The organism is Micromonospora pallida, assembly GCF_900090325.1.
In the GTDB taxonomy this organism is placed as follows: Bacteria; Actinomycetota; Actinomycetes; order Mycobacteriales; family Micromonosporaceae; genus Micromonospora; species Micromonospora pallida.
Genome location: NZ_FMHW01000002.1, coordinates 1,727,933 through 1,843,275, shown reverse-complemented (window position 1 = coordinate 1,843,275; position 115,343 = coordinate 1,727,933). Strand labels below are relative to the sequence as shown.

Annotated in this window: 78 protein-coding genes and 2 pseudogenes (1 of these 80 cut by a window edge); 42 read left to right on the top strand and 38 right to left on the bottom strand. The window is 72.7% G+C overall.

Translation table 11 applies throughout. The features are described from left to right. Positions 1-60: 60 nt before the first annotated feature. On the bottom strand, positions 61-669 hold the full coding sequence (locus GA0074692_RS07955) for an acyl-CoA-like ligand-binding transcription factor (RefSeq protein ID WP_245730225.1): 609 nt from the start codon (positions 667-669) through the stop codon (positions 61-63). A 149-nt stretch (positions 670-818) separates the two neighbouring features. Then, positions 819-1,646 (bottom strand): SAM-dependent methyltransferase, encoded by an 828-nt coding sequence (locus tag GA0074692_RS07950; protein WP_091641052.1) that lies wholly within the window; start codon positions 1,644-1,646, stop codon positions 819-821. Positions 1,647-1,851: 205 nt separating this feature from the next. Between GA0074692_RS07950 and GA0074692_RS07945 the strand changes: the two genes are divergently transcribed. Genes GA0074692_RS07945 through GA0074692_RS34610 form a run of 5 tightly spaced genes read left to right on the top strand, consistent with a single transcriptional unit; the run spans position 1,852 to position 9,531 of the window. Continuing rightward, entirely contained in the window at positions 1,852-4,737 is a 2,886-nt protein-coding gene (locus GA0074692_RS07945; RefSeq protein WP_091641049.1) for an SWIM zinc finger family protein, read from the top strand. Continuing rightward, the gene (locus tag GA0074692_RS07940) at positions 4,734-5,795 is read left to right on the top strand and encodes an ATP-binding protein (RefSeq protein WP_091641046.1); all 1,062 of its coding nucleotides are present in this window, start codon (positions 4,734-4,736) and stop codon (positions 5,793-5,795) included. The genes GA0074692_RS07945 and GA0074692_RS07940 overlap by 4 nt, the downstream gene beginning before the upstream one ends. Then, positions 5,788-8,148, top strand: a complete 2,361-nt coding sequence (locus tag GA0074692_RS07935; RefSeq protein WP_091641042.1) for a DUF5682 family protein — start codon at positions 5,788-5,790, stop codon at positions 8,146-8,148. Before GA0074692_RS07940 ends, GA0074692_RS07935 begins: the two co-directional genes overlap by 8 nt. Continuing rightward, entirely contained in the window at positions 8,145-9,362 is a 1,218-nt protein-coding gene (locus GA0074692_RS07930) for a VWA domain-containing protein (protein ID WP_245730224.1), read from the top strand. The genes GA0074692_RS07935 and GA0074692_RS07930 overlap by 4 nt, the downstream gene beginning before the upstream one ends. After that, a complete protein-coding gene (locus GA0074692_RS34610) occupies positions 9,322-9,531 on the top strand; it encodes a hypothetical protein (protein ID WP_176738227.1) in 210 nt (69 codons plus the stop codon). The genes GA0074692_RS07930 and GA0074692_RS34610 overlap by 41 nt, the downstream gene beginning before the upstream one ends. 184 nt (positions 9,532-9,715) lie before the next feature. Here the strand turns inward: GA0074692_RS34610 and GA0074692_RS07925 are convergent, their stop codons facing one another. Further along, positions 9,716-10,603, bottom strand: coding sequence for a hypothetical protein (locus GA0074692_RS07925; protein ID WP_245730223.1), 888 nt, complete (start codon positions 10,601-10,603; stop codon positions 9,716-9,718). Between the two features lie 1,527 nt (positions 10,604-12,130). On the opposite strand from GA0074692_RS07925, the gene GA0074692_RS07920 reads away from it, so the two are divergent. Further along, the gene (locus GA0074692_RS07920) at positions 12,131-12,727 is read left to right on the top strand and encodes a hypothetical protein (protein WP_091641037.1); all 597 of its coding nucleotides are present in this window, start codon (positions 12,131-12,133) and stop codon (positions 12,725-12,727) included. A 330-nt stretch (positions 12,728-13,057) separates the two neighbouring features. Here GA0074692_RS07920 and GA0074692_RS07915 read toward each other — a convergent pair whose 3' ends face one another. Then, the gene (locus GA0074692_RS07915; protein ID WP_091641033.1) at positions 13,058-13,471 is read right to left on the bottom strand and encodes a hypothetical protein; all 414 of its coding nucleotides are present in this window, start codon (positions 13,469-13,471) and stop codon (positions 13,058-13,060) included. Between the two features lie 118 nt (positions 13,472-13,589). On the opposite strand from GA0074692_RS07915, the gene GA0074692_RS07910 reads away from it, so the two are divergent. Further along, positions 13,590-15,164, top strand: a complete 1,575-nt coding sequence (locus tag GA0074692_RS07910; protein ID WP_091641028.1) for an FMN-binding glutamate synthase family protein — start codon at positions 13,590-13,592, stop codon at positions 15,162-15,164. A gap of 78 nt (positions 15,165-15,242) precedes the next feature. Here GA0074692_RS07910 and GA0074692_RS07905 read toward each other — a convergent pair whose 3' ends face one another. Continuing rightward, positions 15,243-16,673, bottom strand: a complete 1,431-nt coding sequence (locus GA0074692_RS07905; RefSeq protein ID WP_091641024.1) for a M28 family metallopeptidase — start codon at positions 16,671-16,673, stop codon at positions 15,243-15,245. Between the two features lie 143 nt (positions 16,674-16,816). On the opposite strand from GA0074692_RS07905, the gene GA0074692_RS07900 reads away from it, so the two are divergent. The 5 genes from GA0074692_RS07900 to recD2 all read left to right on the top strand — a co-directional run bounded on the left by GA0074692_RS07900 (position 16,817) and on the right by recD2 (position 22,337). Then, entirely contained in the window at positions 16,817-17,647 is an 831-nt protein-coding gene (locus GA0074692_RS07900) for an MEDS domain-containing protein (protein WP_245730222.1), read from the top strand. Then, positions 17,644-18,606, top strand: a complete 963-nt coding sequence (locus GA0074692_RS07895) for a sensor histidine kinase (RefSeq protein WP_091641017.1) — start codon at positions 17,644-17,646, stop codon at positions 18,604-18,606. The genes GA0074692_RS07900 and GA0074692_RS07895 overlap by 4 nt, the downstream gene beginning before the upstream one ends. Positions 18,607-18,684: 78 nt before the next feature. Next, positions 18,685-19,569 carry an ABC transporter substrate-binding protein gene (locus tag GA0074692_RS07890; protein WP_091641013.1) on the top strand — a complete coding sequence of 295 codons (885 nt, stop codon included), beginning with the start codon at positions 18,685-18,687 and terminating at the stop codon, positions 19,567-19,569. Positions 19,570-19,618: 49 nt separating this feature from the next. After that, on the top strand, positions 19,619-20,041 hold the full coding sequence (locus GA0074692_RS07885) for a DUF6234 family protein (protein WP_091641009.1): 423 nt from the start codon (positions 19,619-19,621) through the stop codon (positions 20,039-20,041). 64 nt (positions 20,042-20,105) lie between these two features. Beyond that, complete coding sequence (gene recD2 / locus GA0074692_RS07880) at positions 20,106-22,337, top strand: SF1B family DNA helicase RecD2 (RefSeq protein ID WP_091641004.1); 2,232 nt, start codon at positions 20,106-20,108, stop codon at positions 22,335-22,337. 12 nt (positions 22,338-22,349) lie between these two features. Here recD2 and GA0074692_RS07875 read toward each other — a convergent pair whose 3' ends face one another. After that, the gene (locus GA0074692_RS07875; protein ID WP_091641001.1) at positions 22,350-23,225 is read right to left on the bottom strand and encodes a hypothetical protein; all 876 of its coding nucleotides are present in this window, start codon (positions 23,223-23,225) and stop codon (positions 22,350-22,352) included. 59 nt (positions 23,226-23,284) lie between these two features. Further along, a complete protein-coding gene (locus tag GA0074692_RS07870) occupies positions 23,285-23,746 on the bottom strand; it encodes a MarR family winged helix-turn-helix transcriptional regulator (protein WP_091640998.1) in 462 nt (153 codons plus the stop codon). Positions 23,747-23,824: 78 nt separating this feature from the next. On the opposite strand from GA0074692_RS07870, the gene GA0074692_RS07865 reads away from it, so the two are divergent. From GA0074692_RS07865 to GA0074692_RS07855, 3 genes are all read left to right on the top strand, one after another. After that, a complete protein-coding gene (locus GA0074692_RS07865) occupies positions 23,825-24,418 on the top strand; it encodes a YceI family protein (RefSeq protein WP_245730221.1) in 594 nt (197 codons plus the stop codon). An 85-nt stretch (positions 24,419-24,503) separates the two neighbouring features. Next, positions 24,504-25,268 (top strand): pirin family protein, encoded by a 765-nt coding sequence (locus tag GA0074692_RS07860; RefSeq protein ID WP_091640992.1) that lies wholly within the window; start codon positions 24,504-24,506, stop codon positions 25,266-25,268. A 42-nt stretch (positions 25,269-25,310) separates the two neighbouring features. After that, positions 25,311-25,913, top strand: a complete 603-nt coding sequence (locus GA0074692_RS07855) for a nitroreductase family protein (RefSeq protein WP_091640988.1) — start codon at positions 25,311-25,313, stop codon at positions 25,911-25,913. A gap of 117 nt (positions 25,914-26,030) precedes the next feature. Here GA0074692_RS07855 and GA0074692_RS07850 read toward each other — a convergent pair whose 3' ends face one another. Beyond that, positions 26,031-26,573: an RNA 2'-phosphotransferase gene (locus tag GA0074692_RS07850; RefSeq protein ID WP_091640983.1), complete on the bottom strand. Its 543-nt coding sequence runs from the start codon at positions 26,571-26,573 to the stop codon at positions 26,031-26,033. A gap of 112 nt (positions 26,574-26,685) precedes the next feature. Here GA0074692_RS07850 and GA0074692_RS07845 point away from each other — a divergent pair, with 112 nt between their 5' ends. Continuing rightward, positions 26,686-27,648, top strand: a complete 963-nt coding sequence (locus GA0074692_RS07845) for a methylenetetrahydrofolate reductase (RefSeq protein ID WP_141725194.1) — start codon at positions 26,686-26,688, stop codon at positions 27,646-27,648. A 79-nt stretch (positions 27,649-27,727) separates the two neighbouring features. Here GA0074692_RS07845 and GA0074692_RS07840 read toward each other — a convergent pair whose 3' ends face one another. The 5 genes from GA0074692_RS07840 to GA0074692_RS07820 form a co-directional block, all read right to left on the bottom strand. After that, positions 27,728-28,753, bottom strand: a complete 1,026-nt coding sequence (locus GA0074692_RS07840; protein WP_176738351.1) for a methyltransferase — start codon at positions 28,751-28,753, stop codon at positions 27,728-27,730. 218 nt (positions 28,754-28,971) lie between these two features. After that, entirely contained in the window at positions 28,972-29,976 is a 1,005-nt protein-coding gene (locus tag GA0074692_RS07835) for an ABC transporter substrate-binding protein (protein WP_091640977.1), read from the bottom strand. Continuing rightward, entirely contained in the window at positions 29,973-30,794 is an 822-nt protein-coding gene (locus GA0074692_RS07830; RefSeq protein WP_091640973.1) for an ABC transporter ATP-binding protein, read from the bottom strand. The genes GA0074692_RS07835 and GA0074692_RS07830 overlap by 4 nt, the downstream gene beginning before the upstream one ends. Before the next feature lie 3 nt (positions 30,795-30,797). Further along, entirely contained in the window at positions 30,798-31,817 is a 1,020-nt protein-coding gene (locus tag GA0074692_RS07825) for a FecCD family ABC transporter permease (RefSeq protein ID WP_245730220.1), read from the bottom strand. A gap of 38 nt (positions 31,818-31,855) precedes the next feature. Then, the gene (locus tag GA0074692_RS07820) at positions 31,856-33,091 is read right to left on the bottom strand and encodes an MFS transporter (protein WP_245730219.1); all 1,236 of its coding nucleotides are present in this window, start codon (positions 33,089-33,091) and stop codon (positions 31,856-31,858) included. A gap of 273 nt (positions 33,092-33,364) precedes the next feature. Here GA0074692_RS07820 and GA0074692_RS07815 point away from each other — a divergent pair, with 273 nt between their 5' ends. The 20 genes and pseudogenes from GA0074692_RS07815 (at position 33,365) to GA0074692_RS07720 (ending at position 59,342) form a co-directional block, all read left to right on the top strand. After that, positions 33,365-34,099, top strand: coding sequence for a class I SAM-dependent methyltransferase (locus GA0074692_RS07815; protein ID WP_091640968.1), 735 nt, complete (start codon positions 33,365-33,367; stop codon positions 34,097-34,099). Further along, entirely contained in the window at positions 34,096-34,962 is an 867-nt protein-coding gene (locus GA0074692_RS07810) for a Rossmann-like domain-containing protein (RefSeq protein ID WP_091640964.1), read from the top strand. Before GA0074692_RS07815 ends, GA0074692_RS07810 begins: the two co-directional genes overlap by 4 nt. After that, positions 34,959-35,951, top strand: a complete 993-nt coding sequence (locus GA0074692_RS07805) for a GHMP family kinase ATP-binding protein (RefSeq protein WP_218106591.1) — start codon at positions 34,959-34,961, stop codon at positions 35,949-35,951. Before GA0074692_RS07810 ends, GA0074692_RS07805 begins: the two co-directional genes overlap by 4 nt. 15 nt (positions 35,952-35,966) lie before the next feature. Next, positions 35,967-36,989 (top strand): pyridoxal-phosphate dependent enzyme, encoded by a 1,023-nt coding sequence (locus tag GA0074692_RS07800; protein WP_091640960.1) that lies wholly within the window; start codon positions 35,967-35,969, stop codon positions 36,987-36,989. Positions 36,990-37,175: 186 nt separating this feature from the next. Next, entirely contained in the window at positions 37,176-37,712 is a 537-nt protein-coding gene (locus GA0074692_RS07795) for a winged helix-turn-helix transcriptional regulator (protein ID WP_091640956.1), read from the top strand. Positions 37,713-37,823: 111 nt separating this feature from the next. Then, positions 37,824-38,429 (top strand): DUF4291 domain-containing protein, encoded by a 606-nt coding sequence (locus GA0074692_RS07790; protein ID WP_091640952.1) that lies wholly within the window; start codon positions 37,824-37,826, stop codon positions 38,427-38,429. A gap of 170 nt (positions 38,430-38,599) precedes the next feature. Continuing rightward, entirely contained in the window at positions 38,600-39,946 is a 1,347-nt protein-coding gene (locus tag GA0074692_RS07785; protein ID WP_091640949.1) for a coiled-coil domain-containing protein, read from the top strand. Between the two features lie 139 nt (positions 39,947-40,085). Beyond that, positions 40,086-40,511 carry an ATP-binding protein gene (locus GA0074692_RS07780; RefSeq protein ID WP_091640946.1) on the top strand — a complete coding sequence of 142 codons (426 nt, stop codon included), beginning with the start codon at positions 40,086-40,088 and terminating at the stop codon, positions 40,509-40,511. A gap of 145 nt (positions 40,512-40,656) precedes the next feature. Beyond that, positions 40,657-40,875, top strand: a complete 219-nt coding sequence (locus tag GA0074692_RS07775) for an MbtH family protein (RefSeq protein ID WP_091640941.1) — start codon at positions 40,657-40,659, stop codon at positions 40,873-40,875. Then, on the top strand, positions 40,872-42,170 hold the full coding sequence (locus tag GA0074692_RS07770) for an aminotransferase-like domain-containing protein (RefSeq protein WP_245730218.1): 1,299 nt from the start codon (positions 40,872-40,874) through the stop codon (positions 42,168-42,170). Before GA0074692_RS07775 ends, GA0074692_RS07770 begins: the two co-directional genes overlap by 4 nt. A gap of 48 nt (positions 42,171-42,218) precedes the next feature. Beyond that, a pseudogene (locus GA0074692_RS35795) lies at positions 42,219-46,627 on the top strand (amino acid adenylation domain-containing protein); the annotation flags it as partial. A gap of 54 nt (positions 46,628-46,681) precedes the next feature. Next, positions 46,682-48,508, top strand: a complete 1,827-nt coding sequence (locus tag GA0074692_RS35285) for a non-ribosomal peptide synthetase (protein WP_425413380.1) — start codon at positions 46,682-46,684, stop codon at positions 48,506-48,508. 23 nt (positions 48,509-48,531) lie between these two features. Then, positions 48,532-49,353 (top strand): methyltransferase domain-containing protein, encoded by an 822-nt coding sequence (locus GA0074692_RS07760; RefSeq protein WP_218106589.1) that lies wholly within the window; start codon positions 48,532-48,534, stop codon positions 49,351-49,353. Next, positions 49,350-53,258, top strand: a complete 3,909-nt coding sequence (locus GA0074692_RS07755; protein WP_176738350.1) for a non-ribosomal peptide synthetase — start codon at positions 49,350-49,352, stop codon at positions 53,256-53,258. Before GA0074692_RS07760 ends, GA0074692_RS07755 begins: the two co-directional genes overlap by 4 nt. Before the next feature lie 57 nt (positions 53,259-53,315). Further along, complete coding sequence (gene dpgA, locus GA0074692_RS07750) at positions 53,316-54,455, top strand: 3,5-dihydroxyphenylacetyl-CoA synthase DpgA (RefSeq protein ID WP_218106588.1); 1,140 nt, start codon at positions 53,316-53,318, stop codon at positions 54,453-54,455. Between the two features lie 50 nt (positions 54,456-54,505). Continuing rightward, a complete protein-coding gene (dpgB, locus tag GA0074692_RS07745; protein ID WP_091640920.1) occupies positions 54,506-55,177 on the top strand; it encodes an enoyl-CoA-hydratase DpgB in 672 nt (223 codons plus the stop codon). Then, positions 55,158-56,483 (top strand): (3,5-dihydroxyphenyl)acetyl-CoA 1,2-dioxygenase DpgC, encoded by a 1,326-nt coding sequence (gene dpgC / locus GA0074692_RS07740; RefSeq protein WP_091640916.1) that lies wholly within the window; start codon positions 55,158-55,160, stop codon positions 56,481-56,483. The genes dpgB and dpgC overlap by 20 nt, the downstream gene beginning before the upstream one ends. A gap of 26 nt (positions 56,484-56,509) precedes the next feature. After that, positions 56,510-57,319, top strand: a complete 810-nt coding sequence (gene dpgD, locus GA0074692_RS07735; RefSeq protein WP_091640913.1) for an enoyl-CoA-hydratase DpgD — start codon at positions 56,510-56,512, stop codon at positions 57,317-57,319. A 74-nt stretch (positions 57,320-57,393) separates the two neighbouring features. Further along, positions 57,394-58,026: a PadR family transcriptional regulator gene (locus tag GA0074692_RS07725; RefSeq protein ID WP_176738349.1), complete on the top strand. Its 633-nt coding sequence runs from the start codon at positions 57,394-57,396 to the stop codon at positions 58,024-58,026. Positions 58,027-58,070: 44 nt separating this feature from the next. Then, positions 58,071-59,342, top strand: a complete 1,272-nt coding sequence (locus GA0074692_RS07720; RefSeq protein WP_091640906.1) for an MFS transporter — start codon at positions 58,071-58,073, stop codon at positions 59,340-59,342. Positions 59,343-59,453: 111 nt separating this feature from the next. On the opposite strand, the gene GA0074692_RS07715 is transcribed toward GA0074692_RS07720, so the two are convergent. Beyond that, complete coding sequence (locus GA0074692_RS07715) at positions 59,454-59,717, bottom strand: LuxR C-terminal-related transcriptional regulator (RefSeq protein WP_091640903.1); 264 nt, start codon at positions 59,715-59,717, stop codon at positions 59,454-59,456. 239 nt (positions 59,718-59,956) lie between these two features. Between GA0074692_RS07715 and GA0074692_RS07710 the strand changes: the two genes are divergently transcribed. From GA0074692_RS07710 to GA0074692_RS07700, 3 genes are all read left to right on the top strand, one after another. After that, a complete protein-coding gene (locus GA0074692_RS07710; protein ID WP_176738348.1) occupies positions 59,957-62,821 on the top strand; it encodes an AfsR/SARP family transcriptional regulator in 2,865 nt (954 codons plus the stop codon). A 254-nt stretch (positions 62,822-63,075) separates the two neighbouring features. Continuing rightward, positions 63,076-64,005 (top strand): diacylglycerol/lipid kinase family protein, encoded by a 930-nt coding sequence (locus GA0074692_RS07705; RefSeq protein ID WP_091640896.1) that lies wholly within the window; start codon positions 63,076-63,078, stop codon positions 64,003-64,005. 127 nt (positions 64,006-64,132) lie between these two features. After that, positions 64,133-65,266, top strand: a complete 1,134-nt coding sequence (locus tag GA0074692_RS07700; RefSeq protein WP_091640889.1) for a sulfite oxidase — start codon at positions 64,133-64,135, stop codon at positions 65,264-65,266. Between the two features lie 61 nt (positions 65,267-65,327). Here GA0074692_RS07700 and GA0074692_RS07695 read toward each other — a convergent pair whose 3' ends face one another. Then, the gene (locus tag GA0074692_RS07695) at positions 65,328-66,269 is read right to left on the bottom strand and encodes an FAD-dependent oxidoreductase (RefSeq protein ID WP_245730217.1); all 942 of its coding nucleotides are present in this window, start codon (positions 66,267-66,269) and stop codon (positions 65,328-65,330) included. A gap of 358 nt (positions 66,270-66,627) precedes the next feature. On the opposite strand from GA0074692_RS07695, the gene GA0074692_RS34605 reads away from it, so the two are divergent. From GA0074692_RS34605 to GA0074692_RS07685, 3 genes are all read left to right on the top strand, one after another. Further along, positions 66,628-66,798 carry a hypothetical protein gene (locus GA0074692_RS34605; RefSeq protein WP_176738347.1) on the top strand — a complete coding sequence of 57 codons (171 nt, stop codon included), beginning with the start codon at positions 66,628-66,630 and terminating at the stop codon, positions 66,796-66,798. Beyond that, positions 66,798-67,760, top strand: a complete 963-nt coding sequence (locus tag GA0074692_RS07690; protein ID WP_091640883.1) for a golvesin C-terminal-like domain-containing protein — start codon at positions 66,798-66,800, stop codon at positions 67,758-67,760. Before GA0074692_RS34605 ends, GA0074692_RS07690 begins: the two co-directional genes overlap by 1 nt. Before the next feature lie 137 nt (positions 67,761-67,897). Beyond that, positions 67,898-68,518, top strand: coding sequence for an L-threonylcarbamoyladenylate synthase (locus tag GA0074692_RS07685; RefSeq protein WP_091652885.1), 621 nt, complete (start codon positions 67,898-67,900; stop codon positions 68,516-68,518). Between the two features lie 48 nt (positions 68,519-68,566). On the opposite strand, the gene GA0074692_RS07680 is transcribed toward GA0074692_RS07685, so the two are convergent. From GA0074692_RS07680 to GA0074692_RS07565, 23 genes and pseudogenes are all read right to left on the bottom strand, one after another. Next, positions 68,567-70,078: an FGGY-family carbohydrate kinase gene (locus GA0074692_RS07680; protein WP_091640879.1), complete on the bottom strand. Its 1,512-nt coding sequence runs from the start codon at positions 70,076-70,078 to the stop codon at positions 68,567-68,569. Further along, positions 70,078-71,715 (bottom strand): fucose isomerase, encoded by a 1,638-nt coding sequence (locus GA0074692_RS07675; RefSeq protein ID WP_091640875.1) that lies wholly within the window; start codon positions 71,713-71,715, stop codon positions 70,078-70,080. The genes GA0074692_RS07680 and GA0074692_RS07675 overlap by 1 nt, the downstream gene beginning before the upstream one ends. Positions 71,716-71,740: 25 nt before the next feature. Next, on the bottom strand, positions 71,741-72,619 hold the full coding sequence (locus GA0074692_RS07670) for a dihydrodipicolinate synthase family protein (RefSeq protein ID WP_091640872.1): 879 nt from the start codon (positions 72,617-72,619) through the stop codon (positions 71,741-71,743). Between the two features lie 17 nt (positions 72,620-72,636). Continuing rightward, on the bottom strand, positions 72,637-73,641 hold the full coding sequence (locus tag GA0074692_RS07665; RefSeq protein ID WP_091640869.1) for a sialidase family protein: 1,005 nt from the start codon (positions 73,639-73,641) through the stop codon (positions 72,637-72,639). Further along, complete coding sequence (locus tag GA0074692_RS07660; RefSeq protein WP_091640864.1) at positions 73,641-75,170, bottom strand: tripartite tricarboxylate transporter permease; 1,530 nt, start codon at positions 75,168-75,170, stop codon at positions 73,641-73,643. The genes GA0074692_RS07665 and GA0074692_RS07660 overlap by 1 nt, the downstream gene beginning before the upstream one ends. After that, on the bottom strand, positions 75,167-75,655 hold the full coding sequence (locus GA0074692_RS07655) for a tripartite tricarboxylate transporter TctB family protein (RefSeq protein ID WP_091640861.1): 489 nt from the start codon (positions 75,653-75,655) through the stop codon (positions 75,167-75,169). The genes GA0074692_RS07660 and GA0074692_RS07655 overlap by 4 nt, the downstream gene beginning before the upstream one ends. Before the next feature lie 2 nt (positions 75,656-75,657). Next, complete coding sequence (locus tag GA0074692_RS07650; RefSeq protein WP_091640858.1) at positions 75,658-76,620, bottom strand: tripartite tricarboxylate transporter substrate binding protein; 963 nt, start codon at positions 76,618-76,620, stop codon at positions 75,658-75,660. After that, on the bottom strand, positions 76,617-77,300 hold the full coding sequence (locus tag GA0074692_RS07645) for a GntR family transcriptional regulator (RefSeq protein ID WP_091640856.1): 684 nt from the start codon (positions 77,298-77,300) through the stop codon (positions 76,617-76,619). Before GA0074692_RS07645 ends, GA0074692_RS07650 begins: the two co-directional genes overlap by 4 nt. A 276-nt stretch (positions 77,301-77,576) precedes the next feature. Continuing rightward, positions 77,577-78,847 (bottom strand): annotated as a pseudogene (locus GA0074692_RS07635) (cytochrome P450). 64 nt (positions 78,848-78,911) lie between these two features. Next, entirely contained in the window at positions 78,912-79,688 is a 777-nt protein-coding gene (locus GA0074692_RS07630) for a DUF4386 family protein (protein WP_091640848.1), read from the bottom strand. A 16-nt stretch (positions 79,689-79,704) separates the two neighbouring features. Further along, complete coding sequence (locus tag GA0074692_RS07625; protein WP_176738346.1) at positions 79,705-81,084, bottom strand: cytochrome P450; 1,380 nt, start codon at positions 81,082-81,084, stop codon at positions 79,705-79,707. Next, positions 81,081-82,208, bottom strand: a complete 1,128-nt coding sequence (locus GA0074692_RS07620; RefSeq protein ID WP_091640843.1) for a type III polyketide synthase — start codon at positions 82,206-82,208, stop codon at positions 81,081-81,083. Before GA0074692_RS07620 ends, GA0074692_RS07625 begins: the two co-directional genes overlap by 4 nt. A gap of 37 nt (positions 82,209-82,245) precedes the next feature. Then, the gene (locus tag GA0074692_RS07615) at positions 82,246-87,231 is read right to left on the bottom strand and encodes a type I polyketide synthase (protein WP_091640840.1); all 4,986 of its coding nucleotides are present in this window, start codon (positions 87,229-87,231) and stop codon (positions 82,246-82,248) included. Beyond that, positions 87,224-93,799, bottom strand: a complete 6,576-nt coding sequence (locus GA0074692_RS07610; RefSeq protein WP_091640838.1) for a type I polyketide synthase — start codon at positions 93,797-93,799, stop codon at positions 87,224-87,226. Before GA0074692_RS07610 ends, GA0074692_RS07615 begins: the two co-directional genes overlap by 8 nt. Further along, positions 93,796-99,390: a type I polyketide synthase gene (locus GA0074692_RS07605; protein WP_091640835.1), complete on the bottom strand. Its 5,595-nt coding sequence runs from the start codon at positions 99,388-99,390 to the stop codon at positions 93,796-93,798. Before GA0074692_RS07605 ends, GA0074692_RS07610 begins: the two co-directional genes overlap by 4 nt. Then, positions 99,391-106,443, bottom strand: coding sequence for a type I polyketide synthase (locus GA0074692_RS07600; RefSeq protein ID WP_091640832.1), 7,053 nt, complete (start codon positions 106,441-106,443; stop codon positions 99,391-99,393). A 68-nt stretch (positions 106,444-106,511) separates the two neighbouring features. Then, on the bottom strand, positions 106,512-106,760 hold the full coding sequence (locus tag GA0074692_RS07595) for a phosphopantetheine-binding protein (RefSeq protein ID WP_091640829.1): 249 nt from the start codon (positions 106,758-106,760) through the stop codon (positions 106,512-106,514). A 27-nt stretch (positions 106,761-106,787) separates the two neighbouring features. Beyond that, positions 106,788-107,534 (bottom strand): polyketide synthase, encoded by a 747-nt coding sequence (locus GA0074692_RS07590; RefSeq protein WP_091640826.1) that lies wholly within the window; start codon positions 107,532-107,534, stop codon positions 106,788-106,790. After that, complete coding sequence (locus tag GA0074692_RS07585; protein ID WP_176738345.1) at positions 107,509-108,318, bottom strand: enoyl-CoA hydratase/isomerase family protein; 810 nt, start codon at positions 108,316-108,318, stop codon at positions 107,509-107,511. The genes GA0074692_RS07590 and GA0074692_RS07585 overlap by 26 nt, the downstream gene beginning before the upstream one ends. A 2-nt stretch (positions 108,319-108,320) precedes the next feature. Further along, entirely contained in the window at positions 108,321-109,568 is a 1,248-nt protein-coding gene (locus GA0074692_RS07580; protein ID WP_091640820.1) for a hydroxymethylglutaryl-CoA synthase family protein, read from the bottom strand. 23 nt (positions 109,569-109,591) lie between these two features. Then, entirely contained in the window at positions 109,592-110,341 is a 750-nt protein-coding gene (locus GA0074692_RS07575; protein ID WP_091652881.1) for a polyketide synthase, read from the bottom strand. Between the two features lie 5 nt (positions 110,342-110,346). Next, positions 110,347-113,127, bottom strand: coding sequence for a type I polyketide synthase (locus GA0074692_RS07570; protein WP_091640817.1), 2,781 nt, complete (start codon positions 113,125-113,127; stop codon positions 110,347-110,349). A gap of 6 nt (positions 113,128-113,133) precedes the next feature. Beyond that, positions 113,134-115,343, bottom strand: partial view of a type I polyketide synthase gene (locus tag GA0074692_RS07565; RefSeq protein ID WP_091640815.1) — the 3' portion only. The gene runs 4,372 nt beyond the window's last position; 2,210 of the gene's 6,582 nt are visible here — the last part of the coding sequence; its start codon lies off the right edge, out of view — the gene reads right to left on this strand; the stop codon is at positions 113,134-113,136.

The window sequence follows — 115,343 nt, the reverse complement described above, 5'->3', positions numbered from 1 at the left end:
TTTCCTCACTCTGATTACGGGAGAGTCCCCAGGTCGGACAACGCCGGGGACGGCGGTGGGTCACGGATGGTGCGCTGGTTCTGGGAGGCCGGCGGCGAGGGCGGCAAACGCCTCGTCGACGAGGTCGGTGAGGGGGCGCGTGCCGCCGCTGCGGGCCCACTGGCCCAGACAGCTCCGCAGCGCGGCGCCGGTGACGGCGGCGACCAGCGCCGGGTAGTCGTGGTCGCCGGGGAGGCCCAGGCGGGCGGCGACCGCCGCGGTGATCGTCCGCTCGTTCCGCACCCCGATGGTGACCAGCCGGGACAGCAGCGCCGGGTTCCGTTCGACCACCTGCATACGCAGGGACCACAGGTCTCGGTCGGCCTGGATATCGTCGACCAGTTCGGCGAAGGCGGTCCGGAGGGCGGCCACCGCCGGCACGTCGGCGGGGACGGCGGCCAGCCGTGCATCGAGGCGCGCCTCGTCGACCACCGCGTTTCCGACGACCGCCTCGTCCTTGCAGCCGAAGTAGTTGAAGAAGGTCCGCGGCGATACGCCGGCGGCCTCACTGATCTCGTCCACCGTGACGTGGTCGAGCCCGTGCTCGGCGACCATGCGCAGCGCGGTCGTGCTCAACGTCGCCCGGGTCTGCCGCTTCCGGCGGTCGCGGCGCCCCTCCGTGGTGGTCACGGCGAAGACGGTACGAGCAAACTTGCAGAGACTGCAAACTAATTTCCGGGGTGTGACCGGCGTCCCAACCGGCACGGCGTCGCCTTGGCGCCCCTGGTCCGCCGCCGGGCCTCGCCGACCCCGGAAGGCCCGCCGGTCGGGGCGGACAGTCAGGGCTTACGGGCGACTCCGGCCCAGTAGTAGACCGCCTCGGGGTCGGCCGGCGGATCGCCGTCGGGCCGCCACGCCGGCACCGGCACGATGCCCGGCTCGACCAGCTCCCACCCGTCGAAGAAGCGCCCGACCTCGGCCCGGGTGCGCGGCACCAGGGTCATCCCGTTGCCGGTCGCGGCGGCCACCGCCGCGCCGACCGCCTCCGGGTTGAAGTCCGGCGTGGGGTGGGTGATCACCAGGTAACTGCCGGAGGGCAACGCGTCGGCCAGGGCGCGCACCCGACCCACCGGGTCGTCGGCGTCGCCGAGCAGCATCAGGATCGCGATCAGGGTCAGCGCCACCGGCTGCGTCAGGTCGAGCGTCCCGCCCCGGGACACCTCGGCGAGGATCCGGTCCGGGTCGCGCAGGTCCGCGTGGATGTACTCGCTGCGCCCCTCCGGGTTGCTGATCATCAGGGCTCGGGCGTGGGCCAGCACAATCGGGTCGTTGTCGACGTACACCACGCGGGTCTGCGGGGCGACCGCCTGGGCGACCTCGTGCAGGTTCGGCCGGGTGGGGATGCCGGTGCCGACGTCGAGGAACTGCCGGATACCGGCGTGGGTGACCAGGTAGCGGGCCATCCGGTGGACGAAGCGGCGATTCTCGGCGGCCATCATCCGCAGCGTCGGGATCGCCTCCAGCATCGCGGCGCCGGTGGCCCGGTCGACGGCGAAGTTGTCCTTGCCGCCGAGCCACCAGTCGTAGATCCGGGCGGAGTGGGGCACGGACGTGTCCACCCCGGACGGCGCGGCCCCTGTCCGCGTTTCTGCGTCACTGCGCGACATGGTCGCCTCCCCTGCTCTCGGGTCCGATCCAATGGAGACTAGAGGATGCCCCGCACCCGGTCCGGCCCTGATCGGACCGGGTGCGGGCGCGGCCCGCGCAACCCCAGCCCATCGTTCGACACTCGTCGATCAAATCCATCGACAGGGGTTCACCGAACGTGACACCGGCGGGATCGCTGTCGTACCGGTCTCCTACAGTGCGCCAGTGCCTGTCGAACGTTGGTCCACCACACAGGTCCTCGCCGTCGCCCCTGACCCCTCCGCCGCCCGCGCCGCCCGTGGCGTCAGCGGCGCCGCGAAGTGGTTGGCGTCGGGGCTGACCGGCGAGGTCCTCTGGGGGCTGTGCAAGGGCAGCGGCAAGAACCCGTACCAGGTCTGCGTCGACCTGTCCGGGCCGGCGTACCGCTGTTCCTGCCCGAGCCGCAAGTTTCCCTGCAAACACGCCCTGGGTCTGCTGCTGTTCTGGGCCGAGACCGGGGTCGGCGACGCCGCCGCGCCGGACTGGGTGCGCGAGTGGCAGGCCGGGCGCGAGGCCCGCGCCGCCCGGGCCGCCGCACCACGGGACACCGCTGGTCCGGCGGATCCGGCCGCCGCCGCCAAGCGGGCCAAGGAGCGCGCCACCCGCGTGGCCGCCGGCCTGGACGAGCTGCGCCGGTGGCTGGACGACCAGGTGGACCAGGGGCTCGCCACGGCCGAGCGGTCCGGGGCCGCGCCCTTCGAGGCGATGGCCGCCCGGCTCGTGGACGCCCAGGCACCGGCGGTGGCCGGCGCGGTACGCCGCCTCGGCCGTACGGCGGGCGTCGGCGCGCACTGGTCCGACCGCCTCCTCGGCGAACTGGGCCTGGTCCGGCTGCTGGTGACCGCCCACGACCGGCTCGACGCGCTCCCCGCCGACCTGGCGGCCACCGTCCGGTCCCGGGTCGGCTACCCGGTCACCACCGACGAGGTGCTGGCCACCCCGCAGGTGCGGGACCGGTGGCAGGTCCTCGGACAGGTCGACTCCGCTGACGACAAGGTCACCACCCGTCGGATCTGGCTGCGCGGGGCGGAGAGCGGGCGGTTCGCGCTGGTCCTGGCGTTCGCCGCGCCCGGCCAGACGTTCCCCGCCGACCTGGTGCCCGGCACCGAGGTCGACGCCGACCTGTGCTTCTATCCGGGTGCGCTGCCGCTGCGGGCGCTGGTCGCCAACCGGCACGGCGCTCCGGTGCCACTGCCCGCCCCGACCGGCGCCGTCGACGTCCGGGCCGCCCTGTCGGCGTACTCGACCGGACTCGCCGCCGACCCGTGGCGGGAGTCGGTGCCGGTGCTGCTGGCCGGGGTCGTGCCCACTCGCGAGGGCCACCTGGTCGACCAGGCCGGGGACGCGCTGCCGCTGGCCCCCGGACACGACCAACCGTGGTGGCTGCTCGCCGGCGCCGGCGGTCAGCCGGTCGACCTCGCCGCCGAACTCGGGCCCGCCGGGTTGCGGCCCCTGGCCGCCTGGGCGGACGGCTGCTACCTGCCCGCCGCGTCGGGCGTGCCGGCTGGTCCGGACGCGCGCATTCCGGAACTCCCCACCGAGCTGCTCTCGGCCGCGCTGGTCGGCACGGCCCGCCGGCCATGGGACGGTGCCCTCGCGGTAGCCGGTCGGTCGCTTGGCACCGGCGGGAGCGGTGCGGCGGGCGTGCTGGAGACGGCCGCGGTGGCCCTGGCGTACCGGCGGGCGGGGATCACCCCGTCGGCTGGGCGGGGCCGGGTTCCCGCCGCACCCGCCGAGTCGACGCCGGCCCTGCCGGTCGCCCCGACGGTCCGGCTGCGCATGCTGCTCACCGAGGGCGGCGCGCCCGGCGGTGGACAGATCCAGCAGGACCTGCTCACCGAGTGGCTGCGCCTGGCCGACCGGCACGGCGGGCACATGCCCTACGACACGCTGCCGGCGCTGCTGGACGTCGGGCGGCGCCACCGGGCGCTGCGTCCCCTGGTGAGCCGGCTCGCCGGTCGACGCGGTCGGTGGCTGGCCGGCCTCCACTCGGAGTGGGGATACCTCTTCGACGAGGTCCTCGACTCGACCGCGCCGGCGACCGGTCCGGGCAGCGGGGACGACTGGGAGACCGGCACCGTCGGCGAACGGCTGGCGTACCTGACCCGGTTGCGGGCGCGCGACCCGGACGCCGCCCGCGAGCTCCTGGCGGCCGGCTTCGCGGCGGAGAACGCCCCCGACCGGGCCCGCTTCGTCCAGGCGCTCGAGGTCGGGCTCTCCCCTGCCGACGACGCCTTCCTCGAGGGTGTGCTGGACGACCGACGCAAGGAGGTCCGGCAGGCCGCCGTCGCGTTGCTGCGCCAGCTGCCCGAGTCCGGACTGCGCCGCCGGATGACCGGGCGGGCGACGGCGTGCGTCCGCCTCGACCCGGGCGAGAAGGCGCTGACCGTCGACCCACCACAGGACTGCGACCCGGCGATGCGCCGGGACGGGGTGGACCCGCAGGCACCGCGCGGCATCGGGGCGCGGGCCTGGCTGCTGGAACAGGTGGTCGCCGGCACCCCGCTGGCCGTCTGGACCGTCGCCCTCGGCCGGTCACCGGCCGAGCTGGTGGCGCTGGCCGTCGCCGACGACTGGGGTCCGGCGCTGCGCCGGGGCTGGGCCCGGGCCGCCGTCGAGGCCCGGGCCGCCGACTGGGCGGACGCGCTGGTCGCCGCCAGCCCGGCCAACCGGCGGGGCCGGGACCGACTCCCGGACGACCTGCTGTGGCAGCTCTACGAGGTGCTGCCCGCCGACCGGCTCAGCGGTCTGGTCACCGACGCCCTGCACACCGACGCGGCCCGGGCCAACCGCCTGCTGGCCATGCTCGCCCACGACTGGTCCGCCGAGCTCTCCGCCACGGTGGCCGACACCGTCGGCGCCTGGGCCCGCGACCAGGGGCGGAACAGCTGGTACCTGTCCGAACTGTGCCGGATCACCGGCACCGCCGCGACGCCCGCCCTGGCCGACCGGTTCCACCGCCTCGCCGACCAGCTCGCCGGCGACGGCGCCGACACCGCCCGGGTACGGGCCGTCGCGCAACTGGCCGCCGTCCTCGCCTTCCGCTTTGAGATGCACAAGGAGTTCACATGACCGCGCTACGTCCGCACGCCGAGCAGCAGTACGCCGACGAACTGGCCGAGCTGTCCGCCACGGACGACCGGCCCCGCCCGCCGGGCTGGCGGCTCTCGCCCCAGGCGGTGGTGACCTACCTGCTCGGCGACGGCGCCAAGATCACCCCGAAGTACGTCGGACCGCGTCGGCTGATGGAGATCGCGGTGGCGACCCTGGCCACCGACCGCGCGCTGCTGCTGCTCGGGGTGCCCGGCACCGCGAAGACCTGGGTCTCCGAGCACCTGGCGGCGGCGATCAGCGGTGACTCGACGTTGCTGGTGCAGGGCACCGCGGGCACCGCCGAGGAGGCCATCCGGTACGGCTGGAACTACGCCCGGCTGCTCGCCGAGGGGCCCTCCCCGGCAGCCTTGGTGCCGAGCCCGGTGATGCGGGCGATGGAGACCGGCACGATCGCCCGGGTCGAGGAGCTGACCCGGGTCCCGTCCGACGTGCAGGACACCCTCATCACCATCCTGTCCGAGAAGACCCTGCCGGTGCCGGAGCTGACCTCCGAGGTGCAGGCCCAGCGTGGTTTCAACATCATCGCCACCGCCAACGACCGGGACCGGGGCGTCAACGAGCTGTCCAGCGCGTTGCGCCGCCGGTTCAACACGGTGGTGCTTCCGGTGCCCGCTTCCGCCGAGGAGGAGGTGGACATCGTCACCCGGCGGGTGGCCCAGCTCGGCCGCTCGCTCGACCTGCCCGAGGTGCCGGCGGCGGTGGAGGAGATCCGCCGGGTGGTGACGATCTTCCGGGAGCTGCGTACCGGGTTGACCGAGGACGGCCGCACCAAGCTGAAGTCCCCCACCGGCACCCTCTCCACGGCCGAGGCGATCTCCGTGCTGACCAACGGGATGGCCCTGGCCGCGCACTTCGGCGACGGGGTGCTGCGCCCGGCCGACGTGGCCGCCGGCATCGTCGGCGCGGTGATCAAGGACCCGGTCTCCGACGCCGTGGTGTGGCGGGAGTACCTGGAGACGGTGGTCCGCGAGCGCGAGGAGTGGCGGGCCTTCTACCGCGCCGCCCGCGATGCCTGAGCAGCTCTACGGCATCCGCCACCACGGTCCCGGGTCCGCCCGGGCGGTGGTGGCGGCCCTGGCCGAGCAACGCCCCGACATCCTGCTGGTGGAGGGCCCACCGGAGGCCGAGGAGCTGCTGCGCTGGGTGGCCGACGAGCGGCTGGAGCCGCCGGTCGCCCTGCTCGGGTACGCCACCGACGACCCGCGCCGGGCCGGGTTCTGGCCGTTCGCTGTCTTCTCGCCGGAGTGGCAGGCGATCCGGTGGGCGGTCGAGCACGGGGTGCCGGTGCGCTTCTTCGACCTGCCGTACGCGTACCGCCTCGCCGAGCCGCAGCCGGACGCCGGAGCGGAACCGAGTGACGACCCGGAACCGGGTGACAGACCGGAATTGAACGACGGCCCTAACACGAACGGCAGGCCGGAACCGAGCGGCGGACCCGGGCCGAGCGGCGGACCCGATCCGATAGGCGGCCCGGAGCCGGGCAGCGCCCCGGGGGCGGAGGCCGGACCGGAGGCAGAGGCGGGCACCGACGACCCGCCGCCCCGACGGCCGGTCGACCCGATCGCGGAGTTGGCCGCCGCTGCGGGCTACGACGACCCGGAACGCTGGTGGGAGGACGTGGTCGAGCACCGGGGCGCTCCGGCGTTCACCGCGATCGCCGAGGCGATGACCGCGATCCGCGACGGTGCGCCGGAGGACCCCGACGACCTGCTCCGCGAGGCGCACATGCGCACCGTCCTGCGGCAGGTGCGGCGCAGCCACGACAACATCGCCGTGGTCTGCGGCGCCTGGCACGTGCCGGCGCTGGCCCGGAAGGTGCCGGCCAGCGCCGACAACGCCCTGCTCAAGGGCCGCCGTAAGGCGAAGGTCACCTTCACCTGGGTGCCCTGGACGTACGGTCGGCTGGCCTCCTGGCAGGGCTACGCGGCGGGGGTCCGCTCCCCCGGCTGGTACCACCACCTGTTCACCTCGGAGAACGAGGTGGTCGTCCGGTGGCTGGTCGCCGCCGCCGGGGTGCTCCGGGAGGAGGGGGTGCCCGCTTCCTCGGCGCACGTCATCGAGGCGGCCCGGCTGGCCGAGACGCTGGCCACGCTGCGCGGCCGACCGCTGGCCGGGCTGACCGAACTGACCGACGCCAGCGCGGCGGTGCTCTGCGAGGGTGACCCGCTGCGCCTGGAGCTGATCGGCCGGCGGCTGGTGGTGGGCGAGCGGCTCGGCGGCGTACCGGACGACATGCCGGCGGTGCCGCTGGCCCGCGACCTCGCCGCGCAGCAGCGGACCCTGCGGCTCAAGCCGGAGGCCCTGGAACGCCCGTTGGACCTCGACCTGCGCCGCGACAACGACCTTGCCCGCAGTCGGCTGCTGCACCGGCTACGGATGTTGGGCGTGCCGTGGGGCGAGTTGGACCAGCGGCAGCGGAGCACCGGCACCTTCCGGGAGCAGTGGCGGCTGCGCTGGCAGCCGGAGTTCGCGGTACGGCTGGTCGAGGCGAGTGCCCACGGCACCACCGTGGTGTCCGCCGCCACCGCTGCGGTGGCCACCGCCGCCCGCGAGGCCGACAGCCTCGCCGAGGTCACCGCCCTGGTGGAGGTCTGCCTGCTGGCCGACCTCACCGACGCCTATCCCCCGGTGCTGCGGGCGCTGGACACCCGGGCGGCCCTGGACGCCGACGTGGCGCACCTGATGGCGGCGATCCCACCGCTGGTCCGCACGTTGCGCTACGGCGACGTCCGCCGCAGCGAGCTGGGCGGGTTGTCCTCGGTGACCACCGGGCTGCTGGCCCGGGTCCGCGCCGGCCTGCCCGCCGCGGTTAGCGCCCTGGCCGAGGAGGCGGCCCGGGAGCTGCGGGGGCACCTGGACGCGGTGCACGCCGCAGTGAACCTGCTCGACGACGACCCGCGGGAACGCTGGCTGGACACCCTCGCGTCGGTCGCCGACCGGGACGACCTGCACGGCCTGCTCGCCGGCCGGCTGGTCCGGCTGCTGCACGACGCGGGCCGGCTGGAACGTGCCGAGGTGCGCCGTCGGATGGGCCTGCCGTTGACCGCCGGGGTGGCCCCGGCCGACGGAGCCGCCTGGGTGGAGGGTTTCCTCGGTGGCGGCGGGCTGCTGCTGGTGCACGACGACGCGCTGCTGTCGCTGGTGGACGAGTGGCTGGCCGCCGTTCCCGCCGACTCGTTCACCGAGGTCCTGCCCCTGCTGCGGCGGACCTTCGGCAGCTTCGCCGCCGGCGAGCGCCGGGCCATCGGCGACCGGGTCGCGCACCGAGGTGCCGCAGTGGACCGACGGCCGACGGCCGACCTCGACCACGACCGGGCGGCGGCGGTCCTGCCCACGCTCGGCATCCTGCTCGGACGGGAGATCCGATGACCACCTCGACCGACGCCCTGCCGGAGGGCGACGCGACGTCCCCTCAGGCCGACGGGGACGCGGACCGGGAGCGGCTGCGTCGCTGGCGGATGGTGCTCGGCGGGGCCGCCGACGGCGCCTGTGGCCGCCTCTCCGGCGGCGACGCCACGATGGACGGGGCGTTGGCCGCTCTCTACGACCGCGACGGCGAGGGTGACGGCAGTTCGTCCCGGCGTCAGGCCGGGCTCGGCGGCTCGGCGCCCCGGGTGGCGCGCTGGCTCGGGGATATCCGCCAGTACTTTCCGTCGACCGTGGTGCAGGTCATGCAGGCCGACGCGATCGAGCGGCTCAACCTCACCCGACTGCTGCTGGAACCGGAGATGCTCGCCGCGGTCGAGCCGGACGTGCACCTGGTCGGCACGCTGCTCTCACTGAACCGGGTCATGCCGGACCAGACCAGGGAGGCCGCCCGGCAGGTGGTCCGCCGGGTGGTCGAGGAGTTGGAGCGGCGGATCGCGCAGCGGACCAAGGCGGCGGTGACGGGGGCGCTGAACCGGGCCACCCGGATCAACCGCCCCCGGCACGCCGACATCGACTGGGACCGGACGATCCGCGCCAACCTCAAGCACTACCAGCAGGAGCACCGCACGGTGATTCCCGAGCGACTGGTGGGGTACGGACGGCGTACCACGGCGGTGCAGCGGGACGTGGTGCTCTGCGTCGACCAGTCCGGGTCGATGGCCGCCTCGGTGGTCTACTCGGGGGTGTTCGCCGCGGTGCTGGCCTCGATGCGCTCGCTGCGTACCTCACTGGTGGTCTTCGACACCGCGGTCGTGGACCTCACCGACCAGCTCAGCGACCCGGTGGAGGTGCTGTTCGGCACGCAACTGGGCGGGGGCACCGACATCAACCGGGCGATCGGCTACAGCCAACAGTTGATCACGCGTCCCCGGGACAGCATCTTCGTCCTGATCAGCGACCTCTATGAGGGCGGGGTGCGGGAGCAGATGCTGCGCCGGGTGGCGGAGATGACCGCCGCCGGAGTCCAGGTAGTCGTGCTGCTGGCGCTCTCCGACGAGGGTGCCCCGGCCTACGACCGGCAGAACGCCGCCGCGCTGGCCGCGCTCGGGGTGCCGGCCTTCGCCTGCACGCCGGACGCCTTTCCCGACCTGATGGCCGCCGCCATCGAACGCCGTGACCTGGTGGCCTTCGCCGAACGGTTCGCCGACCGGTGACCCAGACGTCGCGCCGGCCGGTGACGCGAAGGTCGCGCGGACCGGCGAGGTGACCGCCGTGCCGGCCGGCGAGGTGACCGCCGTGCCGGCCGGCCCGGTGACCTCGGCGCCGGCCGGCGCCATGTCCACGGTGCGGAACACCGGCACCGAGCGGACCGCCGCGAGATAGGGCGTCCCCTCGGTGTAGCCGGTGCCCGAACGCTCACCGAGCATCCGCACCGCCAGCCGGTGGTGCGTGCGCCGCCAGGTGAGCAGCGCCTCGGCGAAGTCGCGCATCCGGTCGGCGACCAGCGCGCGCGGGGCCGGGTCGAGCGTGCCCCGCTCCACCGCGATCCGGTACGCCTGGTCGAGCGTCAACTGCCCGGCCAGGACCCGCTGCCGCACCTCGGGCGCAGAGTGGTAGGCCGCGCTGTCCAGCCGTTCCCGGTCCGGTGTCCGGCAGAGCGACTCCACCAGTTTGTAGCTGTGCGACTGGATGGCGCTGGCCCCCTCCGTGTACGCCCGGAAGGTGCGGAACGACTCGGGCTGCATGGTGGCCAGCAGGGAGAACAACAGCCCCGAGCCGGCCAGCGTCCCGGTCGCGGTGGCGAGGTGCTCGGCGGCGGGCGCGGCGGCCCCCGCAGGAGCGCGTCCCGCGCGGCCCGCAGCAACACGACCAGCAGGGCGAAGGTGGTCTCGTACGACTGGAGCACCCGGAGGAAGAGGTACTCGTCGTGCACCACGTACACCGGCAGCATGCTCAGCCGCAGGTCGCGCCGTTCGGCGGTGGTGGCGTCGACGGCGGCGCAGACCTCGGCGGCGGCGGCGACCGGGTCGGTCGCCGTAATGGTGGTGAGCGGACTGAGCCGGGCCAGGACGGGCTGGGCCGCGCGGACGGCCAGCCGCAGCCGCTTCGTCAGCCGGTCGCGGTCGGGGCGCTGCCCGGGCAGCAGGTCGGTACGGCCTGCCTCGACGTCGAGTTCGAAGCGCAGCAGGTCGGTGAGGAGGTGCAGGTACCGCCGGTCGCGGTGGCGCCGGGCCCGGCCCGGCGTGATCTCGCCGATCCCCTCCAGCGCCGTCGACAGCACGGGGAGGGCGAGGTACGAGTGATAGTCGTACCGGCCGTCCCACTTGTCGAGCGCGCAGTCGAGGAAGCGGCGTAACAGGGTCAGGCCCGGACGCGGGCCGGCGGGTAGGGCCGCTCGGGCCCGGTCGAGGCCGAGCAGGACGTCCCGGTCGACGAAGTGTTTACCGACCCGCAAATATTCGGCGGTAACCAGAGGGTAGGGGAATTCGACCGGATCGGCCCCGGCGGACAACCAGGATTCCACGTCGCGCACAAACGTCACCTCAGCAATCGACAGGTACGGTCGGACCCGCAGGATCGGCACCCGGCCGGGGGGTCGCGCGGTACGCCGTACCGGCTACCGGCCGGGTCACTATTGGAGGGGCCGAGCCGACATCTGCCGACGAATCGGACGAGATGCGGTCATCGACCCGGGAAGCGGTCACCGATCAATAGGGCGGGAATCCTTCCCACGCCGTCGCGGACGCCGGCCAGGTCGCCTGGTGAGGCGACAGTTTTCCCTGCCGGTGGGCGGAGCGGACGACCGCGGATGGCCGTGGTGGGCGTCGCCGGGCAGCACAGGGACCGAGTGTTTCCTCTTCACAGATCCCACCTTCTGTGACAGGGGACACGTCCCGACCAAGCCGAGGCCCGGACTTCCGTGAACCGGATAAAGGCACGGAACGGAGTCCGGGCTCCAACGACGAGACAACTTACCGACCGCTAGATCTTCGCGCAAGAACGCGAATCGATTGATTGATCAGTAAGTCCGTTATGAATGTTTCACCCGTGGTCGCCCAACGATTCACCCCAATGCGCGTCAGATCCACAGGTAAGCACCTCGGGCGGTCACCCCAGCGACGACCGACACTCGAGGCAGGATCGAGCGGCATTGTGTCCGGCACCACAGCGCAACCTTGTACCACCCCTCCTCGACAGCGATGGCGGGTCCTCGGTACGGGTGCTGGCGGTGGGGTGTCCGAGGCGTTGGAGGGCCGCCGTTTGGGCGATATGGCGTCGGTCAGGTCCCGGGGAGGCTGTCTGGCATCGCGTGTCCGGGTCCGCCCCGGCGGCTCCGGATCGCCGGTGACCGCCATCGTTTCGGCGATGTGGCGCTGTCCAGGACGCCCGAGACCGCCGTTTCGGCGTAATGGAGACGCCGTAGGCCGCCGTTGCGGCGTGATGGAGTCGCTCAGACCCGGGGGAGCTGCCCGACGGGGCTGCGCAACCCCGGAATGCCGGCCGGGCGGGGGTCGTTACACCCTCCGGACGGCCGAGGAGGCAAGCGAGCGCGGCCGTCTCGGCTTGCTGACCGACTCGGGTTTTGCGGCATGTTGGGGTGTCCGATCGTCCGGAAGCCCCCACATGCCGTATGCCGGGTTGATCATGGCATTCGCCGACGACCGACGCCGACGCCGACGCCGACTGGTAGGCCCGGCAAGCCCGCCCCCGCCCCGGGTGGTCGGGTGGAATGTCGGCCGGCCAGCCGTCGTTACACTCTCTGGACGACCGAGGTAGCAGGCCCCGCACCCCCCACCCCCTCGGGTGGTGGTGGGGTGGAATGCCGGCGGGCTGGCGGTCGTTACATCTGGACCCGGCGTGGTGAGCCCCGCTCCCCGCCGCACCCCCCCTTTGATCTTTCCCCCCTCTTTTGGGCGCCGGACGGTGCTCGCACACCCCACCCCCTTGGGGTGTGCCGACCCCCGAATGGAGTACCCCTCTCATGGCTACGAAGCTGCTGCGTAAGACTGTTCTCGGTGTTGCTGGTCTGGCCTTCGCCGGTGGTGTCATCGGCGGTCCGGTCGGCACCGTCCTCGACACCACTGCCGCCCACGCCGCCACCCCGGCCGCCGCTGTGGTGCAGGCCGACAAGCCGGACACCAGCAAGCTGATCCCGCATGGTGTGCAGGGCGCGCAGTCGCGGATCCCGCTCAACACCGAGCAGACCGACAACGCGAAGGCGATCATCAAGGCCACGAAGAAGACCGGCATGAACGAGCGGGCCGCCGTGGTGGCCATCGCCACGAGCCTGCAGGAGTCGAAGCTGGAGAACCTGGGCCACCTGGGTGACCGCAACGACCACGACTCGCAGGGCCTGTTCCAGCAGCGTCCCTCGAGTGGGTGGGGCACGGTGGAGCAGATCACCGACCCCGAATACTCGACCACCGCGTTCCTCAACGGCCTGAAGGGTGTGGACGGCTGGGAGGACATGCCGCTCACCCAGGCCGCCCAGACCGTGCAGGTGTCGGCGTACCCGGACCACTACGCCCAGTGGGAAACCCAGGCCGCTGACCTCGTCGCCCAGCACTGGAACAGCTGACACACAGAACGCCTGACACACCAAACACCGTGTGGGCCGGCACCCCGAACCCCGGGGTGCCGGCCCACACGCATACCCGCACCCTGACGCGCCTCCGACCCGGGCAAAGCCCGAGCACGCGGCGCGGTTCAGTGGCGGACAGCCCGGCTAGCCGTCCCGCGCCGGTCCGGCCGCTGCAGGCCGTCGCCCGGACGGCGCAGCCGGACGACAAGGTCCACCCGTCGCCCACCCGCACGTGAGTCCCCGACGGGGATCAGGTCCACACAGCGGCCGGCACTCCGCCGCAGTCAATACCGGGACGACCGCACGGCGGTCGAGGCGGTCGGACTGTCAGTCGCGGAGCAGGTCGGCGTGCGCGGCGCGCAGCCGGTCGAGCGCCGGGTCGCTGCCGGGGGCGGCCCTGCGGTCGAGTTCGGCCCAGACCTCGGCGAGCGCGTCGGTGACGGCCCGCAGTTCGGCGGCGTGCCGACTCGCGCCCTGCCGGCGCGTCTCGTCGAGGCGACGGGCCCAGCCGGCGGTGACCGCGGCGACCCGGTCGGCGTCCGCCCGGGCCTGTGCGGCGCTCCGGGCGGCGGCCGCCGGCACGATCGCCGCGATGGGTCGGGGATCGCCGTCGCGGGTGACCAGGGTGACCGTGTCGGTCAGTTCGGCCATCGCGACCAGCTGGGTCAGCCGGGTACGGACCTCGCGCAGCGGCAGCGAGCGGGGCCGGTCGGGGCCATGAGCCAGAGCGGAAACAGCCATGAGAACATGCTGCAACCGGGGTACGACATTTAACGCGGTAAGTGCGTGGAGCAACCGCCCGGCGCCGGGAGATCCCGGGCCCGTTTGGGCGTGGTCGATCACGGAAAGACTGACCCGCATGACCTGGGCACGTCGAGCCGTACCCGCCGCCGCAGCAGCGCTGGCGGCCCTCGCCGCACGCGACCTCCTCCAGCGCGACCACGCACTGTTGCGCAACTTCCCGGTGCTGGGCCGGGCCCGGTACCTGCTCGAGTCGATCGGGCCCGAGCTGCGGCAGTACATCGTGGCAGGCAACGACGAGGAGCGTCCCTTCACCCGCGACCAGCGCCGCTGGGTGTACGCCTCGGCGAAGCAGCAGAACAACTACTTCGGGTTCGGGACCGACAACAACATCGAGTACACCCCCGGATATCCGATCATCAAACACCGGACCTTCGGTCGGGCCGTGCCGCCGTCCTCTCCGACCGCTGGGCACGAGGTGTGGCTGCCGTGCGCGAAGGTGCTCGGCGCGGCCCGGGGCCGACCGAAGGCGTTCCGCCCCGACTCGGTGGTGAACATCTCCGGGATGAGCTTCGGTTCGCTGTCCGGAAGGGCCGTCGAGGCGCTCAACCGGGGCGCGGCGCTGGCCGGCTGCCTCCAGAACACCGGCGAGGGTGGGCTGTCGCCGTACCACCGCCGGGGTAGGGAGTTGGTCTTCCAGCTCGGCACCGCGTACTTCGGCTGCCGGGACGAGCACGGGCGGTTCAGCCTCGACCGGCTCCGGGAGGTGGTGGCCGGCGCGCCGGTGCGGGCACTGGAGATTAAGCTCAGCCAGGGTGCCAAACCGGGCCTCGGTGGGTTGCTGCCGGGGGCAAAGGTCTCGGCGGAGATCGCCGACACCCGGGGTGTCCCACCGGGCCGCGACTGCGTCAGCCCGTCCCGGCACGCCGAGTTCGCCGACTGCGACAGTCTGCTGGACTGGGTCGAGCTGCTCGCCACCGAGACCGGGCTGCCGGTCGGGATCAAGTCCGCCGTCGGCGACCTCGACTTCTGGGAGGAACTCGCCGACCTGATGCGGGACACCGGCCGGGGAGTCGACTTCGTCACCGTCGACGGTGGTGAGGGCGGAACCGGGGCCGCGCCGTTGATCTTCGCCGACTCCGTCTCCCTCCCCTTCCAGCAGGGGTTCGCCCGGGTCTACCGGACGTTCGCCGAGCGGGGTCTGCACGAGCAGGTCGTCTTCGCCGGGGCGGGGAAACTGGGGCTGCCGGACAACGCGATCGTGGCCTTCGCGCTGGGGTGCGACCTGGTCAACGTCGGCCGGGAGGCGATGCTGGCGATCGGATGCATCCAGGCCCAGAAGTGCCACACCGACACCTGTCCGACCGGCGTCGCCACCCAGAATCCCTGGCTGAGCCGGGGCCTGGACCCCGCGCGCAAGTCGGTGCGGGTGGCGAACTACCTCCGCACGTTGCGTCGCGACCTGATGAAGGTCGCCCAGGCGTGCGGGGTCGAACACCCGGGGCTGATCGGCACCGACGCGGTGGAGATGCTCGACGGCCGGACCACCTCCACGCCGCTGGCCGAGTTGTACGGCTACCGTCCGGAATGGGGGCTGCCGTCGGCGGCCGACCGCGCGGAGCTCGTCCGGCTGATGACGGCGGAGGTGCCGCAGGGCGGCAGTGCCCCGCCGTCGGCGACCGCGCAGGAGTAAACCGCGCGCCACGACGCGAGCGGGATCGGGCGGGCGGTGGTCTTCCGCCGCGCGTGACGGCAGCGGAAGACCACCCGGTCAGCTCGCCTGGAGGGTCACGTCGTCGATGACGAAACTGGTCTGGAGGCTGGCGTCCTCGGTGCCGGTGAAGGTGAGCGTCACCGTCTGCCCGGCGTACGCGCCGACGTCGAAGGTGCGGGCGACGTAGCCGGTGGCGGCGTTCAGGTTGGAGTACGTCGCCAGGGTGGCCCCGCCGAGCTGCACGGTGAGCCGGTCGTACACCCGGAAGGTGGTGGTCTCGGCGGTGTCGACGTGCAGGTGGAAGCCGAGGGTGTAGCTGGTGCAGCCGGCCGGCAGGGTCACCGACTGGGTGAGGGTCTCGGTACGGGTGGTGCCGTCCCCGTTGAGCCAGGCCGTGTACGAACCGGTCCGCGCGGGCTGCTGGGGCGAGTTGGTGATCACCCCGGCCGGCGCGGTCCACGGCGCGGTGCCGGCCTCGAACGAGCCGTTGCCGACCATCTCTCCTCCGGTGCAGGGGCCGGGCGTGCCGCCACCCACCGCGAGCTGCCAGATGGCGTACGCGATGCCGTCGGCGGTGCGGTTCACCACCGTCGCGCTGACGTTGCTCGTGGTGTCACAGGAACGGTGGTAGCAGGGGTCGAACGCCGCGCTGGCCGTACCGCCCCACTTGGCGGCCTGGGTGCTGGTCTTGCGGGCGCTCGCACCGGCGGCGTACCCCGAGGTGGGAATGCCGACCTGCTGGAACGGGTAGTCGTCGGAGCGGCCCTGCCCCTCCCGGTTCTCCTCCGGCTGGAGGCCGAGCGAGTCCCAGTACGCCTTGAGGGGGGCGGCGGTGGTCGAGGTGATCCGGTTGATGAAGTAGCCGGCGTTGGTCGACCCGACCATGTCGAAGTTGTAGTAGCCCTTGATGTAGCCGCGCTGGGTGGCGCTGAGCGAGTTGACGTAGAACTCCGAGCCGTTGAGACCCTGTTCCTCGTCGGTCCACCAGGCGAACCGGACCCGCTTGGTCATGGTCGGGTTCTGCTGGGCCAGTACCAGCGCGTTCTCCAGCAGGACCGCCGAGCCGGAGGCGTTGTCGTTGATGCCCGGGCCGGCCGACACGCCGTCGAGGTGGGCGCCGAAAATCACCACCTGGTCGGCGGGCCCGGCCGGCCACTCGGCGATCAGGTTGTTCGACCGGTACACGCAGCTGGTGCAGACCTGCTCGGTGACCGTGTACCCGGCCGCCTGGAGTGTGGCCCGGACGTACGCGACCGAGGCGGTGTAGCCGGCGGACCCGGCCCGACGGTGGCCGCCGTTCTGGGTGGCGATGGTCTGGAACTGGGTCAGGTGGGCCTGGACGTTGGCCACCACGATGTCCGGGGCGGCGAGGGGAGCCGGGGTGGCCGTCCGCGTCGGCGCGGACGCGGCGGCCGGCGACACGGGGGTCACCGTCAGCGCGGTCGCGACGGCGAGGGCCACGGCTGCGGTCAGCGTTCTGCCTCTCATGACATCCTCCTGGGTGGGAAGGTGACAAAACAATGACAGGCGTCGATATGATCGGCAATCGGCGTTCCGGTCGGTTTCGCCGGGCCGGCAGGCGACGGCCCGGCTCCGGACCCGACCTAGACTGTCGGTATGGGGTATCCAGGGTGAGCGGCCGGACGCGGCCGACGGCGGCGTACCGTCACGTGTGCTGGCGATACGACGACCGGGCCGCCCTGTACTCCCGGGTCCGCGCCTTCCTCCTGGACGGCCTCGCCCTCGGCGAGCAGATCTGGTACGTCACGGTGGAGCCGGACCCGGTCGCCGACCGACTGCGGGAGGAGCCCCCGATCCGCGACGCCCTGCGCCGGGGAGCCGCCCGGATCGTCCCGGTGGGCTCGGCCTACGCCCCCGACCACGTCGTCGTCCCGACCGACCAGGTGCACGCGTACGCGACCGCGACGGAGGCCGCCCTGGCCGCCGGTCACACCGGGCTGCGGGTGGCCGCCGACGCGACCGCGCTGGTGCGCACCCCGCGCCAACGGGACGCCTTCGCCCGCTACGAACACCTCATCGACCGGTACATGCGTGTGCGGCCGATGTCCGCGATGTGCGCGTACGACCGGCAACTCCTGGGCGACGCGGCCGTCGCGGAACTCGCCTGCATGCACCCGGGGACCAACGTCGAGGACGTCCTCTTCCGGCTGTACGCCGAGTCGCCGGGTGACGGCCGCGCCGCGCTCGTCGGCGAGCTGGACGCCTCGAACCACGAGCTGTTCCGGGCCGCCCTGGACCGTGCCGACCCACGTCCGGTGGACGGCCGGCTGGTGGTGGAGGCGAGCGACCTGCGCTTCATCGACCACCGCAACCTGATCCACCTACGGGACCACGCCCGCGCGCACGGCGCGGTGGCCGTCCTGCGCGCCTCCCGGTCCGCCGCCGCCCGGGTCGCGGAACTGCTCGACCTGCCCGGTCTGAACGTGGAGGTGGCCCGGTGAGGACGGGCGCCGCCGCCGACCACGTCGGCTACTTCCACGAGGCCGTCTGCTACGACTCCGACGAGGACCTGCTCGCCGTGGTGCTGCCCTTCCTGCTCGGCGGGGTCGAAGCGGGCGAGCCGACCCTGGTCTCTCTCGGGGAACGTCGCACGGCGCTGGTCCGGTCGGCCCTGCCGACGGATTCGGGGGTGCTGTTCGTCGACGGCGACGACGTGTACGCCCGGCCGACCGCCGCGATCCGGTCGTACCGGCAGCTACTGGCCGACCACGTCGCCGCCGGGGCCGGTCAGATCCGGATCCTCGGCGAGATCCCCGGCGCCGGCTTCGGCGCGACCTGGGACTGGTGGGCCCGGTACGAGTCGGCGATCAACCACGCCTACGACGAGTTCCCGTTGTGGAGCATGTGCGCCTACGACCGGCGGGCCACCCCCGCGCCGGTGCTGGCGGACGTGCTGCGTACCCATCCCCGGGTCGCGCTGCCCGACGGCCGGCGCCAGCCGAGCGAGACATACACCGATCCGCTGCTCTACCTCACCGAGCCCCGGGCGGTGTCACCCGACCCGCTCCAGCACACGCCGCCGATGATCGAGCTGTTCGCGCCCACCCCCGCGCAGGCCCGCGCGGCGGTGTACGGCGCCGACCGCGGCCACCTACCGCCGGACGACGTCGAGGACCTGGTCGTGGCGGTGAGCGAGACGGTGACCAACGCCCTGCGCCACGGGCGTGAGCCGGTGGCGCTGCGGCTCTGGAGCGGACCGGACCGCATCGTGGTCAGCGTCCACGACGGCGGCGACGGCCCGAAGGACCCGTTCGCCGGTCTGCTCCCGGCCGGCAACGGCGCGACCGGCGGCCTGGGCCTGTGGATCACCCACCAGTCCTGCAACCATGTGACGATGCGTCAGGGCCCGGACGGTTTCACGGTCCGCCTGACCGGCGGAAACCCGTACGTCACCGGCTGACGTCCGGAGCCGCCACACGGGTCCGGCCCGGCCGGGACGGGTCGTGCGTCGAGGCGGCAGCGGGCATGATGGCACCCCATGCGGCTGGTTTCCCTGCTTCCCTCGGCCACGGACATCGTCTACGCGCTCGGGCTCGGCGACGACCTGGTCGGCGTGACCTTCGAGTGCGACGTGCCACCGGCCGACCGGGCCGGCAAGCTCGTGGTGGTGGGCGGCCGGGACACCCGTGGCATGAGCCCGGGCGAGATCGACGCGTACGTCCGGTCGCAGCGGGCGGCCGGGGCGGACCTCTACACCCTGCACGCCGACGCGCTCGCCGGGCTGGATCCCGACCTCGTCCTCACCCAGGACCTGTGCCGCGTCTGCGCGCTGCCGGCGGGGCAGCTCACCGCCGCCCTGGACCACCTGGGCTGCCGCGCCGACGTGCTGTCGCTGGATCCGTACACCCTGGACGAGGTCCTCGGCACGATCTCCGCGGTGGGCCGGCAGGCGGGCGTACCCGACCGGGGGGACGCCCTGGTGGCCGCGCTGCGCGACCGGCTCGCGGCGGTGGCGGCGGCGGTCGCCGGACGGCAGCGTCCCCGGGTCACGGTGGTCGAATGGGTCGACCCGCCGTTCGCCGCCGGGCACTGGATTCCCGACCTGGTCGACGCCGCCGGGGGTGAGCCGGTCGCCGCCCACCCGGGCGCCCGTTCGACACCGACCACCTGGGCGGCGCTGGCCGACGCCGCACCACAGGTCGTGCTCGTCGCGCCGTGCGGGTTCGACCTGGCCGGGGCGACCGGGCAGGCGGAACAGGTCGCGTCCCGGTTCCCCGGTGCGGCGGTCTGGGCGGTCGACGCCGACGCCCTCGTGGTACGCCCCGGGCCCCGGCTGGTGGACGGCGTCGAGGCGATCGCCGCCGTCCTGCACCCAGACGTCGTACCGCCCGCCCCCGCCGGCACGACCGCCCGGGTGGCGTGAGCTTCCGTACTCAGGCACCGTCGGTGCGCGTCGGGGTGTACTACCCGGCATGGAGCCGTCGCCCTCGACCCGCCGCCGGGCCGGTGCCGTGGCGCTGCTGACCGTGCTCTGGCTGCTCGCGGCACTGCTCCTGCTGGGCTGGACCTTCGCCATCGGCATACAGGGTTGGGCCGACCAGCACGGCAACGGCGGTGCCGACCCGGCGGAGCCCAGCCGACGAGGCAGCTGGGTGCTGCTGTCGCTCTACCTGACCGCCGCCGGTGGCCCGGTCGTGATCGCCGTCGTCGCGTTCGCCGGGCGGTTGATGCGCACCGGCGCGGTCTACCTCTCCCTGGCACTCCTCCTCGGCGCGTTCGGACTGCCGTTCGGGGAGGCCGCCGCCCGGGACCTGGTCCCCCCGCCGCCGGTCCCGTCCGCGCCGGGTGGCTGTCAGGAGCACAGCGGCGGCGACACCCGCTGTCCGGGCGGCTGACCCCGCCGGGACACGCGTGCCCACCGGCCGGGTTTGTCGGTCGGGTCTGCCATCATCGTCGATGATGACCGCCGTACCGTCCGCCCCGGCCGCCGCCCCCGCGCGCGGCGCGACCCTGGAGGCGGTGCTCGAACGGATCACCTACGCCAACGAGGAGACCGGCTACACCATCGCCCGGGTCGCCACCGACCGCTCCGGCGCCGACCTGCTGACCGTGGTCGGGGCCCTGCCCGGGGTGCAGCCCGGCGAGCGGCTGCGGCTGGTCGGCCGCTGGGGGTCGCACCCGAAGTACGGCCGCCAGTTCGAGGTGCACAGCTGCACCAGCGTGCTGCCCGCCACGGTGCAGGGCATCGAGCGTTATCTCGGCTCGGGGCTGATCAAGGGGATCGGTCCGAAGATGGCCGCCCGGATCGTCGCCGCGTTCGGCGCGCAGACCCTCGACGTCATCGAGAACGAGCCGGGCCGGCTGATCGAGGTGCACGGCCTCGGCCGCAAGCGCACCGCAGCGATCGGCACGGCCTGGCAGGAGCAGAAGGCCATCAAGGAGGTGATGGTCTTCCTCCAGGGCGTCGGCGTCTCCACCTCGCACGCCGTGCGCATCTACAAGGAGTACGGCGACAACGCGATCTCGGTGGTCCGCAACGAGCCGTACCGGCTCGCCGCCGACGTGTGGGGCATCGGCTTCAAGACGGCCGACAGCATCGCCCAGGCGGTGGGCATCCCGCACGACAGTCCGCAGCGGGTGCAGGCGGGCATCCGCTACACCCTCTCCGAGGCCGCCGACAACGGGCACTGCTACCTCCCGGAGCCCAACCTGCTCGCCGATGCCGCCGCGATCCTGGGGGTCCCGGCGTCCCTGGTCGGCGAGTGCCTGACCGACCTCGCGGCGGAGGAGGGCGTGGTCCGGGAGGCGGTGCCGAACCCGAGCGGCGACGGCGGCACCATCCCGGCGGTGTACCTGGTGCCGTTCCACCGGGCCGAGTCGGCGCTCGCGGCGAGCCTGGTCCGGCTGCTGCGCGAGCCGGCCGACCGGATGCCCGCCTTCGCCGGGGTGGACTGGGGCCGGGCCCTGACCTGGCTACGGGCGCGCACCGGTGCGGAACTGGCCCCGGAGCAGGAGCAGGCGGTGCGGCTGGCGCTCACCTCGAAGGTGGCCGTGCTGACCGGCGGTCCGGGCTGCGGCAAGTCCTTCACCGTCCGGTCGGTCATCGAACTGGCCGGCGCGAAGCAGGCGAAGATCGTGCTGGCCGCGCCCACCGGGCGCGCCGCGAAACGGCTGACCGAGCTGACCGGGCAGCCGGCGACGACCGTGCACCGGCTGCTCCAGCTCCGGCCGGGCGGGGACGCCGCCCACGACCGGGACAACCCGCTCGACGCCGACCTGGTGGTGGTGGACGAGGCGTCGATGCTCGACCTGATCCTGGCCAACAAGCTGGTCAAGGCGGTGCCGCCGGGAGCGCATCTGCTGCTGGTGGGCGACGTCGACCAGTTGCCCTCGGTGGGCGCGGGCGAGGTGCTGCGGGACGCCCTGGCCGCGGAGACCGTTCCCCGGGTCCGGCTGACCCGGATCTTCCGGCAGGCACAGGAGTCCGGTGTGGTGGTCAACGCGCACCGGATCAACGCGGGCCAGCCGCCGGTGTTCGACGGGTACCCGGACTTCTTCCTCTTTCCCAGCGACGAGCCGGAGGTCACCGCCGAGCAGGTGGTGGACATCGTGGCCCGCCGCATTCCCCGCCGTTTCGGCCTGCACCCCCGCGACATCCAGGTGCTCACCCCGATGCACCGGGGTCCGGCCGGGGCGGGCAACCTGAACGCCCTGCTGCAACAGGCGCTCGCGCCGCACCGCGAGGGCGCGCCGGAGCGTCGGCACGGGTCCCGGGTGTTCCGGGTCGGTGACAAGGTCATCCAGATCCGCAACAACTACGAGAAGGGGACGGCGGGCGTCTTCAACGGCACCGTCGGCATGGTCACCGCGATCGACCCGGACGAGCAGACGCTGACCGTCCGCACCGACGAGGACGAGGACGTCGGGTACGACTTCCACGAGCTGGACGAGTTGCAGCACGCGTACGCCATCACCGTGCACCGCTCGCAGGGCAGCGAGTACCCGGCCGTGGTGGTGCCGGTGACCATGGGGTCGTACATGATGTTGCAGCGCAACCTGCTCTACACCGCCGTCACCCGGGCCCGGAAGCTGGTCGTGCTGGCCGGCTCCCGCCGGGCCCTCGCCATCGCCGTACGGACGGCGGGCACCGGCCGCCGGCACACCGCGCTCACCCACCGGATCACCGCGTAGCCGGCGCACCCCTCAGGACTGCGGCCCGGCTGCCTCTGCGGCTACGGTTCGGGCCGGCCGGCGGAAACCGGTCAGGCCCGCGACGAGCAGCAGGTACGAGGTCAGCTCCACCGCAGCCGTGAGCGCCGGAACGGGTTGCGGCATGGACCGGCTGGGCGGGATGGTCTGCCAGGCGAACTCGACGAACGCCTCGCCCGCGTACAGGGGCCGCGGCACCGCGCCGATGCTCGCGTCCAGGTGCGGCAGCGCGACCAGGACCAGCACCATCGCGCCGGCCGAGGCGAGCCACCGGCCGTGCCCGGCCAGCACCGTGGCGAGCGCCAGCGCGCTCAGCCCGAGCGCCAACGGCGGCAGCACCGCCAGGGGCACGGCGATCACCGGGTCGGCCGCGTCGACGCCGAACGCGGACGGCCGGGATTCCGACCTGGCGACGAGCCAGACGTCCACGACCCGGACGATGGCGTACCCGGTGACCAGCGCCGCCACCACTGCCGCAACGGCAGCCGTCCGCCGGTGCCAGCCGACGTGGCGCCAGGCCAGGAGCAGGACCGCCACGGCGGTCAACGGTGCCCAGCAGAGGGTGAGACCCGACGCGAAGCCGGACCAGGTGTCGACGCCGGTGGGGCCCGGCGCGAGAAACTGCCAGTCCGAGCGGTCGGCGGTCGGATCGGCGGGCAAGGTCAGGAACGCGTCCACGAGCAGCAGCGTGAGGGCTGTCGGCACCGCCCAGCGGGGGGTTGGCAGTCCGCTGACCACGGCGTAGGCGAGGAGCAGGCCGAGGCTCAGCACCTCGGCGTACCGCCAGACCGGTTCGGCCACCAGGATGCCCACGGCATGCAACGCGGCGCAGGTCGCCGCAGCGGTCAGAAGAGGTTTTTCAGGACGCACGGGGCGTCATCCTGTCACGACGGCCGCGCCCACCGCTGTCCGCGACGTCGCTGCCGAGGTCAGCTCCGCTCGTCGGCGTCGAGCCGACGCAGCACCTGGGTGGCGAGGCGTTCCAGGGTGGCCACCCCGTCCCGGTCGAACTGGTCGAGGAAGAACTCCCGGACTGCCGCGACGTGGCCGGGGGCGGCGCCCTCGATGGCCTCCCGGCCGGCGGGGGTGAGCACCACGAACGCGCCGCGCCGGTCGCCGGGGCAGCCTTCCCGGTCGACCAGGCCCCGCCGCTGCATCCGGCTGAGGTGGTGGGACAGCCGGCTCTGCTCCCACTCCAACTGCTCCTGCAACGCGAACGGGCGCAGCCGTCCCTCGGCCGCCTCGGTGAGCGCCACGAGGACGTCGTAGTCGGCGAGGGAAAGGCCGGAGTCCTGCTGCAACTGTCGTCCCAGGCGGGCGGTGAGCCGGTTCTGCATCTGCAGGTAGGCCCGCCATGCGCGCTGTTCGTCGTCGTCGAGCCATCGGGTCATGGACCCAACCCTACCAGTGATGGATGACACATCATGCAGGGAATGGATGGCAGGTCACGTAGGTTGAGGCAGACGTAAATGACACATCATCAAAGCTTCCTGGAGGACATCATGACCGCCCCGACCACCGAACTCGCCCAGTTCACCGGCACCTACACGATCGACCCGAGCCACACCCGGATCGGCTTCGTCGCCCGCCACGCGATGGTGACCAAGGTCCGGGGCGCGTTCAACGACTTCGAGGGCCACGTGGTCTTCGACGGCAACGACCCGAGCGCCACCGCGGTGACCGTCACCATCCAGGCGGCCAGCATCGACACCCGCAACGCGCAGCGCGACGAGCACCTGCGCAGCAACGACTTCCTCGCCATGGAGACCTACCCGGAGATCACCTTCGTCTCCACCGCGTCCCGGCAGACCGGCGCGGACACCTTCGACCTGACCGGCGACCTCACCGTCCGGGGCGTCACCCGCCCGGTGACCGTCCCCTTCACGTACGAGGGCGCGGCCACCGACCCGTTCGGCAACCTGCGGCTCGGCTTCGAGGGCTCGGTGACCATCAGCCGCAGCGACTACGGGGTGACCTGGAACGCCGCCCTGGAGACCGGCGGCGTCCTGGTCAGCGACAAGATCGTCCTGGAGTTCGAGGTCTCCGCGATCAAGCAGTCCTGAACCCCGCGCAGGGGCGCCGCCACCACCCGCGACGGCGCTCCGCGCTCCCCCACCGACCACCCTCGGACTGGAGAGGAAACCTCCCATGAGCACCCTGCTGACCCCCCGCGTCGACATCCGCCGGGCCGCCGACCGGTTCACCACCGAGGCCGGCTGGCTGGACTCGAAGCACTCGTTCTCCTTCGGCCACCACCGCGACCCGGCGAACATCCACCACGGGCTGCTCCTGGTCAACAACGACGACATCGTCACCCCGGGCACCGGCTTCGACACCCACCCGCACCGGGACATGGAGATCGTCACCTGGGTGCTGCGGGGTTCCCTGGTGCACCAGGACTCCACCGGCCACTCCGGGGTGATCTACCCGGGGCTGGCCCAGCGGATGACCGCCGGCCGCGGCATCCTGCACTCGGAGAAGAACGACTCCTGGCGCCTCCAGGGCGAGCGGCACACCGAGCCGGTGCACTTCGTCCAGATGTGGGTGGTCCCCGACGAGGCCGGCGTGACGCCGGGCTACGAGCAGCTCGAGATCGACGCCGAACTGCTCGGCGGCGGGCTGGTGCCGGTCGCCTCCGGCATGGACAAGCACGACGGGGAGGCGGCCATCCGCATCCGCAACCGCCACGCCGGCCTGTACGCGGCCCGGCTCGAGCCGGGCAAGAGTGTGCAACTGCCCGAGGCGCCCTTCCTCCACCTCTTCGTGGCCAAGGGCGCGGTGGAGCTGGAGGGCTCCGGGGCGCTGGGCACCGGTGACGCCGTACGCTTCACCGCCACCGGCGGGCAACGGGTCACCGCGACCGAACCCGCCGAGATCCTCGTCTGGGAGATGCACGCGACCATCGCCGTCTGATCCCCCGGACCCTCCTCCCGATCGCAAGGAACGAGAAACGCCATGACCCACGCCCGGACGGCCGACACCTCGGCCCCGCTACACCCGCTGCTGGCCCAGCGGTGGAGCCCGCGCAGCTTCGACCCCACCCACGACCTCGACGACGCGGCGCTGCGCCCGCTGCTGGAGGCGGCCCGCTGGGCGCCGTCGGCCAACAACAGCCAGCCGTGGCGTTTCCTGGTCACCCGGCGCGGCGAGGAGAGCTTCACGCGGTTGCGCGAGACGCTCAACCCGGGCAACCAGGTGTGGGCGGAGGCGGCCAGCGCGCTGCTGCTGGTGACCGCCCAGACGGTCGACGAGACCGGGCAGTCACGGCGGTTCGCGCTCTACGACACCGGTCAGGCTGTGGCGCACCTGGTCGTCCAGGCGCAGTCGCACGGCCTGGTCACCCACCAGATGGGCGGCTTCGACGCCGAGGCGGCCCGGGCGGCCTTCGGCCTCGACGCGGGCCTGCAACCGGTGGTGGTGGTCGCCGTGGGCCGGGTGGACGCGGCGGACCGGCTGCCGGCCCCGCTGGCCGCCCGGGAGCAGGCCCCTCGGGTCCGGCAGCCGCTGGACGCGATGTTGCTGTCCCCGACCCGCGACGCCCTCCCGGCGTCCGCCTGAGCGGCTCCACCCACATCCCGGGCTGAGTCGCCCACCCACGCCCCAGGCTCGCTGTCACCGCAGCTGGCCTGGGGCGTTTCGGGCCGCGGACACGGGCTACGTTCCAGCCCCGAACGGCTACGGTCCGGCCAGGTAGCCGGGCGGCACCGCGTCGACCAGCCAGACACCGTTGGCGCTGCAGTAGAAGAGGTGCCCGTCCCGGGCCATGGCGGCGGCGTCCACGGTGAGGACCACGACCTCACCGCCCCGCCGCGCGCCCACCCGGCGGGCGGTCGGCACGTCCACCGAGAGGTGTACGTGGTGTCGGCTGCCCCGGTGCAGTCCGGTGGCCTCGATGGACGCCAGCACGGACCGGCTCGTGCCGTGGTAGAGCTGGTCCGGGGGGACGCACGGCACCAGGTCCAGCTCGACCGGGATCGAGTGCCCCTGGCTGGCGCGGATCCGCTCGACGCCGTCGCTACCACGCTCGACGGCGAACCGCTGCTTGTCGTTGCCGGCGACCACGGTGTCCAACGTCGCCCGGTCGATGCCCAGCCCGGCCAGCAGGTCGTCGACCGGCACCCACCCGGCCCGGTCCGGTACGAGCCCGAACCGACCGGGCTCGTGCCGCAGCGCCAACGACATCCGCTTGCTCACCCGCACCATGCCTCGCTGATCCATAGGCGGCATTCTGACCGACCCGACCGACACCGTCGCGCGGCCGTGTCCCGGCACGCGGACCCGCGCGCTCCGACGAGCGGGCGGCAGCGCCCGGGTGACTACTCTGGCGCCCATGTCGGGTCACCCGGAATTGCCGGACGGCGCAGCCTCGCTCCAGGACGTGCTCGCGAGCGCGTCGCGCGGCCTGCTGCTGTTCGGGATCACCCCGCCCCGGGCCAGCGTCACCGCCGAGCAGGCCGACGACATCGCCCGGCTGACCCTGGCCCGGCTCGACCCGCTGGCCGTGGACGCGCTGGTGCTCTACGACATCGACGACGAGAGCGACCGCAACCCGGACGAACGGCCCTTCCCGTACCTGCCGACGATGGACCCGGCGGTGTTCCACGGCGAGCACCTGAGCGGGTGGCGTCGCCCGACGATCGTCTACCGGTGCGTGGGCAAGTACGCCGAGCCGGAGCTGCGCGGATGGTTGGCGGCGGTGGACCCGGACCGGGTCGGTGCGGTCTTCGTGGGTGCCTCCTCCAGCAGCAAGCAGGTGCGGACCACCGTGCCCGGGGCGCACGCACTGCGCCGCGAGATCCGGCCCGAGCTGGCCGTCGGCGGCGTCGCCATCCCCGAGCGGCACACCCGTGGGCTCGACGAGCACCTACGGATGCTGGCCAAGCAGGAACAGGGGTGCGCGTTCTTCGTCTCCCAGGTCGTCTACGACCTCGACGCGGCCAAGAGCATGGTCTCCGACTACCACTACGCCTGCCGGGAGCGGGGGCTCGAGCCACGACCGGTGGTGTTCACCCTCTCGGTCTGCGGCTCGCTGAAGACACTGACCTTCCTCCAGTGGCTCGGTGTACGCGTCCCGCGTTGGCTGGAGAACGCCCTGCGGCACGCTGACGACCCGCTCGCCGAGTCGTACGAGCAGTGTCTGGTCACCGCCCGCGAGCTGATCGCCTTCTGCCGGCGGCTCGGGATGCCGTACGGCTTCAACGTGGAGAGCGTGTCGATCCGCAAGGTGGAGATCGACGCGTCGGTGGCCCTGGCCTCCCGGGTCCGCGACCTGCTCGGCCGACCGTCCGCCTGACCCCTGGCCGGGCTGCGGCCAGGGGACGCGGCTGCCCGGCCGGGCAGGGCGGTGCCGGCGCGGGACCGAACGCGGGTGCTCAGGCGAGGCGGCCGACGAAGATCGCCGTGGGACTGGCGGTGCGCTGGACCTCGACCAGCTGGAACCCGTTCGCGGCGAACAGCGCCGCCATCTCGGACGCGCTGCGTTCCCGGCCACCGCTGCCGACCATCATCTGGAGGTCGAGGAAGCCCGGGTGGTTGCCACCCGGTTTCTCCGGCACCAGGCAGTCCAGCACCACCAGCCGGGTACGCGGGGTGAACGCCGGCCGCAGCCGGTCGAAGACGGGACCGGCCTGCTCGTCGGTGAGCCCGTGCACGATGTTGCGCATCAGATACCCGTCGCAGCCGGGCGGGACGTGGTCGAAGAAGCTGCCGTTGATCACCTCGACCCGGTCGGCGACGCCGGCCGCGCCGAGCACGGCCGGCGCGTCGGCGGTGGCGGCCGGCAGGTCGTACAGGACCCCGCGTACGTGCGGGTTGGCGGTCAGGACCCCAGCCAGCAGTTGCCCCGAGCCGCCCCCGACGTCGGCGATCCGCTCGTACCGGCCGAAGTCGTGCGCGGCCAGGATCAGCGGCATGTCGAGCCGGCTCAGCTCGCGCATCGAGCGGTGGAAGTCCTCGCCGTCGTCGGGGTGGTCGACGAAGTAGTCCCACAGGTAGCCGCCGTACTGCCGGGGGAACGCGGGCCGCCCCTCGGTGACCGTGGTGGTCATGTCCGCCCAGATCCGCTGGTTCCAGTCCGAGCTCATCTGGATCAGCGTGTGGCGGACCGACTGGGGGTGGTCGCCGCGCAGAGGCTCGGTGATCGCGTTCAACGCGAACGTCCGCGCGCCGGTACGCCGGAAGATGCCGTCGGCGGCCAGCGCCCGCAGCACCCGGAAGAGGCTGTCCTCGTCGGTGCCGGTGGCGGCGGCGAGCGACGCCACGTCCCGGGGGCCGTCGGCGAGGTGGTCGGCCACGCCGAGCCGGGCGACCGCGCCGATCGCGTGGGTACGCCAGAAGCCCGACGCCGCCTCGAGCAGACTCGCCGGGGGCGGGGCGAGCCTGCGGGACGTACCACTCAAAGCGGCACTGATAGCTCGCACCGCGTCAACCAACACCATAGGGGGAGCAGATGCTTTCTTAGCCACGAACCGTACGCTAGCCGTCACGCATGGACGAAGTAACCAGCCAAACGGCCCATTGCGCACATTCCCCCCGGTACTGGTCGGCGCATCCCCCGTACTGGTCAGCGCATCCCCCGTACTGGTCAGCGCATCCCGCCCTCGCCACCCCGCACTCGTCAGCGCGGCAGACCGCGCAGGTAGGCGGCGAACTTCTCCAGCCCGTCGATGTTACGGGGACTGCTGATCCCCTCGTTGTAGTCGAGGACGAAGAACCGGTCCTCGCGCACGGCGGGCAGGTTCCTCGTGGCGGGGAACGACTTCAGGAAGGCGATCTTCTCCCGGGCCGGCTTGTCGCCGTAGTCGAGGACGATGATCACTTCGGGCCGGCCACGCACCACGGCCTCCCAACTCACCTGGGTCCAGCGGGCGTCCAGGTCGGCGAAGATGTTCCGGCCACCAGCGAGGGAGATGATGTCCGTCGGCGGGACCTGTCGGGCGGCGGTGAACGGCTGGTCGGTGCCGGAGTCGTAGAGGAAGACCGGCAGCCGTTCGGCGGGAGCCTGTGCCCGAACCGCCTCGACCCGCTGCCGGTAGCCACGGACCAGGTCGGCGGCGCGCTCCTCGACGCCGAAGATCCGGCCGAGCCGGTCCAGGTCGGTGTAGAGCCCCTCGAACGGGGTGACCCGCTCCGGGAAGCCGGGATAGTTGAAGCAGGACTCGGTGTGCAGGAAACTCTGGATGCCCAGGCCGTCGAGGATCTCCGGGGTGATTCCCCGCTTGTCGCTGAAGCCGGAGTTCCAGCCGGCCACCACGAGGTCGGCCCGCTCGGCCACCACCAGTTCCTTGTTGAGCAGATCGTCGCTGAGGAAGCGCACCCTGGCGTACTCGGCGGCCCAGGGCGAGCCGGTCACCGGCGGGTTGGCCGGCGGCATGACGTACCCGTGGACGTGTGCGGTCAGGCCGAGGGCGAACAGCTTGTCGGCGCTGCCGCCCTCGTAGGCGACCACCCGGCGCGGGGTGGTGTAGGTGACCTGCTCGCCGCAGCGGGGCACGGTCACCGACCGCGTCCCGGCGGTGTCGGCGACCTCGGCGCCGCAGGCGGTCAGGAGGAGCGCGGCGGCCAGGCCGGCGGCGAGGGTCCGGGTCGTGCCGGTACGGCGTCCGGGTGGGAATGTCGTCATGGTCGGGTCTCCAGTTCGGTACGGGGTCGCACGGGTGGGTTCCAGCCGTCCGGCGCGGTCAGGGCATAGAGGAGTTGCGGGTCGCCGGTCAGCGGGTGGGTCACGACGGTGGCGGACACCCCGAAGACCTGTCGGACCAGTTCCGGGGTGAGCACCTCCGCCGGGGTGCCGACGGCGACGAGGACCCCGTCGGCGAGCACGCCGAGTCGGTCGCAGGTGGCGGCGGCGAGGTTCAGGTCGTGCAGCACGACCAGCACGGTCAGGTCGGTCTCCCGCAGCAGCGCGAGCAGTTCGATCTGGTGGCGCAGGTCGAGGTGGTTGGTCGGCTCGTCGAGCACGAGGATCTCGGGTTCCTGGACGAGCGCGCGGGCCACCAGAACGCGCTGCCGCTCGCCTCCGGAGAGGCTCAGCAGGCCCCGGTCGGCCAGGTGGTCGACGCCGAGCCGGACCATCGCGTCGCGGCACAGGTCGCGTTCCCGCCGGCTGAGCGGCGCGTTGCCGCGCAGGTACGGGGTCCGGCCGAGGGCCACCACCTCGGCGACGGTGAAGTCCAGGTCGGCGCCGCCGTCCTGGGTGAGCGCGGCGACCGAGCGGGCGCGGTGCCGCAGCGGGAGGGAGCGCAGGTCCACCCCGCCCACGCGGACCACGCCCCGGGTGGGGCGCAGCGCCCGGTAGACGCAGCGCAACGCGGTGGACTTGCCGGACCCGTTCGGCCCGACAAGGCCCACGGTCTCCCCCCGCCGCAGGTGCAACGACAGGTCGCGGACCAGCAGGTGGCCGTCGAGGACGACGCTGACGGCGTCCAGGTGCAGGTCCACGGCTCACCGCCCGCCGAACAGGTAGCCACGACGGCGCATCAGGACGAGGAAGACGGGCACCCCGACCAGCGCGGTGATCACCCCCAGCGGAAGTTCCCGGGGCGCGACCACGGTCCGGGAGAGCAGGTCGACCCAGACCATGAACACCGCCCCGACCAACGGGGTGACCGCCAGGACCCGGTGGTGGGTCGCGCCGACCAGGATCCGGACCAGGTGCGGCAGGACCAGCCCGACGAAGGCGATCGCCCCGCTGACCGCGACCACCGCGCCGGTGACCAGCGCGGTGAGCACGAACAGGGTGACGCGGACGCGGCGGCTGTCGACGCCGATGCTGGCGGCGGCCTCGTCACCGAAGGCCAGCACGTCGAGGGTCCGGCCGTGCCGGTGCAGCAGCACTGTCCCGACGAGCACCGCGACCGCGACCGGCGGCAGCACCCCCCAGGTGGCCGCCCCGAAGCCACCCATCGACCAGAAGAGCAGGGTGGCGGTGGCCTCGCCGTCCGGGGCGAAGTAGACGATCACCGCCAGCACCGACTGGAAGGCGAAGGACAGCGCCACGCCGGTCAGCACCAGCCGCAACGGCGTCAGCCCGGCACGCGACCGCGCGGCGAGGAAGACCAGCGCCGCGGCGACGAGCGCGCCGAGGAATGCCCCGGTCGAGGCGGCGTAGCCGCCCGCCACGGCGAGCCCACCGGTCACGGTGACCGCGACCGCGCCGACCGACGCGCCGGAGGAGACACCGAGCACGTACGGGTCGGCGAGCGCGTTGCGGACCACGGCCTGGACCGCAACGCCGACCGCGCCCAACCCGGCGCCGACGAGGGCGGCGAGGAGGACCCGGGGCGTCCGGATCTGCCAGATGATCTGGTATCGGGTGACCTCGTCCGGGCTGATCGTGCCGCCGGTCAGCCCGGCCCAGAGATACCGGGCGGTGTCGACGGGCGGCACCACCGCCGCGCCGAGGCCGATCACCACCACGACGGAGCCGGTCAGGGCGGCCAGGAGCAGGCCGACCAGCAGCACCGGCGTGCTCCCGGGACGCGCGGGCGTGGCCAGCCCGGTCACCGGGCGGGCCGGGAGAAGTCACGGGCACCGGAGGCCAGGGCGGCCAGTGCCGGCGCGGTGACGCAGACGACGGCACAGACGCTGAGGACGACCGGTGCGCCGACGGCGTCGACCGCCGGTGCGATCAGCGCCAGGCCGACCGGGGCGAGGCCGTAGGAGAGCAGGAAGTCCAGGGAGGACACCCGGGCCAGCCGGTCCGGGCGTACCTCCCGCTGGATCGCGGTGAACCACGGGACGTTGAACACCTCGATGCCGATCCCGGCCAGGACGTAGGCGCCGACCACCACCGCCGCCGGGACGTCCAGCAGCAGGGCCACCGGAGCGAAGCCGTAGCAGCCCAGCCCGGCCAGCGCGGCCCAGCCCCGGGCGGCGGGCTGCCACCGGGCCACGAGCAGCGCCCCGAGCAGGGCGCCCACGGTGTACCCGGTAAGCACCGCCGCCAGCACCGCCTGGGTGCCGTACCGGTCCCGACTGACCAGGGGCAGGACGACGCCCGTGGCGGAGTAGCCGGTGGCGATGACGGCGGTCAGCGCGGCGAGGCCGGCGAGGAACCAGGGGTGCCGGCGGGCCTCCCGCAGCCCGTCGGCAAACTCGGCGACGAACCCGGCCCGGGGACCGGCAGCCACCACCGTCCCTCGCCCCGGGGGCGGGACGAGCGCGGCCAGCAGCCAGAGCAGTCCGATGCCGAGCAGCAGCACCGTGAGGTCGGCGACGGTGGCGAGCAGGGCCACCGAGGCGGGGGCGACCAGCGTGGTGCCCCGTACCGCCAGGGTGATGGCGGCGTTGGCGCGCTGCCGCCGGTCGGCGTCCACCACCTCGGCGGTGAGCGCCTGGAAGGCCGGACGGCAGGCCCCCTGCCCCGCTCCCGCCACGGCGGCGGCCAGCGCCATCAGCACGGTGGAGCGGCCCAGCCCGACGGCGAGCACCGGGCTCGCCACCGCCGCCGCCAGCCCCGCCCCGAGCACCACCCGGCGGCGGGAGAGGCGGTCGGCCAGCACGCCGCCGATGGGCACCGCGGCGAGGAACCCGAGGGTCCGGGTCGCCAGCACCAGTCCGAGACCGGCGGCGGAGAGCCGTCGGTCGAGCACGGCCAGGCCGAGCACGAACGGCAGCGCCCAGGTGGCCAGTCCGGAGGCGGTGGTCCCGGTCCACAGGCGCAGGAACCCCGGATCCCGTAGGACCGCCGGCGCGCGGGCCGGCATCGGGTCGGGGGACACCTGGACTGTGGTCACGGCCGTCGCTCCTTCGTCGTCGCACCCGCCGACCGGACGTCCACGGGCAGGGGTCGTCCTCCCCCACCGCTCGCCGGGACGTATCCGGCGGGGTGATCGGGACGGCGACCGACAGGAGCGTACATGACAACGGTTGTCATAACCGTAATCGGTTCAACGTGTCGCGGAAGCGTCCACCGGGTTGTTGACGCTAATGACAATCGTTCCTAACATGGCCCGACGTACCCGAACGGTGACACCAGGTTGCCGGTCGACCTTGCCCGAAGGAGCCACATGGACCCCATGACGCCCCGTACGTCCCTCCTGGACGACCTTCCGCCGCCGCTGCCGGCCGCGCGGATCGTGGCTCTCAACCAGCCCCGGGCCGACCTGCACACCCACCGTCGGTACGAGTGGAACGGCTGGACGTTCGAGGTACCGCCCGGGGTGTTCCTGCCGGGCGGCACGAGCCGAATGGTCCACGAACGACTCCTCGACGGCCGGATTCCGGTGGCCGGCCGCCGGTACGGTGCGATGGGCGTCGGGCTGGGCGTCGAGGCCGTCGCCGCCGCGCACGCCGGGGCCGCCGAGATCTACGCGATCGACGTGCACCCGGCTAGCGTGGCCGCCGCCGAGCGGCACCACCGGCAGCTCGCCGCCGGGACGCAGGGTCGCCTCGTTCCCCTGGTGGCGGACCTCTTCGACAATTTCCCGGCAGGGGCCAGACTCGACGTCGTGACCTTCAACCCGCCCGCGGTCAGCCAGGTCGTCAGCGACGACCCCGACGTCGTGCGCAACGTCTGCGTGGGCGCGCCGCTGCTGGCCGCCTTCTTCCGCCAACTCGTCGACCGGCGGGTGCTGGCGCCCGACGGCGAGGTGTTCGTCGTCGCCTCCAACACCGCCGACCTGGCGGCGATCGTCGGCCACGCCCGCGACGCCGGCCTGACCCCGACGGTGGACCACGTGCACGACTGGCACGACGGGGTGCTCACGTACCTGTTCCGGATCCGGCCCGGGGCGGACGCGTGAACGCGCCGCCGGCCCGCTGGTCGGACGTGTCCGGCCTGCTCGCCGACGTGCTCGCCGGCCGGCTCGGTCCCGACCCGGCCACCACCGTGGCGACCAGTGTCTTCTGGCTGCATCACGGCACCCGACTGGCCGGGAGCAGCACCACGTATCGCAACCAGTACGTCCTGGTCCGGTCCGGACGCGCGTTCGGTGCCTGCGCGGTCGAGGCGGCCGAGATCGACCCGGCGACCTGCGCGGACGCCACCGGGCAACCGCTGGCGACACTGCTCACCGACGGCCCGCCCGCGCTGCGCCTCGCCGCGCTCGACGCCTACCTGGCCGAGGTACGACCGCACCGGGACTGCCCCGGGGTGGAACGGGTGACGTTGCCCGCCGGCCCGCCGGAGGTCCGCGCCCGGGCGCGCGACGCGGCCGTGGCCGGGCTGCTGGACGTCCCGCCCGGCGCGAAGGTCGCGCTGATCGGGGTGGTGAACCCGCTGGTGGCCGCCATCCGGGAACAGGGTGGGGTCTGCCTGCCATGCGACTTCAACCTGCGTGCCACTCAGTGGGGCGACCCGGTCAGCGACTCGGCGGCCGAGGTGCTCGCCGCCGCCGACGCGGTGGTGGCCACCGGGATGACCCTGGGCAACGGCTCGTTCGACGGGATCCTGCGGCACTGCCGGGAGGCCGCCCTGCCGCTGGTCGTCTACGCGCAGACCGGCAGCGCGGTGGCGCGGGCGTTCCTTGGTTCCGGGGTGACCGCGCTCTCCGCCGAGCCCTTCCCGTTCTCGCAGTTCAGCGCGGACCCGACGGTGCTGTACCGGTACCGCGCCGACCGGCCGCCGTACGTGACGGTCCGTCCCGACGCCGGCGGCCCGTCGTGACCGAACCGGTCGTCACGGTGCCCGGCCCCGGCTGGCGACCGGACGGCCCGGAGCGACCCACGACGACGTGGGGCGACGGGCCGGCGGAGGTCGACGGACCGGTCGGGGTCGGGCACGCGCCGTGCCACCACGGCGAGATCCTCCAGGGTGTCTTCCTCGACGGCGACGGGCGCCCGTGCCGGGGGCTGGTCACCCTCCCCGTGCCCGACACGGGCACCACCGCCACGTTCGCCCGCCGGCCGGGGATCCCCGCCGACCACCTGTCGGTGCACCCCGCCGACCGGGACAAGGCCCGACGGGCCGCCGCCCTGACCGTGGCCGAGTGCGCCCGCCAGACCGGGGAACTCCCCTGCGGCGGGCGGCTCTGGCTGCACGGACGGGTGCCCGTCGGGATCGGGATGGGCTCGTCCACCAGCGACGTCATCGCCGCGGTACGCGCGGTCGCGGCGAGCTTCGGCGTACGGCTGGCTCCGGCGACGGTGGCCCGGATCGCGGTACGGGCCGAGCGGGCGTCCGACCCGCTGATGCTGGAGCACACCGCGACGCTGTTCGCCTCCCGGGAGGCCCGGGTGCTGGAGGACTTCGGCCACCCGCTGCCCGCCGTCGTGGTCCTCTCCTGCACCACCGGCGCGGGCCAGCCGGTGGACACCCTGGCCCTGCCCACGCCGTCCGCCCGACACGTGCCGGCGTACGAGGAGCTGCGGGCCGCGGTACGGCAGGCGGTCGCCACCGCCGACGTCCGGCTGCTCGGTCAGGTCAGCACCGAGAGCGCCCGCCGTAACCAGCTCCTGCTGCCCAAACCGGAACTGGACGTCCTGGAACAGGTCGCGGCACAGGTCGGCGCGGTCGGTGTCCAGGTCGCGCACACCGGCAACGTGGCCGGGCTGCTCTTCGACCCGGCCACACCCGACCTGCCCAACCGGCTGCGCCGGGCCACCGGACGCCTCGCGGCGCGTGGCGTGCCGGTACGCCGGGCCTTCGAGATCTAGAACGGAGCAGCGGACGTGTACGACCACATCGCCGACGCCATGGGCACACCGGACCTGGTCCGGGCCGACGACGGACTCGTCTGTCTCCGGTTCGAGACGATGAAGATCGTCTCCGCGCTGACCGCCGTGCGAACCCTGCTCGACCGGGGGGTCGTCCGCCCGGGTGACACCCTGGTGGACAGCTCCAGCGGCATCTACGCGTACGCGCTCGCGCTGGCCTGCCACCGGTACGGCCTGCGCTGCCACATCGTCGGCTCGACCACCGTCGACCGGGTGCTGCGCGCGCAACTCGCCGTGCTCGGGGCCCGGCTCGAGCAGGTGGCCCCCGGCGACAGTCTCGAACTCGACCAGGCCCGACGGGTGGCCCGGATCCGCGAGATCCTCGCCGCGCACCCGGAGTACCACTGGATGCGGCAGTACCACGACCGGATCCACTACCTGGGGTACGCGGCGGTCGCCGACCGGATCCGCCGGGAGGTGGACACCCGGGAGCTGGTGCTGGTCGGCGGTGTCGGCTCGGGCGCCTCCACCGCTGGGCTCGCCCACTACCTGCGACAGCACTCCCCCGGGGTCGGGCTGGTGGGGCTGCAACCGTTCGGCAGCCTGACCTTCGGCGCCGCGCACGTGGCGGACCCGACCATGATCATCGCCGGCATCGGCAGCTCGATCCCGTTCGACAACGTCGCCCACGAGTCGTACGACACCGTCCACTGGATCGGGTTCGAGGCTGCCCGCGCGGGCAGTGTCGAACTGCTGCGCCGGCACGCCGTCTTCGCCGGCCTCTCCACCGGGGCGGCCTACCTCGCCGCGCTCTGGGAACGTCGACTGTGTCCCCGGCGAACCGTCCTCTTCGTCGCCGCCGACACCGGCCACCGGTACGTGGAGGCGGTCTTCACCCGGCCCGACGAGGTGCCGGCGGTCGCGGACCTGGCTCCCCGCCAGGTCGACAGCCAGGACGACCTGACCCTCCCCTGGTCACGGATGGACTGGGCGGGTCGCCCCGCCCCGACCTCGGCCCGGCACCCCGCCGGCCGGTGACCGGCCATCTCCCCCGACCGGCGGTGATCCCGCCGCCGACCGCCCCGGCTGGTGCCCACCTCCGCGAGGCGGTGAGCACCAGCCGGGTGCGAACCGCACGGAAGACCACGACTCCAGCCGCGAGGACACCCATCCGAACGTTCGATGAGGATCGATTTCTAACGTTGTAGTGTCTAGAATCGATGTATGCACTACCGCCTCAGTTCGGTCCAGGCATGTTCACTCGCCCGCGCCCTCGACATCGTCGGTGACCGGTGGACCCTGCTCATCGTCCGGGACGCGTTGCTGGGCGTCACCCGCTTCGACGGGTTTCTCCGCAACCTGGGGATCGCCCGCAACATCCTGACGGACAGGTTGAACACGCTGGTGGGCACCGGGGTGCTCGACCGGACGCCCTATCAGGACCGACCGGTGCGGCACGAGTACCACCTCACCGATCGGGGACGGGAACTGCTCCCGGTGGTACTGGCCGTGACGCAGTGGGGCGAGCGACACCTGGCCGACCCCGCCGACCCGTCCCGGCTCGTCGAACACCGGGAGTGCGGCGGCTCGGCCCGGGCAACAGTGATCTGCACCGACTGCGGCCGGCCACTGGCCCCGACCGAGGTGAGCAGCCGCCCCTCCCCTCGTCCCCTCGCTGCCCGGCCACCGGAGCAGCGCCCGGCCGGACCCCCACTGCGGAGACCCGCGAACGTGGGGCGGACCCACGCGGCCGCCCGCTGACCCTCGGGCCTCGGCCGTTCTGCCCGGACTTCGCTGGGCCGGGCGGCGGGACCGGCGGGGCCCGGGTAAACCGGTCGCTCCGGGCCGGCGCGGTCGGCCATGATCGACGTTATGGAGCGTCCGTTCCGCGAGATCCGGGCCGAGTACGGCACGGACACGATCACCGTCTACCAGGCGTACGCCCCGGCGATCGCCGGGCCGGCGCTGCGCCACGGCCGGTTCGTCGCACCGTTCAGGCGCGAGCGGATGACCTGGATCAAGCCGTCCTTCCGGTGGATGATGTACCGCTGCGGCTGGGGCGGCAAGCCGGACCAGGAGTGCGTGCTCGCCATCGAGATCAGGCGGACCGGGTTCGAGTGGGCGTTGGCGAACTCCTGCCTGAGCCACCACGACGCCGACCGGTACGCCGACCGCGCGGCCTGGTCCCGGGAGCTGCGGCGCAGCCCAGTCCGGGTGCAGTGGGACCCGGAACGCGACCTGGACCTGCGGCCGTTGCCGCACCGCTCGCTCCAGGTCGGACTCTCCGGCGAGGCGGTCGACCGGTACGTCGACGACTGGATCGTGGACATCCGCGACGTCACCCCCACCGCCCACGCCGTCCGGGCCCGGCTGACCGGAAACGACCGCGCGGGAGCGTGGGCGCTGCTGCCGGACGAGCGCCCGTACCCGCTGCCGCCGGACGTGGCCGTACACATCGGAGCGTCGACGGAGAGCTGAGCCGGGTCATGCGCTGGCTCCGGCCCCCTCCGGCGACCGTCACGGCGGCCCCGCGGCCGACAGGACGGGGCTCCGTGCCGACCCCTGACCAGCCGGCGGTAGCCTTGCGCCGCATCGCGCCGTGGAAACATCCACCGGCGTGAGGCCCGCGATCGTACGGAGGGTGGCGTATGTCTCACGGTCAGGATCCGTTCGCACCACGCGAGGTCTCGACCTCGCGGCCGAGTTTCGAACTCGCGCTGCGCGGCTACGACAAGCGACAGGTGGACCGGTACGTCGAACAGGTCGACGCCGAGATCGCGACGCTGACAGCCACACGGAACCAGGCGTCCCACCAGCTCCACTCCCTGGCCACGCAGCTCCAGCAGGTGCAGACCGAGCTGGTCGAGTTGCGCCAGCGGCCGGCGCAGGTGGACCGTGCCTCCTTCCGCGACCTGGGCCCGATGGTCGACCAGATCCTGGCGCTGGCCGAGAAGCAGGCCGAGGCGATCAACGAGGCGGCCACCCAGCGGGTGTCCGGCCTGGAGGCCGAGGCGGAGCGGGTGCTCGCCGAGGCCCAGGAGCAGGCGACCCGACGGCTGCACGACCTCGAGGAGGAGCTGTCCACCCGGCAGGCCGAGCAGGAGAAGGCCCACGAGGAGCTGCGGGGCGCCGCCGAGGCCCAACTCGCCGAAATCCGTGAACTGGCGCAGCGGTTGCGCTCGGAGGGCGAGGCCGCGCACGAACGCGCCCAGCACGAGGCGCAGCGGATCAACGAGCACACCGCGCAGCAGGTCGAGCGGACCCGGGCCGAGGCCGAGGCGCTGCTGGAGGCCGCCCGTACCCAGATCCAGCAGGAGGTGCACGCGGCCCGCACCCAGGCGCAGCAGGAACTCGGCCAGTGGCAGGCCGCGGTGGAACGGGAGATCGAGGAGCGGCGCGCGGCCGCCGAGCAGGAACTCACCGAGCACCGCACGGCGGCCGAGCAGGAGCTGACCCGCCAGCGGACCACGGCCGAGCAGAAGATCGCCACGCTGGTCAACGAGGCCCAGCAGTACGCGACCAAGCTCCACCAGCACGCCGACGAGCAGGCCACCATCCACCAGCAGCAGCTCACCGCGGCGCAGCAGGAGGTCCGCGAGCGTCGGCAGGCCCTGGTCCAGCTCCAGAGCGAGTTGGACGCCGCCCAGCAGCACCTGGCGCAGTCGCGGCAGGAGGCGGCCGGCGTGGAGCGGGAGATGACCCAGCTCCAGCAGCGACTCACCGAGACCCGCCAGGACCTCGCCGGTGAGCTGAGCCGGCTGGACGAGGTCCGGCGGGCGGCCGAGTCCGCCGAGCGGCACGCCAAGGACGTCCGGGCCCGGGTGCAGCGCGAGGCGAAGCGGGTGGCCGACCTGGCCGCGGCGGCGGTGATGGCGGCGGCGGCCGGCGGTGCACCGACCAGCGAGTACCCCCAGGTGGCGCCCCGGCCGGCTGCCGCGAACGGCACGTCGGAGGCCGCCGAGCCGGCCGGTGGGAAGGTCGGCGCGGACGCGTGACCGCACCGGGTGCGGTGGCCCGTCGACCCGCTGCCACCGCACCCGGCGGACCGCCTGGTCACGCCGGTGTTCGCCGGATCCCGGCAACCCGCCGGCCGTGATCCGCTTCGGTCGCCGCCGGGTTGGGTAAACCCGGGGCATGGGAACGTTGCGGACGTCGCCACCACCGCCTCAGGCCGTCGAGCTACGGTGCTGGCTGCTGAGGCGCCCGCAGGACCTGCGCGCGCTCCGGGCGTCGCTGCACGAGGCGCTGACCGGTCACGACCTGGTCGACGGGGAACGGCTGGACGAGGTGCCCGAGCTGGTGGTGCTGGTCGCCACCGAACTGGCCACCAACGCGCTGCGACACGGGCTACCGCCGACGATCGTCACCCTGTCGGCGTCGGACGACTACTTCTACCTCGACGTGGCCGACCACGACCTGAGCACGCTCCCGGAGCTGACCCACTTCCAGCCGACCGGCTCCGGTGGCCGGGGCCTCCAGCTCGCGCTCGCGCTGTCGTTGGACGTCGGCTGGTACGCCACCGACGACTCCAAGCACATCTGGGCATCGTTCGACCGTTGACCCCGTCGACCGGGACGGGGAGCGGCACGAACCGTGACGGTAAGAATGCGGGAAGCGCCCGGTGAGGGACGACCGTCAGTCTTGTGCGACACCGCCTCGCGGAGGCGGCTGCACACGGGTCGGACGACACGAGGAGCGCTCTCCGGTGAACCCCTTCGATGACGAGAACGCCCAGTTCAAGGTCCTGGTGAACGACGAGGGTCAGCACAGCCTCTGGCCGGCGTTCGCGGAAGTGCCCGCCGGGTGGACGGTGCGCCTGCCCGACTCGCCCCGTGCCGAGTGCCTGGCCTACGTCGAGGCGAACTGGGTCGACATGCGGCCCCGCAGCCTGGTCGAGGCGATGCGGACGGGCCAGCCCCGGTGACCCCGGAGGTCACCGACGTCGACCTGCGCGGCAGCGAACTCTTCTCGTTCCTCGGCTCACCGCAGGCCGACGCCATGAACTTCCTCAACGAGATCGCGCTGCGCTTCCCCGAGGCCGTCTCGTTCGCCGCCGGACGGCCGCACGAGGGTTTCTTCAGCGTCGACCTGATCCGGCGGTACCTCGACACGTACACCGAGCACCTGCTGCGCGAGTACAACCAGGACGAGAGCCTGGTCTGCCAGGACCTGCTCCAGTACGGCCGCACCAAGGGCATCATCCACGGGCTGATCGCCAAATGCCTCTCGGTCGACGAGGGCATCGAGGTCGACCCGGAGTCAATCGTCGTGACCGTCGGCGCGCAGGAGGGCCTCTACCTGGTGCTGCGGGCCCTGCGCGCGACGGCCGACGACGTGGTGCTGGCCGTCCAGCCCGGGTACGTCGGCTTCACCGGCGCCGCCGAGCTGTGCGACCTGCCGGTGCTGCCGGTGCGCGGCGGGCCGGCGGGCGTCGACCTGACCGACCTGGCGGACACGCTGCGCCGGGCCCGGGCCGCCGGACAGCGGCCGCGCGCGCTGTACCTGAACACCGACTTCGCCAACCCGACCGGCCACAGTCTCAGCCGGGCCACCCGGGACCTGCTGCTGCGTACCGCCGAGGACGAGGACATCCTCCTGATCGAGGACAACCCGTACGGCATCTTCGGGCCGGATCGGGAGAGCCCGCCGACGCTGAAGGCGCTGGACCGCTCGCGCCGGGTGGTGTACGTGGGCTCGTTCGCCAAGTCCGGCTTCCCCGGCGCGCGGGTCGGGTACGTCGTCGCGGACCAGCGGGTCGAGCTGGCCGGACGCCGCGAGTCGCTGGCCGACCAGCTCGCCCGGCTCAAGAGCATGCTGACGGTCAACACGTCCCCGATCGGGCAGGCGGTGATCGGCGGGAAGCTGCTGGAGAACGGGTTCAGCATGCGTGCCGCCAACAAGCGGGAGATCGACGTCTACCAGCGCAACCTGCGGCAGCTCCTCGAGGGTCTGGCCGCCCACTTCCCGGCCGGCAGCCAGCCGGAGGTCACCTGGAACACCCCGGACGGCGGGTTCTTCCTGCTGCTGAACGTGCCCTTCGAGGCCGGTGACGACGCCCTGGAACGGTCCGCGCGGGAGCACGGGGTGTTGTGGACCCCGATCCACCACTTCCACGGCGACGGTCGGCCGCGCCGGCAGATCCGGCTGTCCTTCAGCCACCTGAGCCCCGCGGAGATCGAGGAAGGTCTGCGGCGGCTCGCCGGTTTCGTCCGGTCCTGACCTTCGGCGTCTCCTCGCACGTCCGCACCTTCGAAAGAGAGCGATCTGATGGTCCCGTTGTCGTTTGCGCAGCGTCGGTTGTGGTTCCTGGACCGGTTGGAGGGCCCGTCGGCGACGTACAACATCCCGGTGGTGACCCGCGTCCTGGACCGCGTCGACGCCGCCGCGCTCGAGGCCGCCGTCACCGACGTGGTGGGTCGCCACGAGATCCTGCGGACGGTGTACGTCGAGACCGACGGCGAGCCGGTCCAGCGGGTGCTGCCGGCGGCCGAGGCGCGGGTGGACTTCGCCCACGCGGTGCTGTCGGCGGAGGAGGCCGACGCGGCCGTGGTGGAGACGTGCGCGCGACCGTTCGATCTCACCGCCGAACTGCCGCTGCGGGTACGGCTGTTCACCGTCGCCGAGCGGGAGCACCTGTTGGTGATCTCGTTGCACCACATCGCCGGGGACGGCACCTCGATGGGGCCGCTCAGCACGGACATCTCCGTCGCCTACGGCGCCCGTCTCGCCGGCCGCGCACCCGAGTGGGAGCCGCTGCCCGTCCAGTACGCCGACTACAGCCAGTGGCAGCGGGCCCTGCTCGGCTCGGAGGACGACCCGGACAGCAAGATCAGCCGGCAGCTCGACTACTGGGGCACGGCGTTGGCCGGGTTGCCGGAGGAGTTGCCGCTACCCACCGACCACCCCCGCCCCCCACAAGCCTCCTACCGCGCCGGACGCGTCAACCTCACCATCGACCCGGCAACCCACGACACCCTCCGCACCGTCGCCCGCACCCACGACGCCACCCTCTTCATGGTCGTCCAAGCCGCCATCGCCACCCTCCTCACCCGACTCGGCTGCGGCACCGACATCCCCCTCGGCACCGTCGTCGCCGGACGCACCGACGACACCCTCGACCACCTCATCGGCTTCTTCGTCAACACCCTCGTCCTCCGCACCGACACCACCGGCGACCCCACCTTCACCGACCTACTCCACCGCGTCCGCGACACCGACCTCACCGCCTACGACCACCAAGACCTCCCCTTCCAACGCCTCGTCGAACACCTCCAACCCACCCGCTCCCTCGCCCGACACCCCCTCTTCCAGATCGCCTTCGCGGTCGACCGTGGACTCGTCCTGGAACTCGACGGGCTGGACGTCGTGGCGGAGAAGCCCCCGTTCGAGACGGCGAAGTTCGACCTGTTCCTCGGGTTCGTCTCCCCGGAGGGGACCAGCGAGCTGGAGCTGACGGTCACGTACGCGACGGACCTGTTCACCCAGGCCGGCGCGGAGGCGCTCGGGCGACGGCTGGTGGCCGTGCTGGAACAGGTCGCCGCCGACCCGGCGCGACGGCTGGGCGCGACGGACATCCTGACCGCCGAGGAGCGCCGTCAGGTCCTGGCCGGCTTCAACAGCGGCACCGCCCGGGTGGCCTGCGAGACCCTGCCGGCGATCTTCGAGCAGCAGGTACGGCAGCACCCGGAGGCCGTTGCGGTCGTCGACGGCGGTACCGAGGTCAGCTACCGCGAGCTGAACGCCCGCGCGAACCGGCTCGCCCACCACCTGGTCGCCCAGGGGGTCGGCCCGGACGTGCCGGTGACCGTGTCGATGAGCCGGTCACTGGACCTGGTCACCGTCCTGCTGGCGATCAGCAAGGCGGGCGGCTGCTACGTGCCGGTGGACCCGGCGTACCCGACGGCCCGCAAGGAGTACGTGCTGCGGGACATCGCGCCGCCGGTCGTCCTCGTCGACGACCCGCAGCGGCTGCCCGACGTCCCGGCGGCGAAGATCCTCTTCGTCGGCGACGACCTGTGGCGGGAGGTGGCGGCCCTGTCCGACGGCGACCCGCGTCCGCCGCTCGGCCTGGACCACGCCGCGTACGTGATCTACACGTCGGGCTCGACGGGTGCGCCGAAGGGCGTCACGGTCACCCACCGGGGCATCAGCCGACTGGCCCACCGCTACCAGCGCGACTTCGAGGTCCGGCCCGGCAGTCACGTGCTCCAGATCGCCTCGATCGGTTTCGACGGCTCGGTCTGGGAGATGCTGATGGCGCTGCTCGCCGGTGGCGCCGTGGTGCCCTTCGACCCGGAGCGGCTGCTCACCCCCGGTGCCGGCCACGACCTGGTCGGCCGGACCACCCACGTGACGGTCACCCCGTCGCTGCTGGCTTCCCTGCCGGCCGGCACGATCCCCGCCGGGGCGATGGTGATCACCGCGAGCGAGGCGTGTCCGCAGTGGCTGGTCGACTCCTGGTCCGTCGAGTACCGGCTGGTCAACTCCTACGGCCCCACCGAGGTGACGGTCTGCGCCAGTGGCGGGCCGCTGCCCGCCGGCAAGCCGGTCACCATCGGCGTTCCGGTGACCAACACCGATCTGTACGTGCTGGACGGGTCGTTGCAGCCGGTGCCGGTGGGGGTGCCCGGTGAGCTCTACGTCGCCGGCCCCGGGCTGGCCCGGGGGTACGTGAACCGGGCCGACCTGACCGCCGCCCGGTTCGTCGCCGACCCGTACGGCCCCGACGGGGCCCGCATGTACCGCACCGGTGACCTGGTCCGCTGGGACGCCACCGGGCACCTGCACTTCCTCGGCCGGACCGACGACCAGGTCAAGATCCGCGGCTTCCGGATCGAACTCGGGGAGATCGAGACCAGTCTCACCGCCCGGGACGACATCCGGCACGCCGCCGTGATCGTCCGGGAGGACCAGCCCGGCGAGAAGCGGCTCGTCGCCTACCTCGTGCCCGCCGCCGACGACACCGGCGTCGACATCGGCGAGCTCCGTCGGGACCTGGCCACGCACCTGCCCGAGTACATGGTCCCCACGGCCTTCGTGACCCTGGCGGCCCTGCCGATGACCGCGAACGGCAAGCTCGACCGCGCCGCCCTACCGGTGCCGACCCACACCACCACCGCGCACGCCGCCCCCCGTACCGCCCGGCAGGACGTACTCTGCCAGCTCTTCGCCGCCGTCCTCGGCCTGCCGGAGGTCGGCACCAGCGACAACTTCTTCGACCTCGGCGGCCACTCCCTGCTCGCCACCCGCCTGGTCAACCGCGTCCGCACCACGCTCGGCGTCGAAATCGGCGTCCGGCTGCTCTTCGAGAACCCCACCGTGGCCGCCCTCGAACCCCACCTCACCGCCGGCACCTCGCGTCCCCCGGTCGCCGCGGTGGCGGACCGTCCGACCCCGTTGCCGCTCTCCTCCGCCCAGCGGCGGCTGTGGTTCCTGCACGGGGTGGAGGGTCCGTCGGCGACGTACAACGTGCCGGTCACCACTCGGGTCCACGGCACGGTCGACGTCGACGCCCTGCGTGCCGCCGTCGACGACCTCGTCGCCCGGCACGAGATCCTGCGCACCGTCTACACCGAGGCCGACGGCGAGCCCGTCCAGCACATCCTCGACCCGGCGCCGGGGATCGCCACCTTCACCCACCACCGGGTCACCACGGACGAGGTCGAACAGGTCCTCGCCACCGCCTCGGCCCACCCGTTCGACCTGTCCCGCGAGGCCCCGCTCGAGGTGCGTCTCATCTCCACCGGCGATCAGGACCACCTGCTGCTGGTGAACCTGCACCACATCGCCGGCGACGGCGCGTCCATGGGCCCGCTGGCCCGGGACCTCGCCACCGCCTACACGGCCCGCACCGCCGGGCACGCGCCCGAGTGGGAGCCGCTGCCCGTCCAGTACGCCGACTACGCCCTCTGGCAGCACCAACTCCTCGGCGCCGACGACGACCCGAGCAGCGAGATCAGCCGCCAACTGCGTTACTGGGGCAGCACGCTCGCCGGACTGCCGGAGGAGCTGCCGCTACCCACCGACCACCCCCGCCCCCACAAGCCTCCTACCGCGCCGGACGCGTCAACCTCACCATCGACCCGGCAACCCACGACACCCTCCGCACCGTCGCCCGCACCCACGACGCCACCCTCTTCATGGTCGTCCAAGCCGCCATCGCCACCCTCCTCACCCGACTCGGCTGCGGCACCGACATCCCCCTCGGCACCGTCGTCGCCGGACGCACCGACGACACCCTCGACCACCTCATCGGCTTCTTCGTCAACACCCTCGTCCTCCGCACCGACACCACCGGCGACCCCACCTTCACCGACCTACTCCACCGCGTCCGCGACACCGACCTCACCGCCTACGACCACCAAGACCTCCCCTTCCAACGCCTCGTCGAACACCTCCAACCCACCCGCTCCCTCGCCCGACACCCCCTCTTCCAGATCGCCCTGTCCCGGGCCGACCGGACCCCCACCACCACCCCGCTGCCGGGCCTGGACTGCACGCCGGAACCGACCCGGCTGAGCATCGCGAAGTTCGACCTCGACATCACCGTGGCGGACGAGCCCGTCGACGCCGACCTGGACATCACCATCACCTACGCCACCGACCTCTTCGGCCAGGAGACCGTCGAGCTGCTCGGGAAGCGGCTGGCCGCGATCCTGGGCCAGGTGGCCCGGCAGCCCGCCACCCCGATCAGCCGGCTCGACATCCTCACTCCCGCGGAACGGCGGCAGATGCTGGCCGAGGCCACCGGCACCGCCGCCTCGTCCGTGCCGTGCAGCGTGGTGGCGGCCTTCGACGAGCAGGCCGACCGCACCCCCGACGCGGTCGCCCTCACCGACGGCCACATCGCCCTCAGCTACGCCGACCTGCGGCACCGCGCCGAGGCACTCGCCCGCACGTTGCGGGCGGCGGGCGTGACCACCGAGACCCCCGTACCGATGCTCATGCAACGGTCGGTGGACCTCGTCGTCGGCATCCTCGCCGTCCTCAAGGCCGGCGGCGCCTACCTGCCCATCCACACCGCCTACCCGCTGAGCCGGATGCGGGCGGTGGCCGCGGACAGCACGTCACCGGTCCTCCTGGTGGACGCGGCCTTCCGCGACCACGAACTGGTCGTCGGAGAGCGGGCCGCAGGCCGGCAGGTGCTGACCTGCGAGCCGGACCCGTCCGTCATGGTCACCGACCTGCCGGACGTGCACCCCGACCAGCTCTGCTACGTGATGTACACGTCCGGCTCGACCGGCGAACCAAAAGGCATCCAGATCACCCACCAGGGCGTCGTCGACCTCGTCCGCGACCCCAGCTGGACGATGCACACCGACGACCGCACCCTGTTCCACTCCCCACACGCCTTCGACGCCTCCACCTGGGAACTCTGGGGACCGCTGCTCGCCGGCGGCCAGGTCGTCGTCGCCCCGCCCGGCAACCTGGACGCCGCCGCCCTGCAGAAGCTGCTCCACGAGCACAAGATCACCCGGCTCAGCCTCACCGCCGGCCTGTTCCGCGTCGTCGCCGACGAACTGGTGGACGCCTTCGCCGGACTGACCGAGGTCACCACCGGCGGCGACGTGATCTCCGCGCAGGCGGTGAACCACACCCTGGAACACTGCCCGGACACCATCGTCCGGACCACCTACGGCCCGACCGAGATGACCCTCTGCGTCACCCAGTACCCCTGGCGGCACGGGGAGCAGGCCGGCGCCACCGTCCCGCTCGGACTCCCGCTGCGGGACACCCATCTCTACGTCCTGGACCGGCACCTGCAACCCGTCCCCGTGGGCGTCTCCGGCGAGCTCTACCTCGCCGGGGCCGGCACCGCGCGCGGCTACGTCAACCGCCCCGACCTCACCGCCACCCGCTTCGTCGTCAACCCCTACGGCCCGCCCGGCGCCCGGATGTACCGCACCGGCGACCTCGCCCGCTGGGACGCCGCCGGGAACCTGCACTTCCTCGGCCGGACCGACGACCAGGTCAAGATCCGTGGGTTCCGCATCGAACTCGGCGAGATCGAGACCAGCCTCACCGCCCGGCCCGACGTCCGGCACGCCGCGGTCATCGCCCGCGAGGACCAACCCGGCGACAAGCGCCTCGTCGCCTACCTCGTCCCCACCGACGACGGCACCCCGATCGACCTGGCCCAGCTCCGCCGCGAACTCGGCGCGCAGCTACCCGACTACATGGTGCCCAGCGCCTACGTGACCATGGCTGCCCTGCCGATCACCGCTAACGGCAAGCTCGACCGCAACGCCCTGCCCGCTCCGGAACGACACACCACCACCGACGACACCCCCCGCACCGCCCGGCAGGACGTGCTCTGCCGGCTCTTCGCCGACGTCCTCGGGCTGCCCGACGTCGGCACCGGCGACAACTTCTTCGACCTCGGCGGCCACTCCCTGCTCGCCACCCGCCTGGTCAACCGGATCCGCACCACCCTCGGCGTCGAACTCGGCGTCCGCCAACTCTTCGAGAACCCCACCGTCGCCGCTCTCGAACCCCACCTGACCTCGGCTCGGCCCGCCCGTCCCACGCTCCGTGCGCGGTCGACCGGCAACCGCTGAGCCACAAGCGGAAGGAACCCCCCGTGACGCTGCCTCCGGCCCTGCTCAAGGGCGACGAACTGTTCGAGCACGACGCCAGTGCTCAGTACGACGCCTCCCGTGACCTCTCCAAGTACCTGCTGATGCACTACGGCAGCCTGGAGGACCTGTTCAACGGGGGCCAGCATCCGCTGGCCCCGGCGCACGGCTACTGCCAGCGCCTCTCCGACCTGCTGCGCTCCTGCGCCGAGCAGACCGGCACGACCGTGGCCCGCGCCCTCGACGTCGGGTGCAGCGTGGGCGGGGTGACCCACGCGCTCAGCGGCTGGGTACGGGACGAGGTGGTCGGCGTCGACGTCAGCCAGCGCTCGGTGGAGATCGCCCAGACGCTGACCGAACACGGCGGGGGCACGTTCTGCGTCATCGAGCAGGGCCCCTTCCACCGCGAGGTGGTGATCCGGGTCGCCGAGCCGGGCCAGCGCGCCGCGGTGTCCTTCGAGGTCGGCGACGCCAACGCGCTGCGGGCCCCGGAGGAGGCGTTCGACGCGGTCGTGCTCTCCAACGTCCTGGACCGGGTGCAGCAGCCGGCCGCCTGCCTGGCGCAGTTCTCCGCCTCGGCGGACATCCTCCGCAGCGGTGGCCTGCTGATGGTCGCCTGCCCCTGGTCGTGGTACCCGGAGTACAGCGTCCCGAGCGAGTGGCTGGGCTCGGCCGCGACCGCCACGCCGAGCGAGGAGGGGCTCAAGGCCCTCCTGCGGAACGACTTCGAGCTGCTCGCCGAGGCCGACGAACCCGGTCTGCTGCGGCAGAACCCGCGCGAGTTCGACTGGTTCGACTCACACGTCACCGTCTGGCGCAAGCGGTGAACGCACCACCGACGACCGTGGACGAAGCGGTGCTCCCGCTGTCGTACGCCCAGCGCCGGTTGTGGTTCCTGTACAAGCTGGAGGGCCCCTCGGCGACGTACAACGTGCCGCTGGTCAACCGCGTCCGAGACCAGGTCGACCCGGCGGCGCTGCGGGCGGCGGTGGCGGACGTGGTCGCCCGGCACGAGGTGCTGCGCACCCTCTACGTCGAGGTCGACGGGGAGCCGGCGCAGCGGGTCCTGCCCCCGGCGGAGGCCCGGATCGACCTGCTCCACGAGGCGGTGACCGCCGACGAGGTGGACGCCCGAGTGGCGGAGACCTGCGCCCGTTCGTTCGACCTGTCGACGGAGCTTCCCCTGGCGGTGCGGCTGTTCACCCTCGGTGAGCGGGAGCACGTGCTCGTCCTGGTCCTGCACCACATCGCCGCCGACGGCGCGTCGATGGGGCCGCTGGGCCGGGACCTGTCGCAGGCGTACGCGGCCCGGGTGGCCGGCGCCGCGCCGACCTGGGAGCCCCTGCCGGTGCAGTACGGCGACTACACGCTCTGGCAGCGGGAGCTCCTCGGCTCCGACGACGATCCGGCCAGCGAGCTCAACCGGCAGCTCGACTTCTGGCGGGGCAACCTGCGCGGGCTGCCGGAGGAACTGACGCTGCCCACCGACTTCCCCCGTCCGGTCCAGGCCTCCCACCGGGGCGGCACGGTCGAGTTCACCGTCGACGCGGAAACGCACCGGCGGCTGCGGGACCTGGCCCAGGCGGAACAGGTCACCGTGTACATGCTCGTCCAGGCGGCCCTCGCCACCCTGCTCACCCGCCTCGGCGCAGGCACCGACATCCCGCTGGGCACCGCCGTGTCGGGCCGGTCGGACGAGGCCCTGGACGAGCTGGTCGGGTTCTTCGTCAACTCCCTGGTGCTGCGGACGGACACCTCCGGCGACCCGACCTTCGTCGAGCTGCTGCACCGGGTGCGGACGCTGGACCTGGCCGCGTTCGACCACCAGGAGCTGCCGTTCGAACGCCTCATCGAGGAACTCCAGCCGACCCGCTCGCTGGGCCGGCACCCGCTGTTCCAGGTCTTCTTCCTGGTGGCCAGCGGCGGCACCGAGGACGTGCCGCTGCTCGGGCTGGCCGGGACGCCGCAACGCTCCACCCACGACGTGGCAAAGTTCGACCTCTCCGTCGTCCTCGCCGAGCAGCGGGACGCGGCCGGGGAACCGGCGGGGATGAAGGGCCTGGTCGAGTACGCGCAGGACCTGTTCCGCCGGGACTCGGCGGAGGCCATCGCCGCGCAGTTGGTCCGGGTGCTGACGACGGTGGCGGCCACTCCGCGACAGCCGATCAGCGGGGTCGACCTGCTGGACGAGGCCACCCGGAAGCGGCTGCTCGACATCGCCGACGCCACCGCCCGCCCGCTGCCGGACGGCACGATCCTGGACCTGATCGCCGAGCAGGTCGCGCGGCGGCCGGAGGCGGTCGCGGTGGTCGCCGGGGACCGGGAGTTGACCTACCGGGAACTCGACGAGCGAGCCGACCGGCTGGCCGGCATCCTCCGGCGGTGCGGGGTGGGGCCGGAGCGGTTCGTCGCCCTTCCGGTGGCCCGGTCGGAGCAGCTGCTCGTGGCGATCCTGGCGGTGTGGAAGGCCGGTGGGGCGTACCTGCCGATCGACATCGAGCACCCGGCCGAGCGGATCTCCTTCATGCTGGACGACACCCGGCCGGTGTTGCTGCTGACCGACCGGGAGTCCGCGGACGCACTGCCCGACGTCGACGGCTGTCCCCGGATCGTGCTGGACGAGGCCGCGTCGACCGGGCTCCTGCCGGGGTCGGCCGACGCCCTTCCGTCGGTGGCGCCGGCCACCGCCGCCTACGTGATCTACACGTCCGGGTCGACGGGACGCCCCAAGGGAGTCGTCGCGTCGCACGCCAACCTGGTCAACCTCCAGGTCGGCCTGCGCGACTTCTTCGGCCTCGACGAGGAGCGGGACCGGGTCGCCGCGATCACCACGACCGCGTTCGACATGTCGATCATCGACCTGTTCGTCCCGCTCGTCAGCGGGGCCACCGTGGTGCTGATCCGCCGGGAGGTCGTGCAGGACCCGGCCGCGCTGGCGACGGTGATCCGCGACCAGGGCGTCACCGTCATGCAGACCACGCCGAGCCTGTGGCAGATGCTCCTGGCGACCGTGCCGGACGCGATGCGGGGCCTCACGATCGTCACCGGGGGCGAGGCGCTGTCCCGCCAGCTCGCCGACCGGATGCGCGCCGTCGGCCGCAAGGTGATCAACGGGTACGGCCCGACCGAGGCGACGGTCAGCGCCACGGACGGGGTGGTCGAGGACCGGAACGGACCACCGTCGATCGGGCAGCCCATCGCCAACACCCGGGTGTACGTCCTCGACGAGCACCTGCGTCTGGTGCCGGAGGGCACGGCCGGCGATCTGTACCTCGGTGGCGCCGGGGTGACCCGGGGCTACCTGGGGCGGCCCGGGCTGACCGCGAACCGGTTCGTCGCCGACCCGTACGGCGAGCCCGGCGCACGGATGTACCACACCGGTGACCTGGTCCGGTGGGCGCGCGACGGTCAACTGGAGTACCTGGGCCGTACCGACGACCAGGTCAAGATCCGTGGCTTCCGGATCGAGCTGGGCGAGATCATCGCGGCCCTCGACGAGCACCCGGACGTGGCCGCCTCGGTGGTCGTCGTGCGCACCGCCCCCAGCGGGGACCGTTCCCTGGTCGGCTACCTCGTGCCACGTCCGGAGACGACGCCGGACCTGGACGGCGTCCGGGCGCACCTCGCCGCCCGGCTGCCGGACTACATGGTGCCCCCGACCTTCGTGACGCTGGACGCGCTGCCGCTGACCGCCAGTGGCAAGGTGGACCGGGCGGCGCTGCCGGAGCCGCAGCGGCAGAGGGGTGGCCGGCCGCCGGCCACGCCCCGCCAGCAGATCCTCGTCGACCTGTTCGCCGAGGTGCTGGGGGTGTCGAACCCGGGGGTGGACGAGAGCTTCTTCGACCTGGGTGGACACTCGCTGCTCACGCCCCGGCTGGTGAACCGGATCAGGGCGGTGCTCGGCGTCGACGTCGGCGTCCGGAACGTGTTCGCCGCGCCGACCGTCGCGCAACTCGACCGTCTCCTCGACGAGGAACAGCCGACCGGGCTGGAAGCGGTGCTGGCCTACCGCCGGTCGGGTGAGCGGACCCCGGTGTTCGTGCTGCCGCCCGCGAACGGGCTCGGCTGGGGCTACTCGGCCCTGCCCCGGCACGTCCCCTCGGGTCACCCGATCCACGCGCTTCAGGACCCGAGGCTGGCCGGCGGGGCGGTGGACGAACGCTCCGTGGCCGAACTGGCCGCCGGGTACCGCGACCAGATCACCGCGATCCAGCCCTCCGGCCCGTACGTGCTCGCCGGCTGGTCGTTCGGGGGCACCCTGGCCCACCAGGTGGCGGCGACGCTGCGGGCCGGCGGCGCGGAGGTGGCGCTGCTCGTCCTGTTCGACTCCCGCCCCGGCGGCGAAGGCCCGTACGAGCCGACCGAGGAGGAGACCCACTACGTCGCCCTGGACGGGGTGACCGCCGACGCGGGTGCCACCCCACGGGAACAGCTCGTGGCGGCGCAGAGCCCACTGGCCTCGTTGGACGACCCGACGCTGGACCGGCTGGTCGCGGTGACCGCGGCCAACATCCGGGCGATGTCCACCCACTCGCCGGCCCGGTTCGACGGCCCGACCCTCGGCTTCGTCGCGACCCGACACAACAAGGACTCCGACCGGACGTGGCAGCCGTTCCTCACCGGAACGGCGGAATTCCACGACCTCGACTGCGGCCACCTCGACATCGTCCGGACGGACGCCATGTCCGTGATCGGCCCGATCATCGCGGAAAGGATGACCGACATTGACTGAGCGAACGGTCAAACAACTGACCAGGAGCCGGAAGCGGATGTGGGGTTGGACGTACCGATGATGACGCCCACCGCACTGCTGCCCCACCCGGGGCTCATCCGCGACACGTCGCCGCCGGCGCTCGAGTCGACGGCGATGGCCCAGATCCTGGCCGTCGGCACGGCGACCCCGGAGACGGCCTACTCCCAGCGGGAACTCCTCGACATCTTCGACATCCAGGACCCGAGGATCCGCTCGGTCTACCTGAACAGCGCCATCGACCGGCGGTTCCTGACCCTGCCGGAACCGGACGCCGACGGGGTACGCCGGATGGAGACCACCGGCCAACTGCTGGCCAAGCACAAGGCGCAGGGCATCGCGATGGGCAGCCGCGCGGTGCAGGACTGCCTGAAGCAGCTCGGCGCGGACCTGTCCGACGTCCACTACCTGTGCTGCGTCACCTCCACCGGGTTCCTCACCCCCGGCTTCAGCGCCCTGCTGATCCGGGAACTCGGTCTCGACCGGCACACCAGCCGCGCCGACATCGTCGGCATGGGCTGCAACGCCGGGCTGAACAGCCTGAACGCCGTCGCCGGCTGGACCCGCGCCCACCCCGGCGAGCTGGCCCTGATGGTCTGCATCGAGGCCTGCTCCGCCGCGTACGTCTTCGACGGCACCATGCGCACCTCGGTGGTGAACAGCCTCTTCGGCGACGGGTCGGCGGCCATCGCGATGGTCGCCGGGACCGAGCCCGACCCGACCACCGAGCCGGGTCTCACCCCGCGCATCGTCGACTTCACCAGCTGCATCATCCCCGAGGCGGTGGATGCGATGCGCTACGACTGGGACCACGCGCAGAACGGGTTCAGCTTCTACCTCGACCCCGACATCCCGTACGTGGTGGGCGCGCACGCCCGGCTGACGGTGGACCGCCTGCTGGGCCGCTCCGGCCTGCGGCAGGCCGACATCGCGCACTGGCTGGTGCACTCCGGGGGCAAGAAGGTCGTCGACGCCGTCGGCGTGAACCTCGGGCTGACCCGCTACGACATGCGGCACACCACCAGCGTGCTGCGCGACTACGGCAACCTGTCCAGCGGGTCGTTCCTCTTCTCCTACGAACGCCTGCTCCGGGAGGGCACCGTCCGTCCCGGCGAGTACGGCGTCCTGATGACGATGGGACCTGGTTCCACCATCGAGACCGCCCTGGTCCGTTGGTGACCCCGGCGCACCTTCCACCCCTGCCACCCCTCCTGGGAGAAGAAATAACCATGCAGCTCCAGCACTCCATCGACGGCGGCCAGCCGCTCACCCCGGCGACCGTCGCGGCGCTCGACGCCTTCATCGACCGGGTCGAGGACGCGCCCGCCGGTTCCGTCGCGCTCATCGACCTCACCGGCGTACCCGCGCCGACCGCCGAACGGCCCCCGCTGGCCGTGGTGAACCGGTGGGAGCGCGTCCTGCGCCGGCTCGAGCGCACCGGCACCACCACGGTCGCGGTGGTGCGCGGCGACTGCGGCGGCACCGCCGTCGAGGCCCTGCTCACCACGGACCTGCGGATCGCCACCACCGACGCCCGGCTGCACCTGCCGGTCGCCGGTGGTGGCGTGTGGCCGGGGATGGGCCTCTACCGGCTGGCCAACCAGGTCGGGTACGCCCGGCTGCGCCGCGCGGTGCTCTTCGCCGACGCGATCCCCGCCGCCCGGGCCCTCGCCCTGGACCTGGTCGACGAGGTCACCGACGACGTGGCGACGGCCACCTCGGACGCGGTCGCCGCGCTCGCCCGGAGTGCCGGCCCGGACGTCGCGGTCCGCCGCCAGCTCATGCTCGACGCGACGACCCTCCCGTTCGAGGAGGCCCTCGGCCGACACCTCGCCGCCTGCGACCGGGTGCTGCGGCAGGCTCGGACGGAGGAGGCACACGATGTCGCAGTCCTCGTCTGAGCCGATCGCGGCCCTGCCCGCCGCCCGTGCGGTGACCGCCGCCGCGGCCCAGGTCGACGACCTGGTCGCCACCCTGCCGGGGCCGGCGGAACGGTCCGCGGAACAGCGGGCGGCCGTGGCCGAGGCCCGCCGGCACGCCCGTGACCACGCCGACGCGTTCCTCCGGTTGCACGCCGAACGCCTCTACGCCGAGGTGACCGGGGACCGGTCCCGCTACCTGCGGGTGGACGAGGTCTGCGCGGCCGCCGCCGAGGCGGTGCCCGGTCTCGTGCCGACCCGCGCGCGGGTCGACGCGGAGCTGCGGCTGCCGCCGGCGGAGAAGGAGGGCCTGGACATCGACCAGAGCATCCTGGTCGCCCACCTGCTCCGCTCGGCGGTCACCGGGCCGCACCTGATGGAGGCGATGCGCCGGCCCACTGCGCGGGCGCTGGCCCTGCTGCCGGAGTTCGAGCGCACCGGCGTGGCGCGGCTGGACGCGGTGCGGGTCGAGGTCCGCGACGGCGCCGCCCACCTGACCATGCAGCGCGACGACTGCTTGAACGCCGAGGACAACGCGCAGGTCGAGGACATGGAGACCGCCGTCGACCTGGCGCTGCTGGCCCCGTCGGTGCGGGTGGGCGTGCTGCGCGGCGGGGTGATGAGCCATCCCCGGTACGCCGGGCGGCGGGTGTTCAGCGCGGGTATCAACCTGCGCTGCCTACAGGCCGGTCAGATCTCGTACGTCGACTTCCTGCTCCGTCGGGAACTGGGCTACATTGCCAAGATCGTCCACGGGATGACCGGCGAACGCGACCGGGCCTGGGACGGCGACGTGGCGCAGAAGCCGTGGGTCGCGGTGGTCGACTCGTTCGCCATCGGCGGCGGCGCGCAGCTCGTGCTGGCCTGTGACCGGGTGGTGGCCGAACGGGACGCCTTCTTCAGCCTGCCGGCCGCCCAGGAGGGGATCATCCCGGGCGTGGGGAACCTGCGCCTCGGGCGGGTCGCCACCGGCCGGCTGTCCCGGCAGGTCATCCTCGCCGGGCGGCGGGTGTCGGCGAGCGAGCCGGACGGGAAGCTGTTCTTCGACGAGGTCGTCCCGGCCGAGGAGATGGACGCGGCGGTCGCGGCCGAGGTGGCCCGGATGGACGCCCCGGCGGTGGTGGCAAACCGGCGGATGCTCAACCTCGCCGAGGAGCCGCCGGAGGCGTTCCGGGCCTACCTGGCCGAGTTCGCCGTCCAGCAGGCCCGACGCCTCTACAGCGAGGACGTCATGCACAAGGTCACCCGGTTCGCCGCGGCCCCCCGGGCGGCGGCGGTGACGGGCTGACCGACGACGCGGAAGGAGCGCGCAGGGTGGCGCAGGACGACGACGAGCCCCGGGTCCGGTACGAGAAGCGGGGCCGGGTCGCGTACGTGACGTTGAACCGGCCGCACGTGCTCAACGCCATGGACCTGCGGACGCACGAGGAACTCGGTCGGATCTGGGACGACTTCGAGGCCGACGACGAGCTGTGGGTCGCCGTGCTGACCGGTGCCGGTGACCGCGCGTTCTCCACCGGGCAGGACCTCAAGGAGCGGGCCGACCGGGACCGTGCCGGGTCCGGTCCGACCACGTTCGGCAGTCGGGGGCAGCCCGGCTGGCCTCGGCTGACCGAACGGTTCGAGCTGTCCAAGCCGGTGGTGGCGCGGGTGCGCGGCTACGCCCTGGGCGGCGGCTTCGAGTTGGCGCTGGCCTGCGACATCGTCGTGGCGGCCGAGGACGCGGTGTTCGCCCTGCCGGAGGCCCGGCTCGGCCTGGTCGCCGGTGCGGGCGGGGTCTTCCGGCTGGCCCGGCAACTGCCGCTGAAGACGGCGATGGGGTACCTGCTGACCGGCCGTCGTCTCGACGCGCGGCGAGCGTGGCAGCTCGGGCTGGTCAACGAGGTGGTGCCCGCCGACGAACTCGACGACTGCGTGGCGGGTTGGGTGGCCGACCTGCTGCGCAGCGCTCCGCTGGCGGTCCGGGCGATCAAGCAGGCGGCGATGCGGTCGGTGGACCTGCCGCTGGAGCAGGCGTTCACCGCCGACTACGAGTGGGAGAAGCAGCGCTCGGTCAGTCAGGACGCGGTGGAGGGGCCACGGGCGTTCGTGGAGAAGCGCGATCCGGTCTGGCAGGGCCGGTGACCGGAGGAGACTACCGTAACGAGCTATCGCGATATATCGTTACGGTAGTCTCCACATCCGACGGAGGTCGACCGATGTCCGAACGCCACCCCGGGACTCCCCACCACGTCCACATCGGGCCGGACGAGGCCCCGGACGCCCTGCCCCCGTTCCCGCCCCGGCCGGCGCATCCGGCTCCCCCACTGCCACCCCCACCCCCACCCCCACCTCCCCCTCCGCCACCGCCGCCGGGCGGGGGGCGGGCGGGCCGGATGCGCCGGGGCGACGTGCGGGCCGCCCTGCTGGCACTGCTGCACGAGCAGCCCCGCAATGGCTACCAGCTCATCCAGGCCGTCGCCGAGCGCAGCGGTGGCCGGTGGCGCCCCAGCCCCGGATCGGTCTACCCGGCCCTGGCCCAACTCGAGGAAGAGGGTCTGGTCGGGGTCACCGGCACCGGGACGGACCGGCGCTGCCACCTCACCGAGGCCGGGCACGCCTTCGTCGCGGCGAACGAGGACCGCGTCAACGAGCCGTGGCGGTCGGTCGACCGGCGGCTGCCCGACCGGGGTGCCGAGGTGCGCCACGCCCTCGACGGGCTGGCCTCGGCGGCCACCCAGGTGACCGCGACCGGCAGCGACGAGCAGTTGACCCGGGCCGGGCGGGTGCTGGACGCAGCCCGGCGCGACCTGTACCGGATCCTCGCCGACGACACCCCCGCCGGCTCCTGAGCCCATCCCCGACCGACCCACCCGACCCGACAGGAGAAACCCCGATGAGTGCCCAGCCCGGCGGCACGGCCGTGCGCGACCCGGAGGTGGTCGCCGAGAAGCCGCTCCGGCGCAACCGCGACTTCCAGCTGCTGTGGAGCGGCTCGGCCTTCGCCTTCCTCGGTCGGGAGGTCACCGATCTCGTCTACCCCCTGATGGTCCTGGCCATCACCGGGTCCCCCGCCTGGGCGGGCACGTTCGGGGGCGTGCAACTGTTCATGGCCCTGCTGGTCGGCATTCCGGCCGGCAGCGTCGCCGACACCTACGACCGACGGAAGCTGCTCATCGTCATGGAGACCGCCCGGGCGACCGCCTCGGCGAGTGTCCTGGCGGCGGTGTTCCTCGACGCCGTCACCCTGCCGCACCTGCTGGGCGTGGCCGTCGTGGTGGGCACGGTGGGACCGCTCGGCGGCTCGGCGCGGATGCTCCTGGTCCGGGCGGTCGTACCGCCCCGACAGCTCACCGCCGCGCTGACGCAGGAGGAGGTACGCACGCACGCGGCGGCCCTCGGCGGCCCCCCGCTGGGCGGTCTGCTCTACAGCCTCGCCACCCTGCTGCCCTTCGTCGCGACCGCGGTGTCGTTCACGGTGTCGTTGCTCTGTGCCCTCTTCGTCCGCGTTCCCCGTCGCGAGGACGCCCCGGCCGCGCCGGTCGAGCAGAGCGGGACGGTCCGCCGGTCCCTCGCCGGGCTCGCCCTGCTCTGGCGGGTGCCGACCCTGCGGCACAGCACCATCTTCGCCATGGCGCTGAACGCGGTCACGGCACCGCTCTTCCTCATCGTGCTGGTGATGCTGGACCGCGCCGGGGCCTCCCCCACCATGATCGGGTTGACCTCGGCCGGGTTGGCGGTCGGTGGGCTCGCCGGCACCCTGCTGGTCCGCCCGTTGCACCGCGCGTTCTCCCCGGGAACGCTGATGCTGATCCTCGGCGGCACGGCGGTGGCGTTCATCAGCGCGCTGGCCCTGCCGCTGGGAGCCTGGTGGCTGGCGACCGCGCTGTTCCTGCTCGGTCTCGGCGGGCCGTCGATGCGGGTGCTCGTCGACATCCTGATCTTCCGGCAGGTGCCCGACGAGCAGCGCGGTCGAACGTTCACGGCGTTCATGACGGTGCTCGGCGCCGGGGCCTCGGTCGGCCTCTTCGCCTCCGGCCAACTGCTGGAGCGGCTACCGGCCGCGTACGCGATCCTCACCCTGGCCGGGGTCCTGGCCCTCGCCGTCGGGTGGGCCCTCACCGACCGGCGAATCCGCGAGGCGCGCTGGCCGGACGAGTCCCGGTAGGGGCATGGTGGCCGGAAGAGTCCCGGTAGCCGGAGGTGTCTCGGTGGGAGGGAGATGGTGGCCGGACGGGTCCCGGTAGGGGCGCGCTGGCCCCATGGGTCCGGGTAGGGGTCAGCGCCGGCGGACCGAGACCAGTCCGAGCTGGGCGGCGGCGACCCCGAGGCCGAACCGGCCCTGCACCCCCAACTGCTCACCGATCAGGGCCAGCCGACGCCGGACGGTGCGCGGGCTGACGTTCAGCCGCACGGCCGTCGCCTCGTCGGTGTAGCCGGCGGCCAGTTGACGCAGGATGTCCCGGTCGAGCTTGCTGACCTCGAGGGCGGGCAGGGGATCGTCGACGGGCGGGGCGACCGCGAGTCCGTTGTGCGCGGGCATGGGCTGTTTCCTCCTGACGTCACAGGGCCGACACGCCACAGCCGGCCCGCCACAGTGTTGCAAGGGCGGTCTTCCCAAACGCTTCCCGCCCGCTTCCATCGACGCCGGCAAACGTACCTCGGAGCTGCTCCGACCCAGTCGGCGGCCCGACACGTAGGGCGGGGACACCGTCGCGAGGAGTATCGTCGCGGAAACTCCAACGTGGGGGGTGTGTGGTGGAAGTTCGCATACTGGGGCCGGTGGAGGTGTGGCACGCCGGCTCTCCCGTGCGGCTCGCCCGGCGCCAGCAGCGTCTGATCCTCGGCATCCTCGCGCTCCGCGCCAACGAACTGGTATCGGCCAACCAGCTGATCGACCTGCTCTGGGGCGACTCGCCGCCGCGCCAGGCACGTGCCGTCGTGCAGACGCGGGTCAGCGAACTGCGCGGCGTGCTCAGCGGCCCCGTCGAGGCTGCGGTGCGGCTGCGTACCCGCGGCGGCGGCTACCTGCTCGAGTCCGCGCCCGAGGCGATCGACGCGCAGCACTTCCTCGCCCTGGTCCGGGCCTCCCGGGCCGAGCGGGACGGCAAGACCGCCATCCGGACCCTGCGTCAGGCCCTCGACCTGTGGCGGGGTCCGGTGCTGGGCGGGGACGTCCCCAACGAACTCTGCGCGACCCTCTGCCAGGGGCTGGAGTCCGCCCGGCTGACCGCGACCGAGGAACTGTTCGACCTGGAGCTGGGGCTCGGCAACCAGCAGCGCATCGTCGACGAACTCCTCGCCACCGCGCGGGTCAACCCCGCCCGGGAGCGACTCGTCGGCCAGCTCATGCTGGCCCTGACCAGGGTGGGGCGCAGCGCCGAGGCGCTCAGCTACTACGACGAGTGGCGCCGGTGGCTGGCCGACGAGTTCGGCGTCGACCCGCAGCCGGACGTCCAACGGCTGCACCTGTCCATCCTGCGCGAGGGCGAGGGCGAGCCGAACGCCGCCCCGGACGACCCCCTGCCGGTCGCCGCCCCGGAGCAGTCGGGCGGAACCTTCCGTGGCGGCGTACCCCGGTTGCTGCCGCCGGACGTGAGCGACTTCACCGGCCGTACGGCGGAGATCGACCGGATCCGTCGGCTGCTCACCGCGCCGGGCCGCACCGGCGTGGCGGTGGTGGCGGTGACCGGTCCGGGCGGGGTCGGCAAGACGGCGCTGTCGGTGCACGTCGCGCACACCCTGCGGGAGGACTTCCCGGACGGGCAGATGTACGCCAACCTGCGCGGTCCGGACCACCGGACCCCGATCGACCCCGCCGAGGTGCTCGGCCGCTTCCTGCGTGCCCTCGGCGTCGACGGCGCGGCGGTGCCGGAGACCATCGAGGAACGGGCCGACCTCTACCGTGACCTGCTCGCCGAACGTCGGGTGCTGGTGGTGCTCGACAATGCGGCCTCCGACGACCAGATCGCCCCGCTCGTACCGGCCGGGCAGCACTGCGCCGTGATCATCAACGGCCGGACCCACCTCGGCTCGACCTTCGGCGCCCCGGGCCTGCGGCTGGAGATCTTCGAGCCGGGGCAGGCGGTGGAACTGCTCGGGCACGTGGCCGGCCCCACCCGGCTGCGGGCCGAGCCGGAGGCGGCGGCCGAACTGTGCCGACAGTGTGGTTTCCTGCCGCTCGCGCTGCGGGTACTCGGCGCCCGGCTCGCGGCCAAGCCGCACTGGAGCGTGGCCAAGCTGAGCCGGATGTTGCGCGACGAGAGCGGACGGCTCGACCAGTTCAGCTACCACGACCTGGACGTTCGGGCGAGTCTGTCGATCAGCTACGCCGGCCTCTCCCCCGCGGCGCAGCGGCTGCTGCGCCTGACCGGCCACATCGACCTGGCCTACACCGACTCCTGGATCGCGGCGGCGCTGCTGGACGTCAGCCCCACCCGGGGCGAGACGCTGCTGGAGGAGCTGTTCGACGGACAACTGGTGGACGTCGCCGAGTCCGACCCGGTGAGCGGATCACGCTTCCGCCTGCACCACCTCGTGCGCCTGTTCGCCCGCGAACGCGCCGACGTCGAGGACGACAGCACCGAGCTGGCCGCCGCGCGGGGCCGGGTGTTCGGGGCATGGCTGTCCATGGCGGACCGCGCGTACCGCGCCGTGCACGGCGGACCGTACCGGACGGTCCTGGTGCCCGCGGAACGGTACGCGGTCGACGACGCGCAGGGGATCCGCCCCGCCGAGGAGCCGGTCACCTGGTTCGAGAGCGAACGGACCGCGCTGGCCGTGGTCGCCCGCCGGGCCGCGCAGGAGGGACACGCCGCGGCCTGCTGGGAGCTGGTCAACATCACCTCGCCGCTGTTCCAGATGCGACGCTACTTCACGGAGTGGCACGAGCTGCTCGTCCTGGCGCTCGACGCCGCCCGGGCGGCCGACGACCGGCACGGTGAGGCGACGATGCTCTACCGCCTCGCCATGCACAGCACCGACCGCCGCGAGTTCGCCCGGGCCGAGGAGTACATCGCCCAGGCGCTGGAGATCTTCGCCACCACCGACAGCCTGCACGGACGCGCCCTCGTGAATGCCTTCGCCGCCTCGTTGAGCCGTATCAAGGGACACGAACGTGAGGCACTCGTCCGGTACAAGGAGGTATTGCCGGAATTGATCGATGCCCGCGACTGGACCTCGGCCGCAATCGCCCTGCGCGGTATCGGACAAATACATCTGAACCAACAGGATTATGTGACCGCCGATCGCTATTTCTGTCAGGCATTGGACATGTGTCGGCTTGGCGGATCGACCCGGCTGGAAGCCCAGGTACTGTTCTGGCAGGGCATGCTCCGGGTACGGCAGGAACGGTTCACCGACGCCGAGCCCCTGTTCTCCGGGGTACTGGCGGCCAGCCGCCAGCTCGGCGACCTCACTGGCGAGGGCCAGGCCCTGCACGGGCTCAGCCTCTGCTACCAGGGCCTCGGCCAGGTAGAACGGGCCCGCAAGGCACTGCACACCGCCCTCGTGCTGTGCCGGCAGCCGCGCCCGACGCTCCTGGAGGCAACCATCCGGGGCGCCCTCGCGGACCTCGAATCGACGGCCGGTGGCCGGAACCGGTCAACCGATCCCCACAATGCAGACACCCTCCGGAGTGTGGACTAACGTCGATGACACCGAAACGCGAAAGGGAGTCACGATGCAGGAATTCACGGCGCAGGCCACCGCCTACCGCAACGATTGGGAGTGGCACTGAGTCGGTGTGACACACCGCGCCGGTCAGGCCCGGAACTGGAGACCGACCTCCACGATTCCGGTTTTCCGACGGCAAGCACGACCCCGGGTCCGGTCCCGTCCACGGTCGACGAGGCGGGTGCCGGCCACGGGGAGACGGGGCCCGGACGATAGGGTCGGGCCCCATGCGAAGCAAGGAGGAACTGGGCGAGACCATCCGGCGGAACCGCCGCGCCGCGCTGGTCATCAACGCCCGTTCCCGCCGGGGTCGCCGGCTCTACGATCACGCACGGTCACGACTGGCAGCAGCCGGCTTCGACCTGCTCGGTACGTACCCGGTCGACCGTCCCGGTGAACTCGACCAGTGCCTCACCGCCGCCGCCGGCCTGGCGCCGGACCTGCTCGTAGCCGGGGGCGGAGACGGCACGCTCAGCGCCGCCGCCCGGTTGCTCGCCCACCGGGACATGGCGCTCGGCCTGCTACCGCTCGGCACCACCAACAACTTCGCCCGGACGGTCGGCGTCCCACTCGACCTCGACGGAGCCGTCGCGGTCCTCACCGACGGCAAGGTGATCGACGTCGACCTCGGTCTGGCCGGGGACGTGCCGTTCGCCAACCACGTCGGGATCGGACTCTCCGCCGACATCATGCTCCGGACCCCGCCCCGGCTGAAGCGGGTCACCGGGCGACTCGCCTACCCGCTGACCGCGCTGGCGCTGCTCGCCCGGCACCGGCCGATGCGGGCCACGGTCCGGGCCGCCGGTGGGACGCGCGAGTTCGTCACCCACCAGCTGTACGTGGCCAACGGCGGGTTCCACGCCGGCCGGCGGATCACCGCCGACGCCGACGCGGACGACCGGCTGCTGGTGGCGTACCCGGTTGGCGGGCCGACCCGGCGGGGCCTGCTGAGCGACACGGCCCGCAACGCGGCCACCGGCCACCGTCGGACGCTCGGCGACGAACCGTTCCTCGCGGTACGCGAACTCTGGCTGGAGACCGACCGCCCGGCGCGGGTCGAGGTCGACGGCGAGCTCTGCGGACAGACCCCGATCCGGCTCGGCCTGGCTGCCAACGCGCTACGGGTGATGGCTCCGGTCGACAGCCCGGACCGCTGACCCGTCGCCGACGGCACCGGCGGAGCCATCGACCATCCACAGTCGACCGAACGGCGGACCACCCCGAAGTAAGCCCTACTGTTTGAATAGGACTTGGTGCGGACGTCGAGCCGGAGGGTGGACGCAGATGGCAGAGCCGCCGTCGTCGATCGTCAAGCCGCTGCCCGAGGCGCTGCTCGCCCGACAGGACGGCAACGCCGAGATGCACTGGGCGGCGATGGCCGGGCAGGGCCACCTGGTCCCCACCGACCGGTTCTTCGTCCGCAACCACACCCGCACACCGGTGCTGGACGCCGGCACCTGGCGGCTGCGGCTGTTCGGGACCGGGCTCCGGGGCGCGCCCACCCGCCACACGCCGATCGAGTTCGGCTACCGGGACCTGCGCGAACTGCCCGCCGAGGAGAGCGTCGCGCTCATCGAGTGCGCCGGCAACGGCCGGCGGTTCTTCGCCAGTCAGCAGGGTGAGCCGGCACCGGGGGCGCCCTGGGGGCTGGGTGCGGTCGGGGTGGCGCGGTGGCGGGGCGTCCGGCTGTCGACGGTGCTGCACCGGGCCGGCCTCACCGACGCCGCGGTCGACGTGCAGCCGGAGGGACTCGACCCGGAGTACGTCACCGGCGGGGTGAACCTCGGCCGGGTCCGCCGCCCGTTGCCGATCGGCAAGGCGCTGCACGACGTGCTGCTGGCGTACGAGATGAACGGCCGACCACTCCCCGCCGACCACGGCTTCCCGGTACGGGTGGTGGTGCCCGGCTGGGTCGGCATCTCCTCGGTCAAGTGGGTCGGCTCGATCGAGGTCTCCGCCACCCCGCTGTTCTCGCCGTGGAACACCCGCCTCTACCGCATGTTCGGCCCCGGGCAGCCGGACGGCGCCGGAGTGCCGCTGGCCGCCGTCGGGGTCAAGAGCGCCTTCGAACTGCCGTGGGACGCCCGGGTGCCGGGCGGCCGGGAGGTGGTGCTGCGCGGCCGTTCCTGGTCCGGGCACGGCCCGATCCGGTCCGTCGAGGTCAGCATCCGTCCCGACGACGCCGACGCGGACGACTGGCGGCCCGCCCGCCTGGTCGCCGCCGACCGGGGCGGCGCCTGGCAGCGGTGGCGGTTCCGGTGGCGGCCACCCGCCCCCGGACGGTGGATCCTGCGGGCCCGGGCTACCGACGCGACCGGGGCCGGCCAGGCCGACCGGGCCACCGCCAACGATCTCGGCTACCTCTTCGACGGGATCGTCCGACACCCGGTGACGGTGCTCGCCCCGCCCCCCGCGTGAGAGGGTCATGGCGGCTGGCCCGTGGTCCGGGGCACGGACGGCCCCGGACCACGCCACGGCCTCACCGCCCGGCGTGCACCAGCGCGCAGACCTCGTCGGCGCTCCCCCACGACAGGGTCATCCCCGCGCCGGCGTGTCCGTAGGCGTGCACCAGCAGTCCACCGTCCCGGCGCTCCGCCGCCACCCGGGGACCGCCCTCCCGGGCTGGCCGCACGCCGATCCGCTCCCCGAGCACCGGCGCCACGGCGAGTTCGGGCACCAGCGCGATCGCCCGGCTGAGGATCCCGGCCCGGGCCGCCGGGTCCGGGTCGACGTCGGCCCGGCCGGGCTCGAAGGTGCCGCCGAGCACCACGTCCCGGCTGCGCGGGTGGACGTAGGTGATCCCCGCCGGGTCGTCCTCGTCGCGGACGGACACCTCCAGGCCGGGGTTGCCGACCAGCACCACCATGCCGCGTACCGGCAGGACGGTCGGGTCGCCGCAGAGCGCACCGGCGGCCAGGCCGGCGGCATTGACCACGACGGGCGCCTCGGCAAAGAGGTCGTCCAGGCGCTCCACCCGGCGGCGCACCACCGTGCCGCCGCCGTCGACCACCCGGTGGTGCAGCCAGTCGAGGTACGTGGCCGTCTCCGCCAGCGGCGCCACGAAGCGCAGCTCCCGGGTGTACGGTGCCGGGGCGTCGACGGCCCGCACGTCCCCGGCCGCCTCCGCCCACCAGGGCAGGCCGTCGACGGCTCCGCGCTGGAACATCCGGGTCTGACGCAGCAGCACCCCGGGCACCCCGTCGGCGGCCTGCCGACGGAACTCCTCGTAGGTGGCTGCAGCCCAGCGCAGCACGCGTGGGTCGGCGTCGGTGTGGGTCGGGTACCAGACCGCCGCCGCCACCGTCGACACCAGCCGCTCCGGCGGGTCGGCGGTGAGCACGGTGACCCGCGCGCCCTGTTCCTGCAATCGAACGGCCGTGGTCAACCCGACGATGCCGGCTCCGACGACGATGACATCCACCACAGTGCACCTCCCGTTTCCACCTGGCATCGTGCCGGGTCAGCGCACCCGGTCGACAGCCGCCCCACGTCCGCGGTGCCCCCGGCGATCCATGCTGGCCGGGTCGGCCGGCCACTCCAACCTTCGGTCGGCCATCCGACCCGACGACCGCACCGGCGGGCCGCGCCACCCCCGGCGAGCGGGGTCACCCGGAGCACCGGGGCCGGTCCACCCGAAGTGAACTGGTGATCGTCGGAGAGTTTCACCGAGATAAACAGTCACGAAGACTATCGACATAGATGGGCGTGAGGATATACCGTGCCGATCAACCTGGTCGCCGACCTGGTACACCCCCGGACCCCCGTTCCGAAGGAGCGCCGTGGCCACCTCACGTACCCCCCGACTGCGGCGCCGAGGTCTCCTCGGCATTCCGGCCATCGTGGTCGCCGCGTCCGCCGCCGCCGCTGTGCCCGCCCCGGCGAGCGCCGCGCCGGCCACCACCCGCGCCAAGCGCATCGAATGCCTGGCCGACCTGCTCGAGGAGGCCTGATGGCCACCATCCCCTGGCTCGTGGACGTGCTGCGCGGCGCCGGCGTGCAGGTGGTCGTCGAGGGCGACTGGCTGAACCGGATGCGGCCGGGTGACTTCAACCCGATCGGCGTGCTCTGGCACCACACCGCCGCCACCTCGAGCGCCACGAACCCGCACCCGGCCCTCAACGTCTGCATCAACGGCCGCTCCGACCTGCCCGGCCCGCTCTGCCAGGCGCTGGTCGACTACCACGGCGTCTTCCACGTCATCTCGGCCGGCCGCTGCAACCACGCGGGCACCGCCCGGGCCAGCGGGCCGATCCCCGCCGGAGACGGCAACACGATGCTGATCGGCTGGGAGATCGACTACAACGGCGTGAGCCAGGAGATGACCTCGGCGCAGTACAACGCCTCGATCGCCGCGACCGCCGCCGTCCTCAAGCAGCTGGGCAAGGACTCCAGCTACGCCCGGGGACACCGGGAGACGAGCACGACCGGCAAGATCGACCCGTCGTTCATCGACCTGAACGTCATGCGGGCCGACGTGGCCGCCAAGATGTCGGGTGGCGGCGGCACGTGGAGCACCATCGTCGACAACACCACCGCCGGCCGGTTCACCGCCAGCTCCGCCTGGGGTGTCTCGACGTACTCCGGGCAGCGGTACGGCGCCGACTACCGGTACGCCAACCCCACCCTGTCCAGCGACGTCGCCTGGTACAAGGTGAACATCCCGGCGACCGCGAACTACCGGGTGGACGCCTGGTGGCCGGGTGTCTCCGGCTACAACAGCTCCACGCCGTACATCATCTCGACCACGACCGGCAACCGGACGATCTACGTCGACCAGCGCACCGGTGGCTCGTGGCGCACCCTCGGCACGTTCACCCTCCCGGCCGGCGACGCGAACCGCGTCGGGGTCAGCCGGTGGACCAGCGCGGCCGGCCTGGTCATCGCCGACGCCATCCGGGTCACCCGGGTCTGATGTCGCGCCCGTACCGCTCGGGGTGGGTGCGGCACCCCGAGCGGTACGGGTACTCCGGCCCCGTCCGAGGCCACCGCCGACGGCGTCAGCCGGGGCCGGTTGGCGCCCCGGCGACGTGCGCTTCTATGCTCCGGCGCATGGCGAGGTACTTCGACGTGCACCCGGACAACCCACAGCCCCGCAGTATCGGCCAGGTGGTCGGGATCGTCCGCGACGGCGGTTTGATCGCCTACCCGACCGACTCGTGCTTCGCGCTCGGCTGCCAACTCGGCAACAAGGCCGGCATCGACCGGATCCGCCAGATCCGCCACCTCGACGACGACCACCACTTCACCCTGGTCTGCCGGGACTTCGCCCAGCTCGGGCAGTTCGTGCAGATCAACAACGCGCTGTTCCGCTCGCTCAAGGCGGCGACCCCCGGCAGCTACACGTTCATCCTGCCGGCGACCAAAGAGGTCCCCCGCCGGCTGCTGCACCCGAAGCGGAAGACCGTCGGGGTACGCATCCCCGCGCACACGGTCACCCAGGCGATCCTGGCCGAGTTGGGTGAGCCGCTGGTTTCCAGCACCCTGCTGCTGCCAGGCGAGACCGAGCCGATGACCGAGGGCTGGTCGATCAAGGAGACGCTCGACCACGCCGTCGACGCCGTGGTCGACTCCGGCGAGTGCGGCACGGAACCGACCACGGTCATCGACTTCTCGCAGGGCGAGGCGGAGGTCGTCCGGCGTGGCGCCGGGGATCCGACGCGCTTCGAGTGACCGACGGCCGGTACGCGGAGGGGACTCCGGGCACCGGCCGCGACGGCCTCAGTGCGAATCGGCGGGGGCGTTCCCGGACTGGAGTCGGGCCAGGGTGTGCACCTGCGCGCGGGTGTCCCGGTAGAGCGACGTGTACTGCTCGAACAGCAGGTCGTAGGTGTCCCGCACCGTCGGATCCGGCGTCACCGTCACACCGGGCACCGTCCAGTCCGTGTCCGGCGGCACCAGACCGACACCGACGCCGGCCATCAGGGCGTCGCCGTAGCTGGCCCCGATGGTCACCTCCGGCACCTCCTGCACCCGGCCGGTAACGTCGCTGACGATCTGGGTCCAGAGCCCGCCCTGGGTCCCGCCGCCCACGGCGACCAGCCGGCGCACCGGGTTCGTCTCGGTGTCCAGCAGCTCCAGGATCTGCCGGATGCCGAACGCGATGCCCTCGTACACCGCGCGGAACAGGTGCCCCCGTCCGTGCCGCAGGGTGAGCCCGGCGACCACGCCCCGCGCGTGCGGGTCGAAGATCGGGGTCCGCTCCCCCGCGAAGTACGGCAGCAGCAGCAACCCGTCGGCGCCGGCCGGCACCCGCGCCGCCTCCGCCACCAGGGTCTCGAACGGCACCTCGCCGACCAACTCCTGTACCCAGCCGGTGAGGCTGCCCGAGGTGGACATCCCCGCCGCCAGGCAGTACGCGTCCGGCCCCACCCCCGCCGTGTTCCACAACTGCGGATGCCGGGCCAGGTCCCGCAGCACCTGGACGAAGAACATCGTCGAGCCGTACATGAGCATCAGGTCGCCGGGGTGGCGCACCCCGACGCTGAACGACTCGGCCCAGGCGTCCACCGTGCCGGCGCAGACCGGGGTGCCCACCGGCAGCCCGGTGGCCTCGGCCGCCGCCGCGGTGACCGTGCCCACGACCTCGGCCGACCAGGCCAGCCGGGGCGCGGGCAGGTCGCCCATGATGTCGTCGTACCAGGGCTGGTGCCAGCGCCGGGCCTCGATGTCGTACAGCGGCACCGACTGGCTGGCGGTGTGGTGGTCGAGGACGTACTCACCGGTCAGCTTTCGTACCACGTACGAGCTGGAGTTGTACCAGCGGGCCGCGCGCGCCCACACCGCCGGTTCGTGGCGGCGCACCCAGAGCGCCTTCGGGCCGACCGCCTGGGTGGTGATCGGGGTGGCGCTACGGTCGAGCACCGCCTCCGCGCCGTACCGCTGCGTCAGCTCGTCGATCTCCGCGGTGGCCCGCATGTCGATGCCGTAGAGGATCGCCGGCCGGACCGGCACGTCGTCGGCGTCGCAGAGCACCAGGCAGGGGCCGACGCCGCTGACGCAGACGCCGGCGATCGGCGTACCACCGGCGGCGTCGACCAGTTCCCGGGCGATGGCGACCACGTCACCCCACCAGACCGCCTCGGCGTCCACCTCAGCCCAACCGGGCCGGGGCATGGACATCGACCGCGGCCGGGGGCGGACGGCGGTGGCCACCACCCGGCCGGCGGGGTCGGTGAGGACGCCCTTGCTGCTGCCGGTGCCCAGGTCGATGCCGAGCAGAAGCGGGTCCATCAGAGCCGCACGTCCCCGCAGAGGTGGACGATCACGCCGAGGGACTCGAACAGGGCCGCCTTGGCCAGCAACGCCTTGTCGGCCGTGTCGGCGTCCGGGGTGTAGGCGACATTGAGGTGGTTGGCCTTGTGCCGGGCCATGAGCTGGTCCCGGCCCACGCCGTGCAGGACGGCGTGCATGATCGGCCACTCCGGGTTGGTGGCGTCCAGCCGGCGGCGGGTCTCCTCCGCCGGCAGTTCCACGGCAGTGCCGCGACCGAGGTCGACGTGCAGCACGCCGTCCATGATGAACACCCGGGACCAGACGATCTCCCCCGGCTTGGACACGCCGCTGAGCGTGCCGCCGCCGAGCGGGAAGAACATCGGCGGCTGCCGCATGCTGTACGACTTGTCGTAGCCACCGTTGTGCGAGGCGGGCACCGAACCGGAGATCTCCATGACCCAGACGAACCGGCCGTCGTAGTCCTCACCCCAGCGGATGTCGTGCAAGGTGGTGGCCGGGTCGAAGCCCATCGCCGTCCAGATCCGGTTGGTGACCAGGGAGTCCACCGCGACGCCCTCGTCCACCTCGTTGAAGTGCGGCAGCGGCTGGTCGGCGTAGAGTTCCCGGGCCCCGTCGCGGCTGCGTACCGGCGGGCGGTGGACGTTGTTCAGCAGCCCCTCGACCAGGTCGCTGGCCGGGACGGTGTCCTTCAGGCCCTGCTGGTACTGGATGCCCACCGCGTCGAGGCCGAAGTCGTCGGAGATGCGCAGCGCCGCGACGTACATCTTGAACTGGCTGAGCAGCTGGGCGTCGGTCAGCTCGGTGGCCTCGTCGGTGCCGGTGTGGAAGGTCATCCCGGCCTTGTCGAGCCAGTCCCGGACGGCCTGGGCCTCCTCCTCCGGCACCCGGTTCATCTCGGCGACGAGCGCGCTCTGCGACAGCCGCTCCTTGTAGATGCCGAGCGGGTTGAGCAGTTCGTCGTCGATGATGGCGTTGTACATGCCCATGCAGCCCTCGTCGAAGACGCCGATGATCGCCTTCTCCCGCTGGAGCTGGGCGGCCAGGGCCCGGCCGAGCGCGACCTCCTCGGTGTCCGGCAGGGTCGGCAGGTCCCGCACGTGGCTCTGGTCGTGGGTCAGCGTGCCGGTCTCCAGCCAGGTCCGCAGCCCCGCCAGGGCCCAGTCGTCGGTGAAGTCCGGGCTCCACAGGATGGAGTGCGCGACGCCGGCCTTGGTCAGGCTGGCGGTCAGCCCGAGCAGGCCGACCAGGCCGGGGAACTCGCCGCTCCAGTTGGCGACCACCAGGATCGGTCCCCGGTGGGTCCGCAGCCCGGCGAGCACGTGGTGGCTGTACTGCCAGACCGCCTCGGCGACGATCACCGGGGCGTCCGGCGGGATGGTCTTGAAGACCTCGATGCCCTGACGCTGGCTGGCGATGAAGCCGTGCTTCTGCTCGGCGTCGACCGGGTGGGCGCGGCGGATCCGCGCGCCCAGGGCGGTGACCGCCCGCTCCAGGTCGGCCTCGAACTGCCGCTGCGTGGGCCAGCAGGTCTGGTTGGCGCTCAGCCGCAGGTCGCCGCTGGCGACGGTGTAGACGACGCCGGGTTCGGCGGAGGCCTCGTCGGCCAGGACGGGGAAGGCGTAACTACTGCTCATGGTGGCTCCCGGGATGGACGGTCGGTCAGAGAAGGTCGGCGACGTCGGCTTCGAGTGCGCGCCGGTCCTCCGGCGAGATCGCGTCGAGCGGGGCCCGCAGCCCGCTGGCGGGTACGCCGCGCAGCTCGAGCACCGCCTTGAGGTGGGCGAGGTTGCCCTGCCGGGTGACGGCGACGGCCCGGTGGGCGCGCTCGCGGGCCACGGCGAGGGCGTCCGCGTCGCCGGTGCGCAGCGCGTCGCGGACCTCGAGGAAGGGCTTCGGCAGGGCCGAGCTGACCCCGGAGACCACGCCGGCTCCACCGGCGGCCACCACCTCGGCGAACTCGGCGTCCGCGCCGGAGTAGACCGGGATACCCCGGTCGGCGAGCGCGGCGACGTACTCGCCGACCAGGGCGGTGCTCTCGCCGCTGATCTTCACGCCGGCGAGCCCGGTCGCGGCGAGTCCGGCGAGCAGCGCCGGGGGCACCGCCACGGTGGTCCGGGCGGCGAAGAGGTACCCGTAGACGGGCACCCCGGCCGCCGCCGCAACTACCTGCTCGTAGTACGCGAGCAGCGCCGCCTCGGTCGCCGGGAAGTAGTACGGGGTCAGCACAGCCAACTGGCGGGCGCCCAGGTCGACGGCGGTCCGGGTGAGCCGGACGGCCTGGTGCGTCGAGGCCGCGCCGACGTGCCAGTACGTCCGCTCGGGGCCGAAGGCGTCGGCGGCCACCGCGCACACGGCCAGCCGCTCGTCGTCGGTGAGGGTGGTGAACTCGCCGGTGGTGCCGGCGACGAAGACCCCGTCCAGGGGCGTCTCGGCCAGTTGCGCGTACGCGGTCTTGGTGGCGCCGAGGTCGACCTCGCCGTGGGCGTCGAAGAGGGTGGGCAGGGCGCTGATCAGGTTGCTGGCGGGGTACGCCGTCATGACATCGGCTCCGGGGGTCAGGGGTGGAGCAGGGCGAGCACGATGCCGCGCCGCTGCCAGGTGTAGGTGACCGCGAGCCCGTCGGGGGTGCGGACGAGACAGGGGTAGGAGAACTCGTTCACGCCGGTGGTCCGGACGCCCGAGTCGGCCGGCTGGTAGCCCTCCTGCTCGGCCTCGCCGGTGGACTCCTCCAGGGTCAGCCAGGACTGCCAGGTGTCGCCGTCGTCGGTGGAGACCGAGACGACCAGCGGGGCCCGGGAGGCCCAGTCCCCGGTGGTCGGGTTGTGCGCGAGGTGGACCGTGTGCCCGTCGGCGCAGGCGCTGACACCGGAGTTGTTGTTCGGCATCGCGCTGGGCACGCCCGGCGACCAGGTCTCGCCGTCGTCGGTGCTGGTCGAGGCGACCAGTCGACCGGCGGTGCTGCGGGCCAGCAGGCGTACCGAGCCGTCCGGCGTCGCCCAGAGGGTGGGCTGGATGACGCCGGCGCCGGGGAAGGAGTCGTGGTCGATCGGCACGTCCGGGGTGCGCCGCCAGGTCAGGCCGTCGTCGTCGCTGATGTCGACGAAGGCGTCCCAGCGGGGCCGCTCGCCCCAGGTCTCGGTGGAGGCGCCGGCGAGCAGCCGCCCGGAGGGCAGCCGCAGGGGCGGAACGCGCACCGGGCCGCGTCCGCCCTCGCCACCGTCGACCAACGGACGCGGGGCCGACCAGGTACGACCCGCGTCGGCCGAGCGCACCAGCCAGGTCCGCCAGGCGCCGATGGTGGTCCCGACCTTGAAGTAGAGCAGCAGGTCACCGTCGGTCCGCCGGTGCAGCACCGGGTTCCAGCAGGGGGCGAGGTCGCCGCTGACCACCACCGGGGCGGACCACTCGTCGCCGGTCCCGGTGGCGAGCCGGATCCGGGAGTTGGCCGCCCCTTCGTGGTCGCCCTCGAACCAGGCGACCACGAAGCGGCCGTCCACCGCGCAGACTGTGCTGCCGTGGCACTGGCCGGCCACGTCCCGTACGACGAAGTGCCGACGCATCAACCGTTCACCCCGGTGCGGACCTGCTCCTCGGCCGGGGTGTGCTCGGTCGGCTTCACCCGACGGGCCTTGAAGCGGGCCCGCACCCGGGGCACCACGATGGCCAGCACCGCGATGGTGATGAGCACGACCGCGATCGGGCTGGTGTAGATGGTCTCCAGGCCGCCGATCTCCATCGAGCGGCGGAAGTTCCGCTCGGCCAACGGGCCCAGGATCAGCCCCAGCACCACCGGACCGGCCGGGAAGCCGAAGCGGCGGAAGAGCAGTCCGATCACGCCGAAGAGGATCATCAGGCCGACGTCGAAGACGCTGTTGTTGACCGCGTACGTGCCGACGACGCAGAAGGTCAGGATGACCACCCAGAGGAACCGGTTGGGCAGTTCCAGCAGCTTGGCCACGCCACGCATGCGCAGCAGGCTGATCCCCAGGGTCAGCACGGTCGCGAAGAGCATGATGCCGGCGATCGAGTAGACCAGGTCGGGCTGCTGCGAGAAGAGCATCGGGCCGGGCTGGATGCCCCAGATGATCATCGAACCGAGCATCACGGCCATCACCGAGTCGCCGGGCACACCCAGGGCGAGCGTGGTGAGCACCGACCCACCCACGCCGGCGTTGGACGACGAGTCGGCGGCGGTCAGCCCTTCCAGGGAGCCTTTGCCGAACCGCTCCGGCTCCTTGGAGACCTTCTTCGCCTGGTTCCAGGCAACGATGCCGCCGATGTCGCCGCCGGCCGCGGGCAGTACGCCCACCACCGTGCCGACGGCCGAGCCCACCGCGACCGGCTTGACCATCCCGCGCAGTTCCGCCCGGTTGGGCCACCAGCGGCCGAAGGTCTGTATGGCCTTGTCCCGGGCGTGGCCGCGTTCGAGCATTTGGCCGAAGACCTCGGCGATGCCGAACAGGCCGATGATCACCGCGATGAACGGGATGCCCTCGACCAACTGCGGGATGCCGAAGGTGAACCGGTCCGAGCCGTCCAGCGGGTCCCGGCCGATGGTACCCAGGGCCAGGCCGAGCAGACCGGCGATCAGCCCCTTGACGATCTTGCCGCCGGACACCTCGATCATCATGGTCAGGCCGAAGACGACCAGGGCGAACATCTCCGGCGAGCCGAACTCGACGGCGAGGTTGCTCAGCGGGACCGCGGCGAACATCAGCACCGCAATGCCGATGAACCCGCCGATCGCCGACGCGTACGCCGAGGCGGTCAGCGCGATGCCCGCCTTCCCCTGCCGGGCCAGCGCGTACCCGTCGAAGGTGGTCGCGATGGAGGCGGGGGTGCCGGGTGTGTTGATCAGGATCGCCGGCACCCGGTCGCCGAACTGCGCCGCGACGAGGATGGTCAGCAGCACGGCCAGGCCGGGCACCGGGTCCATGGTCAGCGTGAAGGCACTGGCCAGGGCGACCGCCATGGTGGCGCTGATCCCGGGGAACGCGCCGACCAGCATGCCGATGGCGGCCCCGATCAGGACACAGAACGCGATCTCGAGAGTGAAGAGGGCACCGAAGCCCTCGACCATTGCGTTCATACCGGAACCTTCAGAAGAAGCGCGAAGAGGGCGTAGAGCACCACCGTGATGCCGGCCGGGAAGAGAACGAGGTCCTTGATCCCCCGGCCGCCCGCGATCCAGGTCAACCCGGCGATGAAGATCATCGCGGAGACCAGGAAGTGGACGTAGTACCAGAGGACGCCGAAGGCGAAGGTGGCCAGGACGAACCCGGCGACCTGCAGGACCCCGATCCGGGTGGCCGGCTCCGGCTGCTCCTCGTCGCGGGGGGTACGGACGAAACTGGCGACGATCTGGATCACCGACAGGCCGATGATCCCGAAGGCCAGGGCCTCCGGCCAGATCCGCGGACTGACCGCCATGGCCCGCTGCGGCAACTCGATCGAGCGGGCCAGCACAAGGAAGACGACGCCCAGCAGCAGGAAGACCCCGCCCAGCGCTGCCTCGCGCAACGGCGAGGCAGCGCTGCGGTCACCCGCGACGGGAGCCGGTTGGTCGGCGGACATGACTAGTAGATCTCGCCGAACCGGTCGTACTCGGACTGGGCGAAGGTGGTCGCCTCGTCGGGCGAGGTGGCCATCGGGGTGTTGCCGGCCTTGGTCATCACGTCCTTGAACGTGGTCGTCGAGGCGGCCTTCTGCACGGCGGCGGCGAGCTTCTCCTTGACCTCGGCGGGCAGGCCCGCCGGGGCGCCGATCAGGCCCCAACCGCCGATGACGATGTCGTGGCCGAGTTCCTTGGCGGTCGGCGCGTCGGGCAGCGAGGCGACCCGCTCGGGGGCGAGCACCGCGAGGACCCGCATCCGGCCGTCCTTGGCGGCGGTGGCGGACTCGCTGACGCCGGCCATGACCGCCTGGACCTCACCGGAGACGCCGGCCGCGACGGCCGGGGCGCCACCGTCGTACGGGACCGGCTTGAAGGTCACGCCGGCCGCCTCGCCGAGGGCGAGGGTGGCGGCCTCCCAGATCGCGCCCGCGCCGGAGTTGGACACGGTGATGGTGCCCGGCTTGGCCTTGGCGGCGTCGAGGAACTGCTGGAGCGTCTGGTACGGGCTGTTGGCCGGCACCGACAGCGTCGCCGGGGCGTTCATCACCTGGCCGAGGATGGTGTACTGGTCGGGCTTGATGTCCGCGCCCTGGTGGCCCAGCATCGACACCTCGACCGGGATGAAGCCGATGGAGTAGCCGTCGGCCGGGCGCTCCTTGAGGTAGGTCAGCCCGACCCGGCCACCGCCACCGGTACGGTTCTCCACCACGATGGACTGGCCGAGGTCGGCCTCCAGCTCCTTGGCGAGAGTACGGGCGGTGAGGTCGGAACCGCCGCCCGCACCCGCGTGGACCACCATGGTCAGGTTCTTGTCGGGGTAGTTCTCCGACGACGCCTCCTCGGTGCCGCCGCGGTTGGCGCATGCGCTGAACGCGAGTGTGCCGGCGACCGCCAGGGCGGCGATCCGGAACATCCGTGACTTCATAGGTCTGATTTCCTCTGGGACGGGGGTGGGGAAACCGCGGCCTGGAGCCGCGAGCGGGTCTTCCGCAGGTGTCGGTGCAGTTCGTTCTTGACGTCGGTGACCTTGCCGGCGGCGATGAGTGCCGCGAGGTCGTGGTGCTCCCCCGCCGACGGGGCGAGGTCGTCCATCTGCTTGCCGGAGGCGTGCAGCAGGCCCTCGATGGTGGGCCGGAACTGATTCCAGAGGACGTCGAGCCGGGTCAGGCCGGCGGCCTCGAAGAAGGAACTGTGGAACCGGATGTCGGCGGTGGTGAACGCGGTGGCGTCCCGGTCGGCCGCCGCCGTGTCCATCTCGACCAGGGCGGCGGCCAGCCGCCCGGTGAGGTCGCCGAGGTTGGTGTCGATGGCCCGCTCGACGGCGAGCAGCTCGAAGGACTCCCGCAGGGCCATCAGCTCGTCGATGTCGGCGGTGCTGAGCGACCGGGTCACCACGTTCCGACCGGTCCCGGTGACCAGTCCCTCCGCACGGAGGATCCGGATGGCGTCCCGGACCGGACCACGGCTGACCCGGAAGGACTCCGCGAGTTCCTCCTCGACGAGCCGCGTGCTGGCCGGCACGTCGCCCACGATGATGCGGCGACGCAGCTCGCCGGCGAGCTTCTCGCCGAGCGACTCCACCCGGATGGGCCTGACGTTCAACACCGGAAACCTCCTGGAAACTGTTGACAGTTAACACCGCGTTACCTGCACGGTCAACGGTTGACGGACTGATTTTCGCTGGCCAGACCGCCTCTGGCCGGGAGGCCACGCCGAGCGAACCGGACGGACCGGACGAGGTCCCCCCAGCCGGGACGCCAGCGGTGCCACGACGGGCGGCGCGGACAGCGGAAGGGCCGACCCACCGGTGGTGGATCGGCCCTTGGCGAGGGTTGGCGGTGCGCGCTGGGCGGCGGTGGTGACCACCCCGCCGACGGCGCCCTACCGGGCGGCCAGCCGCATCCGCAGCCCGTACTTCGGCGCGAGGGTGACCAGCGGCTTCAGCGCCACCTTCTGGTCCGGTTCGAGGGTGAACCGGAACCGCTGGGCGAGGGTGGCCAGGATCAGCTTCGCCTCCATCTCGGCGAAGCCGGCCCCGACGCACATCCGTTCCCCGCCACCGAACGGCATGAACGCGTACCGGGGGAGCTGTCCCTCCCGCTCGGGGGCGAACCGCTCCGGGTCGAACCGGTCCGGGTCCGGGAAGTACCGCTCGAGGTGGTGCATCACGTACGGCATGATGAAGATCCCGCTGCCCCTGCGGATCCGGTAGCCGCCCAGCTCGACGTCCTCCACCGGGGTGCGCTTGTTCAGCGTCCAGGCGGGCGGGCAGCAGCGCAGCGCCTCCTTGAAGACCATCCCGGTGTACCGCAGCCGGGGCAGGTCCTCCGCCGTCGGGGCCGGTCCCCCAGCACCTCGTCCAGCTCGGCGCCGAGCTTCTCGGCCACCTCCGGGTACTGGGAGAGCAGGTACCACGCCCAGGTCAGCCCGTTGGCGGTGGTCTCCTGACCGGCGACGAAGATGGTCACGGTCTCGTCGCGGACCTGCTGGTCGGTCATGCCGGAGCCGTCGTCCTCGTCCTGCGCCAGCAGGAACATCGACAGCAGGTCGCCCTGGTCCTCCGTGCCGCTGGCCCGGCGCTCGGCGATGATCCGCATGACCGCCTGGTCGAGCACCCGGGTGCCGCGTTTGAGGAGCTGATGCAGCGGCAGCAGCAGCCACGGCGACACCAGCATGCCGAACTTGCTGATGTTGATGGCGACGTCCTGGAGGCCGGCGACCGCCCGCTGGACCTTCAGTGCCTCCTCGTCGGAGACCCCGCTGCCGAACATCGACCGGGACACCACGTTCAACGTCAGCTTCATCATCTCGTGGTGCATGTCGTGCACCTCGCCCGGCCGCCAGCTCTCGATCTGGCGCAGCGTGCTGTCCACCGCGATCTCGCCGTACCCGGTCATCCGCCGGTGGCGGAACGCCGGCTGCACCAGCTTGCGCTGCCGGCGGTGGTGCGCGCCGTCGCTGGTGAGCAACCCCCGGCCCATCCACCGGCCGAGGGTCCGCAGGTCGTGCGGGTCCTTGGCGAACTTGTCCCGACGCAGCACCAGCACGTCGTTGATGTGCTCCGGACTGCTGATCAGGTAGTTGCGGGTCGGCCCGATGGTGAACGACGCGATGTCGCCGTGCGTCGCCGTCTCCGTCATGAACTCCACCATGCCCCGGCCGAGGCCGGGCAGGTTGCCGAGCACCGGGACGCCCTTCGGCCCCGGTGGGTGACGGTCAGCCATTGCTCCCCTCCTTCTTGCGGGCGGGCGCGGCCCGCCGTGGCTGGCCGGCCCCGCCGACGGGCACCGGCTCCGCGGCGGCCACCCGGGGGACACCGCGACGCAGCGTCACCCCGATCCAGACGAACCAGATCGGCGCGGCCAGGGCCCCGCCGAGGATCGCCGAGACCAGCACCATCGGCCCGATCCCGAAGGCCACCCCGAGCGCCGCCGTGCTGGTCAGCACACCCAGCGCGATGCCGACGTAGGTCAGCGGCCGACTCAGCAGCCCGTGCCGCAGCGCCAGGATGTTCACCACCAGGAAGAACGGCCCGAGCGCGCCGAACCGCAGCCAGGTCGCCGGGTCCAGCCGCAGCAGCAGGTCGGTGGTGACGATCGCGGTCCGTACCGTCTCGTCGCCGCCGGCGTAGTCGGCCGCCCAGAGCGGGGTGGCGGTGACCAGCCGGAACGTCTCGACCGCGGTCACCCCGAAGGAGAGGTACGCCAGACCGGTGGTCCAGCGCACCCAGCCCTCGTGCTTCTCCCGGACCAGGTCGGCGATGGCTGGGATCGCCCCGAACGCGAAGATCGCGCCGAGGGCGTACCCCCAGTAGTACAGGATCCGGGGGGTGCCGTTCTCGGCCAGCTCGGTCCAGAGCCGGTGCTTGTCCTCGTGGATGAGCTGCGTCGGGTCGAGCACGAAGAAGGTGGTGACCACGACGTAGCTGACACCCACCAGGATCGCGCAGGTGCCGCCGAGTCTGTTCAACCGGTTGTCGTGCATACGGGACATCTCCTCGTGCCGCCCGTCAGGCCGACGGGCGGCGTGGTTCGAGGGTCATCCTCAGCCCGTGCCGGGGGCTGGTGGTGACCTGCATCTTGGCTTCGACCGGGTGCCCCGGCACCATGCGCAGCCGGTACCGCTGGGCGATGGTCGCCAGGGTGAGCTGCGCCTCCAGTTGGGCGAGCCGGTTGCCGATGCACAACCGGGGGCCGCCGCCGAACGGGAAGTACGCGAACCGGGGCCGGTCGGCCGACCGCTCCGGGGTGAACCGGTCCGGGTCGAACCGCTCCGGGTCCTCCCAGAAGTCGGGGTGCCGGTGGGTCAGGTACGGGCTGATGTAGATCAGCGAACCGGCCTTGACGTGGTACCCGCCGAGGGTGTCCGTGCCGGCCGCCCGCCGCTCCAGCCAGGGCACCGGGTAGAGCCGCAACGTCTCCTCCAGCACCCGGTTGGTGTACTCGAGCTGCGGCACGTCCGCCACGGTGGGCAGCCGGTCGCCGAGCACCCGGTCGAGTTCCTCGTGCAGCCGCGCCTCGATCTCCGGGTTGCGGGACAGCTCGTACCAGGCCCAACTGAGCTGGTTGGAGGTCGTCTCGTAGCCGCCGAGCAACAGGGTCGCGATCTCGTCGCGTACCTGCCGGTCCGACATGCCCTCGCCGGTGTCCTCGTCCCGCGCCTCCAGCAGCATCGACAGCAGGTCGTACGGCTGGGTGTCCTGCGCGCGCCGCTCCCCCATGATCCGGTAGATGATGCCGTCCAGCTCGGCCATGGCCGTGGTGAAGTCCCGGTTGCGCCGGGTCGGCACCTTCGGCGGCGGCGCGAACGGCACCATCGTCCGGTAGAGGCAGTAGTTGATCACCGTGTCCAGGCTGCGGGCGATCGTGTCCACCTCACCATCGCCGCGCAGCCCGGTGCTGAACAGCGACTTGGTGGCCACGTTCATGGACAGGTTGACCATCTCGGCGGCCACGTCGAGGGACTCGCCGCGTTCCGCGTACGACTGCCAGCCGGCGATCCGCTCCACCACGTCGGCCACGATGAACTCGCCGAGCTTGAGGATCCGCTGCCGGTGGAAGGCCGGCTGCATCAACCGCCGCTGCCGCAGCCACGAGTCGCCGTCGTTGGTGAACAGCCCCTCGCCGAAGGCGAGCTTGAGGGGCCGGTACTCGTGCGACTGCTTGTCGTAGTTCTTGCTGTTCACCTGCAACACGTGCCGCAGGTGGTCCGGATGGGTGACCAGGTGCACGGTGAACCCGGCGACGGTGAACCGCACGATGTCGCCGTACTCGGCGCTGACCTGACCGAGGAAGCCGATCAGGTCGCGCCGCAGGTCGAGCAGGCTGCCGAGCAGGAACGTGCCGCGCGGCCCGGGAGCCAGCCGCGGCGCGGTCGGGTTCGCGGTCACCACTGGAGCAGGACCGCCTCTTGGGAGAAGCCCGGCCCCATCCCGACCACCAGCCCGTACGTGCCGGGCTCCAGCTCGTACGACGAGAAGGTCTCGTCCATCATGTACAGCACGGTCGGGCCGGACACGTTGCCGACGGTGCGCAGGACGTGCTGGCTGAGCTTGAGATTCTCGGCGGTCAGCCCGAACTCCTCGGCCGTCGCGGTCAGCACCTTCGGGCCACCCGGGTGGATCAGCCAGTGTCCGATCTGGTCGACGGTGAGACCATGGTCGGCCAGCAGCGGGTCGAGCACCGGACGGAGACCGGTCTTCGCCAGACCGGGCACGTCCACGCTCAACCGGTTGCGGAACCCGTTGTCCAGCACGTCCACCCCGGCGACGTGCAGGGTGTCCGGCAGGAACCCGGAGCGGGTGTCCACCACCCGGGGCAGGCCGGGCTTCGCCAGCGGGTGGTCGTCGCCGACCATCAGGGTCGCCGCCACGCCGTCGCCGAACAGGGCGACCGTGACGATCTGCGACACCAGGTCGGTGTAGAAGGAGCTCTCGGTCAGGTCGCGGTTGAGCGCCTCCTGGAGGTAGCCCTGCACGCCGCCCTGCCAGAACGCGGTGCCGCCCAGCTCGCAGGTGAGCAGGATGACCGCCTCGGTGGGGTGACCCTTGAGGTAGTCGGCCACCCGGCTCAGCCCGGCCACGCCGGCCATGCAACCCAGCCCGTTGATCGGCACCCGCTTCATGGTGGGCGCGAACTCGATCCGGTTGATCAGGATCGCGTCGACGGTCGGCACCGAGACCACCGTGCTGAGCATCGAGGTGAACTGGTGGATCTCGGTGGAGTGGATGCCGGCGGTGGCCAGCAGCTTGCGGACGGTCTTCTCGCAGAGGTCCGCGGCCTCCTCGACGCAGCGGGCGGCGACGGTGCTGAACGGCGGCGGGTCGAAGAAGGTGTCCAGCGGCATCGCGAAGTAGCGGCCGTCGATCTGGGTGTTGTGGAAGAGACTGTCGATGATGTCCAGGTCGATGTCGAGCCCGATCGCCTGGCAGTACTTCTTCAGCGTCGTGGCGAGGGTCTGCTGATCGTAGTAGTAGGTGGGCAGGCTGGTCTCGGTGGCGACGATGTACGGCACCGGTCCTCCTTCTAGGGAAATGCGGTTGTCGGTCGGACTAGGAAATGCGGTTGTCGGTCGGAACTGAGGTGTGCGGCGCGGCGAGCCGCGCCAGGTCGTGCGTGAGTCGCGCGGAGAGCGCGGCCAGCAGCCCGGCCCGCTCCCGCTGGACGAAGAAGTGGTCGCCGGGGAGCATCTCCAGGGCGAACCCGGTCGTGGTCTGGTCCCGCCAGGCGGCGAGCTGTTCCTCGGTGACCTTGTCGTCCCGCTCGCCACCGAAGGCGGTCAGCGGAACGTCCAGCGGCGGCTCGGTCTGGTGGATACGGGTCTCCACCAGGGCGAAGTCGGCGCGCAGCACCGGCAGGTACAGCGCGATCGTCTCCGGGTCGCCCAGCATCTCCTCCGGGGTGCCGTCCATCGCCCGCAGCTTCTCGATCAGCCGGGGCTCCGGCAGCCGATGCAGCGGCGGTTCCAGGTCGGGCAGGTGCGGGGCGCGGGCCGCCGAGACGTACAGGTGGGTGGGGGCGGGCAGCTCCCGCCGGCGCAGGTGCCGGGTCAGCTCGTACGCGACCAGGGCGCCCATGCTGTGCCCGAACAGCGCGAACGGCTGGTCGAGGTACGGCCGCAGCACCCCGCCGAGGGTCTGCACCAGCGCGGACATCTGGGTGAACGCCGGTTCCCGGTGCCGCTGCTCCCGGCCGGGAAGCTGGATCGGGCACACCTCCACCCCGTCGGGCAGCTCGCCCGGCCAGGTGCGGAACAGCGCCGCGTTGCCGCCCGCGTACGGCAGGCAGAACAGCCGCAGCCGGGCGTCCGGGTCCGGGGTGCCCCGGACCAGCCAGTCGGCGGGGTCGGTGCTGACCTCGACGGCGGCCGGCCGGGCCGGTCCGGTCCTCCGACGCGCCACCACCGGTCGGGGCACCGCCGCCGACTGCGGGACAGCCGCGCCGGCAGCCGGCGCCTCCACCGCGACGGACGTCAATCCGCCGGCGGCGGGAGCCGGAGCCGGGCCGTCGACCTGGGCCAGGACGTTGTCGATGATCTGGTCGACGGTGATCCCGGAGAGGAACTCCTGGGCGGCGATCTGCGTGCCGTACATGACCCGGAGGCGGTTACGCAGCTCGAAGACCATCAGCGAGTTCAGGCCGAGTCCCAGCAGGGGCTGGTCCACCTCGAGCTGCTGCGGCTGGAGTCCCAGCACCGCCGCGATCTGCTCCCGCAGGTAGCCGGTGAGCACCGCCCGCCGCCGGGCGGGGGCGATGGTCAGCAGCACGGCCCGGCTCGTCGGCGGGGTGTCGCCGTGGTCGGCCGGCTCGGTGGCTGCCGGGCCCGCCCCGGCTCCACCCGCCGCGCCGGCCGGAACCGGTCCATCGGTAAGGGCTGCGCGGAGCCGGGGCACGGCGACCGATGCGACCGTGAGCGCACCCGCCGGGGCGTCAGCGCGTACGCCGAGGGTGGACCGCAGCCCGGTCACCTCGGCGACCGTCCGCAGCTCGGCGTCGAGGAGCCGGACGTCACCGGTGAGCGTGTCGTCGCCGACCTCGCGGAGCTGGACGTGTGCCCACAGCTCGCCGGTCGCCCGCCGGTGCACCCGCAGCCGTTCGACCGCCGCCGGCCGGTATCCGGCGGTGGCGGCGGCCGGGTCCGGCGCGACCACCGGCAGCAGGTCGCACACGGCGTCCACCAGCCGCCAGTCCAGCGGCGACCCGCCCTCGGCCGCCGGGGCGGCGAGCAACGCCAGCAGCTCGCCGTCGCGCCGCCACAGCCGCCGCACGGTACCCGCGCCGGCGCTGTCGGGCAGCCCCGCCGCGACCCGGCTGCTCCGGTACGCGCTGCCCGGCACCTCGGTGCCGCACCGCTGCCGGATCGCGTCCGGGGTCTCCTGCGGCAACAGGTACGGCTGCCCGGCGGCGACGACCGTGCGCAGGGTGCCCCGGGCGTGCCGGGTCCACGTCCCGTCGACCCCGGCGGGTCGGCCGAACACCTCCCACCCGGCGGTGCCGTCGCGGGGGCTGGTGACCGCCACCTGGGCGATCCTCCTCTGGCTCGCCAGGGGCGTCTCGAACGTCACGTCGGTCAGCGCGCAGGCCGGTGTACCGGCCAGGGCGGTGGCCGCGGTGAGGGCCAGGTCCAGGTGGACTGCCTCGGGCACGGCCGGCTGGCCGTCCAGCTCCGGCCAGCCGGAGCGGTCGACGGGCAGCTCCCAGAAGTGCTCACCGCCGGGCACGGCGGCCCGGAAGTACCGCTCGCCGGTCGGCGCGGCCGTCGCCTCCGCCACGGCGGCCGGCGCCGAGCCAATCGGCGCGAACTCCAGCCAGCAGCGTTGCCGCTGCCAGGGGTAGTACGGCAGGCGCAGCACCGGCCGGTCGGTCGGGTGCTGGCGGTGCCAGTCCACCCGGTGGCCGAGGGTCCAGAGCGCGCCGAGGGTGCCGAGCAGCACGGCCCGCTCGTCCTCGTCGCGGCGCAGCGAGGGCAGCGCCACCACCGGCCGGTCGGCGTGCCGGGCGCACTGCTCGACCGAGGGCAACAGGATCGGGTGCGGGCTGATCTCGATGACCGCCGTCGGCGCGCTCGCCAGCAACTCCCCGAGCACGGTGGCGAAGAGCACCGGCTCACGCAGGTTGTCGGCCCAGTAGTCGGCGGTGAACTCCCGCCCGTCGGTGGGCCGGCCGGTGACCGTGGAGTGGATCGGCACCGTCGACGCGCGGGGCCGCACGTCGCGCAGGTCGGCGAGCAGGTCGTCGCGGAGTTCGTCGACCTGCGGGCTGTGCGAGGCGAAGTCCACCTTGACCTGCCGGCAGAACACGTCCTGCTCGGTGAGGGTCTTCAGCACCGTCTCGATGGCCGTGGTGTCGCCGGACAGGACGGTGGAGGTGGGGCTGTTGCTGACCGCGATGGCGAGCTGGTCCTCGAGGCCGGCGATGGCGGCCCGTGCCTCGTCCAGCGGCAGCTCCACCACGGCCATCGTGCCCCGGCCCCGGATCCGGCGGACCAGCGCGCTGCGCCGGCAGATCACCCGGGCCGCGTCGTCGAGGCTGAGCGTGCCGGCGACGTGCGCCGCCGCGACCTCGCCCATCGAGTGCCCGACCACCGCGTCCGGGACGATCCCCCAGGACCGCCAGAGCGCGGCCAGGGCCACCTGGACCGCCCAGGTCATCGGCTGGACCACGTCGATCTGGTCGAGCTGCGAGGTCGCCTCGTCGGCGCGCAGCTCGTCCAGCAGCGACCAGGAGACGTACGGCGCCATCGCGGCGGCGCACTCCTCGATGGCCTGCCGGAAGACCGGCTCGGTGTCCAGCAGCCGCCGACCCATGCCGATCCACTGGCCGCCCTGGCCGGGGAAGACGAAGACCAGCCGGCGGCGGACGTGCTGCGACTTGTCGCCGGTGGCCAGGCCGGGCCGCACCGCGCCGCCCTGGAACGCGGCCAGCTTCTCCACCAGGTCGGTACGGGAGGTGAAGCTGACCGTCAGCCGCTCGTCGTACGTGGTGCGGCGCAGGCTCGCGGTGTGGCAGAGGTCGTCGAGGTCGACGGTCGGGTCGGCGACGAACTCCCCCACCGCGCCGGCCAGGTCACGCAGCGCGGCCGGATCGTGGGCCGACAGCGGCAGCAGCCGGGCCCGGCCGTCGTCCCCGGACGTCGGGGCGGAGGCCGGTGCCGGCGGTTCCTCGACGACCACGTGCACGTTGGTGCCGCCGAAGCTGAGCGAGGTGACCCCGGCCAGCAGCGGCCCGTCGTACGGCCACGGGCCCGGGGCGTCCTGCACCCGCAGCCGGTAGTCGTCGAACGGGATGTGCGGGTTGCCCCGGGTGTAGTGCAGGCTGGCCGGCAACTGCCGGTGCTTCATCGCCAGGACCACCTTGATCAGGCCGGCCAGTCCGCCGACCATCTGGAGGTGCCCGATGTTGGTCTTGACCGAGCCGATCATCAGCGGGCGGTCGGTGTCCCGGCGGGCCCCGAGGACCGTGCCGAGCGCCTGCGCCTCGATCGGGTCGCCGAGGATGGTGCCGGTGCCGTGCGCCTCCACGTACTGCACCGCCGCCGGGTCCACGCCGGCCCGCTCGTACGCCTCGCGCAGCATCGCCTCCTGCGACAGCCGGCTCGGCGCGGTCAGCCCGTTGCTGCGGCCGTCCTGGACGACCGCGCTGCCACGCAGCACCGCGTAGATCGGGTCGCCGTCCTCGATCGCCCGGGACAGCGTCTTGAGCACCACCGCCGCCACGCCCTCGCCGAGCACGATGCCGTCGCCCCGGGCGTCGAACGCCTTGCACCGGCCGTCGGGTGACATCACGCCGAGTTTGGTGAACCAGACGAAGCCCTCCGGCTTGAGGAACAGCCCCGCCCCGCCGGCCAGGGCCATCGTGCAGTCGCCGCTGCGCAGGCTCTCGCACGCCTGGTGCACGGCGAGCAGCGACGACGAGCAGACCGCGTCCATGGTGTAGCTGGGGCCGCGCAGGTCGTAGACGTACGACAACCGGTTCGCCACGATCGAGCCGAACGAGCCGGTCGCGGTGTAGACGTTCGCCAGGTCGGGGTTGTTGAAGTTCAGCCAGCCGTACTCGCTGTGCGCCAGGCCGATGAACACGCCGGTGCGGCTGCCCTGCAACTGGTCGCGCACCTGGCCGGCGTCGTCGAACGCCTCCTGCGCCACCTCCAGCATGAGCCGCTGCTGGGGGTCCATGTTCGCCGCCTCCCACGGCGAGATGCCGAAGAACCCCGGGTCGAAGCCGTCGATCTCGTCGAGGAAGCCGCCCCAGCGGGTGCTCATCTTCCCCGGCGCCTCCGGGTCCGGGTCGAAGTACGCGTCGGTGTCCCACCGGTCGGCGGGCATCTCCCGGATCACGTCCCGGCCGTCGCGCAGCAACCGCCAGAACGACTCGGGGTCGTTCGCGCCGCCGGGCAGCCGGCAGCCCATGCCGATCACCGCGATCGGCTCGGTCTTGGCGCGTTCCACCTCATCGAGTTGGGCGCGCAGTTCGCGGATGCCGAGCAGCGCCCGTTGCAGCGGGCTCAGCTGGTCCGTGCGGGCGGTGCGGTCACTCATGGTGGTTCCTGTTCCGTGACTGGGAGAGTTCCTGCTCGAGGAGGGCTTCGACCTCGGCGTCGGAGAGCTGTTCGATCTCCGCCAGCCAGGCGTCCCGATCGGTGTCGACGGCCGGCGCCGCCGGCCGGGTCGGGGGTGGGCCGGCCGGTGCGGCCGGTTCGGCGGGCTGGAGTTCCCCGGCGACGAAGCCGGCCAGCGCCTCGACGGTCGGGTAGTCGAACAGCACCGTCGCGGGCAGTGACCGGTCGAGGCTGAGGCTGAGCGCGTTGCGCAGTTCCACCGCCATCAGCGAGTCCAGGCCGAGTTCGTTGAGCGGGCGGCGGGTGTCCAGGGTGTGCGCGGCGGTGAGCCCGAGGACCCGGGCCGCCAGGCCCCGTACATGCCCCACGATCAGGTCGTGCCGGTCGTCGGGGGTCGCGTCGGCCAGCAGGGTCAGCAGCGCCCGGTGGTCGGCGCCGCCCGCCGCCGGGGCCCCCGCGTCGGCCGTGGCGGCGGCCAGGTCGTCCAGCAGCGAGGGCCGCAGCCCGGTCGGGTACTGCCGCAGGTAGGCGCCCCACTCGACGGCGACGACGCCCACCTGCGCGCGGGGCTGCCCGAGGGCTGCCGCCAACTCGGCGACCCCCCGCTCCGGCTCGATCAGGCCCATGCCGCGCAGCGCCCACTGCCGGTCGTCGTCGACGCCGGCGGCCATGCCCGCGCCCCGCCACGGACCCCAGTTCACGCTCAGCCCCGGCAGCCCCTGCCGGCGCCGTTCGGCGGCCAGCAGGTCGAGGAAGGCGTTGCCGGCCGCGTAGTTGCCCTGCCCGGCGGACCCGAGCATCGAGGCGACCGACGAGAACAGTACGAAGAAGTCCAGGTCCAGGCCACGGGTGGCGTGGTGCAGGTTCCACGCCCCGGCAAGCTTCGGCCCGAGCACCCGTTCGAAGCGCGGCCACTCCTGCTGGAGCAGGATGCCGTCGTCCAGCACACCGGCCGCGTGGACCACCCCGCGCAGCGGCGGCAGGGTGGCGGTGACCTCGCCGACCAGCCGGGTCACCTCGTCCGGGTGGGCGATGTCGGCCCGGACCACCTCGACGCGGGCGCCGGCGTCGCGCAGCGCGGTCACGTCCGCCCGGTTGGCGTCGGTGACGCCGCTGCGGCCCACCAGCACCAGCGTGCGGGCCCCCCGGTCGACCAGCCAGCGCGCCACGTGCAGGCCCAGACCACCCAGACCACCCGTGATCAGGTACGCCCCGTCGGCGCGGACCAGGTCGTTGGTCTCCGGCGACACGGCGGAGTCGTCGTGGCTGACGACGATCTTGCCGACGTGTCGGGCCTGTGCCATGTACCGGAACGCGTCGACCGCCCGGGGCAGCCCGAACACCCGGCTCGGCAGCGGTTGGAGCGTCTCGGCGGCGAACCGCCGCATCAGCTCGTCCAGCAGGGCGCGGACCGTTGCCGGCTCGTCCCGGGACAGCTCCACCAGGTCGAACGCGGTGTAGGTGACGTCGTCCCGGAGCCGGGTCACCTGGTCGGCCGACCAGATCTCCCGCTTGCCGATCTCGACGAACCGACCGCCGGGGCGGAGCAGGCGCAGGCTCTCGACGATGAAGTCCCCGGTCAGCGAGTTGAGGACCACGTCGACGCCGGCACCGCCGGTCCACTCGCGGATCTCGTCGGCGAAGGCCAGGGTCCGCGAGTTCGACAGGTGGCGGACCCCCATCCGGTGCAGCACCGGCCACTTGGCCGGGCTGGCCGTGGCGTACACCTCGGCGCCGACTGCCTGGGCGAGTTGCACCGCGGCCAGCCCCACCCCGCCGGCCGCCGCGTGGATCAGCACCCGCTGTCCCGGCGCGAGCCGGGCGATGTGTTCCAGGGCGTACAGGGCGGTCAGGAAGGTCACCGGGATGGTCGCGCCGTCGGTGTCCCCGACCACCGCCGGCAGCGGGGCCACCAGGTCGGCGTCGACGGTCACGAAGCTGCCGAAGCTCGCCGGGGCGAGGGCCACCACCCGGTCCCCCACCGCCAGGCCGCGGACGTCCGCGCCGAGCGCCACCACCTCGCCGACGCACTCCAGGCCGAGCGGTCCCGCCTCACCCGGGTACATGCCGAGCGCGTTGAGCACGTCACGGAAGTTCAGGCCGGTCGCCCGGACCCGCAGCTCCACCTGGCCCGCCTCCGGTGCCTGCCGGGCCACCGGCCGGAACACCAACTGGTCGAGCACCCCGGGGGTCGCCACGTCGAGCCGGAACGACTCGACGCTGGGCAGCGCCAACGGCCGGCCGCCGTCGTCCGCCGCGCAGCGGGCCAGGCGGGCCACGTGCCGCTCACCGCCGCGCCGGGCGATTTGGTCGTCCCGCCCGTCGGCCCGCAGCTCGGCGGCGAGGAACGCCACGTCGGCGGCCCGGTCGCCGGCCGGGTCGAGGTCGACGCGGGTGCACCGCAGCTCCGGGTGTTCCAGGGCCACCGTGCCGGCCAGACCCCAGAGCGGGGCCTGGGCCAGCGCCAGCGGTCCGGCCGGTTCACCGACCACCTGGGCCCCCCGGGTCACCAGGTACGTCCGGGGCGACCGGTTGCCGGTCGCCAGGGCCCGTACCAGGTGCAGGGTGCTGCGCAGCGTGGTCCGCTGGGCGTCCTGGAGGGTCGCCAGGTCGGTGTGGTCGGCGGGGCTGTCCAGCGCCCACAGGTGCAGCACGCCCCGCCAGTCGGCGGTGCCGGCCGCGTCGAGCAGCCGGGTGACGTCCTCCGGGCGGTCCGGGTCGATCCGGTACGACTGCGCGTCGTCCTGGGCGAACGCCGTGCCCGGCCGGACGAGGGTGCAGGTGTGGCCCTCGGCCGCCAGCCGTGCGGCCAGTTCCCGGCCGAGCCCGTCCGCGTCGGCAAGGACCAGCCAGTGCCCCGGCCCGGCGGGCGCCTCGGCGGCCTCGGCCGGGCCGGCGACCGGCCAGGTGATCTCGTAGCGCAGGTCGTCGGTCCGGGCCGGGGCGCGGCGCAGCGCCGCCGGGTCGACGTGCCGCAGCCGCAGGCCGCGCAGCTCCACGACCAGCCGGCCGGTGCGGTCGACCACCACGACGTCCCCGACGACCTCCCCGGTGGTGGATTCACTGCTCCAGGCGTACGCCCGCAGCTCAGGATCGGTGGACGGGACGGCCCGCAGCCGCTCCACCCGGAACGGGACGTGGATCGACAGGCCGTCCTCCGGCTGCGGCCGGGTCAGACCCAGCAGTTGAAAGCAGGCGTCCAGCAGACCGGGGTGCACCGGGTACGGCACGCTCGGGTCGAGCTGACCGGGTACCCGGATGCCACTCACCGCCACCCCGTCACCGGTGCGGACCCGGTCGAGCCAGCGGAAGCTCGGCCCGAGGTCCAGACCGGCGCCGGTGACCCGACCGTAGAAGGTGTCGAGGTCGTCGAGCGACCGGTCGCAGCGTGCGGTGAGCCCGTCCAGGTCCGGTGGCGTATGCCCCGGTTCGCCGTCCGGGTCGAGGCGGGCCGTGACGTACTCCGTCCACTCCGGATCGTCGAAGGTGACCAGTCGCGCGGTGCCGTCGGCTGTGAGGACCGTCTGCACCGGACGCTCACCCGGATCCGGCAGCACCAGCGGCTGGGCGAACAGGACATCCCGCAGCCCGGGGGCACGGGTGCCGCTCTCGACGCCCGCCGCGAGGAGCATGGCCACGTGGTGCGCACCCGGTACCACGAGCTGGTCGTGCAGCGTGTGCTCGGCCAGGAGCGGGTAGGTGGCCGCGCTCAGAGCCGCCTCGAAGACGGTGTCCTGCAGTGAGGGCGTCCGGAGCCGCTGCCCGAGCAGCGGGTGGTCGCCCGCCCGGCGACGGCTCTGGCCGCCCGGCGCGGGTGCCGACCAGTAGCGCTGGCGTTGGAACGGATAGGTGGGCAGGTCCACCGCCCGGGACGGGAGCCCGTCGGTGATCGCCTTCCAGTCCAGCGCCACACCCTGCGCGTACAGGGCCGCGACCGCGGTGAGTAGCTGCTGCCAGTCGTCCCGGCCCCGCCGCAACGACGGCAACCACCGCACCGACGTGTCGTCGTCCACACACTGCCGGCCGGCGGCCAACAACACCGGATGCGGGCCGACCTCCTGCACCACGTCACAACCCTGGTCGAGAACAGTCCGCATACCGTCGGCGAACCGCACCGGAGCCGACACGTGCTCCACCCAGTAGTCCGCCGACCCATAGCCGGCATCAGCCACCGCGCCGGTCACGTTGGACACCACCATCCGCTGCGGAGCCCGGAACACCACCGACCCGGCAACCTCCCGGAACCTCGGCAACATCGGCGCCATCAACGGCGAGTGGAACGCGTGCGACACGTGCAACGCGGTCGTCTTCACCCCGTCGGCCGTGAACTTCTCCCGAACAACATCCAACGCCTCGACCGGACCGGCAATCACCGTCTCGGTTGGACTGTTCACCGCCGCCACCACGAGACCGGTGCCGTCCAGCAACGGGCGGACCTTCTCCTCGGGCAGGGACACCGCTGCCATCGACCCGCCAGCCGGGAGAGCCTGCATCAACCGGCCGCGTGCTGCCACCAGGCGCAGCCCGTCCTCGAGGGAGAACACCCCCGCCACACACGCCGCGACCAGCTCACCCACGCTGTGACCCAGAACGACATCCGGCTGCACACCCCAGTGCCGCCACAACGCCGCGAGAGACCACTCCACCGCGAACAACACCGGCTGCGTGAAACCCGTCTGATCCAACACATCGGTACCGTCGGACGGGAACAACACCTCCAACAGCGGCCGCTCAAGCTCACCCGCCAGCAACTCCGCGCACCGGTCCAACTCCGCCCGGAACACCGGCTCCGACTCGTACAGGACACGCGCCATCCCCACCGACTGCGCACCCTGACCCGTGAACAGCCAACCGATCTTCGCCCGACGGCCGGCGGGCAGCACACCGTGCACGACCGACCGGTCCTCGGCACCGGCCAGCCAACCCCGCAGCCGAGCGGCAGCGGCGGCCGAATCCGACGCCACCACGGCCAGACGGTGCGGGAAATGGCTACGGGTCACCGCAGCCGCCGCACACACCAACCCGAAATCCGGCGCCTCAGCACCGTCCAGCAGATCGGCGTACCGCTGCGCCAACACCCGCAACGCGGCACCATCCCGCGCCGACAACGGCAACACGTACGCCGAACGACCCGGAACCTCCGCCGCGACCGCCTCCGGGGCCTCCCCCACGATGACGTGGGCGTTGGTCCCGCTCATACCGAAGGAGCTGAGGCCGGCGACGCGGGGACGCTCGCCCCGGGGCCAGGGGGTCGGGGCGGCCGGGACCTGGACCGGGAGGCCGTCCCAGTCGATGTGCGGGTTCGGCGTACGGAAGTGCAGGTGCGACGGCACCTGCTCGTGCCGCAACGCCAACACCAACTTGATCAGACCCGCCATCCCGGCAGCGGCCTCCAGGTGGCCGATGTTCGTCTTCACCGAACCCACCAGCAGCGGACGATCCGCTGGCCGGTCCCGGCCGAGCACCGAGGCGAGGGCGCGTACCTCGATCGGGTCGCCCAGCGAGGTGCCCGTGCCGTGCGCCTCGACGTAGTCCACGTCGCCTGGCTCGACGCCCGCGTCGGCGAGGGCTGCCCGGATAAGGTCCTGCTGCGCCAGGCCGTTCGGGACGGTCAGGCCACCGCTCGGGCCGTCGTGGTTCACGGCGGTGCCCTGGACGACCGCGAGTACCCGGTCACCGTCGCGCTGGGCGTCCGACAACCGCTTCAGCACCACCACGCCGCAGCCCTCGCCCCGGCCGTAGCCGTCGGCGGAGGCGTCGAAGGTCTTGCACCGGCCGTCCACGGCGAGGGCCTTCATCTTCGACAGGGTGACGAAGGCGTCCGGGGCGAGCATCGCGTTGACCCCGCCGACCAGGGCCAGGTCGGTTTCGCCGGCACGCAGGCTCCGGGTCGCCAGGTGCAGCGCCACCAGCGACGACGAACACGCGGTGGTCACCGCCATGCTCGGCCCCTGCAACCCCAGCAGGTACGACAGCCGCCCGGCCGGGAAGCTGAGGTCGTTGCCGGTGCCGGCGTAGAGGTCGAGCTGGGTGGGGTCGCCCGCGCCGGTCTGCAATTGGAGGTAGTCGTTGGTCATGATGCCGACGAAGACCCCGGTCGGCGTGCCGACGAGGCGGTCCGGCACCTGGCCGGCGTGTTCGAGGGCCGCCCAGGACACCTCGAGCAGCATCCGCTGCTGCGGGTCGAGGCTGGCGGCCTCACGTGGGGCGATGCCGAAGAAGGCCGGGTCGAACTGGTCGATCCCGTCGACGAAGTGCCCCTCCCGGGTGTACATGCGACCGGGCCGGTCCGGGTCCGGGTGGTAGAAGTCCGCCAGGTCCCAGCGTTCCCGGGGCACCTCGCCGGCCGCGTCCACGCCGTCGCTCAGCACCCGCCAGAAGGCGGCCAGGCCGTCACCGCCGCCGGGGAAGCGGCAGCTCGCGCCGATGATGGCGATCGGCTCGTGTTGGGCCCGCCGGACCTCGTCCAGCTCGGCTTCCAGTTCCTCGATGGCGACGAACGCACGCAGGAGCGCGGACTGTTCGCCGCGCGTCGGGTCTTCGGTCATTTCCTTCTCCGCTGAGCAAGGGATGCGAGCTTCTTCGCCAACAGGTCTTCCAGGGCGTCCTCGGAGAGGTCCTTGAGGCGCTCGACGGTTTCCGAGGAGCGGGGGGACGACTCCGGTGCCGGTTCCTCCGGCACGTCCAGGTCCAGGGCGAGCACGTCCCGGGCCAGGTAGTCGGTGAGGGCCTCGACGGTCGGGTACTCGAAGACGACCGTCGACGGCAGCGTCCGCCCGAGCTGACCCTGCAACGTGTTCTTCAGTTCGATCGCCATCAACGAGTCAAGGCCGATCTCGAAGAGCTTCTGCCGGGGCTCCAGGTGGTAGGTCGCCGGCAGGCCGAGCACCGCCACCACCTGGTCGCGTACGTGCCGGCGCAGCAGGTCGAGGCGGTCCTGCGGCGGGGCCACGGCGAGCCGGTCGGGCAGCCGGTCCGCCGGCGGCGTGGTCGTACGCTGCTCCGGGCCGCGCGTCGTGCGAGCCAGTTCCCGCAGCAGCGCCGGCGTGTCGTCGGGTGCGAACCGCCGCAGGTACGTCGACCAGGTGACCGGCAGGACACCGACCTGGGCCGGGTCGGTGCGCAGAATCTGGTCCAGCGCGTCGGTGCCCTGCTCGGGAGTGATCCCGCCGATGCCCTGGGCGGCCCACCGTCCCTCGGCCTGGCCGGCGCGGGCCGCCATGCCGGCCTCGGTCCACGGCCCCCAGTTGACGCTGACCGCCGGTAGTCCTTGCGACCGGCGGTGGTGGGCCAGCCCGTCGAGGAACGCGTTGGCGGCGGCGTAGTTGGCTTGACCGGTGGAGCCGAGCAGGGATGCCGCCGACGAGAACAGCACGAAGAAGTCGAGCGGCAGGTCCCGGGTCGCCCGGTGCAGGTTCCAGCCACCGTCGACCTTGGGCGCCAACACCCGGGCGAAGTCCGCCCAGGGCTGCTGGAGCAGCACGCCGTCGGCCAGGACACCGGCCGCGTGCACCACCCCGCGCAGCGGCCGGTCGGCCGGGACCGCCGCGACCAGTCGCGCCACGTCGTCCGGTCGGGCGACGTCCGCCGACGCCACGGTGACCTCGACGCCCGCCGCGCGCAGCGCATCGAGCGCGGCCACGGCCTCGCCGGTGGGCTCACGTCGACCGACGAGAACCAGGTGCCCGGCGCCACGCGCCACCAGCCAGCGGGCGACGGTCAGGCCGAGCGCCCCGAGACCACCGGTGACGAGGTACGTCCCGTCGGCGTCGACGGTCACCGCCGGCTCCGACGCGGGTGCGACCGGCTGCGGTACGAGCCGGGCGACCAGCCGCTCCGCCCCCCGTACGGCCACCCGGTCGCCGGTCGGCGGAGCGAGAAGTTCCCCGGTCAGGGCGGTCGCCGCGTCCACGTCGGTGGCGGTCGGGTCCAGGTCGACCTGTCCGCCCCACAGTTCGGGGTGTTCCAGTTCGATGACGTTGCCCAGACCCCACAGCGGGGTCTGCGCCACCGTCACCGGCGACGCGGCGCTGGTCGCACACGCGCCCCGGGTCACCAGGTGAAGCTTCGGCGGCGTACCGCCACCTTCGAGGGCCGCCAGCCCGCGCAGCAGGTACAGCGCGGTACGCAGCGTCGACGCCTGATCGGCGGTAAGGTCGGACAGGTCCGGCTCGGCCCCGCCCGTGCCGGGCCCGCAGAGCAGCACCGCGCCCCGGAACGGGACGGCCCGGTCGGCGGTGACCGTGCCGAGCAGCGCGGTGAGCCGGGTCGGGTCGCTCGGGTCGAGCTGCCAGGTCCCGTCGTCCAGCGCCTCGGTGGACGGACCCGGGTGGGCGAGGACGACCTCCTGCCCACAGCCACGGAGCAGCTCCGCCAGGGCCGATCCGGCACCGGGCCGGTCGGCGCAGACCAGCCACCGGCCAGGGGCGTCCGCAGCGGGCACCGGCAACGGCTGGGGCTGCCAGACCAGCTCGTGGAACAGCCCCGGGGTGCGGGACTGGCCAGCGCGCAGCAGCGCGGACCGTTCGGCACGCTTCAGGTGCAGCCCGTACGACTCGGCGACGAGGCGACCCTCGTCGTCGATGAGCCGGACGTCGGCGGTGAGCGTCTCGTCCGTCGGGTCGCTGCCGGGCCGCAGTCGGGCGTGGCCCCAGAGCTGCCCCTCGACGGTGCGGTGCAGCCGGAACCGGTCCACACCGAGCGGCACGTACACGGTGAACTCGCGTCCGGCGGTCGGGAGGGTCGCGCCGACGATCTGGAAACTGGCGTCGACCAGGCCCGGGTGGAGGGCGTACCGCTCGTGGCGGTCGGCGTCCCGCACCGCGCGCATCTGGCACAGCGCCTCGCCGTCGCGCCGCCAGATCCGGCTCTGCCAGCGGAACCCGGACTCCAGTTCCAGGCCGTCCCGCCAGCCCGTGTCGTAGAACCAGTCGACGTAGTCCGGGTCGGGTGCGCACCGCTCCCGGATCGTCGCCGGAGTCTCGGGCGACGCCGCGCCGGCCTGCGGCGCCTCGCTCAGGATGCCGGTGGCGTGGGTCGTCCACGTCTGCTCGTCGGCGCTCCGGCTAACCAGTTGGACCGGCCCGCCCTGGTCGGCGGACGCCCCGAGGACGACCTGGACGAACCGGTCCTCCTCCGCGCCGAGCAGCATCGGCTGCGGGAAGACCACATCGGTCAGGGCCGGGGCGTCGTTCCGGCCCTCGACGGCGGCGGCCAGCATCACCAGGTGGTGGGCGCCGGGCACCACGATCTGGTCGTAGATGCGGTGCTCGGTGAGGAGCGGGTGGGACAGCGGGTTGAGCACCGTCTCGTAGACCGTGCCGGTGAGCGCGGGCGAGGAGAGGTTCCGCCCGAGCAGCGGGTGGCCCTCCTCAATGGTCCGGGGTCGGCGGGGCGCGGCCGACGACCAGTAGCGCTGGCGTTGGAACGGGTAGGTGGGCAGGTCGACCGTCCGAGTGGGAATGCCGTCGGTGATCGCCTTCCAGTCCAGGTCCACGCCCTGCGCGTACAGGCTCGCGACCGCGGTGAGTAGCTGCTGCCAGTCGTCCCGGCCCCGCCGCAACGACGGCAACCACCGCACCGAGCCGTCGTCGTCGACGCACTGCCGGCCGGCGGCCAGCAGGACCGGGTGCGGGCCGATCTCCTGCACGACGTCGCAGCCCTGGTCGAGGACGGTCCGCATACCGTCGGCGAACCGCACCGGAGCCGACACGTGCTCGATCCAGTAGTCCACCGATCCGTAGCCGGCATCAGCCACCGCGCCGGTCACGTTCGACACGACCGTGCACTGCGGACCCTGCGGGCTGATCTCCTTGGCCGCCTCCCCGAACGCCGGGATCATCGGTGCCATCAACGGCGAGTGGAACGCGTGCGAGACGTGCAGCTCCGTCGTCTTCACCCCGTCGGCCGTGAACTTCTCCCGAACAACGTCCAACGCCTCGACCGGACCGGCAATCACCGTCTCGGTCGGGCTGTTCACCGCCGCCACCACGAGACCGGTGCCGTCCAGGAACGGACGAACCCTCTCCTCCGGCAACGACACCGCCAGCATCGACCCACCCGCCGGCAACGCCTGCATCAACTCACCCCGAGCCGCCACCAGACGCAGCCCGTCCTCCAGGCCGAAAACGCCCGCCACACACGCCGCGACGAGTTCACCCACGCTGTGACCCAGAACGACATCCGGCTGCACACCCCAGTGCCGCCACAACGCCGCGAGAGACCACTCCACCGCGAACAACACCGGCTGCGTGAAACCCGTCTGATCGATCACATCCGAGCTGTCGGACGGGAAGAGCACCTCGAGCAACGGCCGTTCGAGGTGAGCCGCCAGCAGCTCGGCGCACCGGTCGAGTTCGGCCCGGAACACCGGCTCCGACTCGTACAGGACACGCGCCATCCCGACGAACTGCGCACCCTGACCCGTAAACAGCCAGCCCACCCGGGGACGGTGGCCCACCGGCACCACACCGTGCACCACCGACCGGTTCTCGTCGCCAGCCAGCCAACCCCGCAACCGCGACACCACCGTCGCCGCGTCCGGCGCCACCACCGCCAGACGGTGCGGGAAATGACTGCGGGTCACCGCGGCCGCCGCACACACCAACACGAGATCGGGAGCGCCGGCACCGTCCAGCAGATCCACGTACCGCTGCACCAACGCCCGCAACGCGGCGCCATCCCGCGCCGACAACGGCAGCACGTACGCCGAACGGTCCGGTGTCCGCGCTTCGACGGTCTCCGGCACGGCGGGTGCCTCGGCCACGACGAGGTGCGCGTTCGTACCGCTCATCCCGAACGAACTCACGCCCGCGACCCGGGGCTTCCCGCCGCGCGGCCACGCCCGGGACCCGGTGGCGACCTCGATCGGGATCCGGTCCCAGGGGATGTGCGGGTTCGGCGTACGGAAGTGCAGGTGCGACGGCACCTGCTCGTGCCGCAACGCCAACACCAACTTGATCAGACCGGCTATTCCGGCGGCGGCCTCCAGGTGACCGATGTTCGTCTTCACCGAACCCACCAGCAGCGGACGACCTGCCGGCCGGTCCTTGCCGAGGGCGGCGGCCAGCGCGTCGACCTCGATCGGGTCGCCCAGCGAGGTGCCCGTGCCGTGCGCCTCGACGTAGTCGACGTCGGCGGGCGCGACCCCGGCGTCCGCCAGGGCCGCCCGGATCAGGTCCTGCTGCGCCAGACCATTCGGCACGGTCAGACCACTACTCGGACCATCGTGGTTCACCGCCGAACCACGAATCACGGCGAGCACCCGATCACCGTCACGCTGGGCGTCCGACAACCGCTTCAACACCACGACACCACAGCCCTCACCCCGGCCGTAACCATCGGCGGAGGCGTCGAACGTCTTGCACCGGCCGTCCGCCGACAACGCCTTCGTCCGGGAGAGGTAGATGGTGCCCTCGGGGGTCAGGACCAGGTGGACCCCACCGGCGAGTGCGAGATCCGACTCGCCGGACCGCAGGCTCCGGCAGGCCAGGTGCACCGCCACCAGCGACGACGAGCATGCCGTGTCCACGGCCATGCTCGGTCCCTGCAACCCCAGCAGGTACGACAGCCGTCCGGCGGCGACGCTGAAGGCGTTGCCGGTGCCGGTGTACGCGTCCATGCTTGCCGGGCCGGCGGACCGCAGCAGCAGCGAGTAGTCGTCGGTGCCGATGCCGACGAACACCCCGGTACGGCTGCCCGTCAGCCGGGCCGGCACCTGACCGGCATCCTCCAGGGCCGCCCAGGCCACCTCCAGCAGCAACCGCTGCTGCGGATCCAGACTCACCGCCTCACGCGGCGACACCCCGAAGAAACCCGCGTCGAAACCATCCACCCCGGCCACGAAATGCCCAGCCCGCGTGTACATCTTCCCGGGAACGTCCGGATCGGCGTCGAAGAACGCATCAACATCCCACCGGTCCGCCGGCACCTCACCGACCGCGTCCACACCCTGCGACAGCACGTCCCAGTACGCCGCCGGCGAGTCCACCCCACCCGGGAAACGACAGCCCACGCCCACCACCGCGATCGGCTCGGGCGCGGACCTCTTCTGCGCCTCGAGGCGCTTCTGCAGGTCGAGGACGAGCAGCGCGAGGCGCTTCGGCGGCAGGTTGGCCAGCCTCTCCTGTAGCTCGCTCATCTACGCCTGCCCTTCCGCAGTCGATCCGTTGGTGAACAGCCGGTCGATCTCGTCGTCCGACAGTTGCTCGAGGTTGTCGAGCAACGCCTCAAGGTCGTCGCCCGAATCCGTCGGAGGTGGGCTCTCGGGTTCGGGTTGCCGCTGCCCGAAGAGCACCGTGTCGAGGTAGCCGACGACCGCGTCGACCGTCGGGTAGTTGAAGAGCAGCGTGGTGGGCATCTCGTGGTCGAAGGTGGCCTGCACCCGGTTCTTGAACTCCAGCGCCATCAGCGAGTCCAGGCCGAGATCGAACAGCCCCTTCTGCGGGTCGAGGGATGCCTCGTCGAGCATGAGGATCCGGGCCAGCTCACCGGTCACGTGGTCGGTGAGGGCCGTCCGGCGTTTCGCGTCCCGCATGGCCGCGTACCGCTCGCGCAGCCCGGGTCCCTCGGCCGGCGCCGTCGGCGACGGGTCGGCGGCGGGCTGCCGCCGGACCAGCTCGGCCAGCAGGGGACGGTTCGCGCCGAGCGGGTACTGCTCGGCGTACCGGGTCCAGTCCACCGGTACGACTCCGACCTGCGGCACCGACCGTGCCATGATCCGCTCCAGCAGTCGAATCCCCCGCTCCGGCGGGATGATGCCGATGCCCCGGGCGGTCCAGCGCTGCTGGTCCCGGTCGGTCAGCGCGGCGGCCATGCCGGAGTCGCCCCACGCGCCCCAGTTGACGCTCAGTGCCGGCAGCCCCGACGCGTGCCGGTGATGGGCCAGCGCGTCCAGGAAGGCGTTCGCCGCCGCGTAGTTGCCCTGGCCGGGTGCGCCGAGCAGGGAGGCGATCGACGAGAACAGCACGAAGTGGTCCAGCGGAAGGTCGCGGGTGATCTGGTGCAGGTGCCAGGCACCGGTCACCTTTGGCGCGAGGACCCGCTCGAACCGGTCCCAGCTCTGCTGGTGCAGCACCCCGTCGTCGAGGACGCCGGCCGCGTGGAAGACGCTGCGCAGTGGCGGCATCGAGGTCTCGATCTCGGCGAGAACCGCCCGTACGTCGTCCGCCCGGCCGACGTCCCCCCGGAGTACGCGTACGTGCGCGCCCTGCCCGGTGAGGCTGGCGAGCGTTTCCTCGGCCGCCTCCGACGGCCCGCGCCGTCCCACCAGGACGACGTGCCGCGCGCCCCGCTCGACCAGCCACCGGGCGACCAGCAGCCCGAGGGCACCCAGGCCGCCGGTGACCAGGTGGGTGCCGTCGGCGTTGATCTCCAGGCGGTTGTCCGACCTTGCGGATTCGGCCCGGACGACCCGGGCGACGTGGCTGCGCCCGTCCCGCCAGGCGATCTGGTTTTCGCCACCGGACGACCGGAGGCTGGCGACCACGGCGGTGGCCGGATCGTCGGTGGCGGGATCCAGGTCGATCAGCCCGCCCCACAGGCTGGGGTGCTCGAGTCCGATGACGTTGCCCAGCCCCCAGACCGGCACCTGGTACGGCGCGGCCGGAGTGAGCTTCCCGGCGACGGCCTGGGCACCGCTGGTGACGACCCAGATTCGGGGGGATACCGCCAGGTCGAGCGGGGCGACGGCCTGCACCAGATGCAGCAGGCTGGCGCAGCTCCGCTCGTGGGCCACGGTCAGGTCCTCGGGTACGGCATCCGCGTGATCGAGGCTCCAGAGGTGGACGACGCCGGTAATCACACCGGTGTCCCGGAGGAGTTGGCGGAAGTGGTCCGGCTGGCCGGGTGCCACCTGCCAGGCGTCATCGCCCAGGGCCGCGTACGCGTCACCGGGGTAGACCAGCTCGCAGCGGTCGCCCCGAGCCCGCAGCGCGGCGGCCACCGACTCGGCGACCCCACCGGCGTCCGCGAAGATCAGCCAGCGGTCGGAGCCGCTTTCGCCCTGCTCAGTGGGGAGTTCCTGAGGCTGCCAGTCCATCTGGTAGAGCCAGTCGCTGTCGTCGCTCCCCCGCATCTGCGGCAGGCGGGACGTGTCGATCCAGTAGCGCTGGCGTTGGAACGGATAGGTGGGCAGGTCCACCGCCCGGGACGGGAGCCCGTCGGTGATCGCCTTCCAGTCCAGCGCCACACCCTGCGCGTACAGGGCCGCGACCGCGGTGAGTAGCTGCTGCCAGTCGTCCCGGCCCCGCCGCAACGACGGCAACCACCGCACCGACGTGTCGTCGTCCACACACTGCCGGCCGGCGGCCAACAACACCGGATGCGGGCCGACCTCCTGCACCACGTCACAACCCTGGTCGAGAACAGTCCGCATACCGTCGGCGAACCGCACCGGAGCCGACACGTGCTCCACCCAGTAGTCCGCCGACCCATAGCCGGCATCAGCCACCGCGCCGGTCACGTTGGACACCACCATCCGCTGCGGAGCCCGGAACACCACCGACCCGGCAACCTCCCGGAACCTCGGCAACATCGGCGCCATCAACGGCGAGTGGAACGCGTGCGACACGTGCAACGCGGTCGTCTTCACCCCGTCGGCCGTGAACTTCTCCCGAACAACATCCAACGCCTCGACCGGACCGGCAATCACCGTCTCGGTTGGACTGTTCACCGCCGCCACCACGAGACCGGTGCCGTCCAGCAACGGGCGGACCTTCTCCTCGGGCAGGGACACCGCTGCCATCGACCCGCCAGCCGGGAGAGCCTGCATCAACCGGCCGCGTGCTGCCACCAGGCGCAGCCCGTCCTCGAGGGAGAACACCCCCGCCACACACGCCGCGACCAGCTCACCCACGCTGTGACCCAGAACGACATCCGGCTGCACACCCCAGTGCCGCCACAACGCCGCGAGAGACCACTCCACCGCGAACAACACCGGCTGCGTGAAACCCGTCTGATCCAACACATCGGTACCGTCGGACGGGAACAACACCTCCAACAGCGGCCGCTCAAGCTCACCCGCCAGCAACTCCGCGCACCGGTCCAACTCCGCCCGGAACACCGGCTCCGACTCGTACAGGACACGCGCCATCCCCACCGACTGCGCACCCTGACCCGTGAACAGCCAACCGATCTTCGCCCGACGGCCGGCGGGCAGCACACCGTGCACGACCGACCGGTCCTCGGCACCGGCCAGCCAACCCCGCAGCCGAGCGGCAGCGGCGGCCGAATCCGACGCCACCACGGCCAGACGGTGCGGGAAATGGCTACGGGTCACCGCAGCCGCCGCACACACCAACCCGAAATCCGGCGCCTCAGCACCGTCCAGCAGATCGGCGTACCGCTGCGCCACCACCCGCAACGCGGCACCATCCCGCGCCGACAACGGCAACACGTACGCCGACCGGCCAGACTCCGCCACCGAACCCGCCAGGTCGGACGGCTCCGGGGCCTCCCCCACGACCAGGTGGGCGTTCGTACCGCTCATCCCGAACGAACTGACGCCCGCGACACGGGGCCGGTCACCACGCGGCCAGGGCGTGCCGGCGACGGGGATCTCGGCCGGGATCTCGGTGAGCGCGATGCGCGGGTTGGCGGTGGTGAAGTTGACCTGCGGTGGCAGTTGCGCGTGCTGCAACGCCAGCACCGACTTGATCAGACCGGCCACCCCAGCGGCGGCCTCCAGGTGCCCAATGTTGGCCTTCACCGAACCGAGCAGCAGCGGCCGGTCGGCCGTACGGCGTTCACCGAGCACCGCGCCGAGTGCCGCGACCTCGATCGGGTCGCCGAGGGGCGTACCGGTGCCGTGGGCCTCGACGTAGTCGACGTCGGCGGGCGCGACCCCGGCGTCCGCCAGGGCCGCCCGGATCAGGTCCTGCTGCGCCAGACCATTCGGCACGGTCAGACCACTACTCGGACCATCGTGGTTCACCGCCGAACCACGAATCACGGCGAGCACCCGATCACCGTCACGCTGGGCGTCCGACAACCGCTTCAACACCACGACACCACAGCCCTCACCCCGGCCGTAACCATCGGCGGAGGCGTCGAACGTCTTGCACCGGCCGTCCGCCGACAACGCTCGCGCGCGGGAAAGGAAGATGTGCGACTCCGGGATGATCATGAGGTTGACGCCACCGGCGAGCGCGAGATCCGACTCGCCGGACCGCAGGCTCCGGCACGCCAGGTGCACCGAGACCAGCGACGACGAGCACGCCGTGTCGACCATCAGGCTGGGCCCGTGCAGTCCGAGCAGGTACGACAGCCGTCCGGCGACCGCACTACCGATGCCGCCCGTGCCGTAGTAGGTGTCGATGATCGTGGGGTCGCCGAGCTTGAGCTGGAGCTGCATGTACTCGTTGCTGATCAGGCCGACGAACACCCCGGTACGGGTACCGGCGAGTTGGTCGGGGACCTGGCCGGCGTGCTCCAGGGCCTCCCAGGCCACCTCCAGCAGCAACCGCTGCTGCGGATCCAGACTCACCGCCTCACGCGGCGACACCCCGAAGAAACCCGCGTCGAAACCATCCACCCCGGCCACGAAATGCCCGGCCCGGGTGTACGACTTTCCCGGCGCGTCCGGATCGGGATCGAAGAACCCGTCCACGTCCCACCGGTCCGTCGGCACCACGTCGACCGTGTCCACGGCTCCGGAGAGCAGATCCCAGAACGCCGCCGGCGACTCCACCCCACCCGGCAACCGGCAGCCCACACCCACCACCGCGATCGGCTCTCCGTGCGACGGGCGGACGCTGGTGTCCCGGCCGAGGGCCAGCAGCGCCTGCTTGACCGGGGAGAGATCGGTGGCGGTGTCGGTCAGGTGTCGGCGCAGCAGCGACAGGGCCTCGTCCTCGGAGAGCGCGGCGAGCGCGTCGGCGGTGAGGGCGGGGGCGGCCGGCAGGGCGCGGGCCGGTGCGGGGGTGTCCAGCCCGAAGACCTCGCGGGCGAGGTGGTCGGTCAGGGCGGCGACCGACGAGTACTGGAAGACCAGGGTCAGCGGCAGCCGATACGCGTCACCGAGCGCCCGCTGCAACCGGTTCTGCAGGTTGACCGCCATCAGGGAGGTCATGCCGAGGGCGAAGAAGCCCTGCCGGGGGTCGATCGGGCTGTCGTCCTCGGTGCCGAGGGTCTCGGCCACCAGGCTGGCGAGCGCGTCGGCGAGCCGGGTGCGGCGCTCGGCCGGTACGGCCTCGGCGACCAGCCGGACCAGTTCCGGCACCTGCGCCGTCCGCTCGGCACGGTCAGCCGGGCGGGACTCGATCCAGTACCGCTTCCGCTGGAACGGGTAGGTCGGCAGCACCACCCGGGGCAAGCGTCCGACGCCCGGCTCCGCCGGGTCGTCGCCCCGCACGTAACGGACCGCCTGGCCGCTCGCGTCGCTTGGTAGCAGGGGTCCCCTGCTACCGCTTTTTGATGAGGAGGGGTCCCCTGCTACCACCTCAGCCGGGTCGACGACGCCGTGGTGGACGCCGTGGTGGACGTCGGGGTCGGTGGTGCCGGCTAGCCAGGCATCGAGGCGGGCGGCGGCGGTCGGCGCGTCGGGGGCGACGACCGCGAGGCGGTGGGCGAAGTGGGTACGTCCGGTGGCGGCGGTCGCGCACACGGCGGTGAAGTCGGGTCCGTCCGGGGCGGTCAGCAGGGTGACGTACCGCTCGGCGAGGTCCCGCAGCGCGGCGGCGTTGCGCGCCGACAGCGGCAGCATCAGCGGTCCACTGCCGGCACCCGGCTCGCCCGCGTCGACACCGTGCCCCGCCGAAAGCACGGCCACCGGCCCGGACGAACGGTCGGCCGCGGGCGTGGACGACGACATGCCAACCAGGGGCACGGACGCGACGTCGGCCCGGGGCACGGACGCGTCGTCGGCCGGGGGTTCAGCGACCACCAGGTGCACGTTGACGCCGCCCAGGCCGAACGAGTTGACGCCGGCGAGGCGGGGGCGGTCGGCGCGCGGCCAGGGCAGCGGCGTGGCCGGAAGGACGAACGGCGCGTCGGCCAGCCCGGTCTGCGGGTTGATCGTGTCGAGGTGCAGGTGCGGGGGGATGGTCCCGTGCTGGAGGGAGAGCACCACCTTGATCAGGCTGGCGATGCCGGCGGCCATCTCCAGGTGGCCGATGTTGGTCTTGACCGAGCCGAGCGCGCACGGCCGGTCGGCGTCCCGGTCCGCGCCGAAGACCCTGGTCAGGGCGGTCGCCTCGACCACGTCGGCGAGCGGGGTGCCGACCCCGTGCGCCTCGATCAGGTCGACCTGCTCGGGGGTGACCCCGGCGTCGCGCAGGGCGTCGCGGACGACGGTCTGCTGGGCGCCGGCGTGCGGGGCGGTCAGCGCCTCCCCGCGTCCGTTCTGGTTCATCGCGGTGCCCCGGATGACGGCGAGTACGGGATCGCCGTCGCGGCGCGCGTCGGCGAGCCGTTTGAGGACGACCATCCCGCAGCCCTCGCCGCGGACGTAGCCGTCGGCGGCGGCGTCGAAGCTCTTGCAGCGCCCGTCGGCGGCCATCATCCAGGTCTGGGAGAGCCCGATGGTGGCCTTCGGCGAGAGCATGAGGTTGACGCCGCCGGCGAGGGCGACGGTGGTTTCGCCCGAGCGCAGGCTCTGGCACGCCAGGTGCACGGCGACCAGGGACGACGAGCAGCCGGTGTCCAGGGCCAGGCTCGGGCCGTGCAGGTCGAGCAGGTACGACAGCCGGTTGACCGCGAGGCTGAGCGCGTTGCCGGTGACGTAGTACGCGTTCAGGTCGGCCGGGTCGGCGAAGGCGACCTGGGCGTAGTCGTCGGTGCCGATGCCGACGTAGACGCCGGTGTCGCTGCCGGCCAGCCGCCCCGGGACGACCCCGGCCCGTTCCAACGCCTCCCAGGTGACCTCGAGCAGCAGGCGGTGTTGCGGGTCCATGCTGGCCGCCTCGCCCGGGGAGACGCCGAAGAAGTGGGGGTCGAACCGGTCCACTCCGTCGACGAAGCCGCCCCAGCGGCTGTTCGTCGTCCCGGGCTCGGCGAGGTCGGCGTCGAAGAGAGCGTCGGCGTCCCAGCGGTCCCGGGGCACCTCGGTGATCGCGTCCCCGCCGCCGACGAGCAGACGCCAGAAGGCGTCGGCGTCGCCGGCACCGGGGAACCGGCAGCTCAGACCGATCACGGCGATCGGTTCGGCTGCGGACCGGGGTGTCGGGTCCGACGGGTGACTGCGCTCGGGGGCCATCCGGCTCAACCCTTCCTCGCGTGCTGCGCCTGCTGAACGTGGACCTACTGCTCCTGCGGGACCGGGACCTACTGCTCCTGCCTGACCTTCAGGAAGAGGTCGACCAACTCGTCGATGTTGGCCAGGTTGGCCAGTTCGGTACGGGGCACCCGGATCTTGAGTTCCCGCATCGAGGCCGACACGATCTCGACGATGTCGAGGCTGCCGAGGCCGAACTCCTTCATCGACTTCGAGGTGTCGACGGGCTTGTCGTCGAGGCCCTCGGCGTTGAGTCGGATGTGCTTGGTCACCACGTCGACGACCTGCTGGCGTTCCATGTTCGTGCTCCTTCTCGGTGGTACTTCTCAGGTGAGGTAGGTCTCGGCGACGATGTCCGCGACCTCGGGTCGGCCGAAGCAGACCCGGTGCATGAGGTGCTCGCGGGACATCGCCGCGCGCAGCAGTTGCCGTCGGGGCTGGGCGAGACTCTCCTTGGTCAGCTCCAGCACGTGACGGGGTTTCTCGGCGATGCGCCGGGCGTACTCGAGGGCGGTGTCGACGACCTCGGCGGCCGGCACGACCGCGTTGAACAGGCCGCGTCCGTCGAGGTCGCTGCCCTTGTAGTAGCGGGCGGTCAGGGCCATCTCGGCGGCGGTGGCGGCGCCGACAGCGGCCGGCAGCAGCGTGGTGGTGCCCATCGCCGGGGTGAAGCCCATCCGGGCGAAGTTCATGCTGTACCGGCGGTTGCGGGCGGCCACGACAAGGTCGCAGCAGAGCGCGAGCACCAGGCCGCCGCCGACCGCGTGCCCTTCGAGGGCGCCGACGATCGGCACCGGGAAGTCCAGCATGGGCCGGGACAGCAGCAGGTCCTTGACGTGCAGGGTGCCGGAGAGCACCCGTTGCAGCGCGTCCATGGTGGCCCCGGCGCAGAACACCTCCGGTCGCCCGCGCAGCAGCAGCACCTTGAGCTGCGGGTCTGCGGCGAGCTGTGCCAGGGCGGCGAGCAGCTCGTCGCAGAGCCGGTCGCTGAGCCGGTTGTCGTGCTCGGCGTCGTCGAGGGTCAGCTCGGCGATGCCGGGCTCCACCTCACGTACCCGAATGACCTGGAACATCCATCCGCCCTCGATAGCGTGCGAACCACGGTGGTGCGAAGCCCTCCCCGAAGGCGGTGACCCCGGCCAGGACGTCCGGCCGGGCCAGCCAGCCGGTGAACAGGTCGAGGCCCGCCTCGATCTGTTCGTCGAGGTCGGCGGCGCTCAACCGGTCGTAGTACCGCTTGGTTTCGGCCAGCGCCGGCGGCGCGGACCGGAAGATCCGTTGGAGCTGGGCCCGCAGGGCCGGCTCGACGCCGCCGGTGACCAGTTCGTCGACCAGGCCGTAGGTGTGCGCCTCAGCGGCCTCGATGCCCCGGGTGCTCAGCGTCATCGCCCGCAGCCGGGCCGGGCCGGTGCGCAGCAGCAGGAACGGCACGATGGTGGCGGGCACCAGGCCGACGATCGGTTCGGAGAGCATGAACCGGGCGTTCGGGGTGCCCAGCACCAGGTCGCAGGCCGCGAGGAGACCGACACCGCCGCCCATGGCCTCGCCGTCCGCGACGGCGATCACCGGTACGCGGGACCGCCGCAGCCGGGCCAGGCAGGCCGGCAGCCGACGGAGCTGCTCACGTTCCGGCAGTCTGCCGTGGACGAAGAACGCCTCCAGGTCGAGCCCCCGGCAGAAGGTGTCCCCCTCGGCGGTGAGCACCAGGGCCCGGCAGTCCGGGTCGGCGTCCACGGCGTCGAGTGCCTCCTCCAACCCGTCGATCAGGTCGAAGTTGATGGCGTTGCCGTTGGCGGCGGCGACGAGCGTCACGAAGCAGACGCCGTCGGCGATCTCGGAGCGAACCGCGCGATCCACGATCAGCTCCAGGTGTAGTGGCGCTGGTAGTCGCGGACGCCCTCGAGGACGAGCAGGCGCTGGCCGTCGTAGCGCTGCGCGTACAGGTCGCCGACGTCCTGGGTCAGCGGCTCGTAGCTGGGCTCGTCGATGTTCGACTCGCACGCCTTCTCGATCTGCTCGTACTGCTCGACGCCGAGGCGGACCCGGGAGTCGAGGTGCGCGTCCACGTCGAGGCCCCGCACGTACGCCTGCGCGTCGGCGCCGACCAGGCCGCTGTAGAACTCGGCCTGGCAGCCGGAGCCGTACGCGAAGACGGAGAACCGGTCCCCGGCGGCGAAGCCGCTGCCGGCGTACAGCATGCCGAGCAGGCAGATGAAGGTGGACGCGCCGTACGCGCTGCCGATCCGCCGGGCGAAGTGGGTGCTGTCGGCGACCCGCTCCCGCCAGCTCGCCTCGATGGCCGCCTTGTCGAACACGCCGAGCCGGTTGAGCAGGGTCTTGTGCGCGACGCGGGTCATGCCGGGGAAGGGCGCGTGGTAGATGTTCTTCCGGAAGTACGTGTCGAAGTCGAACTCGCCGACGATGTGCTCGTACCGCTCGTAGGTCTCCTCGAGCGCGTCGAGGTACGAGTAGAAGCTGGTCTGCCCGGTGATGATCTCGGTACGCGAGTTGGGGCGCAGCGCGTCGGAGAGTTCGTTGGTCCAGTAGCCGGCCTTCGCCAACTCCAGTTCGAACACGGTCGGCTCGGCGCTGACCAGCATGGCGACCGCGCTGCCGCCGGCCATCAGCTCGCCGAGGTCGTCGTCCTCGGTCTGCACGTGGTTGCGGGTCCGACTCAGGTCGCTGTTGATGACCAGGGCCTTCTTGCCGGGCCGGACGTTCGAGGCGACCCAGGAGGCGGCGACGCGCAGCGCGGCGGTGCCGCCGTAGCACATGTGCTTGACCTCGAAGTTGCGGCTGTGCGCGGGCAGCCGGGAGTACCGCTGCACCCAGGTGGAGATCGGCTTGCCGAAGTCCACGGCGGACTCGGTGGCCACCACGACCAGTTCGATCTGTTCCCGGTCGGCGTCGGTGAGCAGCCGCTCGGTGGCGTTGACCGCCAGGGTCACCGGGTCCTCGTACGGCGGGATGATCGACCGGGCCTCGTAGGGCACCATCTGGCGGCGTTCCAGCTCGTCGAGGGAGCCGCCGCGCGCCGAGGCGAGGTCGGCGATCGTGAGGTACGCGCGACCGCCGTACAGGTTGAGCTTCTCGATACCTACCCGCATGGGGGTGTTCTCCTCGTCTCGGGTCAGTTCAGGTACGTCTGGTCGAGCAGGGCGTCGCTGCCGGGCTGGTTGAAGCAGACCCGGTTCATCAGCGGCTCACGGGCGATGGCGTCCTGGAGGAGGTGACGCTTGGGCAGGGCCAGCGTCTCCTTCAGCAGTTCCAGCACGTAGCGGGGCTTCTCGGCGATCTGCTCGGCGAGGTCGGTGGCGCGGGCCAGCACCTCGTCGGCGGGGACGACCGCGTTGAACAGTCGCCGGTCGGCCAGTTCGCGGCCCTTGTAGTACTTGCCGGTGAAGATCATCTCGGCGGCGAAGTGGTGACCGACCGCGGCCGGCAGCAGCACCGACAGGCCCATCGCCGGGGTGAACCCCATGCTCGCGGAGTTGACCGCGTAGCGGCGGTTCTCGGCGGCGACAGTCAGGTCGCAGCAGAGCGCCAGGGCCAGTCCGCCGCCGACGGCGTGTCCCTCCAGGGCGCCGATCACCGGCACCGGGAAGCTCAACAACCGGTCGGAGAGGGCGAGCAGGCGGCGCTCGTCGTACACGCCGCTGGCCATCTCCTTGAGCATCTGGAGGGTGCCCCCGGCACACCAGATCTCCCTGGTGCCGGTGACCAGCAGCACCTTCACCGACTCGTCGCCGGCCAGCTTGTCCAGGGTCGCCATGAGCTGGTCGACCAGTTCGTAGCTGAGCCGGTTCTCCCGTTCCGGGTCGCAGATGGCGACCCGGACGATCCCCGACCCGTCAGCGGTCACCTCGAGTACGTCGGGCATCTCCGTCACCTCTGGTCTTCCGTGGTCAGGCGGTGCGCCCGGATCTGCTCCGGGTCCAGCCAGCAGCGGCGCCGCTGGAATGGGTAGGTCGGCAGGTCGACCGGCGGGTGGGCGGCGCCCTCGAACGCGTCCCAGTCGAAGTCGACGCCGTGGGTGTGCAGGCCGGCCGCGCTGTCCAGCAGGGTCTGCCAGTTGCCGGTCTCCGGGTCCAGCGAGCGCAGCCAGCGGCCGGTGCCCCGGGGCAGGCAGCGCTTGCCCATCTCGATCAGGGTGTCCTTCGGGCCCATCTCCAGGAAGGTGTCGTAGCCCTCGGCGGCGAGCGCCCGGGTGGCCTCCAGGAACCGGACCGGCTCGCGGAGCTGCTGCCGCCAGTACGCCGGGTCGTGGCAGACGCCTGAGCGGAGCATGGTCGCCCGGTAGGTGGACATGAACGGGATCTGCGGCTCGCCGAAGTCCTGCCCGGTGATGGCCTTCTCGAACTCGTCGAGGATCGGTTCCAGCAGCGGCGAGTGCGACGCGTACGACACCCGCAGCGGGCGGGTGAGGACGAAGTCCTCCTCCAGCCGTTCCAGCACCGCCTGCACGGCCGTCTTCTCGCCGGAGATGACGGTGTGCTCGGGGCCGTTGATGGCGGCGATCGCCACCTGGCCGGCGTACCCGTCGAGCAGGGCGGCGACGTCCTCGGCGGAGGCCGAGCAGGCGGCCATCATGCCGGTCGGCGGCAGGGTCTGGGTGAGCCGGCCGCGTTCCACGATCAGCCGGACCCCGGTCTCCAGGCTGAACACCCCGGCGACCCAGGCGGCGGCGTACTCGCCGAGGCTGTGCCCCATCACCGCGTCGGGGCGGACGCCCCAGGAGCGCCACGTCTCGGCCAGCGCGCACTGGATCGCGAAGAGCGTCGGCTGGGCGTACTCGGTCTCGTCGATCGGGTAGCGGACGCCGCCCTCGGCCGGGTACATGACGTCGCGCAGCCGCCACGGGTGGTGCACGTCGAACAGTTCAGCGATCCGGTCGATGGTCCGCCGGAACACCGGTTCGGTCCGGTACAGCTCGCGTCCCATGTCGATGTGCTGGCCGCCCTGACCGGGGAAGACGAACGCCAGTCGGCGCCGGGTGCCGGTGGGGACGGCGGCCCGGTACAGCCCGTCGGGGGTGTCGCCGGCCGCGAGCGCGGTCAGCGCGGCGCGGGCGGCGGTCAGGTCGGCCACCGGCACCGCCGCCCGGTGCGCGAAGTGGGTCCGTCGGGCGTTGGTGGTGTGGCACAGCCCGGCCAGCGTCGGGGTGGGCGACGCGGCGAGCCGGTCGGCGTACCGGCGGGCCTGGTCGCGCAGCGCCTCCTCGCTGCGTCCGGACACGGTCAGCAGCCGCAACGGCCGCTGGTCGGCCGGGGCGGTCGGGGCGGGGTCGGTCGGCGCGTCACCGAGGACGATGTGGGCGTTGGTGCCGCCGAAGCCGAACGAGCTGACCCCGGCGACCCGTTTGCCGGCCGGGGACGGCCAGGCGGTGCGGGTGGTGGTCACCCGCAGCGGCAGCTTGTCCCACTCGACGTGCGGGTTCAGCTCACGCAGGTGCAGGTGCGGGGGGATCTCGCCGTGGTGCAGGCCCAGCGCCACCTTGATCAGGCCGGTGATGCCGGCGGCGGCCTCCAGGTGCCCGGTGTTGGTCTTGACCGAGCCGAGGAGCAGCGGGTGGTCCGGGTCGCGGCCCGGGCCCAGCGCGGCGGCCAGGGCGCGCACCTCGATCGGGTCGCCGAGGGTGGTGCCGGTGCCGTGCGCCTCGACGTAGTCGACGCGGTGCGGGGCGATCCGGGCGTCGGCGAGGGCGGCCCGCAGCACCGCCTCCTGGGCGACGCTGTTGGGGGCGGTCAGGCCGTTGCTGTGCCCGTCCTGGTTGACCGCCGAGCCCCGGATGACGGCCAGCACCCGGTCGCCATCGGCGCGGGCGTCGGAGAGTCGCTTCAGGACGACCATGCCGGCGCCCTCGCCCCGCACGTAGCCGTTGGCGCTGGCGTCGAAGGTGCGGCTGCGTCCGTCCGGGGAGAGCATGCCGACCTGGGAGAACGCCGCCGTGGTCTCCGGCCAGAGCATCACGTTGACGCCGCCGGCGAGGGCCGTGCGGGCGGTGCCGGCGCGCAGGCTCTGACAAGCCAGGTGCACCGCGACCAGCGACGACGAGCAGGCGGTGTCCACCGCCAGGCTCGCGCCGTGCAGGTCGAAGACGTAGGAGAGGCGGTTCGCGGCGATGCTGAACGCGGTGCCGGAGAGCCCCCGGATGGGCGCGCCGCCGAGCAGGAGGGAGTAGTCCCAGGTGCTGATGCCCACATACACGTCGGTGTGCGTGCCGGCCAGCTTCGCCGGCACCTGCCCGGCGTGTTCGAGGGCCTCCCAGGCGACCTCCAGCAGCAGCCGCTGCTGCGGGTCCATGCTGGCCGCCTCGCCGAGGGAGAGGCCGAAGAAGCCCGGGTCGAACCGGTCGACCTGGTCGAGGAAGCCGCCGTCGCGGCTGCTCATCGTGCCCGGGGTGGCCTGCTCCGGGTCGTGGTAGGCGTCGGCGTCCCACCGGTCGGCGGGCACCTCGGAGATCAGGTCCACGCCGTCGCGCAGTCGGGTCCAGAACTCGTCGGGGCTGTTCGCGCCGCCGGGCAGCCGGCAGCCCACGCCGACGATGGCGATGGGTTCGGTGCGGGCGCGTTCGATCTCGTCCAGGCGGGCCTGGAGGGTCTCGATCGCGACCAGGGCGCGCTTGAGCGGGGACAGCGTCGCCGCGGTGGCTCCGGTGTCACTCATGGTTGGTCACCTCCAGGGCGGAGAGTTTCGCGGCCAGCAGCGCCTCGACGTCGGCGTCGTCCAGGGCGGCGACCCGGGCGACCAGGTCGGCCGGCCCGTCGGGGGCGGCGGGGTGCTGGCCGCCGGGGGCGGCGTCGTGGGCTCGGGGAACAGTTCGCGGAGCAGGTAGTCGGTCAGCCGGGTCACCGTGGGGTGGTCGAAGGCGAGGGTGCTGGGCAGGTGCCGGCCGGCGAACACGCCCAGCGCGTTGCGCAGTTCGACCGCCATCAGCGAGTCCAGGCCGAGTTCCCGCAGCGGCTGCTGCGGGTTGACCGGCTGTGCCGACGGCAGGCCGAGAATGGTGACCGCGACGCGCTGCACGTACTCCTGGAGGAGTTGGCGGCGCTCGGTGGGGTGGGCGTCCTCGATCCGCTCGCGGGCGCCACCGGTCGGGCCCTGGCCGGTCGGATCCAGGTCGGTCGGGTTTTGGTCGGTCGAGCTGGCGGCGGGTGGCGTCTCGGCGCGGCGCAGTCGGGCCAGCAGCGCCGGCGGACGGTCGCCGTAGCCGCGCAGGTGGGTCGGCCAGTCCACGGCGAACACCCCGGCCTGGGTCGTCCGGGCGTCCAGCACCCGGCCGAGGGCGTCGGTGGCCTCGTCCGCCGGCAGCGCCCGGAAGCCCTGCGCGGCGAGGCGCTGCCGCTGCCGGTCGTCCAGGCGAGCGGCCATGCCGCCGTCGGCCCACGGTCCCCAGGCGACACTGGTCGCGGCGAGGCCCCGGGCCCGCCGGTGGTGGGCGAGCGTGTCGAGGAACGTGTTGGCGGTGACGTAGCTGCTCTGCCCGGCCGAGCCGAGCAGCGCGGCCACCGACGAGCAGAACACCAGGAAGTCCAGCGGTAGGTCCCGGGTGAGCAGGTGCAGGTTCCAGCCGCCGGCCACCTTGGGGGCGAGCACCCCGGCGAACCGCGACCAGGTCTGCTGGGCGAGCACCCCGTCGTCGAGCACCCCGGCGGCGTGCACGATCCCACGCAGCGGCGGCATGGTGGCGGCGATCTCGGCGAGCATGCCGGCCAGCGCGTCCGGGTCGGCCACATCGGCCTGTCGGGTGTGGATCCGCGCGTCCGGGTGCAGGTCGCGCAGGGTCGCGGCGACCTCCGCCGAGGGCGCGCTCCGGCCGAGCAGCACCAGGTGGCGGGCACCCCGGTCGACCAGCCAGCGGGCCACCGCCGGGCCGATCCCGCCGAGGCCACCGGTGATCAGGTACGTCGCGTCGGGGCGCACCACGGGCGGGTGGTCGTGGGTCACCACGACCTTGCCGACGTGCCGTGCCTGGGCCATGTGGCGGAACGCGTCCACCGCCCGGTCGAGCGGGAAGGCCCGCAGCGGCAGCGGGGCGAGCCGTCCCGCGCCGAGCCCGTCGGTCAGTTCGCGCAGCGTCTCCCGGATCAGCGCCGGGTCGGCGTCGGCGACCGCGCCCAGGTCGAACGGGTGGTACTGCACGTCGGGCCGCAGCCGGGCAACCCGCTCGGCGTCCCAGATGCCGCGCTTGCCGATCTCCAGGAAGGTGCCACCCTCGCGCAGCACGCCGATGCTGCGCGGGATGAACTCGTCGGCCAGCGAGTTCAGCACCACGTCCACGCCCTGCCCGTCGGTGCGGTCGCGGATCGCGTCGGCGAAGTCGAGGGTGCGGGAGTGGAACACGTGCCGGACGCCCAGGTCGGTGAGGACCGGCCACTTGGCGGGGCTGGCGGTGGCGAACACCTCCGCCCCGGCGGCGTGGGCCAGCCGTACGGCGGCCAGTCCGACGCCGCCGGCCGCCGCGTGGATCAGCACCCGCTCGCCGGGCTTGAGCCGGGCCAGGTGGTGCAGCCCGTACGCGGCGGTGAGGTACGTGACCGGGACGGTGGCCGCCTCGGCGTAGTCCAGCCCGGCGGGGATCGGTGCGACCCGCGCGGCGGAGACCGTGACGTAGCTGGCGAAGCTCGCCGGGGCCAGCGCGAGGACCCGGTCCCCGACGGCGAGGTCGGTGACCCGTGCGCCGACGGCGACGACCTCGCCCGCGCACTCCAGACCGAGCGGGCCGGCCTCACCCGGGTACATGCCGAGGGTGTTCAGCACGTCCCGGAAGTTGAGTCCGGTGGCGTGGACCCGGATCTCCACCTCGTCGGGTTCCGGCTGACGGCGGGTGGCCGGTTCGAGGGTGAGGTTCTCCAGCACGCCGCGTTCCCGGATCCGCAGCC

What these genes read in the sequence shown, in the direction of transcription:
- GA0074692_RS07950 (WP_091641052.1), bottom strand. Translation starts at nt 1,646, where the DNA reads ATGTCGCGCAGTGACGCAGAAACGCGGACAGGGGCCGCGCCGTCCGGG.
- GA0074692_RS07940 (WP_091641046.1), top strand. Translation starts at nt 4,734, where the DNA reads ATGACCGCGCTACGTCCGCACGCCGAGCAGCAGTACGCCGACGAACTG.
- GA0074692_RS07935 (WP_091641042.1), top strand. Translation starts at nt 5,788, where the DNA reads ATGCCTGAGCAGCTCTACGGCATCCGCCACCACGGTCCCGGGTCCGCC.
- GA0074692_RS07930 (WP_245730224.1), top strand. Translation starts at nt 8,145, where the DNA reads ATGACCACCTCGACCGACGCCCTGCCGGAGGGCGACGCGACGTCCCCT.
- GA0074692_RS07920 (WP_091641037.1), top strand. Translation starts at nt 12,131, where the DNA reads ATGGCTACGAAGCTGCTGCGTAAGACTGTTCTCGGTGTTGCTGGTCTG.
- GA0074692_RS07915 (WP_091641033.1), bottom strand. Translation starts at nt 13,471, where the DNA reads ATGGCTGTTTCCGCTCTGGCTCATGGCCCCGACCGGCCCCGCTCGCTG.
- GA0074692_RS07910 (WP_091641028.1), top strand. Translation starts at nt 13,590, where the DNA reads ATGACCTGGGCACGTCGAGCCGTACCCGCCGCCGCAGCAGCGCTGGCG.
- GA0074692_RS07905 (WP_091641024.1), bottom strand. Translation starts at nt 16,673, where the DNA reads ATGAGAGGCAGAACGCTGACCGCAGCCGTGGCCCTCGCCGTCGCGACC.
- GA0074692_RS07890 (WP_091641013.1), top strand. Translation starts at nt 18,685, where the DNA reads ATGCGGCTGGTTTCCCTGCTTCCCTCGGCCACGGACATCGTCTACGCG.
- GA0074692_RS07885 (WP_091641009.1), top strand. Translation starts at nt 19,619, where the DNA reads ATGGAGCCGTCGCCCTCGACCCGCCGCCGGGCCGGTGCCGTGGCGCTG.
- recD2 (WP_091641004.1), top strand. Translation starts at nt 20,106, where the DNA reads ATGACCGCCGTACCGTCCGCCCCGGCCGCCGCCCCCGCGCGCGGCGCG.
- GA0074692_RS07870 (WP_091640998.1), bottom strand. Translation starts at nt 23,746, where the DNA reads ATGACCCGATGGCTCGACGACGACGAACAGCGCGCATGGCGGGCCTAC.
- GA0074692_RS07865 (WP_245730221.1), top strand. Translation starts at nt 23,825, where the DNA reads ATGACACATCATCAAAGCTTCCTGGAGGACATCATGACCGCCCCGACC.
- GA0074692_RS07860 (WP_091640992.1), top strand. Translation starts at nt 24,504, where the DNA reads ATGAGCACCCTGCTGACCCCCCGCGTCGACATCCGCCGGGCCGCCGAC.
- GA0074692_RS07855 (WP_091640988.1), top strand. Translation starts at nt 25,311, where the DNA reads ATGACCCACGCCCGGACGGCCGACACCTCGGCCCCGCTACACCCGCTG.
- GA0074692_RS07850 (WP_091640983.1), bottom strand. Translation starts at nt 26,573, where the DNA reads ATGGATCAGCGAGGCATGGTGCGGGTGAGCAAGCGGATGTCGTTGGCG.
- GA0074692_RS07845 (WP_141725194.1), top strand. Translation starts at nt 26,686, where the DNA reads ATGTCGGGTCACCCGGAATTGCCGGACGGCGCAGCCTCGCTCCAGGAC.
- GA0074692_RS07835 (WP_091640977.1), bottom strand. Translation starts at nt 29,976, where the DNA reads ATGACGACATTCCCACCCGGACGCCGTACCGGCACGACCCGGACCCTC.
- GA0074692_RS07815 (WP_091640968.1), top strand. Translation starts at nt 33,365, where the DNA reads ATGGACCCCATGACGCCCCGTACGTCCCTCCTGGACGACCTTCCGCCG.
- GA0074692_RS07795 (WP_091640956.1), top strand. Translation starts at nt 37,176, where the DNA reads ATGCACTACCGCCTCAGTTCGGTCCAGGCATGTTCACTCGCCCGCGCC.
- GA0074692_RS07790 (WP_091640952.1), top strand. Translation starts at nt 37,824, where the DNA reads ATGGAGCGTCCGTTCCGCGAGATCCGGGCCGAGTACGGCACGGACACG.
- GA0074692_RS07785 (WP_091640949.1), top strand. Translation starts at nt 38,600, where the DNA reads ATGTCTCACGGTCAGGATCCGTTCGCACCACGCGAGGTCTCGACCTCG.
- GA0074692_RS07780 (WP_091640946.1), top strand. Translation starts at nt 40,086, where the DNA reads ATGGGAACGTTGCGGACGTCGCCACCACCGCCTCAGGCCGTCGAGCTA.
- GA0074692_RS35285 (WP_425413380.1), top strand. Translation starts at nt 46,682, where the DNA reads ATGCTGGCCGAGGCCACCGGCACCGCCGCCTCGTCCGTGCCGTGCAGC.
- dpgA (WP_218106588.1), top strand. Translation starts at nt 53,316, where the DNA reads ATGATGACGCCCACCGCACTGCTGCCCCACCCGGGGCTCATCCGCGAC.
- dpgB (WP_091640920.1), top strand. Translation starts at nt 54,506, where the DNA reads ATGCAGCTCCAGCACTCCATCGACGGCGGCCAGCCGCTCACCCCGGCG.
- dpgC (WP_091640916.1), top strand. Translation starts at nt 55,158, where the DNA reads ATGTCGCAGTCCTCGTCTGAGCCGATCGCGGCCCTGCCCGCCGCCCGT.
- GA0074692_RS07725 (WP_176738349.1), top strand. Translation starts at nt 57,394, where the DNA reads ATGTCCGAACGCCACCCCGGGACTCCCCACCACGTCCACATCGGGCCG.
- GA0074692_RS07720 (WP_091640906.1), top strand. Translation starts at nt 58,071, where the DNA reads ATGAGTGCCCAGCCCGGCGGCACGGCCGTGCGCGACCCGGAGGTGGTC.
- GA0074692_RS07715 (WP_091640903.1), bottom strand. Translation starts at nt 59,717, where the DNA reads ATGCCCGCGCACAACGGACTCGCGGTCGCCCCGCCCGTCGACGATCCC.
- GA0074692_RS07705 (WP_091640896.1), top strand. Translation starts at nt 63,076, where the DNA reads ATGCGAAGCAAGGAGGAACTGGGCGAGACCATCCGGCGGAACCGCCGC.
- GA0074692_RS07700 (WP_091640889.1), top strand. Translation starts at nt 64,133, where the DNA reads ATGGCAGAGCCGCCGTCGTCGATCGTCAAGCCGCTGCCCGAGGCGCTG.
- GA0074692_RS07690 (WP_091640883.1), top strand. Translation starts at nt 66,798, where the DNA reads ATGGCCACCATCCCCTGGCTCGTGGACGTGCTGCGCGGCGCCGGCGTG.
- GA0074692_RS07685 (WP_091652885.1), top strand. Translation starts at nt 67,898, where the DNA reads ATGGCGAGGTACTTCGACGTGCACCCGGACAACCCACAGCCCCGCAGT.
- GA0074692_RS07680 (WP_091640879.1), bottom strand. Translation starts at nt 70,078, where the DNA reads ATGGACCCGCTTCTGCTCGGCATCGACCTGGGCACCGGCAGCAGCAAG.
- GA0074692_RS07675 (WP_091640875.1), bottom strand. Translation starts at nt 71,715, where the DNA reads ATGAGCAGTAGTTACGCCTTCCCCGTCCTGGCCGACGAGGCCTCCGCC.
- GA0074692_RS07670 (WP_091640872.1), bottom strand. Translation starts at nt 72,619, where the DNA reads ATGACGGCGTACCCCGCCAGCAACCTGATCAGCGCCCTGCCCACCCTC.
- GA0074692_RS07665 (WP_091640869.1), bottom strand. Translation starts at nt 73,641, where the DNA reads ATGCGTCGGCACTTCGTCGTACGGGACGTGGCCGGCCAGTGCCACGGC.
- GA0074692_RS07660 (WP_091640864.1), bottom strand. Translation starts at nt 75,170, where the DNA reads ATGAACGCAATGGTCGAGGGCTTCGGTGCCCTCTTCACTCTCGAGATC.
- GA0074692_RS07655 (WP_091640861.1), bottom strand. Translation starts at nt 75,655, where the DNA reads ATGTCCGCCGACCAACCGGCTCCCGTCGCGGGTGACCGCAGCGCTGCC.
- GA0074692_RS07650 (WP_091640858.1), bottom strand. Translation starts at nt 76,620, where the DNA reads ATGAAGTCACGGATGTTCCGGATCGCCGCCCTGGCGGTCGCCGGCACA.
- GA0074692_RS07630 (WP_091640848.1), bottom strand. Translation starts at nt 79,688, where the DNA reads ATGTCCCGTATGCACGACAACCGGTTGAACAGACTCGGCGGCACCTGC.
- GA0074692_RS07615 (WP_091640840.1), bottom strand. Translation starts at nt 87,231, where the DNA reads ATGAGTGACCGCACCGCCCGCACGGACCAGCTGAGCCCGCTGCAACGG.
- GA0074692_RS07610 (WP_091640838.1), bottom strand. Translation starts at nt 93,799, where the DNA reads ATGACCGAAGACCCGACGCGCGGCGAACAGTCCGCGCTCCTGCGTGCG.
- GA0074692_RS07605 (WP_091640835.1), bottom strand. Translation starts at nt 99,390, where the DNA reads ATGAGCGAGCTACAGGAGAGGCTGGCCAACCTGCCGCCGAAGCGCCTC.
- GA0074692_RS07600 (WP_091640832.1), bottom strand. Translation starts at nt 106,443, where the DNA reads ATGGCCCCCGAGCGCAGTCACCCGTCGGACCCGACACCCCGGTCCGCA.
- GA0074692_RS07595 (WP_091640829.1), bottom strand. Translation starts at nt 106,760, where the DNA reads ATGGAACGCCAGCAGGTCGTCGACGTGGTGACCAAGCACATCCGACTC.
- GA0074692_RS07590 (WP_091640826.1), bottom strand. Translation starts at nt 107,534, where the DNA reads ATGTTCCAGGTCATTCGGGTACGTGAGGTGGAGCCCGGCATCGCCGAG.
- GA0074692_RS07580 (WP_091640820.1), bottom strand. Translation starts at nt 109,568, where the DNA reads ATGCGGGTAGGTATCGAGAAGCTCAACCTGTACGGCGGTCGCGCGTAC.
- GA0074692_RS07575 (WP_091652881.1), bottom strand. Translation starts at nt 110,341, where the DNA reads ATGCCCGACGTACTCGAGGTGACCGCTGACGGGTCGGGGATCGTCCGG.
- GA0074692_RS07570 (WP_091640817.1), bottom strand. Translation starts at nt 113,127, where the DNA reads ATGAGTGACACCGGAGCCACCGCGGCGACGCTGTCCCCGCTCAAGCGC.